The sequence below is a fragment of the Rossellomorea sp. ABR4_012 genome, from assembly GCF_056159545.1.
Window position 1 is genome coordinate 611979 of the sequence record NZ_JBSWVK010000001.1, and the last position, 115343, is coordinate 727321.

Sequence of the window (115343 nt, forward strand, 5' to 3'; positions counted from 1 at the left end):
CATCACCAATCCTGAGCGTAGTTGTAGAGGGAGCTTGCCTGGCTGGCGAATTTTTCTTTTCGCTTTTCTGTTTGATAGGTGAGAGAAGCTAATGTGCGCTTTAATTTAGGGTGATCATTCAGCATTTGGATGATTGCAGCTGTTTCCTCATCTTCGAATGATTCCCTCAAGACCATGGGGTCAGGGGTGTACCCATCTGCTTTTTCTCCATAAATGATCCGGTTCATTTCTTCCGTAGGGATTTTATACACTTCTTTAAATCTGCGCAGCATCTTTGAAGGTATTTCCCTCTTGCCGCGTTCATAATTCGACAGACTGCTTGATCCGATGTTCAGCCGCTCTGCAGCTTCTCCCTGAGACAAATCGAGTACTTCTTTTCGGTACCGCTGTAATTCTTCGTGTAATTCCAATTCCATACGTTTCACCGACTATCCCTTTTTCCTTCAAGATAATCTTTTTAACTTCGGTATCTGGATTATTCGACGAATTGAAAAGTTAATGTACTTTTCAATTTGTTGTTAAAAAAATTAACTGTACCAAATTCCGTTAATCAGTAGTATGATAAAAAAGTAAAATATTGTCATTTGTTGTTGTAAAAGGAGGAAGGGTGGAGAAAAGAATGAAAGAGCAGAGACAAGGAAGTACGAGAAACAGTGATGGAAATGCAGCAACAATTGATAGGAAAGAAAAGAGTTGGAACCGAAATGACTTTGCTTCCAGCAAGATAAGTTTTCACGTAACGAAGAAAAAGAAAAGTTACTTCCGGGCAGGGGACTACGGAAAAAAACGGGTGCACTTCTTTTCCAACAAAAAAGAAAACGACAAAAATTTTTACGAACTATATACTATCGACCCTCATCATGAACCCACCCATACTAATAAACTTACCTGTTTCATTCAAGAAAACGAGCGGATTGTATACACAGGGAAGAAAGAGAAAAGGTAGAATCATATTTAAAGGCCCGTCCCTCACTGCTTTAACGCAGTGCAGGGTGGATCTTTGAAATTGTATGCATCCAGGCAGGTTTTTGATGATTGTTGTCGAATAGATAACTGTAAGAAGATTTTTGAAAAATTCACAAATTCACGATAGGAGTGATTCAATGCCAAGACGGGCCCGAGAATGGACACCGGGAACCTACCATGTATACTGCCGGGGAAACCGGAAGCAGGACATTTTTATTCAGGACGATGACCGGAGCAAGTATTTATCATATCTCCTCGACACGAAAGAGAAGTATCCCTTTAAGCTCCATGCATATTGCCTCATGTCGAACCATCTCCACTTATTGCTAGAAAGCGATCAAGTTCCTCTTAACAAGATTCTTCATATTCAGCATACCCGTTACGCGATATATTTTAATAATCAACATAATCTTGTCGGCCATGTATTCAATGAGAGATTTGGGTCTACCTGCGTTGATACACCTTCCTACTTTATCGGCCTCAGCAAGTACATTCATCTAAACCCCACAGAAGCTGGACTTACGACCTCTGCTGAAACCTATCCATGGAGCAGCTATTCTTCTTACACTAAAGGAATTGATAATCCACTGATCGACAAAACCCGTACACTCGAATATTTTTCTAATCAAGATCCAAGTCTATATAAAGAGTATTTGGATAGAAAAGAAGAGCTTATCCTTCTTAAAAAGTCGCTTACCAAAAAAATATAAAAATTTGTAAACTTTTTACAGGAAAATGGAAATCGGTGTCGAATTGTAGTTATAGGAAAATATTCCTAGTTATTAATATTGAAAATTCAAGCTCAAAAAGGAGGAAGTAATGCACAAAGAATTCATCCTGGTTTTCGAGAATCTCCACGTATCAAGAAAAATAGTGACTACACCTAAAAAACACCTCGTTTTATTCCAAGGCCAGCAATACAAAAAGAGGCTGGTGGTGGTAAGTCGGCCGCCGGGTTTCTCTCACGCTTTGGAAGGAATCATGTATTCTGATAAAATCCTTGAAACGGTGGGCTTCAGCACGTTGTTTGCGATACCAATCGATTCAAAGCATTCCATTCCGTTTAAATTTGTGCGTGTAGATGACCGGGAACGTAAACCCCTGGACTGTAAAATCGTGCTTGAAAACCAAAATGGAGAAGACAAGTTGAACATTCGCGCCCGCTTTCCACGGGAAGATACTTTGTTGAATGAAGATAGACTTGATATCCTTTCCTATCTCAGTCATAAATGCGACGGCGGGAGTATTACATACTTTCTGAAGAATCCTGACGTATATAAAGGAAAAGGCAACAAACAGGAAGATTAATAAAGGCCACCAGGCGAACCTGAATTCTAGGGACGTCTATTTCTAATGAAGAGGACTCCGAGTCTCCCTAAACCCTTTACCACGCTACCAAACTACCTCTCTAAGTTTCTAAAATCAAGACATTTTCCGTTGACCTATCAGATGGTACACCATACAATATAAGTAGTTATTAGTATTTTTAGAATTTTCTAGTTAAGGTGCGAATGCCACTTGGAAAAAATGGATCATACCAAAATTGGAAAGAATGCCATGCTGCTTCTGCTTCTGGATCAGGAAGAGGAAGAATGGAACAGGCATTTTAATGAATTGAACTGGAGCTATTGCACAGGCAAGATTGGCTCCATGGACAGTCAAAAGATTGTCGCTGCCATTGAAACGGCAGCAAAAAGAAATGATCTTGTACGAGAAGATCTTTATCGTGAAATGCATGCGCTGTATCACGCGACTATGGAAGCCCTTACCGGGGTAACCAGGGGACATACCCAGATCGGGGAAGTCCTTCGAACGGTCGGCCTTCGCTTCTCTATCGTCAGGGGGACCCCTTATGAAAATGAAGAAGAAGGCGAATGGATTGCAGTCGCACTGTATGGAACGATTGGCGCGCCCATTAAAGGATTGGAACACGAAACAATCGGTTTAGGCATCAATCATATTTAATAGATAAATAAGAAAAGAGCCTATAGAAACCAGTCAAAAGGAGGCTCGACCCAAGGCAGAACTCTGTCTTCGGGTCGAGCCTCCTTTTCTTGTTAGTTGGAAGTTGAAGGCCTATATTGAAGGCCCGTCCCAGACCACGTTAAAGCGGTGAATGGCTAAAAGCCCGTCCCAATGTGCTTTAAAGTGTGAAAGTGAAAATTAATTTGTTGAGGTGATATAGATGGTTGTGTTGACAGGGTGTTCGTTGAGTTTGGAGGATGCGAGAAGGATCATTTATGAGGGGGAGGAGGTTGTTATATCCCCGGAGAGTATGGCACGTGTGAAGAAGAGCAGGGAAGCGGTTGAGAAGATCGTGAAGGAGAAGCGCGTGGTTTATGGGATTACTACGGGCTTCGGGAAGTTCAGTGACGTGCTGATCGATTCAGATGATGTGGAAGAGCTGCAGCTCAACCTCATCCATTCACATGCATGCGGGGTGGGAGACCCGTTCCCGGAATCGGTATCGAGGGCGATGCTCCTCCTAAGAGCGAATGCACTCTTGAAAGGCTACTCCGGCGTAAGACCAGTCATCGTTGAAAGACTAGTAGAGTTCCTGAACAAAGAAATCCATCCGGTGATACCGCAGCAAGGTTCGCTCGGTGCAAGTGGCGACCTCGCACCACTTTCTCATCTGGCACTGGCTCTTATGGGTGAAGGAGAAGTTCATTACCAAGGGAAGGTCCATCAAACACTGCCGGTACTGTCTAAAGAAAACATCTTCCCGATCCAGCTCCAGGCAAAAGAGGGTCTGGCACTGATCAACGGTACACAGGCCATGACGGCAATGGGAGTCATCGGATACTTGGAAGCAGAGGAACTAGCGTATCAAAGCGAAATGATCGCCAGTCTGACCTTGGAAGGCCTGCAAGGAATCATGGATGCTTTTGACGAGGACATTCATTTAGTAAGAGGCTATCCGCAGCAGGTCGCAACGGCTAAACGAATCAGGGAATACTTGCAAGATAGTAAACTGACAACGAAGCAGGGAGACATAAGAGTCCAAGATGCATACTCCCTAAGGTGCATCCCGCAAGTTCACGGCGCATCCTGGCAGACACTCGATTATGTAAAAGAAAAGCTCGAGATCGAAATGAACGCAGCAACCGACAACCCGCTGATCTTCGAAAACGGGGAAAAGGTCATCTCCGGCGGTAACTTCCATGGACAGCCGATCGCCTTCGCGATGGACTTCATGAAAATTGCCGTGGCGGAACTGGCCAACATCTCGGAACGCAGAATCGAACGACTCGTCAATCCGCAGCTGAACGATCTCCCTGCATTCCTGAGCCCGCAGCCGGGTCTACAATCAGGTGCGATGATCATGCAATACTGCGCGGCATCACTTGTATCGGAAAACAAAACACTGGCCCATCCGGCAAGCGTCGATTCGATTCCATCGTCAGCGAACCAGGAGGACCACGTGAGTATGGGAACAATCGGATCCCGGCATGCGTATCAAATTTTACAAAACACAAGAAGAGTCCTTGCGGTCGAATTGATCTGCAACCTGCAGGCAGTCGAGCATCGCGGTACGGATCTACTCGCAAGCACGACACGAAGATTTTATGAAGAAGCGAGAAAAATAGTTCCTTCCATCACAAAGGATCGGATCTTCTCGAAAGACATAGAAAAAGCAGCAAGCTGGCTGAAACAATTCCAACTAAAATCCATCACTAAAACAAAGGAGGAAACGACAAATGGTTAATGCAAACAAACGAATCGTGAATGTGAAAAAAGGAACGGAAATCGAGTGTAAGGGATGGGAGCAGGAAGCGGTCCTACGCATGCTGTACAACAACCTCGATCCGGAAGTAGCTGAAATCCCGGAAGAGCTTGTCGTCTACGGCGGAATCGGGAAAGCGGCACGTAACTGGGAGTCGTTCGATGCCATTGTCAACACACTAAGAAACCTTGAAAACGACGAAACGATGCTCGTCCAATCCGGTAAGCCGGTAGGTGTCTTCAAAACGCATAAAGCGGCTCCAAGAGTCCTTCTTTCCAACTCTGTACTTGTACCGAAGTGGGCAAACTGGGAGCACTTCCATGAGCTTGATCAAAAAGGTCTCATGATGTATGGCCAGATGACTGCAGGAAGCTGGATTTACATTGGGACACAGGGAATCCTGCAAGGGACATACGAAACGTTTGCAGCATTAGCGAAAAAGCACTTCAATAATACCCTAAAAGGAACCATCACCCTCACAGCAGGTCTTGGTGGAATGGGCGGGGCTCAGCCGTTAGCTGTTACAATGAATGGCGGTGTTGTCATTGCAGTCGACGTGGATGAAGAGCGTATCCAGAAGCGTCTTGATACGAAATACTGTGACGTAAAGACGGATTCTTTGGAAGAAGCCGTCGCAATGGCTTACGAAGCTAAGGAACAAGGAAAAGCTCTGTCCATTGCGCTAATAGGTAACGCGGCAGAAGTTCACCACGATCTTTTAAAAAGAGGCGTGAAAATCGACATTGTAACCGACCAAACGTCAGCTCATGATCCATTAAACGGTTATGTTCCAGTAGGATACACGTTGGAAGAAGCGGCACGTCTAAGAAAAGAAAATCCATCCCAATACACTCAGCTTTCTCAAAAAAGCATGGCTAAACACGTAGAAGCGATGCTCGAGTTCCAAAAGAGAGGCTCAATCGTATTCGACTACGGCAACAACATCCGCCAGGTGGCGAAAGACGAAGGAGTCGACAACGCCTTCGATTTCCCTGGATTCGTCCCTGCTTATATCCGTCCGTTATTCTGTGAAGGAAAAGGGCCATTCAGATGGGCAGCACTTTCAGGCGACCCTGATGACATCTATAGAACAGACCGCTTGATCAAAGAGCTGTTCCCTGAAAATGAAGCACTCAACCGCTGGATCGACATGGCACAGGAGCAGGTATCGTTCCAGGGACTGCCTTCACGTATCTGCTGGCTGGGCTACGGTGAGCGAGTGAAGATGGGGCTTGCGATCAACGAGTTAGTAAGAAAAGGAGAACTGAAAGCTCCAATCGTCATCGGGCGTGACCACTTAGACTGCGGATCGGTTGCATCACCAAACCGTGAAACGGAAAGCATGAAAGATGGAAGTGATGCTGTAGGGGATTGGGCAATCCTGAACGCGCTGATCAACACAGCGGCAGGCGGTTCATGGATCTCATTCCATCACGGAGGCGGAGTAGGAATGGGGTACTCCTTACACGCTGGAATGGTCGTTGTAGCCGACGGAACCGATCTTGCTCAAGAAAGACTAGAAAGAGTACTGACTACCGACCCAGGAATGGGAGTCATCCGCCACGCCGACGCTGGCTACGATATCGCTGAAAAAACAGCAGAAAAACACAACATTCAAATCCCAATGAAAAAAGGAGGAGAATAAAATATGACAAAACAATTCGACACGATCATTGAAAATATCGGACAGCTGCTCACGATGGACCACGGGGAAGGTCCTCTCAAAGGGAAGGAAATGAGCGTGCTGCCGGTCATCGAACATGCAGCCGTTGGAATCAAAGACGGCTTAGTAGAATGGATCGGTACACACGAAGAAGCCCAAACACATAAAGCAACCGAGCGCATCGATGCTGAAGGGAAACTCGTGACACCCGGTCTGGTAGACCCTCACACCCACCTGGTATTCGGCGGCTCACGCGAACACGAAATGGCGCTGAAACAGCAGGGTGTCCCATACTTAGAAATCCTGAAACGAGGCGGCGGGATCCTCTCTACGGTTGGAGCTACTCGTGAAGCATCTGAAGAAGAACTTCTTAAAAAAGCCCGTTTCCACCTCGACAGGATGATTTCCTACGGAGTGACCACTGTTGAAGCCAAAAGCGGATACGGACTAGACAAAGAAACGGAACTCAAGCAGCTAAGAGTGACCAAGAAATTAAACGAAGAACACGCAGCGGACCTAGTATCGACTTTCTTAGGAGCACACGCGATCCCGCCAGAATTCAAGGAACGCTCAGATGAATTCTTACAAGAAATGCTCGACATGCTTACAGACATAGAAAAAGAAAACCTCGCAGAGTTCGTCGACATCTTCTGCGAAACAGGAGTCTTTACAGTCGAACAGTCACGCCAGTTCCTAAAAGCAGCCAAAGAAAAGGGCTTCTCAGTAAAAATTCACGCCGACGAAATCGATCCACTCGGCGGAACGGAAATGGCCACTGAAATCGGAGCGACAAGCGGAGACCACTTGGTAGGGGCATCTGAAAAAGGCATCAAGGCACTGGGAACAACCGACACCATCGCAGTCCTCCTGCCGGGCACATCCTTTTACTTAAATAAAGGAAAGTTCGCCAATGCAAGAGGCATGCTCGAAGCGGGAGCGGCAGTCGCGCTGTCAACCGATTTCAACCCGGGAAGCTCGCCGACAGAGAACCTGCAGTTCATCATGAACCTTGCTTCCCTCCAATTAAAAATGACGCCGGAAGAAATTTGGAACGCAGTCACTGTCAACTCTGCATACGCCATCAACAGAGGTGAACAGGCAGGCAAGCTCGTAAAAGGACGAAAAGCAGACATCGTCCTATGGGATGCGCCAAACTATCATTATGTCCCGTACCATTACGGAGTGAACCATACGCACACTGTCATGAAAAACGGACGGATCATCTATCGCAAGGAGAAGCTTCATGAGCACATTTCAACACATTAAACCGGCTGGGAAAGCGCAGTTCAAGGACCGCTACACGACGAAGGCAGCCGAGCTGCTGACATCGTACACAGAGGGATCAAAAGGGGATATCGCCATCATTGGCGCACCCCTTTCAAAGCCGTCCATCTCTCACTCGGGAGCGAGTTTTGCACCGGACGCGATCAGAAGAACCCTGAACTCCTTCACAACGTACAACATCGAAGAAGAGGCGGACATAAGCAGCAAAACCATCATCGATTTCGGCGACATCACCATGCACCCGACATCGATTGAAGATTGCCACCAGCGAATCTACCAATCAACCAAAGAGATTACAGAAGCCCAAGCAGCAACGCTAACGATCATTCTCGGCGGTGATCACTCCATCACCACCTCAACCGTGAAAGCCATCAAGGAAACGAAAGGGACGGTAGGCATCATTCAGCTCGACGCCCACCACGACCTAAGAAACACAGAAGACGGGGGACCGACCAACGGAACGCCATTCAGGAGATTGATAGAAGAAGGCCACCTGAAAGGCGAGCATCTGATCCAAATTGGCATCCGCAACTATGCGAACGCCAAAGCCTATCACGACTATGCCATTGAAAAAGGCGTAACCGTCTATACGATGAAGGACGTCAGACAACGCCCGATCGCAGAACTGATCCAATCAGCGCTATCCCATCTGGAAACCAAAGTCGACACCATCTACCTATCCGTCGACATGGACGTCCTCGATCAGGCGTACGCCCCAGGCTGCCCGGCAATCGGTCCCGGCGGAATGGACCCGGACACGCTCTCGGATGCGGTCCAGCAAGCCGTAAAACACCCGAAAGTCCAAACCATGGATATCGTCGAAATCGACCCGACCCTCGACATCCGGGACATGACTAGCAGAATCGCCAGCTTGCTCATAATAAATTCATTAATAAAGTAAGATAAACAAAAGTGTATCCTATCGTATTGGGGTGCACTTTTTAAATTTATATGAAATATGAGACATTTAATCAATGCTTATCGTCTAACATGTAATGGAAATTAATTAATATACTACCAATGAATAAAACGGGTTAATCTATGTAATTGATTACTCTAAGGGAGACTCAAGAAGTTATTTTGTGGAAAACAGGCTGGAAAGGGAGATTTACAAATGTCTTGTAGAAACTTTTAAATAATCAAGTGAAAGGGGGAGTCCTTCCTTTGGAAGATATACGTAAGAATCACTTGATTGAGTCACTGATCGATAAATATGAAAGACCTATAACGAAGCTGGCTTACTTTTATGTACAGGATTGGCCGGCCGCTCAGGACATCTGCCAGGAGGTCTTTATTAAAGTATATGATGCCCTGGACCGATTCAATCATCAGTCATCCTATAAAACATGGATTTATCGTATTACCATCAATAAATGTAAGGACTACAAGAAATCGGCTTATTTCAGAAGAAACACACTTGTAGATAAGTTTCATAGATTCTTTAATAAAGAGATTGCAGCTACTCCAGAGCAAGTACTGCTTCAATTAGAGGAACAAACCAGTATGTCTGCACAAATCTTTACCCTTCCAGTCAAATATAGAGAAATTATCTTATTATATTATTACGAAGAACTCACAACCCAGGAAATCAGTGAAATGCTGGATATTAACTCCTCTACAGTCCGTACCAGATTAGAAAGAGGAAGACAGAAGCTGAAAATGTTGCTGCAAAGGAGGGATAAGGATGAATAACGAAAGGGACCCTTTATGCACCCTCAAAGAAGATTTGGACAAGGAATTATTCGACAACATCGAAATGACCAGTCAGAAAAGACGCATTCTCTCAAAGATCCATCATCTTCACCGTAAAAAGAAAATCAACTGGCATATATTCCTGAATATTGTTGTAACTGCCGCCGTTATTTGCCTGCTCTCCATACTTGGCAGCAGTTACTTTTCAAACGAAGAATTAACTGAAGAAGACCTGGGGGAAGAAATACAGAAACCTGAAAAACAGGATCATCAGTCAACATTTATACCGGAAGATGACCTAAAGGATAAAATAAACGAGGAGAAAAGAGAACTGCGGAAAAAACAGCATCCTTCTGTAGAAGAGGATGATGCCGATCCTGCTCCATCACCTGAAGTTGAAGAGGAAGAACCTGAAAAAGAAGAACCGAAGCCAGATGGAACAATAAACACGGTGCCACCTTTCAATTTCTCTTATATTCTTCAAAATTCAACCGTATTTAAAGACGAAGCATCACAAGGCATATTGCATGGAGTAAATACGATTATTGGTGAATCATTTCAAAGTATAACGGAGAAGTACGGCACTCTTCCGTTTGCGAGTGAAGCGGAAGGAGGGTATAAACATCATTTAGGCAGTGACTATTTATTGACCTTCAACGAAAAAGGAGGTGGAATCCTTCATAGAGTGGAAGTGAAAAGAACGGACACAAATATGACAGTGGAACAAGTGGTTAGTGCGCTGGGAGAACCATACTTCTATCATGATGCGATGACAGCAGACAAGGTGGTGTATATGGCATACATCTGGGGTGAATATCAATTGACAATGAGGGTAGAGGGAAATGTTGAACTTAGTCATAGAAAGACGAACGCAGATCTTGATGTAGTGTTTGTGGATTCCGATGCAGAACTTACCACACTCCAGCTCAGTAGAAAATGGCTCGATGAAACCCTGCTAAATAAAAATACCGAAATTAGTGATCGTGAAGAATAAATTCCTCGTCCACACTTTGATATCGTTTTATTAAGAATGTAACCAACAAAAGCCAATCCCTATTCTTTGGTGCAGAGGGATTGGCTTTCACTATTAGTCAAGGTTATCAATCAATTCCTTTTTGGCTTCCTTGCTCTGAGTAGTGTACTCTTTCTTACCGTTTAAATAGAAGTCTTCACCACATTCGGATTGGGTGACCTGCACATCAACGTAACCTATTTCTTTTCCATCTGCCCCGGTGTATCCTCCAACACCTCGTTCGTGCACACAGTATCGATCAATTTCGCTTCTCTTCCCTGCCTTATCAATAGAATAGTATTTATTATTCACATCATATGTTAAAGCTTTTGGAAGATAGGGCTCCTTTCTTGAAGTCAAAGCATAGCCGTAGGTTGAATGATCCGTTTGGTGCAAGGTATCAATTTCAGTCAATTCTACGGGAATAACAGAAAATGCTCCTTTTTTTTCAAATTCAGGAGCACCTGAAATATCGAAGAAAACAGTGAAGGAGCCTTCATATCCTTCAGGGATTAAATAAATATGATTAGTGGATCCTGGCGAGGTACAACCACCAAGACTCAATGCTGTAATCAATACTAAGAAGAATCTTTTCAATATCCTGCCTCTCTTTCTATAACATCTAATTCCATTATAAGGATTTTATAAGAAAGAAAAACAGGTCTTTTCAACCAATCTTATAGGCGTTCTCCGCTTTGAATTTAATATAAAAAAGAACCTCTCCCTAAGTTTACACCAGCAGAAGAGGTTCTCTTTTTTATAATCCAGAAATGTGGCTGCCTTTAATGTCATAACCGGAATGGATTTCTTTCATTCCAATTACCTGAAGGAAATGCTGAATCTTTTTCATGCATAGTGCTTCTGTTTCATTAATCACATCAAATCGATCGATGACTGCACATTTTTGGATTTTTAGATACGTAATATTATTGGTTTGGCTGCGGGAATAAGCGTCGTTCTCAATAGAGTAAGTGGACACTGATGCTTCCCCGATTTTGGCATCACCTTGAGTGAATTCAAAATGGAATTGAATCGACAAATCTACATCGGAATATAGAGGATTTACTTTCATGTTGATATCTTTCATCATGAAGCCCCCTTTCTTTTATTGTACTTTTATCCTAGCACAATAAAATTTATAGTGTATTTTGACTCATAATCGGTACGGAAGCAAAAATTCAGGGAATATGTGCAGAAAGTGATGTTTTCCTTCTTTTGTATAACTATAGGAATATTCCTACATGAATATTTTAATAGAAGTGATTACCTATGGTTATTAGAAGTATTGGAATTGTGTGTCAGATGAGCATAAGCAGGGCAAGGTGGAGAAGTCGAAATAAAGAAATAGCCGAAAGAAAAAAACTTCCCAATTGGGAAGCCTTAGATTAAGTAATTAATGAGCACTGCCAGGAAGTTCTAGCTTTTGAATGGTTGCCCCTGCTTCCTCAGTTGTATTGCTTGAAAAACCAGCAACGCCAAGAAGAAGAATTGAAGCGGTTAGAATGGCAAGAAAATGTTTTTTCATGGGTCTTTCCTCCCTTTCTTATTGAACTGAATATTCGATAAGATTGATGATATATATGTTATTATAATTAAAGCATATATTCAATCTTTATTAAATTTGAGTGTAATGCCAAAATACCTATTTATTTTAACCTTACATAGTTAATACACCTATTTTCATCAAAAAATATAACTCTAGGCATATTTAGAGGAGGATGTAAATGGACTTCACGGCCGTTGGAAAAAAAATTAAGGAACTTAGAAAAAATAGTGGACTTTCTCAAGAGGATCTTGCAGAAGGAGTCTGTACTCAAGCACAAATAAGCAAGATTGAGAAGGGTGATGTCTTTCCGTATGCATCTACCTTATATCAAATTTCACAAAAATTAGGGGTGGATGTAAATTATTTCTTTGATATCGGTACCACGCCAAGGTTAGATTATGTACAAGAGGTTTTTCAACAACTTCAGATTCTCAGAAGGAATTTGAAATTTGAAGAAATGATGGACATTGTGAGAGCAGAGGAGGATAACCCTTTATTCATTCAAAATAACAAAAACCTCCAACTCTTATTATGGCATAAAGGCATTTATTTATATGAAGTAAAAAAAGATTTGGATGCTTCAGTGAAAACTCTTCGAGAAGCAATCAGCATTACAAATGAAAAAGGAAAGCTTCTTCAAGAAAGAGAACTGGAAATCCTTTTATCACTTGGGGCAATTTATTTTTACGAAGATTTGGATAAAGCTTTGGAAGTATTTGAAGAGATTGAGGATCACTTGCACCTTTTACCACATTTAAATAACTATTCCATTAAAACTAGGCTTTATTATAATCTGGCAAGGACACTAACGAGACTTAAAAGAATTGAAGAATCAAATAAATATTGCAAAAACGCCATTAAATGGGCACTTCAAAAAGACAGCTTGTACTTATTAGGAGAATTACACTATCACCTCGGATATAACTTAGAATTATTAGAAAAACCTGAGCAAGCCAAATCGTATATGGAAAAAGCCCTAATTGTTTTTGAACTTCAGCAGGATGATAAATATACCCAGTTCATTAAAGGGAAAATAAAAGAATTAACAGCGTTAATATAGGGCAATATTAAAATCCCGTCCCTTCTTGGGGGAGAACCATTATTTATAATAGTAAAAAAGGAGATATCAGCAATGACTGACATCTCCTTTTTTACTATTATAAATTAATAAAACCTCTTAAAACTATCAAACTTAGATCTCCAATATGGATTATTTAAGCTGCTAATTTCAACACCATTATCTCCGGCATGAATGAATTGTTGATCTCCAATATATATACCTACATGAGAGATGCCCTTCTTATATGTATTTTCAAAAAATACCAAATCTCCTAATTCAGGTTTATCTACGTAATAAGATCTGTTAAAGTATCCTTCACTCGATTGACGCTTAATATCATATCCAGCTTTATTAAAAACATGATAGATATAACCGCTGCAATCAAAACCGCTTGATGATGATCCTCCCCATTTATAAGGAGCTCCTAAATGGGCAAGCGCTTCAGAAGTAATCTTAGAATGGGATTCTTCAGAAACTTGCTCATTGTCTCCCGAATTTGAAGTGGGCTTCTTGGCTACCTCTAGCTTCTGTCCTATGTGAATGACATCGGATTTAAGGTTATTCCACTGTTTAATATCCTGAACTGAAACTGAGAACTCTTTACTGATTTTGTATAGTGTGTCGCCAGATTTAACTGAATATAAAATATTTTGGGGCTTAGAAACTGGTGGTACATTATTTTCATTTTTTGTAGTATCTTCCTCTATTTTTGATGGTTCTTCTACTTGTGGAGATGTAGAGGCTGACACTGTTAACTTCTGACCTGGATAAATAATATGCGAGGAAATTTGATTCCACTTTTTTAGGTCAGCTAAGGAAATAGAATGAGAGTTAGCAATTCTTATAAGTGTGTCTCCGGACTTTATAGTATAAGTCTTGCTGCCCTCGACCACAGCAGGAGGAGCCGGTTTTGGATCAGTTGGAATAGAAGAAGTTGGGCTCTTAGTCACAATTAGCTGCTGTCTAGGAAAAATGACTGCATTTCGAAGATTATTAATCTGTTTCAACTCGTGAATACTAACGTCATATTTCTTTGATATTGACCATAAGGTGTCACCTGGTTCGACTTTGTGGGTATCGGCTGAGGCTAGAGTAGCGAAAGAAGTAGAAATAACTGCAGTAGTAGCTACAGTAAATAACATTTTTTTCACATTTACTTCTCCTTTTTTGTCATAGAATGATAAATATATTGTTATTTTATCACATTTAGTATAAAAAAAGGATTTAAATCCATAAAAATCAATATTTTATATAGTCTTATTTAACTAATCATCTCCTCGGGTCTTTAAGGACACATCATACCAATTTATACCTTTTATTCTTATTGACTCATCCAGATAAAGGTGTTCAGTCCCTTCCATTCCAAACATCTTACTTTGTTTCTATGTACAGTGATATCGCTTTTCTTCAATTAATAGCTCTTTGAGAAAAATGTAAAATACACTAAGTAATCATTTAGATGCAGCATATATAATAAAGGGGATTAACGAGTACTAACGTTTTGCCAGAGAACGGATTGTGTTATAGACGGAGTATTGAGGCTTAAAGAAACGTAATGAACAAATAATGATCTATTCAACACTAAAATGGTAAATATTAACACTATAAGGCATAGTTACAATTTATTTGCAAATATAGTAAAATAAATCTATTAGTATGGGATAATTATGCTCCACACTGATACAGTGTGAAAAGACTAGGTTAGAAATACTTTACTTCTTTATTATAGTTGAAAATATAACCTATCAGTTTTATAAATTGTTGTAATTTAATAGTTGGATAAAAATAAGTACCTATAAACAGGTACTTATTTTATGGATTAAAAAGGAGTGTTAATATGGATTGTTTAATTTGCAATCAATTTGTTGAGAAAACAAGTGTAAGAGGGAAAATAATTGATGAGATCGTACATATTAGGCACGGTCAAAGTAGTTTCTCTCTATTAGGTTATTTTATTATTGAACCAATTCGTCATGTTGAAAGATGGAGCGATTTAACGAGTGAAGAAACAAATAAAATTATGAAATTAATTTCTCATCTGGAAAAGAAGTTAGTTAATTCCTTACCGATTGAAAGGTTATATACGGTTATTATTTCTGAAAAGGTAAAACATTTCCATATACATATAATACCAAGGTGGGAGAACAGCACTCAGGTAGGAGGAGACTTAATCGATTTGGTTACTAAAGATCAAGTCGTGAAGTTGAACTATTCTCCAGATGAATTAAATAATTTCGAAGCAATAATAAAAAATACAATTATGTTTCAATTAGATTAAAAAATGTTTCATTTCCACTTTTTTTCAAATACGGCTTATGTTAGAATTGTTTGGGAAAGAATTACTTTAGGGGGCTTTTTTTAATGCAGGCATATTCTAAGGCTAAAAATATATTTCATGAAGATGAATCTTTTAATGGAAATGTAGTTGATTTTAATTCTCAGAGGAATATATATTTATACTTTAAAAGATTTTTTGATATTTTAATATCACTAATAGGGGTTGTAGTGTCATTACCATGTTTAGTGTTGTTCGGCATTTTTATTAAATTAGAATCAAAAGGTCCGGTCTTTTATTTTCAAGAAAGAGTAGGACATAACGGTAAGATTTTCAATATTATAAAATTAAGGTCGATGAGAACCGATGCAGAAGTAAATGGTGCCGTATGGGCACAAAAAAATGATCCCAGAGTAACCAAGGTCGGTAAATTTATTAGAATGACGCGTATAGATGAACTTCCTCAATTCATTAATGTCTTGCTTGGAGATATGAGTATTGTGGGGCCAAGGCCAGAAAGACCTGTATTTACCTCACAATTTAATAAAGAAGTTCCAGGATTTATCGACCGATTGCAGGTTAAACCTGGAATTACCGGTTGGGCTCAAGTAAACGGGGGTTATGAAGTATCCCCTGAGGAAAAGTTAAGCTTAGACAAGTATTATATTGGAAAAATGAGTTTTTTGCTTGATCTCAAAATACTGATAATGACGATTAAAGTTTGCATCACAAGTGATGGTGCTAGATAAGGAAGATGAATATGAATTTTCTAATCGTAATCCCGGCTCGCTACGGCTCAACCCGTCTACCTGGGAAACCATTAAAGCAAATTTTAGGAAAGCCAATGATTCAGCACGTATATGAAAGAGTAATAGAAAGTGGAGTAGAGAACAATAATATTGTAATAGCAACAGATCACGAAGAGATTGACAAAGTAGTTAAAGGATTTGGCGGAAATGTTGTTTTGACCGGTGCCCACCATCAAACAGGAACCGATAGAATCCTGGAAGTAGTGACTGGTCTAGCTGAGAAGCCTGACATGATTATTAACATTCAAGGGGATGAACCGCTTATTAATCCAGAATTAATTAAAGAGTTCATTACTAATCTAAAGAACCATAAGGACTTCGATGTAGCCACCTTAAAGAAACAGGCTGATGCAGCCAAATTGGATAGTCCAAATGTTGTGAAAGTGGTAACCGATAACAATGATAATGCATTATATTTCTCAAGAGCACTTATTCCATTTAATCGAGATAATGTCCCTACAACATATTATAAACATATAGGTGTATACGCTTATACTTATGACTTTTTGATGAAAATTCCTGGTTTGAAGAAGAGTGAACTGGAGACAGCAGAATCATTAGAGCAACTTCGCTTTTTGGAAAATGGTTATAAAATCAAGGTTTTTGAAACGGGTTATGAAACCATTGGGGTGGATACTCCCGATGATTTAGAGAGAGTGGAAAAGATTCTTCTAGGAACAAAGTGATGTTATGAAAAATATTATCAAAAAAGTAAAAAACAGCAATTTATCTATAACCTTTGTCTCCAATTTCCTGGAGAACATTTTAAGGATTATTTCTATTCCGTTATTTATATCGATTCTTCCAGTAGAATCTTATGGGCAATTTTCATTGTCGTACCTCATAATGACCACATTCGCTACTATTGGATTGTTAGGATTTGGCATAGGTTTTCAAAGGTTTTATCCTGCTTATGAAATAGATGGAAATAATGATACATTTCAAAATACATTCCTCACGTTTGTCTTGTTGACTTCAATCTTGGCGAGTGTATTATTTTTTATGTTTGGAATAACACTTTTTGAATTAATAAATATGCCAGCTGATCATAATCTTGTAGGCGTACTTTCTCTTTTTGCTTTTATCCAGATTTGGTACTTAGCCATTATTTATTACTTGAACGGTAAAGAACAATTTAAAGAGTTAGCGATGTTTAGAATTACTGCAGGGGTATTATCAAATATTCTGGCTATCCTGTTTGTTTTGTTTTTTGAAGTGAAAGGGATTTTTATTGGGTACACCATTGGCTTCTTTATTGCATTTATCGTTGTAATAATAAGAAAGCATATTTATTTTAGGTTTAATTTCAATAAGAAAATAATAATTAAACTTATACGATTTGGGCTGCCTTCTTTAGGTACACAAATCGTATTTCAATTAATGAGATCTACCGATAGATATATAATCCAAATATTTTTAGGGTTAACCGCAGTTGGGTATTATTCGTTTGCGATAGATATTATTTCCGCCATTGCTCTATTCTTAGTGAATCCGGTTTTGACCATTTTTTATCCGAAAGTTGCTCGATTATATGAGAAATTATTGGTTCGTCAATTAAAGAGCGTATTTCAGAAATTCAGCGGAGTAATATTTATTACCATAATTATTTGCGGGACAATCGTATACTATTTGTTAGATATAATATTAAACATCTTGAATAAGTCAGATTATGTCTTGATAAAAGAGTACTTCCTGATTCTTGTTTTATCCTTTGCTTTCTTTGGAATGTCGAGATGTCTGATCTATATATTCTCTATTATGGAACGGCCAATTTTAAGTACATATACTTCAATTGGTTCAGTTCTGATCAGTGTGAGTTCAAGTATCCTATTAATGAAATATCTTCATTTAAAGGGTGTTGCTATAGGTTCTGCACTAGGGAATATTTTTGTGGTAGTAATTAGTTTTATTTATATGTTAAAAGTGTTAAAGGAGAAAAATAATGGCGAACATTCTATTCCTAAAAGGATATAAAAACCTATTCCCGGATGTCATTCAGGAGTTAGAGGAAGAACATACTTGCTATCAATTTAATTTTAGGATAGGTGAATATATATATAATAAAAATACAACGAACTCTATTTTTGTACCTTTTAAACTACAAAAAAAACTTTATTCCATTTCAGATGGAGAAATAGATCGATTAGATATCTTCCAAAAAGATTACAATAAATATGTGAAGAAAATGGAAATGAAGGAATCAGATTATACTTTGTATAAAAAATACATGCAGTTTGTAGATGATTTTGTAACAAACTATAATATTTCATTAATGGTCATGTATAATGGTTCTAGTTGGACGGAAAGGTTGGCAGCATATATCGCCGAAAAAAGAGGTATAAAGACAGCTTATTTAGAACTTGGATACTTCAGGCCATTTACTATTTCCATTAACCCTGCAGGTGTTAATTTCAATTCATCCATACCTAGATACCCTGATTACTATGAAAAAATTACTATGGAAGAAGATAAATCTGCTTATATGAATAAGCCTGTTAACGAAGATTTGAATCATTTGACTCCAGATGGAATTAAAAAAGTGGTCATTTCTAAATTGCTTAATTCAGCAGGTGATCTGATGAAAGTGAATTTCCCTATAGAAGTACACCACAACCTTAAAGAGTTAATCAGCATCTATAAGAATAAAAAGAAATTTAAAAAGATGCCGGAAGACAATGTGGAGATTCCTGAAAAGTATATTTTTGTTCCATTTCAAGTACATTCTGATACTCAAATTTTACATCATTCTCCAAAGATAAAAACTATGGAGTTATTGGTGGATTCTGTGATGAGTGCAATGGAAGAATTCAATGCGAAATATAACGAAAATTATCACGTTATTTTTAAAGAACACCCTGAAGACATCGGGAGAATTGATTACTCTCATTTGTACAAAGCGTACGAGAATAAAGGTGCATTATTTCTGAAGAAATACAACACAGATCGTTTAATTGAAGACGCAGAAGTAGTCATCACCATTAATTCAACAGTTGGGATTGAAGCGTTAAGGAAGTATAAAAAGGTGATTACCTTAGGAAATGCCTTTTATAACATTGAGGGTATTGTAAATCATTGTACTGAACTTAGCGATTTAACCGATGCTTTAGAAAAAGAGCTTACTAAAGAGTGTGTCGATGAAAAGCTTATAAATAAATTCTTGTATGGTCTAAGGTATTACCACCAAACTGAGGGATATGTAGAAACTAGTAATAAGATTACTTCAAAGAATGTGGCACAAGAAATTAATAAAATAATTTATAGTTAAGGTGAAATTATGGATCTACCATTATATATGATGGTGATACTGGTGCTGATTATTAGTATCGCTGCGTACTATTGTTACAAGTTTAAAATAGGACTAGATGGTTTTGTATTGTTTGTTTTTTTGATCTTATTGCAACCTTCAAAGTTGTTGAGACTTAATCTTCTTGGCTTTGAAATGGGTTCATATTTATTATTAATGATAGCTATAATGTTATTCTTTGGCTATAAATTATATAAGAATAAAAATCCTAAAGACATATTACTAATGTATAACGACAAAATATTCTATAGCATAGCAATTTATGTCCTTATTTTAACTCTAAGTTTCTTGTGGTCTTCAGATTTTAAGAGTTCATTATTTATATATAGTACTATTTTGTTCAGGTTTATTATGCTGATAATATTAGTACATTTGGTCACTAAATTAAATAATAATGGATTGAGAATTTTCATCTATAGTTTAGCTATCTATTCCATATATACATCAATTAATATATTTGTGGAATTAGAGAATAGTTTAGGGTTGATAAATGCATTAATTTTGCTTGGTTCCAAAGATTTTTGGCTGCATTCTGGTGGATCTGAGACTTGGAAGATCAATGAAGCTTATTCATCTCTCTTTGGTGGAAAACAAATTATCTTCAACCATTTCTTATTTATTATCGTAGGAATAAATTATCTAGTAGAAGATAAAACAAATAAATATCGGAAATTAATTATCTTTTCCTTAGGATTAAGTATACTTGTAGTCTTACTATCCTCTACGCGTGGAGCATATTTGGCGCTTATAATAGGGTTAGTGTTTTATCTATTAATGAAATATCTTCGAAAGACTATAAGTATAACTAAGCTCAGGAAATATTTACTGTTAGTATTCATTTCAATAAGTTTTCTCGCTGTACTAACATTCAGTTTAATGTTCAAGAATGAAGAGAATAACTATCTGAATGGCAGGCAGTATATTTGGAGTTATGGTATAGAGGAGATATCTTCCAACCCCTTTACGCTACTCTTTGGAAAAGGTGTAGGTGCATCAAGACACTTTTTACCGAGTATAGAACAGATTGATGGACAAGAGAAAAATAATTTTCACAACATTTTAATAGAATCAGCATTTGAATCCGGTTTAGTTGGAATGATTGTATTATTAGTAATTATCTATTATACGACTATCCATTTAATCACTAAATATCATTCAATAAATAGGCAATTTTTGATATTGATTGCTGGAAGCGCATCGGTCTGGGTTTATTTATTATTAAACTCACAATTAAATGATTATATAATCTGGTTATATCTTTCGTATCTGATAGCTTACTACAAAATAAATTTTGAAGGGAATGGCGACAATGGATAAAATCAACTTAACTAACAATATTAGCATAGGGGGAAATTCCCCCTTTGTACTTATCGCAGGACCTTGTGTTATCGAAGATGAAAAAATGGTATTTGAAACTGCTAAATATATTAAAAGTATTACGGAAGAGTTGAACATCCCATTTGTGTTCAAAGCATCCTACGATAAAGCGAATCGATCCTCTATCCATTCATTTAGAGGTCCTGGGTTAGAAAAAGGGTTAGAAACTTTAAAGAGAATAAAAGAAGAACTTTCTATTCCTGTTACCTCTGATATTCATGAACCTAATCAAGTAGAACAAGCTGCAGAAGTTTTGGATATACTTCAAATTCCAGCGTTCCTTTGCCGTCAAACAGATTTGTTAGTCGCAGCGGCAAAAACGGGAAAACCTATTAATGTGAAAAAAGGCCAGTTCCTTGCTCCGTGGGATATGTCTAATGTAATCACTAAAATTAAAGAAGCTGGAAATGACCAGATTTTACTTACAGAGCGAGGAAGTACATTTGGATATAACAATTTAGTAGTAGATATGCGCTCTATAATTGAAATGAAGAAATTTGACGTTCCTGTTGTCTTTGATGGTACTCATAGTGTGCAGATTCCTGGCGGCCAAGGTACCACTACGGGTGGGAAACGGGAGTATGTACCATATTTATCAAAAGCTGCTGTATCAATCGGAATCGATGCATTATTTTTAGAAGTGCACCCTGATCCTGATAATGCTAAATCTGATGGACCTAACATGCTGAAGCTGGATGATCTGCGTGAAACATTAATAGAATTACAAGAGTTTGATAGATTAGTGAAAAAATACTAAATGTAAAGGTGATTCTCTTGAAACTTCAAAATAGAAACTACATTGATGATATTAAAGAAGTATTATTGACTGAATCAACTGCCATTGAAGAGTATGTAGATAAACTGGATGAGGAATTTAATCATATTGTCGAAGAGCTTTTAGCGTGTAAAGGCAAAGTGATTTTTACCGGTATGGGGAAATCAGGCCTGATTGCTAAAAAGATAGCAGCGACATTCGCAAGCCTTGGTACCCCATCTATTTTCATGCATCCAGCTGAAGGGCTTCATGGTGACCTTGGCGTTGTTACGAATACTGATATTGTTGTTGCCATTTCTAATAGTGGAGAAACTGAAGAAGTGTTGAACATCATACCTACACTGAAAGAAATTAAACCTATTTTAATCAGTATGGTAAGTGACAGGAATTCGACATTGGCCAGAAGGTCAGATTATGTTATTCCTTTAGGGAAGATTAAAGAAGCTTGCCCGCTTGGCCTGGCCCCAACCACTAGTACTACTTTACAGTTAGCGATAGGGGATGCGTTAGCCATAGCCTTATTGAATGCTAAAGACTTTAAATCAGAAAATTTTGCTCTTTTTCATCCTGGCGGTTCATTAGGTAAAAAGCTATTGTTAAAAGTTTCGGATGTATTAAACAGAGCAGGAAATAAAAATCCTGTCATTCAGGAAAGCTCTACGGTAAAAGATGCTTTGTTTACGATGACTGATTATCAAATGGGTGCTACATCAATCGTCAATAACGAAGGTGAAATGATCGGTATACTTACAGATGGTGATATCAGAAGAACTCTGACTACAAACGAATCCATATTAAATAATAGTGTGATTGAGATAGCAACTGTAAACCCGACTTGGATTAATGAGGATGAAAAAGCCTTAAAAGCAATGCAAGTGATGAAAGAACGGAATATCAACGTGTTACCTGTTATTAGAAACAACAAGCCTATTGGAATGATCCATATTCAAGACTTAACTAAAGAAGGAATCAATGTATGAAGAATGTGAAATTAATTGTACTCGATGTAGATGGAGTATTGACTAATGGAAACATCTATATCAGCGAATTAGGCCATGAAACAAAGTCTTTCAATGTTAAAGATGGGATGGGAATCAATTTAGCCAGCCAATTAGGATACAAAGTAGCCCTCATATCAGGGAGGCATTCAGCTTCTGTACAAAAAAGGGCAGCTGAATTAAAAATTGATTATGTTTATCAAGGGATAAAAGATAAAATTGGTGTCTTAGAAGAAATTTTAAGAGAACTAGATCTAACTTTTAATGAAGTTTGTTATATGGGAGATGACTTAAATGATCTTCCTATTATTAGAAAAGCAGGGGTTTCGTATGCGCCTCAAGATGCACATCATTTTGTGAAGAATCATGTGGATACAGTCACTCGCCTTGATGGTGGAAAAGGTGCAGTACGAGAAATGATTGATGATCTTTTGAAAGAGAAATATTCACAAAGTGAAATAATAGAATTATTTGAGTATAAGGCTTTAAAGAAAATCACTCAATAATGGTAGGAGTAAAAATGAGCTTTTCAGTATTAATGTCGGTTTATCACCAAGAAGATAGTCTTTATCTGAAAGAAGCCATAAAGAGTTTATTGTGTCAAACAAAGGTTCCATCCGAAATCGTCCTTGTTAAAGATGGACCTTTAACAAGGGAATTAGAAGCTGTAATAGAGGAATTTGTAGAGAGTTACAAAAATATATTTAAAATAATTCCTTTAAAACAGAATGTTGGATTAGGAAAAGCATTGGAAATTGGGCTGAAAGAATGTACTTATCCATTAGTTGCAAGAATGGATAGCGACGATATATCACTTGATAGCCGGTTTGAAAAACAACTGGATTTCTTAAAAAACCATTTAGAGTATGATGTTGTAGGGGCCTGGATAGAAGAGTTTGATGAAGATCCAGAGGTAGTGAAAGCTGTAAGACGTGTCCCAGAACATCATGAAGAGATTTTTAAGTTAGGCAAATATAGAAACCCTATGAACCATGTAACAGTCATGTTCAGAAAAGATAAGGTAATCGAATCCGGCAGTTATCAATCTTTACTGTGGTTTGAAGATTATTACCTTTGGTTTAGAATGATCAAGGATCGTAAAAGGTTCTATAACTTACAAGAGAGTTTAGTAAAAGTAAGAGGCGGAACCGATATGCTAAAACGAAGAGGCGGCATAAAGTATATAAAATACGAATTTCTTCTTCAAAAGATATTCCTGGAGTCGAAGTATATTAACGTTGTTGAATTCATTTATAATTTAACAGTCAGAGTCGGCACCAGAATACTTCCTAATAATGTAAGAGGCCTTATTTATACAAAGGTTTTAAGAAAATAAAACTAAAGAGTATAAGTTTAAAGTCCTTCTCAAGCATCGAGAGGGGCTTTTTTACATCTCCATTCTTGGGACTCTAACGATCCTGAAAGGAAAAATAGTATATAAAATGTTATTTCTTTTGTTTGATTTAGTTGAAATATGAATTATACTACAGTTAAATTTCAAATAATTAACTAATTTGGAGGGAACTATGAAAGAGGTCATATGGCTATTAACAGAAATAGTAAATGAAATTCATGATATTATAGACGAATCAGCCAAAGTATTTGGATTGAATATGACTGATAAAGACTTACACTTATGGGTTTTCGGAATAATGGGCATGTTAGTATTTTTTATTACCCATTTGTTCTTTAAATGGATTTCACAGTGGAGTCTGGAGCCAATATCATTCTTCTATACATTTACAGTAATGGTTGTTTTGGCATTTGCTATAGAAATCCAGCAAAAAATTACTGGCAGGGGACAAATGGAGTTCCTTGACGCTGTAATAGGGCTTTGGGGGTTTCTTAGCTTTTTCTTTGTGTACTTTATTATTAAAAGTTTAATCTTCTTATGTATAAAATTGATTAAAGCTAAAGAAAATAAAGAAACTACCATAGAATAGAAGAATTCAAAAAATGCCAGGGAGTGACAATTTTTTGTTATTTCCTGGCTTTATTGTGATTATATTAAAAAATATACTACATTTCTCACAAATTCGACTTTTTTCTATTTTTGTATTTACAATGTTTGTAAGCTTAGATAGTATTAACATTGTAAAATGCGTAACAAAAATTTAATGGAGTGATAAATAAATGAAAAAAAAGATTGCGGTATCCTTGCTTTCATCTTTCCTATTGCTAACTGCTTGTGGAACACAGGAAACAAAAATGGAAGAAAATAGCACTTCAGGAAGCGGCGAAGCTACCGATAATAAACAAGAGTCTAAAACGGTCATTTTCAATGGACTGGCTGATCCTCATACAATGGAAGTTGAAATGGATGGAGAAGTAAAGTCGATTCAATTCAATCCGGATATTCTTGATCAAATTCAAGAAATGGAAGAGGGAAAAGAATATCAGTTAGTCGTAAAAGAAAATGAAAAAGGTCAGATTGAATTAGTAGAACTAATGAAATAAAAAAAAAATGGAGGTAAAGGGTATTGGGTTTTTTAAGAAAAACAGTTGTATCAGTTGTTAGTGCCAGTGTGATTTTAGCATATTCCCCAATTACAGAAGCAAGTGCATCCACTATTTCTGTTAAATTAAAAAATTATATTGGGAATAGGACCAGTCTTGTCGTAAACAGTCAAGGTACATATAAATTAGAAAATAATAATAAAAGATTTTCTGGTGTTGATCGCTATGAGGTGGCGGCAAATGTAGCGAGTAACGGCTGGGATACAGCCGAAACAGTGTTTGTAGTAAACTCATTAGCTTTTGCTGATGCTCTTGCTGCGTCTCCTCTTGCCTACAAATATAATGCTCCGATTCTTTTAACGAAAACTGGCGATATTCCAGGGTCTACTTTTAATAAAATAAAAGAACTTTCCCCGAAGAAGATTATTATTGTCGGTGGTACTGGAAGTGTAAATGGAGCAGTGGAAAAGAAATTAAAGTCCATTACATGGAATGTTACCCGTATTGATGGTAAGGACCGTTTTGAAGTATCAAAAAAAATAGCCCAAAACCTGGGAGCATCTAGTGAAGCATTTGTAACGAATGGTTTGATTTTTTCTGATGCCTTGGCTATAGCTCCATATGCTGCTAAAAATGAGATTCCAATTATTTTAACCAAAAAGGATAATGTCCCGACTTCTTCATATGAAGCTCTTAAAGGTATTTCAGATGTTACAGTCATAGGAGGCACAGGCAGTGTAAATAATGATGTCTATAACCATCTTAAAGCGACTAAGCGAATTGATGGTAAAGACCGTTATGAAGTGTCTGCTAATATCGTAAAAGAATTAAATATTAATTCAACCATGGCGTACGTGTCAAACGGTTTAACATTCGCTGATGCACTAACAGGCTCAGTGCTCGCTGCGAAAAATGGTTCTCCGTTATTATTGACGAGAGCTAATAGTCTACCTGATGTAATTAACAGCTTGATAGATAATAAGGATTATAATGTATTCAACATTTTAGGCGGTCCCGCTTCTGTTGAAGAGAAAGTCGTTAATCAACTGCCGAATGAATTTAAACTGCAGGCTGGAACGGATTATGTCGTAAAAAATGAATCTGGAAGATTAGCTATGTATCAAGGCAGCACGAAGGTTGCAGATTTTGGACAATCAAATTTTGTATTGGCACCTTCATCATACTCAACTTCTAATGTACTTACAATTAAAGGGAGTGCAGAAAGACAATACCTGGGCAAGATGCAGTTCAATTCAGAATCCGACAGTTATGTCAGACCTATTAACTTGAACATCCCTTTTGAAGACTACCTCAAAGGCGTGGTGCCCAGGGAGTCCCCGGCATGGTATCACAAGGAAGCACTGAAAGCCCAAGCAGTCGCAGCTCGTACATATGCAATCGATGAAGTTGGGAACACAGTTGTAGATAATCAAAGCTTCCAGGTATATGGCGGTCTTGATTGGAATGCTAAAACATCGGAAGCTGTAAGTGAAACGAGCGGCCAGGTACTAAGATACAATGGTAAGTTAATTACAGCATTATTTTCATCAAGTAATGGTGGCTATACAGCTACTAATACTGATGAGTGGGGTACAACAAAGCTGGCTTATTTTGATAATAAACCAGACACATATGATACTTATTCATGGGATTTAAAAGTACCTAAAGCTGCAATTAGCGACCAAACGATTATTAAAACCTCAGAAGAAATGACAACTTATAGTAATATTACTCTGGAAGCTGCATTAAAAAATCCAGGCTGGTGGTGGGGAGCTGTAAATGAAGTGAATACCGTTTACTTGAACGGAGAAGCTAAGACAGCACCACTAGTAGATAATATTAAAAAGTATTTATATAAGGATCTAGTAAACAAAGAAATCAAAATAAAGTCTATTTCGAGCTATGTAATCGACCCTGAGAAAAATCCGGGTCAAAGAAGTGAGAGCGGATCTTTAAGAGTTAAGTTTTATATGAAGGAAAAAGGAACAAACAATTACTATTTTGAAACAGATGGAAAATTAAAAGAATATGAGGAAACGATTCAAGCTTCTGCAACTGATTTAAGATATATGTTTGGAACGATGTATTACAGAAGCACGTACACGCCTTCTGTCGACAACGAAACTGATCATTTTACCATCCACGGCAAAGGCTTCGGTCACGGTGTCGGAATGAGCCAGCAAGGTGCCAACAACAGAGCAAATGCAGGTCAAACATACAAGCAAATTTTAGATTTCTACTATCCAAATACCACACTAGGAAACTAATAAACTAGAATCTTTAAAAAAATGGAGGAAATAATGAAAAAAATAATCATGACACTGGTAGTATCAATCGTCTTTTTTGGATTAGCACAGGGAGCCAGTGCTGAGGGGCAGCATAAAAGATTAGCGGGTCAGGATCGTTTTGAAGTAGCGGCTAATGTAGCGCAGGAAGGGTGGCCGAATGGTACAAACGTCGTTTTTATTGCAAACTACAACGCGTTTGCTGATGCACTTTCAGCTACGCCTTTAGCTTACAAATTGAATGCACCGATTTTATTGTCACGTCCAAACAACCTGGGCGACACGACAAAGAATAAGCTGCGTCAATTAGCACCTTCAAAGGTCTATGTTGTTGGTGGCACAGGCAGTATCTCGAATAATGTCATCAATGAAGTGAAAAGCTTAGGTATTTCTTCTGTAGAACGTGTAAGCGGAAAAGACCGTTTTGAAGTATCAGCTGAAATAGCTAAAAGAATGCCAAGCTCTTCGAAAGCAGTAGTGGCAAACGGGTTGAATTTCCCTGATGCCTTGGCTATTGCACCTTATGCTTCAAGAAACGGCATGCCAATTTTATTGACAAGAGATAATGAGCTTCCAGCTCCAACTGTATCAACTTTGCTGAATAGAAAACCTAGTCAAGTCATTGTAATGGGTGGGACTGGAAGTGTGAGTAATGGAGTTTATGCCGATTTGTCAGCTTACAGCCCACTTCGAATCGGTGGAGCGGATCGTTATGAAGTTGCGGCTAACATTATTAAAAAATTGAATCTATCAACTTCAACAGGATTCTTGGCTACCGGACAGACTTTTGCTGACGCTTTAACAGGTTCAGTGTTGGCAGCGAAGAAGAACGCTCCAATTTTACTAACAAGAAATTCATCACTACCTGAAGCAACGAAGGTAATTACAGGCCAGAAGAGAATGACGAATTTTATTGTATTAGGCGGTACAGCTTCTGTTTCAAATAGCGTTGTCAAGGCTGTTGCAGGGCCTTTAGCTGGTGAGATGATAGTTGTAGATCCAGGACACGGGGGAAGCGATCCGGGTGCTTCTGGGAATGGTGTTGTTGAAAAAGAAGTGAACCTCGATGTTTCAAAAAGAGTGAAAGGAAAATTAGATTCAAATGGTGCGTATACTGTCATGACTCGTGAAACAGATACCTATCCTACACTCTCTGAAAGAGCAGAATTAGCAAATAAGCAAGGTGCTGATGCGTTTATCAGCATTCACGCAAACGCATATTCCAATACTGATGTACAAGGAACCGAAACATTCTATGATGATACGTATGCAGGTCAACTAAGTAAGGAATTGGCTACTTATATTAACAGAGAATTAGTAGAAAAGTTAGATACAAACGATAGAGGAGTTAAAAACGTCGGCTTTAAGGTTATCAAGGAAGCAACTATGCCAAGTGTTTTAGTTGAACTGGCATTCATTACAAATAAAGAAGATGCTGCGAAATTGAGAAGCGATTATTACAGAGAACAGGCTGCAGTTGCAATCTCTAATGGAGTGCTAACTTTCTTTAGATAATAAAGGCAAGGATTAATATCGGAAAGGCACCTGGAATATGCTTATTCCAGGTGTCTTTTTATAAAATTTAAGGGGATAGACATTCATGAAAAGAATCATTTTATTTTTTTCTGGTATCTTAGTGTGGCTTGGTTTTTTTGCAGGATTTGCTGAAGCAGAAACTGCAAATGAAAGAATTGATGGTCAAAATCGATTCGAAGTAGCTGTAAGTATATCCAAGAAATATTGGAAGAGTGGTGCTGATACCATTATCTTAACAAACCATTTAGCTTTTGCAGATGCTCTTTCAGCATCTCCATTAGCTTTTGACAAAGATGCTCCCATATTACTAACGAGAAATGATCGTTTAACAAGTACCACTTTCGATGAAATAAAACGATTAAATCCACGAGAAATCATATTGATCGGGGGAGAAGGCAGTATCCGTCCGTCAGTTGTCAAAGAAATCAATCAAGCAAGTATACAGAAACTCCAGAATGTTTCCCGGATTCCAGGTAAAGATCGGTTTGCTGTATCGGAAAATATCGCTAAAATGCTGCCTCCTTCCTCTCACGTCATTCTAGCCAATGGTCTGGTTTTCGCGGATGCATTATCCATTGCTCCGTATGCTTCTACTAATAATCTTCCCATTTTATTAACAAGATCAAACAGCCTGCCTTCCTCTACCTTAAGTTTGATAAAGGAAAAGAGGGTATCAGACGTTACAATTGTCGGAGGTACTGCGAGTGTAGGTAAGGATGTAGAGAAATTATTGCCTGTAAAGAAGAGAATTGGGGGCAAAGACAGATATGAGGTGTCTGCCAATATCGCAAAAGAATTTTTTCCGGAATCAAGACAAGCTTTTATGGCTACCGGACTATCTTTTGCCGATGCATTAAGTGGATCTACAGCAGCTGCAAAAGCAAATGGTCCTGTATTACTGACAAGACCAACATATACACCAGAGCTCGTACATGCTTATTTAATCAGCCGCCAGCCGGAAAAGATTACGATCTTTGGAGGCAGGGCTTCTGTCAATGACGGGTCAATCTATAACCTAGGAAACTGGGAAGTGGAAAAGAAGGCTTCATCGATTCAGGGTTATGCGGATAAACCATCCTATCATCCTGGAGAAAGAGTGAATATGTATATCTCCAGTCAATATGCTTATGGTGCGGAAATTTACAGGATGGGATATTATGATGGGGAAGGAGCCAAGCTTAAGAAAACATTCGGTTATTTGTCTGCATATACCCAGACAAATAACAAACGAGATCCTGTTACATTAAATGCTAACTGGGTAAAGAATGTTCACTTTTCAATTCCAAAAGATTGGGAAAGTGGAATGTACCTGATTAAACTGGTCGATTATAGATTAAATACTTCATATATTCCTATAGTAGTCAATTCTACTGAAAAAAATGAAATAGGAATTGTAATGGCAACAAACACATACCAGGCCTACAACAATTGGGGTGGGAAAAGTTTTTACGGATACAACAGCACGAATAAGGAACCGTCCTTAAAACTATCTTATCACCGCCCGTATCTAGAGGGAAATGGAGCTGGCCAGTTCTTCCATTATGAATACAACCTAGTAAGGTGGCTTGAAAAGAAAGGATATAAATTAAATTATTATTCAAATGTTGACATAGCCAATGGGGAATTAACAAAGGACAATCCCAAACTCCTTATCATACCCGGCCACGATGAATATTGGACGAAAGAAACCAGGGACAGTATCGAGAAATTAACTAAAAACAATATGAATCTTGCAAACTTCAACGCGAATGTTGGGTATTGGCAGGTGCGATTGGAAGATGATGCTTCAACGATTGTCAGCTATAAGGCAAAAGCCAGCCAGGATCCATATCAGAAGATAGATCCAAGCAAAGTGACAACTCTGTTCAGGAATTCCCCTGTTAACAGGCCGGAAAATGAATTGTTTGGAATTATGTATAGAGGTATTCCCGATAAAACCTATCCAATGGTTGTTACCAATTCATCTCATTGGATTTATCAAGGAACAGGACTCAAAAATGGTGATAAAATACCTGGTGTAATCGGCGGGGAAATTGATCGTTATGATGGAGAGATTCCAGGAGTGGAATTGATTGCAAGATCACCAATAAATCTATATGGGAAGAGTAGTGTGGCAGATATAACCTGGTGGGAAAAACCCTATGGTACCAAAGCTTTCTCAGTTGGAACATTTTATTGGAATTGGTTCCTTGACCCTTATGGTCATACAACTGCTGCATCTTACAATAAAAAAATCGAAATTATGACACAAAATGCTTTGAATGAACTATTGAAGTGAAACTGATTTCGTTATATGTTTTTCTCGAGAGTATGCTGCTTGTTGAATATTACCACTAATAAACTTACTTTCAGGTTAGAGAATAAGACAGACAGGGTATATATGAAATGAAAATGTAAAAAAATTTTCATTTCTAAAAATGTTTTTTGTGTTAAACTGATTTAGGAATTAATCAAGAAATCGAAGGAGTAAATATAATGGACATTACGCTACTATTGTCGGTACTAATTTCTTTTGTCTCCGTCCTTATTGTCACTCCATGGGTTATAAAACTTGCTAAGCTTATCGGCGTGGTTGATCAGCCCGACCATCGGAAGGTGCACACCAAGGCAATGCCGAGGATGGGTGGACTTGCCATCTTCATCGGAGTCCTTGCCGGGTACTTCGCCTCCGGATTATATAAAGAACCAATTGCCTCTATTACATTAGGCGCATTGGTCATCGTCGCTGTTGGATTATTGGATGACAAGTTTGCACTCTCTCCAAAACTCAAACTGCTGGGTCAGCTGCTTGCAGCCGGTATTGTGGTATATTCTGGATTAACTATCGAGTTTTTATACATTCCATTTTTCGACCGCATCGATATTGGATTCCTGGCAATCCCTATGACAATATTATGGGTGATTGGAATTACCAATGCGATCAATCTGATTGATGGACTGGATGGACTTGCAGCCGGGATATCATCCATAAGTTTAGCTACAATAGCCTTCATGGCATTTATGAACGGGAAAGTCCTTATATTGACACTTGCCTTGATTGTACTCGCAAGTGCAGTCGGATTCCTCTTCTATAATTTTCATCCTGCCAAGATTTTCATGGGGGATACAGGCTCATTATTCTTGGGCTATATGATAGCTGTATTATCTTTATTAGGTCTTTATAAGAGTGTGACGCTTTTCAGTTTCGTTGTTCCGGTATTGATACTGGGTGTCCCATTATTTGATACAATCTTTGCCATTATCCGAAGGGTTGTCAATAAGAAACCGATATCAGCACCTGATAAATCCCATTTGCATCATCGTCTGATCAGTATGGGGTTTTCGCATAGAGAAACAGTGTTGATCATTTACGCTCTTGGATTATTCTTTAGTATATGTGCCATTATCTTTACAAAAGCTACATTGTGGGGATCCGTATTATTAATAGCGGCATTATTGATTACGATTCAGATGATTGCTGAGGTTATTGGCCTGGTAAATGAAAAACATAAACCTTTCTTAAGTTTCTATAAGAAAATCTTAGGGCGTCAATAAGCTGTGGGAGCACTCCTGCAGCTTTTTATCTTATTTCTAAGGAGATTTGCAATGAAACAAGTTCAAAGTCTTATTCTTCTCACAAGCCGCTTTCCTTATTCGCCGGGAGAAGAATTTATTTTTAATGAAGTAAAGGTTTTAGCTGAGAAATTCGAGAAGATCATCATTGTTCCTACGAATCAGGAGTGCTGGAATTTAGACCGTCCGCATAACAGGGAATTGCCTGAAAATGTAAGGGTAGAAATTCTTAAAAGCCCCATTAAGAACCTAAAGTATAGAAAAATGGTGAATCTTATTAAAGGGGTTACTAAATCTCAGATACGATCCTGGTATAAAAAGGATTTAAATAATGCCAGCAGATTTGGCTTTAAAGGAAAGTTCAAGTTGTATAAATGGGCTGCAGATGCAAACCAAATTCGTAATCAATTGGCTTCAATCGAGGAAACAGCAGCTGGCAGCAGCATTTACTATTCGTATTGGCTGACTCCCGCAGCCGCTTCCCTTGCAATGGAAAAAGAAAAACGGTCCATAAAGGCTGTTTCACGAGTCCATGGAGGAGATTTGTACTCTGAAAGGCACCCACTTCCTTATTTACCATTGCAGGAAGAGGTCTTACGATCTTTGGATAAAACGTACAGCATCTCAAGTAATGGAAAACATTATTTAACAAATAAATTCCCTGAAATTAATCATAAAATTGAGATTAGCCGGCTGGGGACAAAGGGAATACAACTTTCGTATGTAGATAATGAGCGGGAGTCTGACGTATTGAAATTAATCTCTGTCTCCTATTTAAAATCGGTTAAGAGGGTACATCTGATTGCAGAAGCAATCAAGAATGCTTCTGTACCGATTCACTGGGTACATATCGGGGATGGGCCTGAGAAAGAGAGAATTCAAAACATCATTGAAGAGTTTCCCGAACATAGTAAAGGGGAACTTGCAGGGAACCTTACCAATGATGAAGTCATTCGAACTCTTGGAAGCCAACCATTCGATCTGTTCTTGAATGTCAGTGAAAGTGAGGGGATTCCTGTGACGATCATGGAAGCGTTTAGTGCTAAGATTCCTGCCATAGCAACCGATGTAGGCGGAACTACCGAAGTAGTGAACGACAGCAATGGATGGCTGTTGGACAAGGACTTTAACCCTGGACAGATAACAAAGATATTAAACGATTTATTCGAGCAGCCTGAACGCTTGCAGCCGAAAAGAGAAGAGGCTTATCACACGTGGGCAAAAGAATATTCCTGTGATGTCAACTATGCGCGCTTTGCAGAAAATCTACAGTCATTAGGAGCTTTATACGATCATGAATACTAAAGGTTCTTTTTTCTCAAACAGTTTAATCACATTGACGAGACAGGTTGCAAGTATTGTCATTGGCATCACTCTTATTTCGGTACTGGGCCGAACGCTGGGGAAGGAAGGGTTCGGTGAATATACCTTAATCACGTATGTTCCTCTGATGATTATGACATTCCTGAATTTAGGGTTGAATTCTTCGACGATATATTTTGTCAGCAGAGAAAAATACTCACTGAGGGAAATCTTTAATACCAATGTCATCATGGCTGGTTTATTGTCTTTAGCAGGAATCCTTATCGGGACGATTGTCATGTTCATGTTTAAAGAATCCAAGTTTGAAGAATTGAACCTGGCTCTGTTATTTGCAAGCTTGTTTGCTTTGCCGTTTATGTTAGGGATGATTTTTTTACAAACGATCTTCCAAGGCCAGCAAAAATTCAAGACATTTAATACCGCATTGTTGATTCAACAGATGGGTACAGTTGTATCGGTATTGATATTAGTATTATTTATTGATCTTGGACTGGAAGCTGCTGTGTTTTCTTTCGGATTTGGATATTTCTGCAGTGTGACGTATTGTTTAATGAACTTATTTATTAAGGACAAGTTAAAGCTGGATTTTCACAGCTTTTCGAAAACATATTTGAAAGAAGCAGTTACTTATGGGATAAAAGCTCATATCAGTAACGTCATGACGTTTTTGAATTATCGCCTTGATATCTTCCTGCTAGGCTTTTTCTTGGGGAAAGGGCCGGTAGGGATATACTCCGCTGCTGTAAATATAGGGGAGCGGCTGTCGATCTTTTCGCAATCCATTTCCAGTGTGCTGCTGCCGAGAATCTCTTCTTCATCAGAAACAGTTGATCGGAACAAGATAACGGGCCTGGTTACTAGGATCATGACATTATTCATGATTCTTTTGGGTATTGTCGTATTTGTATTATCAGACTTTATCTTTGATGTTATCTTGAATAATGAGTACGAGAGCAGCTCGTTGATGCTTCAATTATTAATTCCGGGTATAGTTGTTCTGGCAGTAGAGAAACTATTATCAAACGATTTAGCAGGACGGGGTAAACCGGAACTCAATATGTACGTATCAATATTCAATGTCGTGTTAAATGTTATCCTTAACCTGATCCTCATCCCGTCTATAGGGATAAAAGGCGCAGCCATTGCTTCTACTATTACTTATATTTTAAGTTTTGTGATAAAAGTGATAATATATTCTCGAGAAACGAAAGTGAAGCCTCTAAGTTTGTTGATTCTGCGGAAGGCGGATATTATATTACTGAGGAATACAGCAAAAAAATTAACAAAATCTTTTATGTAACCAAATTGAAAAATATTTATAACCCAAAATTCTATCATTTTGTGTATGATAGGTAGTGCGACCAATTGAGTATATTTGAGATAGGTGGTAATGGAATGATCAAGTTTGGCATAGTCGGTTGTGGACATATTGCAAAGAAACATATTACTGCAATCCAAGAAGCAGATGGAGCAATCCTGGAAGCGGTTTGCGATACCCAACCTGAAAGAGTAGATATGTTTTCAAGTGAATTTAATGTAAAAGGTTATACAAGCCTGGAGGAAATGTTAAATTCAGATATAGATGTGGTAAATATTTGTACCCCTAGCGGCTTCCATGCTGACATCGCGGTACAAATCGCAAAAGCGAATAAGCACGTAATCGTTGAAAAGCCAATTGCTCTCACATTAGAGGATACGGATAAAATCATTACAGCTTGTGAAGAAAATAACGTAAAACTTGCGGTCGTGCATCCAAATCGATTCAGACCGGCATTCGTGGCGCTTAAAGAACTTGTGCAAAGCGGTGTATTCGGCAAGATCAGTCACTCCAATGCGACAGTGCGCTGGAACCGGAATCAGGAATATTATGACCAGGCTCCTTGGAGAGGAACCAAGTCACTGGATGGCGGGGTTTTAATGAATCAAGCGATTCATAATCTTGATCTTCTTATATGGTTAATGGGAGATGTTAAAGAAGTTTACAGCATGGCTGCGACAAGATTGAGAAATATTGAAGCAGAGGACGTCTCGACAGGCCTTGCCCGCTTTGAAGATGGTTCACTGGGTGTAATTGAGGCAGCCACTACGATATACCCTAAGAATTTTGAAGAATCCATCACTATTTTTGGTGAAAAAGGCACAGTGAAGATCAGCGGCGCAAACGCCCTTCACATAGAACACCTTACAATTGAAGGTATGGACGAAACAGAAACTGAGCAATTAATCCAAAGCATAAAGAATGACCCGTGGGGAAAACCTGGACACCAGCGCATCATTGAAGATATGGTAGAAGCGATCAAAGAGGACCGCGAGCCGGTAGTTACAGGTTTGGATGGCCGGAAAGCCCTGGAATTAGTCATTTCTTTATATGAATCAGCTGAACACAATAAACCAATTATTCTTAATTAAGGATGGGATCACTAATGGAAACGACCTTATCAGCACAAGCTCAAACGCTTTTCGATAAAATAACAAACAAAGAAGCTACAATCGGCGTAGTAGGCCTGGGTTACGTAGGCTTACCGCTTGCAGTTGAGAAAGCAAAAGCCGGCTATAATGTGATTGGATTCGATGTACAACAAAAACGTGTGGACATGGTGAATGACGGCATCAACTACATTGGAGATGTCGTGGACGAAGAACTTGCAGAAATAATCAAGGATAAGAAACTACTTGCAACAACAGATTATTCAATGATCCAGGAAGTGGATGCAGTAGCTATTTGCGTTCCTACCCCATTGGATATGTACCAGCAGCCGGATACATCATATGTTGAAAGTTCCGGTAAGGAAATTGCTAAATTCATGCGCCCTGGTATGCTAATTGTACTTGAAAGCACGACTTATCCAGGTACGACTGAGGAAATCCTTAAGCCGATTCTTGAAGGAACAGGATTGAAAACAGGGGAAGATTTCTTCCTTGCGTATTCTCCTGAGCGTGTGGATCCGGGTAACAAGGATTTTAATACGAAGAACACACCAAAAGTGGTTGGCGGTATAACACCTAACTGTACAAAAGTAGCTGCTGAATTATATAAGAGTGTTCTTGAAGGCGACGTACACGAAGTGTCCTCACCTGCAGTTGCTGAAATGGAAAAAATCCTCGAGAATACATTCCGTCATATCAATATTGCATTAGCAAATGAAATGGCAGTACTGTGCAACCGTATGGGTATCGATGTATGGGAAGTCATTGATGCTGCAGCAACAAAGCCATATGGTTTCATGCCGTTCTATCCTGGTCCTGGACTGGGCGGACACTGTATCCCTATCGACCCATTCTACTTAACGTGGAAAGCAAGGGAGTATAAATATCATACGAAGCTGATTGAACTTGCCGGTGAAATCAACAATGCGATGCCAGAGTATGTAGTCAGCCGCAGTATGCAAATCCTGAATAAGAACCAAAAATCACTTAACGGGGCAAAAGTACTTGTGTTAGGTGTTGCTTACAAGAAAGACATTGATGATGTTCGTGAGTCACCTGCATTAGATATTTTAAGTGAAATGAGTAAAGAAGGTGCTGACTTTACCGTGGTTGATCCACACGTGAAGCAGTTCAGATTAAACGGTCAAGTTATCGAGCCTGTTGATTTGACTGAAGAAGCACTTGTGAATGCAGACCTTGTCCTGATCACAACTGACCATAGCAGCTTTGATTACAAAATGATTGCTGAGAAATCACCTGTCATCTTTGATACAAGAAACGCTATGAAAAATTATCGTGACGGCATAAAAAATTATTATCGTTTATAAATCACAGTAGAAAGAGTCCCTTCACATGGACTCTTTTTACCAGTGTTCTCCGAAAGAGGGATATAACTTGAAAGTTTGTCATTTAACTTCTGTTCATCCAACTGAAGATATTCGAATTTTTGTGAAAGAATGTTCTTATCTGAGCGATGCGGGATTTAACGTAAGCTTAGTAGTCGGAAACAGTGAATCATATACGAAGAATGGTGTAGACATAATAGGGGCTCCCGTCAAATCATCCAATCGCTATCTTAGAATGATCAAGGGTCCTCAGAGTGTTTATAAAAAAGCGCTTGAAGTGGATGCGGACGTTTATCACTTCCATGATCCCGAGCTGCTGCCAGTCGGGCTGCTCTTGAAATCCAAAGGTAAAAAAGTCATTTACGACGTACATGAGGATGTGCCTCAGCAAGTACTTTCGAAACAATGGATTCCAAAGCCTCTCAGAAAACTAGTATCCAGAATGGTTGAAGGGTTGGAAAAGTATGCTTCCAATAGATTTGATGCTGTTGTGACAGCTACCCCTACAATCAATGAACGGTTTCTTACATATCAACAGAACTCTGTTACCATTCATAATTTTCCGATTATGAATGAATTAATAGGAGAAGGTTCTGCTGATTCAGAAAAACCAATGGATTTGAACAAAATAGTTTACATCGGTGGAATAACAAAACTGCGGGGAATAGAAGAGATGGTTCGCTCAATGGAGGAGTTGAACAAAGACACATCGTCAGACGTCACTCTTCATTTAGCCGGAGCGTTTGCACCTCCTTCCCTTCAGAATGAAATGGAACAATTGGACGGGTGGAACCATGTCGACTTTGAAGGATATGTAAACAGAAAAGAAGTGTCGAACCTTTTGAATACTTCTTCTGTTGGTTTAGTCATTCTTCATCCGGAACCACGATATGTCGTTTCTTACCCGATCAAGTTGTTTGAATATATGTCAGCCGGACTACCTGTCATAGCAAGTGATTTTCCTTTATGGAGGGGGATCATCGAAGATGCTCAATGCGGAATCTGTGTTGATCCGATGAGCCCGAGTGAAATTGCGGATGCAGTCAGGTATCTTCTGACTAACAAGGAAGAAGCAAGAAAAATGGGTGAGAATGGGCGTCAGGCAATCATGAATAAATATAACTGGGAACAGGAAAGTGTCCGGTTAGTTGAGCTTTATAAGAGTTTATAATGGCTTTAAAGGGTGAAAATTGTTGAAAATTTGGATACTCAATGCAGTAGCATTAAAACCTAATGAAACAGGGATAACACGTCATTATGACTTATCTAAGCATATGGCGGATAAAGGTCATGAAATCACCATATTCGCCAGCAGTTTCTTAGTCTATCTATTTAAATGGCGGAACCCTGAAAAAAAGAGTTACTCAGAGAATGTAAACGGAGTATTATTCGAGTGGGTATGGACACTTCCTTATAACGGGAACGGTCCAAAGAGGCTCTTAAATATGATGAGCTATATGTTGACAGCTGTTAAAAGAGGGATGAAGAAAAAAGAGAAGCCTGACGTGATCGTAGGTTCCTCCGTCCATCTGTTTGCTTGTTTGGCAGCATACATTTTAAGCAAGCTAAAGGGTGCAACGTTCATTGTGGAAATCCGTGATTTATGGCCAAAGACATTGATTGATTTTGGTGCCTTTTCCAAGAATCATCCCGTGGCTCTATTGTTCGGATGGATTGAAAAATTTGTTTATAAAAAGTCTGAGAAGATTATCGTCACACTTCCTGGGGCTTATAAATATATCACGTCCTTGGGGATTCCAAAAGATAAGATTGTTTATATTCCGAATGGAATAGACTTGGATAAGATTCAAGAATTGGAAAATGAGGCATCCCTTGAATCGACATTGGATAATATAAGAGAAAATTATTCTCATATTGCCATGTATTTAGGTTCTCATGGGGTTGCCAATTCATTGGATACAATCGTAAATGCAGCTTCTAAATTACCAAGAAAAGATACTGCGTTTGTATTTGTAGGAGAGGGACCTGAAAAGGGGAACTTGAAAAAACAAGCCCAAACACTTGGTCTGGACAATGTATTTTTCCTTGACGGCATACCTAAGAGAGAAGTGCTGTCCACTTTGAATCTTGCCGATGTCTTAATGGTTTCGATGCTTGATACGAATCTATATCAATATGGAATCAGCTTAAATAAACTGAATGATTATCTGCTCTCCGGTAAGCCGATCATCTTTTCCGGCAGGGTATTCAATGATATCGTGGCAAATGCTGAAGCAGGGATCACTGTCACTCCTGAAGCACCGGAAGAATTTGCAAAAGGATTAGAGTCTTTATTAAACTTAACAAGTGAAGAGAAACAAGCGATTAAGCTGAATGGTTACCGTTATTTGGACGAGCACCACAATATTGAGAAGCTCTCTGATCAATTTCTCTCGGTTTGTAAACAAAATCATTTTAAAAACAAGGAGAATGCCCAATGAAAGTACCTATGTTAGATTTAACTGAACAATATCAGAATTTAAAAGAAGAAATTCATACAGCAATGGAAGAGGTCATGTCCAAAGCACATTTTATCCTTGGTCAGAATGTTAAGGATTTAGAAGCTTCCGTAGCAGAGTATAGCAATGCGAAACATGGAATCGGTGTTGCAAATGGTTCTGATGCACTAAATATCTCCATTTTGGGGCTGGAAATCGGACCTGGTGATGAAGTGATCGTTCCATCCTTTACTTTCTTCGCTACAGCTGGAGCAGTTGCGAGAGCGGGAGCGACACCAGTATTTGTCGATATTGATCCTAAAACATATAATATCGATCCTGAAAAAATTGAAGCTGCAATCACACCTAAGACAAAAGCAATCATCCCTGTTCACCTGTATGGACAAATGGCTGATATGGAAAAGATCAAGGAAGTTGCAGATAAGCATAATATCGCCATCATCGAGGATGCCGCGCAAGCCATCGGTTCCCTATACAAAGGCAAGAAAGTGGGCGAGCTTGGCACCACTGCATGTTACAGCTTCTTCCCTACAAAGAACCTGGGTGCATATGGAGATGCGGGTATGATCATTACCAGCGATGACGAAGTCGGTGAACGTATGCGCGTACTCCGTGTACATGGAAGTAAGCCGAAGTACTATCACCATGTGCTGGGTTACAACAGTCGTCTTGATGAACTTCAAGCTGCGATCTTAAATGTGAAGTTCAAGCATTTAGATGATTGGAGCGATCAACGACGTGAAAATGCTTATTATTACAATGAATTACTTAACAAAGAACTGAGTGATATCGTTGTTACTCCTTATGAAGAGGAATTTAACCACCATGTGTATCACCAGTACACAATCAGAGTGCCGAAACGTGATGAGTTACAGGCATACCTGAAGGAACAAGGTGTGGCGACGATGATTTATTATCCTCAGCCGCTTCACTTACAGCCTGTGTTCAAAGAGTTAGGTTTCAAAGAAGGAGACCTTCCTGAAACGGAAAAAGCGGCAGCAGAAGCGATTTCTTTACCAATGTTCCCTGAGTTAACAAGAGAACAGCAGGAATATGTAGTGGCTAATATCAAAGAGTTCTACAAAGGATAAAGGGGAAATAAAATGAAGCCTGTAAAAATAGGACAGAATGTTGTTATTGAAGACGGTGTGGAATTTGGGGAGAACGTGTCGGTTGGACACAATGTCATCATTTATGCCGGTTCCAAAATAGGAAACAATGTCATGATCCAAGATAACGTAGTCATCGGAAAACAGCCGGCCCGTGCGAAGAATTCAATTCTTCCAGAAGTGAAGAAGCTCCCGCCTGCCATCATCGGTGACGGGACTACCTTGGGTACATCTTCCATCATTTATGCAAACGCAGAACTTGGGGAAGAAGTGTTTGTTGCAGACCTGGCAACCGTTAGAGAAAGAGTGACAATCGGCAGACAGACAATCGTCGGCCGCGGGGTCTCCGTAGAGAATGACTGTACAGTGGGAGAGAAGTGCAAGCTAGAAACAAACTGCTATATCACTGCTTATTCCACTTTGGGCAATTATGTCTTTGTCGCTCCTTACGTTGTCACAACCAACGATAACTATATGGCACGTTCTAAAGAACGATATGATAAATTTAAAGGTGTCACTGTGAAAGAAGGAGGAAGAATTGGAGCGAACGCGTTAATTCTTCCAGGTAAAGTCATCCATGAAGATGGAACAGTGGCTGCTGGTAGCATTGTTTCAAGAGATGTCGAGCCGGAAACTCTGGTTGTGGGTTCTCCTGCCAAGCCTCTCCGCAAGGTTCCGGATGATCAACTGCTAAGAAATCAATAATCTTGTTAGAGGCTGTTTTGTACAGCCTCTAATTATTAGGTGATGCTCAATGAATACATACTTGAAATCAAAATATAATATCGCGTTCGTTTTAGGTGGAGCCATCCTTCTGCTCTTCTACCTGGCTGCCATGCAAAAAGGAATTAACCTTCAAAAGCTCTTTCTTCTTACATCCGTCGGAGTGATTGGTCTGGCTGGATTCATTTTCATCTGGCATAAATGGTGGAAAGGAGCTCACAGATTTCACATTGCGGTAAGCTTATTAGTCATCTCCTCATTTATAGGAGCGGCTGTTCCTCTATTCAAGGTGGCCGGATTCACCGTCTATCCTTTTCGAATCTTTCTCGGACTCTGTGCGTTTATGTTAGCTGGATATTTCTATTACCGGAATCATACGATTCTACATTCACTGAAGTCCCTTAAGGATAACTCTTTTACTTACCTGGGATTATTTTGGATTTTTTATGCTTTTCTGTCACTTTCCTGGTCCATTAATACCATGAACACCATTCAGGATATTATCTTCCTCCTAAGCGGATTACTGACCATCTACTTCATCCTTCTCGTATACAAGAATAAGAAGGATTATAAAGAATTATTCTTTTATTGGATTGTGATGTCTCTATTACTCATTGCTATCGGTCTCATTAATCATTTTTTTCAAATTCATTTGCCTGTTTCGAGAATAAACACGGTTGCCCAATATCAGAAAAATATCCCTACAGCGGTTTTCACCAATGAGAATGACTTTGCCAGCTTCTTGGCGATTGCGAGTTTCTTCTTTCTATCTTTACTTAAAAACGGTAAAGCCCTTCTCTATAAAGCAGTTGGTACCGCAGGATTTCTTCTTTCTGTCTACCTGATCGTTGCAGCTTCATCCAGGGCGAATTATATCGCTGTATTAATTGGACTGTTTGTATGGTTTATCTTTGTGTTAAAACCCCTCCAAAGGTTGAAAATAGCGGTTATAGGTACCATCTTATCTGTCCCTGTTTTCATTTTCATGTCGGAAAGAGTGGCTGCGGGTGCGGAAAAAGTGTACGGGGTAATAAAGACCTTACTTCCAACCGAGGGTCAGGAGGATTCCATCAGTATTAGAGAGAATCTCTTGAAGAATGTAAAAGTCTTTGTTGAGAATACGTATGGATTCGGCGTGGGACCGGGTAACATTGAATTATATATGAAGGAATCCCAGTTCTACAATACATTCGGAGATTACAACGTTCATAATTGGTGGGCAGAAGTTCTTGTCCACTATGGTGTGATAACATTTACCGGCTATGTTGTATTGTTAGTGTACTTATTTGTACAGCTGGTTAAAATTCTAAAGAAGTGTACCCATCAAAGTGAACGTCTAATGGCAGAAGCACTGCTGTGCGGACTTGGTGCATTTACGATGGCCAGCATAAGTCCCAATTCATTCATGGCTCTTCCTTATAATTGGCTGTTTATAGGTGTCTGTATCGGATTTGTTTATATGAAAACGAAAGGTGAAGATGTAAGTGCTAAAACAAATGGGTTTGTCAATCATTCACAGACTTAAAAGATTTTTCATCCTGCTTTTGATCATTCCGCTTATTACGGCTGGAGTAGCTTTCTTTATGGAGATGGGGAAGGAGACAACTTATACTGCCAGTGTTCCGTTTGAATTAGGGAATTTTGAGAATGAGCAGCTGACAGGTGGAAGTAAAGTAAAAGAACTATTTAAAACAACTGAATACTTAGAACCGATAAAAGAAGATGCGGATTTAGACTATTCTTTAGAAGAATTGAAAAACGGTCTGAATATAGATGCACAGGAGGATGATATACTCGTTTTCAAGTATACTTCACCAGATAAAGAAAAAGCTGAACAAATAGTACAGGGTATAGCAGATTATTTTGAAAGAGAATCAAAAAATAAATATAATGAGAAATTAACATTATTAAAAGATTTTGAAAAAAAAGTTGATAATACCGAAGCGGCAAGGGGTTACCTGGTAGAAGAAGAATTTGAGTTTATGGAAGACACTAAAATGACAATCAAAAATATCAGAGAAACTCGATTACTAGAAGAAGTCAGTTCAGAAACATCCTATAAAAACCCTATAAAACGAGCGGTATTTGGATTTTTAGTCGGTATTATGCTGAGCCTGTTTCTACTCATCGTCCCTGAACTGTTTAAAGAATATAGAGATTAAGCAAAAAAGTGAACTATCAGAGAATTGATAGTTCACTTTTTCTTTAGTATGAAGTTTCCTCATTTTCAGCTGTGTTTTCAGGTACTGTATAATCAAGGTGGTTTTGCAGTTCTTCTTTGATTTCTTCTGTTTTCTCTTCATCGGGAATAAAGTAATATACACCGCTGTAGTATTGGTCAGCACCGCTGAACTCAATCTGTTCAAGTGAAGATTTTGAGAAATCATTATACTTTTGAACAAAGGCCAAACCTTCTTTGATTTTCATGTTCGTTTCGATATTATCTCCAACTTCTTCAGCCAAATCATCAGCCTTTAAGAACGTTTTTGGGGATAACACTTTATCCATGAGGCTCGTTACAATTTGTCTCTGTCTTTCATTACGGCCGAAGTCCCCGCGGGGATCTTTCTTGCGCATCCGGGCATAAACCAAGGCCTCTTCGCCATTCAGCTTTTGCTCACCTTCTTTAAAGGTGAACTTTTCCCAATCCTTATTTATATCATAGAAATCAAAAGGAACGTCAACGGTGACGCCGCCCACTTCATCAATGATGTTTTTGAAGCCGTCGAAATTCACTGTTACATAATAATCGATAGGAATATCCAAGAAGTCCTCTACTGTATCTATGACCAACTCTTTCCCGCCATACGAGTAAGAATGGTTGATTTTGTTCTCTTCATAACCCGGTATATCCACTAATGTGTCCCTGGGGATGCTGATCAATTTCATCGTTTGATCCTTTGGATTAAAGGTCGCGACCATGATGGTATCTGATCTTCCTTGATCGTATTCGTCGGAGTAATCCTCGACTCCAAGTAAAAGAACAGAGAAGGGGTCGTCAGAAACATAAACCTGTTCATCCCGCAATTTAGATTTTTCACCACGTTCGATTTCTTTGTATGTCCCATCCAAAGCTGAATAGGATTTATATGCCATTAGACTTAATCCTGCAGTAGTAATAATGAGGAATAAAGTAATAATTGATAGTATGATTCTCTTTCTTCTTTTTCTTCGGATCGCCCTTCGATGACGAAGTCTCTCCTGATTGAAGTCCTGCATTCATATCATCCTTTTAGTTTTATCCATTATTCATTATAAACGATTGGGGAAGGATTTAAAATAATAAGTAATATTACGATTCAGTTACTCTTTAATGGTAATTCTATTAAAAGTTCCACGACTGTCCAACGGTAGTTACTGTGCTAAAGTTTCCAGGTATTCGACTTCGCCTTCTGAAATTTTCCCTTGCGCATTGGTGAGTTCTGTCATCCATTCGGTAAATTGTTCTTTTGCCGCTTCTTCTACATAAACCTCGACTTCAACAGCATCGAGATAGTGGATTTCTTTCAGTTTGTAATGGGAGGAGCGTACTTCATTTTCCACCTTCCCCAGCCAGGTGTAGTCAATTTTGGTTTTCATGATGCGCATCAGCTTTCTTTCGACAATCCCTGTAGCGTTAAGGCCTTCAGAGGTGGCTCTCCCATATGCGCGGATTAGTCCGCCAGCCCCCAATTTAATGCCGCCAAAATAACGTGTGACAACGACTACCGTATCTTTAAGGTCACGCTTTTTTAACACCTCAAGCATAGGAACTCCCGCAGTCCCGCTTGGTTCCCCGTCATCATTCGCTTTTTGGATCAGATTATTTGCCCCGATCATATATGCAGAGCAGTTGTGGTTTGCATCCCAGTGTTTTTTCTTTATGTCAGCAATGAAGGCTTGAGCGTCTTCTTCATTTTCCGCACGGTTTACGTAGGTGATGAATCTTGAACGTTCGATGTTGATTTCATTTTCGCCGTAACCTTTGACGGTATTATAGTGGTGTAACAAATGTCATTCTCCTCTCAATAAAAATGTTTATCATATATGTAATAAGGGTATAAATCATAGGTTTTATTTCTCTTCTTACTATAAAGGACTTAGAGCAAAATTGCACAGAATCTGAAAATTCGACAAGGAAATAAATGGTTCTACATGAAATAATGGTAATACAATGTAACGAAACTTTAATCTCCGACAATATATGACATGGTATAATTGACGCTGAAAGTAATACTTCTTGTGTTCCTAACTTATGTTCGTAGGTGAATGGTCTCTTTTGAATCTGCTTGCGAACCAAATGTGAAAAACCGGGAAAACCCTTATATAGAAGTATTGCCGAGAAATATGCCTAGATGAATAAAGGAGTTTAATGATTTTGTATTGAAATTCTAATAGGTATATTTTATAAATGAGATTATAGGTAGTTGGACATGCAAAAACTTTCAACAGCCGGATGAAAATAATCGATTACTTATTATAGAAGGATAATACCTTTGTGAAGAATCAGCAAAATTTCTTACTGGGTGTAAACGAATCGTGGAACCAAAAGAGGGGTGTACCGTGTCACTAAAAAAAATTAACACCAAGCTGCTGGATATCATTCTTGAGAAAATGGTGGATACGGTCGACCAGAGTAAGGATGAAATCTTCCAGATCGGTGAACAATGCCGAAACGATTTTGAAGAGCTGACAAGTGAATTAGCAGAAGTGAAAGAAATGGTCATCAAGGTCATTGATGAAGGGGATGATTTGACCCGGAAATCAAGGCATGCCAGACTCAGGCTTTCTGAAGTGAGCAAGCATTTCCAGACATACTCAGAGACGCAAGTCAGGGAAGCGTATGAAGTGGCTCATGACCTGCAAGTGAAGATCTCGATTAACAGGCAGCTTGAGAAGCAGCTGCGTGACCGCCGGGATGAGCTTCAAAGACGCTTACAGTCGCTGGGGGACACGATCGATCGCGCCGAGCATCTATGCACGCAGATATCCGTTGTCCTTAATTATCTCAATAGTGATTTGAGACAAGTAAATGAAGCGCTGGAGGATGCGAAGCAGAGGCAGGATTTCGGGCTGCAGATCATTGAAGCACAAGAGGAAGAGCGGAAACGTTTATCCCGTGAAATCCATGACGGTCCTGCGCAGATGATGGCCAACGTCCTGATGCGATCTGATCTGATCGACCGGGTATACAGGGAAAAAGGATCAGATGAAGCGATCAAAGAAATCCGCGACTTGAAAAAGATGGTCCGGTCCGCACTTTATGAGGTCCGCCGCATCATCTACGATCTCAGACCGATGGCACTCGATGATCTTGGTTTGATTCCGACCCTCAGAAAATACTTAAGCACCATCGAAGAGTATAACCATGGAACTAGTATTCAATTCGTGAACATCGGACTAGATGTAAGGCTTCCGTCAAAATACGAAGTCGCCTTGTTCCGTATGGTTCAGGAATGTGTACAGAATGCGTTGAAGCACGCTGAATCGACACATATCCAAGTTAAAGTAGAAGTAAAGAAAGACAAAATAACCGTTGTCGTCAAAGACGACGGCAAAGGATTCGATATAGAAGCTCAGAAAACAGGATCCTTTGGTATCATGGGGATGAAAGAGCGTGTCGACCTTCTCGAAGGAGACATCACGATTGACTCAAAAGTAGGGGCAGGAACTGTCGTTATTATTGGAGTTCCGCTCAATAAGTAAATTTTTCGAAGGATTAGGGAGGCGAATGACATGGCAACAAATATTGTTATCATTGACGATCACCAGTTATTCAGAGAAGGGGTTAAACGTATCTTGGAATTTGAACCTTCTTTCAACGTAGTAGCTGAAGGGGACGACGGTTCTGAAGCAATCAACCTGGTTGAATCCCACGAACCCGATGTCGTATTAATGGATATCAACATGCCGGAAACAAACGGAGTGGAAGCCACTCGCGAACTGATGAACAAATATCCTGACACAAAGGTCATCATCCTTTCCATACATGATGACGAAAACTACGTGAACCACGCATTGAAGACAGGAGCATTAGGATATCTTCTGAAAGAAATGGATTCTGAAGCACTGATCAATGCTGTCAAAGTGGTTGCGGAAGGTGGATCTTACGTTCATCCAAAGGTTACGCATAACCTGGTAGCAGAATACAAGCGCCTGGCAAATGCTCAAAATTCTGGTGGATTCCAGCAATCCGAAGTTCGCCGCCCGTTACATCTATTAACCCGCCGCGAATGCGAAGTACTGCAAATGCTTGCTGACGGTAAGAGCAACCGTGGAATTGGTGAGGCACTGTACATCAGTGAAAAGACCGTTAAGAACCACGTGAGTAACATTCTTCAGAAAATGAATGTGAACGATCGTACGCAGGCCGTTGTTACAGCGATTAAGAATGGCTGGGTTGAGGTGCGATAAATAGAATACAGGTTAGTAATTTGTTGTTAGGAAAGCAGCCCTTTTTGATGGAGGGTTGTTTTTTTATGTTTAAAAATTTTGTAAGCTAATAATAAGGATTCTAAGAATGCACTAAAATACAAAAGGGGGTAAATTATATAGAAAATCTAGTTACTTTGATTGTAATACTGATTATTATCTTCCCACTTGTTGGCCTTGTAATAAGTTCAAAAAAAGAATTAAAGGCAAATCCTCCAAGGTTTAAACAGTTGTCTTTAGAGCAGGCACCGGACAAAGTACAACAAGGAATTTTAAAGTTCCTTGAGAAATCAACTAGATTTTTTCCAAGTCGAGAGGGTACGGAGTTCTTTTATAGTACTTCGTACAACAGCAAGCAATATATTTTCTTAACAAGGGTAGTTAAAGATGAGAACAGTCGAATAAATATCATTGATACAAAAGTAAAGTTTTTTGGAACAACGATATACTACTCTTTATCCAAGGATAGGGGTGAAATAGTACAACAAGGCAGTCAATTATACGTATACTCAATAATAGAAGGAGACACCTCTTATATTAATTCACAAAATGTAGAAGTAAAGGAACTAAAGTAATAATGTCTATTCAGAATGGATGATGCTTCTAAATGGTTGTTGGTGCCAGCCCAAAACTAAAACGATGCCTGGCACCAATGAATCACACCTGCAAGAGGTATACTTTACCTAATGCTTCCGCCGAGCAAAATCCACAAACCTGAACTTATCCAGCCTGTGGCGCGATTCCGTATACTCAAACAGCGTAGCATCCTTCAAATGCACATAATTCTTCACGACCACCACATGATCATACTTGTTCAGATCAAGATAGCTGCGATCCTCATCCGTACATTCCTCTACTACGATTTCCTTTTTGGCAAAGTCGATCGGAAGTTCCAATTCATTCTCCAGATACTCATAGATTGAATTCTCGCAGATTTCCTTTGTCAGCAGAGGAACCTCAGACTTTAGGAAATAAGACTTGTCCAAAATGATTCTCTCGCCCTGGATCTGCCGGGAGCGTACGACATTCCAGATTTCTGTGTCGGCGGAGACTTCAAATATAGAAGAAAGGCTGCTTCCTGCCCCTGCATTCGCGAGACCAAACTCGTGAACGGTGGTTTCGATATCCTCCCGTCCCATCGAAGACTGGAGCTCCTTAAAACTCACCAGTCCTGAAATCGGGAAATCCATTCTCGACACATCAAGGACCAGAGAGCCTTTTCCGCGCAGCTTCTGAATAAGTCCTTTTTGCGCCAATAGTGTAAGCGCTTTCCTAATGGTCTCACGAGAAGTGAAATAGATCACTGCCAGTTCGTTCTCAGATGGGAGGATGGTATTCGTCTTGTAGGTCCCGTCCTGGATTTTTTTAGACAGGTCTTCAAAGATTTGTTTGTATTTATTACTTTTCGTCATATTATCACCATCTATTATTTTACCATAATGTCGCGGGAAAATGAGAATGAACTTGAGTGTTGCGAATATTTTCAATAGAATGGAGATAGTGCAAATTTTAGAAAAGGGTGAAGAGTATTGTCGACACAACATTGGAAAAAAATCATGCTGGGAATTGGAATGAGTACGCTGTTATTAGGCGCTTGCGGAGGAGAAGAGGAAGCAAAGGAAGAAAAGAAGGATACAGAAGAAGTACAGCCGAATGAGGATGCTAAAAATGATCCTGCAACAGATGAAGCTGCATCTCTAACTCAGACGACAGAGATTGTCGAAGATGCCGGCGCTTTAAAAGAAGCGGAAAACATTCCCGCCGAAGAGAAAACGGCTATTACTGAAGCCTTTAATCAATATATCGATGCGTTTAATGCAGAGGATTTCGAATCCTATATGAGTGTGATTTCGAATACACCGGTAAATTTCAAGTATGAAGATGAAGAGCGTTATGTGAAACAAATCTTTGACGCTGTTGACTCCAAGCGTACTGTGGAAAATGTGAAAATCATCAACTATGCCGGGAAGAAAGCGGATGTCTATGCAGAAATAGAGGCAACTACGAAGGATCCAAACAGCGATAAAGAAGTGACCCGTTCTGGTAAGCAAGTAACTGTATTCCATAAGAAAGATGATGGTTGGAAGGTAGCGGCTATTTTCTTCCTAGCGAATGAAGGGGATCAAGAGAATGAATAAAGAAAATAGACTGCTGCGGCAGTCTATTTTTTATGTATTTAATCATCATCATTCTTATGTGCTTCGGCGGTATAAAGATTAAATAGTTCATCAAGTTCCTGACTAATCTTAAGGGTGACAGGATGGGTGAAGCCATTGACAAGAGCGAAGGATTGAAGCTCTGAACGCTTCTTTTCCATTTCGTATATGATGTTCTGAAGTTGGTTGGTAGATGGCATGGAATCCCTCCTCCTGATGTTGTGTCTACATTATGACATATTTCTCGGGAAATGTGTCGGATTTACCGGTATTTTCTTTACAGTTTTTTGTATAGATTTGTTTTATTGATGCATTTGTATTGACCGCTTTTGATTTCCGTGCAAGACTTCGCTTTCCGCGGGCGGTTGGTGAGCCTCCTCGGTCGTACCTCCCTGCGGGGTCTCACCTAACACGCTTTTCCCGCAGGAGTCTTCGTCTTGCACTCCAATCAAAAGCTGGAACGACCTTGAAAAATAATCAGTTACCAAAACAAGATCTATAAAAAGTCCGGGCTATATCTCCATATCAATCCTTAATATAAAAGGTACCCGCAATATGCAGGTACCTTTGAATGCTATTTCGTTAATCGGAAGACCACAGACTCATAAGGGCGTAATGTAAAGTTGCTATATTCATTCGCTGTGTCTTCGTAATTGGATAATAAAACATCACTAGACCAGCCCTCGACATCAACTTCGGATGGGAGAGTGAACGCTGTGTCTTTTCCATAGAAATTATTGACTACTAGCAGTTTTTCATTGTTTCCATTACGTACATAGGCAAAAATCTCAGGATGATCTTCAAGGATCAGTTGATAATCGCCGTGGACAATGATGCTGTATTCTTTACGCAGATTGTTCAGTTTTTGATAGTGGTAGAAGACAGAGTCCTCGTCAGCCAGTGCTTGTTCCACATTGATTTCCTTATAGTTCTTCGCAACCGGGATCCAAGGCGTGCCAGAAGTGAATCCACTGTATTCTTCTGCATTCCACTGGACGGGCGTTCTTGAGTTGTCACGTGATTTGTGGCGAAGGATTTCAAGGATTTCTTCCTCGGATTTGCCTTCTTCTTTTAATATATTGAAGATGTTGATTGACTCGACATCGCGATATTCATCGATGCTTGTATATTTCGGGTTGGTCATGCCGATTTCCTCGCCTTGATAGATGTAAGGCGTACCCTGCATCATGTGAATTGTAGTAGCAAGCATCTTCGCTGATTCGATTCGATATTCGCCGTCGTCACCGTATCGGGACACGATACGCGGTTGATCGTGGTTGCACCAGAATAGCGCGTTCCAGCCGCCGCCCTTGTGCATTTCACTTTGCCAAGTCGACAGTATATCCTTCAATTTTAGAAAATCAAATTCCGCCACCGACCATTTCTCGCCGTTTGGATAGTCCACTTTCAGATGGTGAAAATTGAACGTCATGCTGAGTTCGTTGCGGTCAGGATTTGAATACTTGATGCAGTTGTCGATCGTCGTTGATGACATTTCCCCGACCGTCATGATGTCGTAATGAGAAAAGACTTCTTTATTCATCTCCTGCATATACTCGTGAACTTTCGGACCGTCCGTGTAAAACTTGCGTCCGTCACCCGGGGCCACTGATCCATCATCGTCCGGGAAATCCTGGTCTTTGGAAATAAGATTGATGACGTCCAGTCGGAAGCCGTCGACGCCTTTTCTCAGCCAAAAGTGCATCATGTCGTAAAGCTTTGTACGGACTTTATCATTCTCCCAGTTCAGGTCAGCCTGTGTCACGTCAAAGAGGTGAAGGTAATACTGACCGGTTTCTTCATCATACTGCCACGCATTCCCGCCGAACTTCGACTGCCAGTTAGTCGGCTCGGAACCATCCTGCTTGCCGTCTTTCCAGATGTAGAAGTCACGGTATTCATTGTCTTTCGATTTTCGCGACTCAATGAACCACTGATTTTCTGTTGATGTATGATTAATGACGATGTCCATGATGATTTTGATTCCGCGTTTATGGGCTTCTTCGAGAAGTTCATCAAAATCTTCCATTGTGCCGTATTCTTCGTGGATGTTGAAGTAGTCGCTGATGTCGTAGCCGTTGTCGCGCTGAGGGGACTTGTAGATCGGTGTAAGCCATACGACGTCGATGCCTAGCTTGTTTAGGTAGTCCAGTTTTTGTGTGATTCCTTTGATGTCGCCGACGCCGTTACCTGACGTGTCGTTGAAGCTTTTCGGGTAGATTTGATAGACGACGGAGTTTTTCCACCATGGTTGTTTCATTTTGATTCGCACCTTTCATTACTTAGTTAGTACTTCTAATACTGCTTTTGATTTCCGTGGGAGACTTCGCTTTCCGCGGGCGGTTGGTGAGCCTCCTCGTCGCTAAAGCTCCTGCGGAGTCTCACCTAACACGCTTTTCCCGCAGGAGTCTTCGTCTCCCACTCCAATCAGAAGCTGGAACAGGCTATAATCCTGTTTTTACAATCTAGAGGACACCCAAAAGTCACGTACTCATCAAATCATTTTTTGTGAAAAAGAAAAAAGAGGGGAGGACCAACAGTGATATCTATTTTTTCACTGTTGGTCAATCTCGCCCCCTCATTTTAACTTGTATATACAAGTTCGTCTACTGTTATCTCTATTTATGCTTAATGAAAGTCCGTCCCTAGCTGCGGTAACGCATCACCGCAGCGGGGGTCTGACCCCATAAAAACTGTTATCTTTCTCTTTTTACACAAGCTTATTCTTACTAAATCTAGACCAAATCATCGTCAACACGAAAGGTACGACAATTGCAATGGCCATTCCGATGAAGAATGGGATCCAGTATTCCGGGATGATGGAAAGGAATCCAGGCAGTCCGCCTACACCGATGGAGAATGCTTTGGTCCCCGTCATCGCAAGCAGCACGCCGCCGATAGCTGATCCGATCAACGCTGAGATGAATGGATAGCGGTATCGGAGGTTGACCCCGAACATCGCAGGCTCAGTGATTCCAAGATAAGCTGAAATGGCTGAAGTACCGGCGAGGCCGCGCAGTTTTTCATTTTCTTTCTTGGCAACGAACATCATAGCAAGTGCAGCTGAACCTTGAGCGATGTTGGATAGCGCAAGGATCGGCCATAGGAATGTTCCTCCCTGACTTCCGACTAGCTGAAGGTCTACTGCAAGGAAGGTGTGGTGCATACCTGTGATAACCATAACTGCGTAAAGACCACCGTATAGTAATCCACCTAACCAGGATACAGAATCGAATACCCACACAACGCCGTCAGTCAATAGATTACCAATGAAGAATGTTACTGGGCCGATTAAGATAAATGAAGCGAAACCAGTGATCAATAACGCAATTGGTGCAACCACAAGCAATTTAATCGAATCATGGACCCGTTTATCCAGGAACATTTCAATCTTCGCTAAGAGGTAGGATGCGAATAGAATCGGCAATACCTGCCCCTGATATCCAATCTTATCGATTTCAAGGCCGAAGAGATTCCATGTCGGGATTTCATCAGCTTTACCATAATCCCAAGCGTTCATCAAATCAGGATGTACTAAGATAAGTCCTAAAACGATACCGAGTAACGGACTTCCGCCGAAACGTTTAACCGCTGACCAACCAATTAACCCAGGTAAGAACACGAAGGCCGTATTGGCAATCAGGTTGATGATACTTGCAAGATCCGCCCATTGTGGATGAACATCAATCACAGATTTTTCATCATAAAAAATGCCGGGGCCCGTCAGGATATTATTCAGACCCATAAGTAAACCGGCCGTTACGATCGCCGGCAGGATCGGAATGAAGATATCAGCAAGCGTCTTGATCGCACGTTGCAATGGATTCAGGTTTTGAGTCGCAGCATCTTTAACATCCTGCTTCGATGCCTGCTCAAGACCTGTTTCTTCAGCTAAAATTTGATACGCTTTATTGACCAAGCCTTGTCCGATGACAACTTGGAACTGCCCGTTAGAGGAGAATGACCCTTTAACGATATCAATCTCTTCCAAACGTTCTTTGTCTACTTTCTTCTCATCCTTCAACACTAAACGAAGGCGTGTCACACAGTGAGTGGCCGTCTGGATATTCTCCTTACCGCCAATCGCTTCAATTATCTCGCGAACGGATTCTTTGCTCACGCTCATGAAATTCCCTCCCTGGTTATCGAAACCGCCTGGGCAGTTCCGTGAAATTGTCGAAAGCCTGTCATGTACCCGCTTTCAATTCTATTAATGGAATTCCCCTAAATAGTTTGTGAAAAACGTCTCTAAATATGCTATTACACGGTTTTTTTAGTTAAAACATAAACGCTTACATTATTTAGAGGTCTTGTTGTATATACAAGATGTATCTTCATTGTATTCATGTATATACAAGTTGTCAACGGAAAAAGTTAGCGTTTACATTAGTATAATTTCACAATTCATTCAGAATACAGAGATGGTGCGGATTATGTAGATATTTGTCGAATGAAAATCGCTAAAAATTTTCAGCTGTTGTTTTCAGTTCAAGACTTAGCTTTCTATAATTGTCGTACCACTTATAAAGGTAAACTGGTAATAGGTCCATAAAATACCAATCCTTATTACAATGGTAGTTCATCATAATTATTCATCAATTACCATAATAAACCTCTTAAAATATCAATCTCTTTCTTTCATAATGGAAAAGCAAGAAAATTTTACATGAAGAAGGAGAATTATCTTTTGAAGAAAACGATCATTGCTGTTACAACTGCTGCTCTAGTCTCGTCACTTGCTGTTAATTCTGTTGATGCTGCCTCTTATCGCGTTCAATCCGGTGATACGTTATCGGAGATCGCTTATAAATATGATACATCCGTCTCGAACATAAAAAATTGGAACGAACTTACGTCAGATATGATTTATGTCAACCAGGTGTTAGAAGTATCCGCTCCAACAACATCATCTGCTAAGACATATACAGTCCAATCCGGTGACTATCTTTCTAAAATCGGACAGAAGTTCGATGTCTATGTAGCTGAACTGAAAGAATGGAACAACCTTAAAAGCGACGTCATCCATCCTGGACAAGTCCTTAAGGTATCTGCACCCACTTCAACAACTCAGCCGGCTCCGACAACCGGAACTTATACTGTCCAATCAGGCGATACGCTATCTCATATCGCTGGGCGATACGATGTGAGTGTTTCACAGATCAAATCCTGGAACGGCTTAACCTCGGACACTATTTATGTCGGGCAAAAGCTTTCCATCAGTTCTGCGAAAGCTGACGGTAGCACTTCATCTGTAGTTAAAGAAGCGAAAATGCATATCGGGACCCGATATGCATGGGGAGGCACTTCACCTAGCGGGTTCGATTGCAGCGGATTCATTTATTACGTGTTCAATCAAGCGGGCACAAACATCGCTCGTACGAATACATCTGGCTACTATAGTAAATCAACGGCCATTTCAAATCCGAAGCCTGGCGATCTGGTCTTCTTTAAAAATACGTACAAGGCTGGCATCAGCCACATGGGCATCTATCTTGGAAATGGTGAATTCATCCACGCATCCGACAGCGGAGTAGAGGTGTCCAAGCTAAACAACACTTACTGGTCACCACGGTTTGCTGGATATAGAACATTTTAATTCTTCGTTTCGAATTTAGATTATAGTAAAGCCGGCGGAATCATTCCGCCGGCTTTTGTCACCCAAAATGACGATCAACACAGGAATAAGTGCCCCCGCCAGAAGCTTCATTATCCAAAATCATGAAATAAATGGTAACATACTAAAGGGATTCGCCGTTAGGTATAGAAATAGTTTAATAGAGAGATAAAGAGGGGAGCACGTTAATGAACAAGAAACTTGTTATGTACATATTGGGGAGTGTCTTGTTACTGACAGTGATAGGGGTCTATCTGATGGTAGGTAATCTGGATCAGCCGGCAAGGGAAGCGGAATCTGGTGAGAGCACTGTGGATTCAGGTGGAGCAGTCGAGGCAGACGGTGAGGCGTCAGATTCTTCAGTAGACGTAAGCATGCCGAACCCATTTGAGGAGAACGTAAAGACACCTTTAAAGGAGACATATATCCAGCAATATATTCACGCTATGAGCCATCAAAAGGTTCAAGCAAAAGAGAAATGGTCTTTCTTTGAAATCACGGAAGGAAGAATCAACTTTTTGTTGAAACAATTGGATGTCAATAAATATGAGAATGAGAGCTTGTATAGAGAGATACTGACAAGTTGGAAAGAAGGGGACTTTTCCAATGCCGTAAGCCACCACAATTCAATCTGGAGGCTTCAGGATGGAACGATCGGAAAGGCGTCAGCCTTACTTGGGCCTGAGGCTGAAGAAGCCTTCCTGCAGGAACAAAAGAAAGAATCCAGATAACATAAGAGAAACCCGCGCTGTTTAAAGCGCGGGTTTCCTATTGCACATTAATTCAGTTCCAAATGTTTCTTTAACGTATCTTGAATACTCATCAATTCCTCATCCGGAATGACATAATAGTAGATATTATCAATCCTTGTCCCGGAACCAGTCTCAATCTTGATCTGTTCGATATCTTTTGCAGCATCCTTATAGTGCTTCTGGATATCGACCATTTCCTCGAATTTCATATTCGTTCTCACGTTGCTTCCCAATGCATCGAAGATATCATCAAACTTCCATAGGCTTGAAACACTTGCCCCTTCACGGATGATGCCCTGAATGATCTGGCGCTGCCGCAGCTGCCTTCCGAAATCACCCCTAGGGTCTTCCTTACGCATTCTTGTGTAAGCCAGAGCTTTCTTGCCGTTTAAATCAATTGATCCTTCAGGGAAGGAATAACCGCCCGCCTGGAAGTTAAGGTCATTGTTAACGGTGATGCCGCCAACCGCATTGACGATGTCTTCAAATCCTTCCATATTGATTTGAACGTAATAATCAATCGGAATATCCAGCATCTCTTCGACCGTATCCATTGCCATTTCAGCGCCGCCGAATGCGTAGGCATGGTTGACCTTATCTCTTGTTCCGTGACCGACAATATCCGTTAATGTATCACGCGGGATGCTCAGCATCTTAACAGATTTTTTATCCGGATTCACAGTGAGCACGATCATCGTATCGGAACGGCCCTTATCGTTCTCCCGTTCGTCGACACCCAATAATAGAACGGAAAAGGGATCTTTGTCCGTAAATTTCACTTCTTTGGTACGCTTGGATGATTTATCGCGATCGATCGGCGTGTGCATCGTTTCCACAGCGCTGTTCAAGGATGAATAGATACTGTATGCATAGGCGCCTCCGCCAAGCAGCATAAGCAAGACGACGATTCCGATCACCCGCATCCAAGTTCGTTTCTTCTTTTTATGTTTATCTGCTCTCATTTGTGTCCCTCACCTTATTATTAGCCTATTAGATAACATAACAGAACCAGGGCGATTTGAATAGTAAAAGATTTACTATTCGTGTGTTCACATCTTACAATAGCCACTTCTCTTAGTCTGCTATAAAGTAGTCAATTATGTAATCAGCCCACAGATCATGTCCTTCTTCATTTGGCGCTTCCTGGGATGGTTCCAGATAGTCTTTCAGCGCCTCTTCTTCAGGCCAGTTCTCCCAGTGATTTAAATAGGTAAAACCATTTTCTTTGGCGAATTCTTTCAGTTTCTCAACCTGTTTCGGATAGTAGGTGGCCCCTGCAATCGGATAAGGAGGCTGGAGGATCATTTCCACCCCGCTGTTTGCACCCTTGAGGTCATCATGGAATGCCAGGATACTTTTATGGTTGCGCTCAAATGGAACTCCAATCGAATTATCAATCAGAGTAAAAGGCTCAAATAAAACGAGGTCGGGCTTGAATTCCAACACTGAATTATAGACGGAGCTGTCGATGAACTCAACAGAAGCAGAGTCGCTTTCAAACATCTCCACAGTTAAATTTCTCGTGAACGTTTCCATCAGTACTTCCTTCAATTGTTCACTCCAGCCTTGCTCTCCAACACCCAAAGCGGGAGACCCGACAAGAGCAACCTTAAACGGCCGGCTGTCATTGACGGCTTGATTGAATTGCTCCTGGGCATTCCCAGGCCAGTTGGAGATGAGCGGATCGAAGTTCTCCTTTTCAATTTCAGAATTCTTTTCTGCGCTGTCTGCTCCGGCAGAGGCCGGTGCCCCTGCTATTCTTTCCTGCCAATATTGATTCCCTATAATAAGAAAAGAAATGCAAATAAGTGCTAATACGATTAATAAGAAATTCTTCATGAGAAACCTCCCTATTGTAAAAAATTATGTAAGAAATACTTTCCAATATGGTAATTGGTCTTTTCATTTACAGGATTTTGTAGTTTAATAGATAAGTATGGAAATATTACATTTCTATTAAAATTATGACAAGAAAACAGAAAAAATACAACAAGATCTACTAATATTTACATATTTTTCTTTACAGGAGGAAGTTATGGAAGAAACCATCAGTTTACGCGAATTAATGGAAACATTGCAAAAGCGTATGAGACTTATCATTCTGATTACCCTAACGGCTATCTTAGTCAGTGGAGCGGTAAGTTTTTTTCTTTTAACACCAGTCTATCAATCATCCACCCAGCTATTAGTCAATCAATCTAAGTCAGAGCAGCCTGCCTATAATCCCGGCGAGATCCAGACAAACTTACAGTTGATCAATACGTATACGGTCATCATCAAAAGTCCGGCGATTCTGGAAAAAGTCATTGCAGATGCCGATTTGAAGATGGATGTTTCACAGCTGAACAGTAAAATTTCGGTCGGAAGTGAAAATGAATCACAAGTAATCAACCTGTCTGTACAGGATACCGATCCGAAGCAAGCTGCGACAATCGCGAATAAGACAGCAGAAGTATTTCAAAAAGAAATCACAAACATCATGAACGTCGATAACGTCAGTATCCTTGCAAAAGCTGAAGCGGGAGAAAAACAGGCACCGATAAAACCGAAGCCTTACTTGAACATCGCCATTGCGGCAGTGGTGGGTTTGATGATCGGAGTAGGCCTGGCCTTCCTATTGGAATTTCTTGATAATACCATTAAAACAGAGCATGAAGTGGAAAAGCTATTGGGTATGCCTGTACTCGGTTCCATTGCCAGAATTTCAGATCAAGAAGAGAGAAAGTCCGGAAACCGTTCGGAACGCAATTCCAGGGTAAGAGGTGAGAAAGTTGGCTAACAGTAAAAGACTAAAAAAGCTCATGATGAATACGAAGCGGAAGCTCATCACGAAGTCGGATCCGAAATCACCGATCTCAGAACAGTACAAAACGATTCGGACAAATATCAACTTCTCATCCGTTGATCGTGACCTGCGCTCGATCATGGTTACTTCAGCGGGTCCGGGGGAAGGGAAGTCCACGACTGCCGCGAACCTGGCCGTGGTATTTGCACAGCAGGGAAAGAATGTACTGCTTGTGGATGCGGATATGCGTAAGCCGACGGCCCACTATACGTTTAACCTGACGAATACATTCGGTTTCACGACGGTCTTGACGAGACAGAAGGCCCTTAGGGAAGTGGTGCATTCCTCAGATGTAGATCACCTCGACCTTCTTACATGCGGTCCCGTCCCTCCAAACCCGGCAGAACTATTGAGTTCAAGATCGATGGAGGAGTTTCTGGTCGATGTTTACGCAGATTACGATGTTGTAGTCTTTGATACGCCGCCTGTCCTAGCCGTTACGGATGCACAGGTGCTTGCGAACCAATGCGACGGAACCGTCCTGGTGGTAAGCTCAGGAACGACGCAGATCGAAAGTGCACAAAAGGCGAAAGATCTTCTCCAGGCAACAAAAGGGAAGCTCTTAGGTGTTGTCCTTAATAACCGTGAAGTGAAGGATACAAGCTATTACTATTATTATGGAAAAAAATAACACTAAAAAAGTATCCATTCGACAAAATTCGTCCATTTACAAAAATACCTAGTATAGTAAAATAGTAGACGTTAATAAGACTTAAGAACCAATAAAAAGGAGGGGATTGGTAATGATTGATATCCATAGTCACATACTTCCCGGGATCGATGACGGGGCGAAGACTATGAAGGATACTGTCGAAATGGCGAGAGCGGCCGTATCGGAAGGTATCCATACGATCATCGCCACTCCTCACCATATGAATAACTCCTATAAGAACGCGAAGTCGGACATCCTGCCTTTGGTTGATCAAGTGAATGAGGAGCTGAAGAGTCAGCAAATCGATTTACTTGTGCTGCCGGGACAGGAGTGCAGAATCTATGGAGAAATGATTGAGGATTATATGAACGGTGATATTTTACCTTTAAATATTCATTCTCAATATATATTTGTGGAATTCCCATCCAACTCAGTACCCAGATACACTGATCGTTTATTCTACGATTTGCAGAACGAAGGACTGATCCCGGTCATTGTGCATCCAGAGCGAAACGCCGAACTGACCGCCCGTTCTGATAAACTGTACAACCTCGTGAAGAACGGGGCTGCCACCCAGATCACCGCCTCCAGCCTGACAGGCTATTTCGGCAAGAACATCCAGAAGTTCTCAAGACAGCTGATCGAAGCAAACCTAACGCATTTCATCGCCTCCGATGCCCATAATGTCCATAACCGTACATTTAACATGAATGAAGCCATGGATTACATAGAAGATCAATACGGGATCGACATGGTCTACTATTTCACAGAAAACGCAGAGTTATTGATAGATGGAAAGAACATTTACAAAGAAATTCCAGAGAAGGTTAAAAAGAGAAAATTCCTGGGGATTTTTTAACGGGTTAATCGAATATTTAATAGGGTCCTAATATACTATTGTCGTTGGCATCAAAATCTTGGAAGAACATAAAACAACAATAGAATCTTGGGAATGTCTCCTTACCGTTATCAATGGAGGCACTCGGTCACACTGTGGGTGAAGAGGAAACTTCGCCTTAGACGCTCGTCGTCAATGGTGGGATGTGAGGAAGGGTTAGATGCCCACATTTACTATTTTAAAAGAAATAAGTAAAGAAGAACAATGAAAACGCTTTATGCAAGTTCTTCAATAAAAGGAAATAACCAAGGGGTCTGTCCCCCGAAGCGGGGACAGACCCCTGTCATTTAAAAGGAGCCAAAATGAACACCTTCAAAACCATGCCGAAAAGCATCAAAAAAACCGTGCGCTACATCCATCAAGACGCACCGGCCGAACACCTGAAAGAAATACAACTTCTCTTAAACCAAGCGATCAATCAAAGGCTTGAAAAAGAAAAATAACGTAAATGCCTAAGGAAAGGGTATACCGTACATTTTCCTTAGGTATTTATTTTGTCGATTTACAGATAGAAATACAGATTTCAGAAAGAAAATAGGATGAGTCAATTTCATAAAAGTGAGGAAGGGATTTATTATGAGTTACACAAAACGGGTTTCGCTGTTGATGCTGCTGGATTCTCTCATTGTGCTTACGGCCATTTATATCGGATATTATATTCTTCTCGCATCATTCAGTACATACGCCATGCCGATTCTCGTATTCAGCTCGATTGTGCTGCTCGTCAGCCACCACTTATTCGCTTTCATCTACCGGCTCTATCACAGGGCGTGGGAGTATGCGAGTGTCGGTGAGGTCATGGCGATCTTCAGGGCTATTACATTCTCTGTATTAGTGACAGGAGCCATCCAGTTCATCGCAACGGGAACAGTCTACAGACGCTTGCTGATTGTGACATGGATGCTACACATGATTTTAATCGGGGGATCCCGCTTCTCCTGGAGGATGTACCGGGATCTGTATATGAAATCCCAACAAACAAAGAAACGCGCATTGATTATTGGAGCCGGTTCGGCTGGGTCTATGCTAGTCCGTCAATTAATTAAAAGTAAAGATACAGACCTGATGCCTGTAGGCTTCATTGATGATGATAGGAAGAAACAGAAGCTTGAAATCTACGGCGTAACCGTTCTGGGAGGAACGAAAGATATCCCGCACATAGTAGAGAAGTACGGGATTGAGAATATCATCATTGCCATCCCTTCCATGCGTAAAGGACAGCTGCAGGAAGTCTATCAGGAGTGCAGCAAAACAAATGCCAAGACACAGATCATGCCGATGATTGAAGATATCGTATCAGGTAAAGTCTCCGTCAACCAGTTCCGTGACGTGCAGGTAGAAGACCTGCTCGGGCGTGAACCAGTGGAGCTTGATATAAAGAGCATTTCTAAAAAACTGACAGGAAAAACGATCCTTGTGACCGGGGCAGGCGGATCGATCGGTTCTGAAATCTGCCGTCAGGTGAGTAAGTTCAAACCGAAGAAGCTCCTGCTGTTGGGACATGGAGAAAACTCCATCTATACGATTGATATGGAGCTTCGAAACAAATATAAAGAAGAATTTGAGATCATTCCGGTTATTGCGGACATCCAAGACAGAAACCGCATCTTTGAAGTGATGGAAGACCATACACCGGATGTCGTTTATCATGCCGCTGCACATAAACATGTACCGTTGATGGAATACAATCCGAAAGAAGCGGTGAAGAACAACGTCATCGGTACAAAGAACGTGGCCGAAGCAGCTGACACATTCGGCGTCGGGACATTCGTCCTTGTATCATCTGACAAAGCAGTCAATCCAACGAACGTGATGGGATCGACGAAGCGTATTGCGGAAATGGTGATTCAGAATCTTGATAAGAACAGTAAGACGAACTTTGTGGCGGTGCGTTTCGGAAACGTGCTGGGAAGCCGCGGTTCGGTCATTCCTTTATTTAAAAGACAGATCCAGGCAGGCGGACCGGTTACGGTTACGCATCCAGATATGACTCGTTACTTCATGACGATTCCGGAAGCATCCAGACTAGTTATGCAAGCGGGTGCGTTGGCACGTGGCGGGGAGATTTTTGTGCTTGATATGGGTGAGCCGGTTAAGATCGTTGATTTGGCTAAGAATCTTATTAAGCTTTCTGGTTATGGGATTGATGAGATCGGCATTAAGTATGCGGGGATACGGCCTGGGGAGAAGATGTATGAGGAGCTTCTTGGGGAAAATGAGGTTCATGGGGAGGCGATTTTTCCTAAGATTTTTATTGGGAAGACGGTGGAGTTTGATTATAAGTGTGTAGCGAATCTGGTTGAGAACCATGTTGAGTTTGAGCAGGATTATTTGGCACAATATGTGTTGAATTTGGCGAATAAGAAAGAACAGCTTTTAATGTTAAATGCAAAATGAAAGATGTGGATGGGTCATGATTATGACTCATTCACAGTGTATTATCATGTAAGTGAAGTATTGGTTTATTAGTAGTTGTTTGAAGTGAAGATAAATTTCAAGCAAATACTAATCTACTAATCCCTTCCATAATAATAAGGTAAAGTGAGGCTTAATAAAATGAATAATACTGAAGTTAAAAATATACCATTTTCCCCACCAGATATAACGGAATCAGAAATTGAAGAAGTAGTAAAAGCATTAAAGTCTGGATGGATCACTACCGGTCCGCGAACAAAAGAGTTTGAAAAAAAAATAGCTGAATTTGTTGGAGTTAATAAGGCGGTGTGTCTCAACTCAGCTACCGCTGCAATGGAACTTACACTACGAATCCTAGGAATCGGTCCTGGAGATGAGGTTATCACCTCAGCCTATACATATACTGCTTCGGCATCAATAATTGATCATGTTGGAGCAAAGATTGTACTTGTGGATACTTCTCCGGATTCGTTTGAGATGGATTACTCTAAACTCGCAGAAGCTATTACAGAAAAAACAAAAGTTATTATACCAGTGGACATTGCAGGAAAGATGTGTGATTACGATAAAATATTTGAAGCGATAGAAAGCAAAAGGCATCTTTTTAATCCTAATAATGAAATTCAAAAGTTATATGATCGAGTAATGATAATGACTGATGCAGCCCATGCATTTGGATCAAAACGAAATGAAATGAATTGCGGGCAAGTTGCAGATTTTACTTGTTACTCTTTCCATGCAGTTAAAAACCTTACGACTGCTGAAGGTGGGGCTGTTGTGTGGCGTAATGTTCCTGGTTTAGATGACGAGTGGCTTTATAAGCAATATATGCTATACAGCCTACATGGACAGTCAAAGGACGCCCTGTCAAAATCTCAAAAAGGGGCATGGGAATATGACATTGTTTATCCAGCATTTAAGTGTAATATGACAGATCTAGCTGCAGGTTTCGGATTGCAGCAATTAGTACGCTATGAAAGTTTAATGAAAAGAAGAAAAAAAATTATAGAAATGTATGACAAATTATTATTACCATTAGGACTTCAAAGTTTACAACACTATACTGATGAATTCTCTTCTTCAGGCCATCTCTATTTAATGAGGGTTCCTGGGATTGGAGAGGCGGAAAGAAATGAAATAATTATTAAATTAGCAGACGCTGGGGTAACATGTAACGTTCACTACAAGCCATTACCCATGTTTACCGCATATAAAAATTTAGGCTTTAAAATTGAAGATTATCCTAATGCATTTTCTATGTACAAGAATGAAATTACACTGCCGCTTCATACTTTGTTGAGTAACAATGATGTGGAATATGTATGTTCTGTACTAAAAGGTGTATTAAAAGAAGTGTTAACAGATGAATGGCAAGTGAGGTTTCAAAATGTATAAAAAATTATTAAAAAGGTTCTTTGATTTATTGTTAGCACTCATAGGTTTTCCTCTTTTATTGATTATACTAATTATTATTGGACCTATTATTTACTTTCAAGATAAAGGTGCAATTTTTTATAATGCGCCACGCCTAGGTAAAGATGGGAAAGTTTTTAAAATGTACAAGCTTCGTTCTATGAAGCTCAATGCACCTGACCTGAGAAATGAGGATGGTTCAACTTTCAATGCTGAAGATGATCCCAGGTTGACTAGGATAGGCGCGTTTATCCGTAAAACAAGTTTGGATGAAGCCCCTCAACTTTTAAATATTATTAAAGGAGATATGAGTGTTATCGGACCAAGACCAGACTTACCTGAACATATCAAACTTTATGAGGGGAACGAAAAACGAAAGTTGGAAATAAGACCAGGAGTAACCGGTTATAATCAAGCCTATTTCCGAAACACAGTTCCTTGGAAAGAAAGAATTCAAAATGATATTTACTATATTGACCATCTGTCTTTTTGGATGGATATGAAAATTTTCTTTAAGACAGCGGCTTCGGTATTAAAAAGAAAAGATGTATTCGTAAAAGAAAAAGGAAACAAAGCTGGTTGATATATGATAAACAACTTAGGGGAGATTCAGGATGAGCAGTGATAAAGGTAATAAGGAACTATTGTTTTATGAATTAAAGTGGGACACGGAGTTTTTCGGTGTTAAAAGTGCAAAAGCCATCCTGGGTATGCCTCTTACAAACAAGCAATGGGTAGAACTTAACCACAGGTTCGAAGACTATCAATTTATCTCTATTGAAAATAGAGATTCTGACCCAGTCAATGCACAATTAATCGGAAAGGAAACATCGGCATTCCTGGCAGATATTAATATCCAATTTCAAAAAAAGCTTAATGATTCTTTTCAAACCTCAAAGAACATTACTGTTCATCATGCAATGAATATGAACGAACAAATACTAGCGATAGCAGATTTTCAATTTTCCAAATTCACTGAAGATCCACAGCTTGCTTTACGTGGAGGAGATCGGGTGTATCATCAATGGTTGATAAATTCTTTCGGGAGAACCGATAAATATTTTGCGATACACACCAATATAAATAATGAAGTCAATGGCTTTCTATTACATTCGTATTCAGGTGATGCCTGTGTAATAGAACTTATAGCTGTATCAAAAAGAGCAGCTACTAGTGGTATTGGTACAATGCTTTTTAAGGCTGTGGAATATGAGGCATACCAAAAGGGATACAAAAAAATTAAAGTTGGTACCCAAATACGAAATAACGTTGCGCTAAACTTCTATCAAAAGGTTGGTTGTAAACAAGTAGCGTGTCATCAAGTTTATCATTTGTGGAATTTATAGGGGAATCAGTCCATTACAGAAAAGTAAGGAGTTTGAGATAGTTGAAAGTATTATATATTGCCACTTCATTTCCTGAGCCAGAAAAAGGGGCTACAATTTATACCGATTTAGCAGAATCATTGCATGAGGCTGGGCATGAAATAACGGTTGCTGTCTCAGAACAAGCAAGGAATAAACAAGAAACCGAGTTAAAAAAAGAACGCGGTTTTGATGTATTAAGAGTTGTAACAGGCAATTATTACGATGTTGGATTAATCGAAAAAGGAATCACGACTTTAAAGATTCCTCGACTAATGAGAAAAGGGATTACCAAGTATTTAGGAGAAAGAGAATTTGATTTCATTCTATTCGAGGCTCCGCCAGTAACAAATGCTGGGCTAGTTGCATGGGCAAAGAAAAAGTTTAATTGCCCAGCCTATTTAATGCTTAAGGATATCTTTCCTCAAAACGCAGCTGACTTAGGGATTCTGAGGAAAAATGGTCTTTTGTTTAAATATTTTACCTTAAAAGAAAAAAAGTTATATCAAACTGCAGATATTATTGGATGTATGTCTCCTGCTAATAGAGAGTACGTTCAAAACCACAATCCTTGGTTAGATTCCACAAAATTAGAAATCTTTCCGAACACAAAAAAAATCATGAGTCAAATAGAGTCGTTAGGATCTCCAATGAGAGAAAGGTATGGCATTCCCGAGGATGCTTGTGTTTTCTTATTTGGAGGGAACATGGGGAAGCCCCAGTATATAGATCTTTTGTGTAGGGCTGTAGAAGAATGCAAAGAAGAAAATAACATATTTTATTTATTTGTTGGAAGAGGGACAGATAGATTTAAGTTAGAAAAGCTCGTACAAGAAAAGAATATTAAAAATGCTCGCGTTATTGAGAATTTACCTCGTAATGAGTATGAACAAATTACAAAAGAATGCGATGTAGGATTGATTGTTCTAGATCCTAGATTTACTATTCCAAACTATCCGTCTCGAATTTTATCTTATCTAGAATATGGAAAGCCAGTTCTTGCAGCAACAGATAAAGTTTCGGATCTTAAAGAATTAATAGAAGAAGCTCAGTGTGGTGAATGGGTTTACTCTGGAGATGTAAATTCTTTCTTAACGAAAGTTAGGGAGATGGCAACATGCGAGAATTTAATGACTCAAGGAAATAATGGTCGAAGGTACATTGAAGGAAAATTAAATATTGGTAATTCAGTAAGGAAATTAGAGAAACACTTTAATAAGTGAAAGAGGTATATAAATGTTTAAAAATAAAACTTTACTAATAACAGGTGGAACGGGTTCTTTCGGTAATGCAGTAATGAAAAGATTCTTGGATACAGATATTAAAGAAATAAGAATCTTTTCACGTGATGAAAAGAAACAAGATGATATGAGAAAGCTCTTTAAGAATGAAAAGCTTAAATTTTACTTGGGTGATGTTAGAGACTTGGATAGTGTGAAAAATGCTATGTATGGTGTAGATTATGTCTTTCATGCCGCAGCACTTAAACAAGTACCGTCATGTGAGTTTTTTCCATTGGAAGCTGTAAAAACAAATGTAATCGGAACTGAAAATGTACTGACTGGTGCGGTAGAAAGTGGGGTTGAAAAAGTAATTTGTTTGTCAACTGACAAAGCAGCTTATCCAATTAACGCAATGGGAATCTCCAAAGCAATGATGGAAAAAGTTTTTGTAGCAAAAGCAAAAACAGTGGACTCAAATAGGACTCTGATCTGTGGTACTCGTTATGGTAATGTAATGGCTTCTAGGGGATCTGTTATTCCCTTATTTATTGAACAGATAAAGAATGGACAGCCACTAACTGTTACAGATCCTAGTATGACTAGGTTTCTAATGAGTCTTGAAGAAGCTGTAGAATTGGTAGTGTTTGCATTTGAGAATGCTGAAGCTGGAGATATCATGGTTCAAAAATCACCAGCATCTACCATTGGGGATTTAGCTCAAGCTATTAAGGAGTTATTTAATGTAGATAACGAGATAAAAGTTATAGGAACTCGACATGGCGAGAAACTGTATGAAACGTTACTAACTAGAGAAGAACATGTAGTTGCACAAGATTTGGGTGGTTTTTATAGAGTGCCTGCGGATAAGAGAGATCTTAATTATGATAAATATTTCGTAGAAGGAGATCAAAAGCTATCTTCTGAAGATGAATACAACTCTCATAATACTGAGAGATTAAATATTGAGGCTATTAAAGATAAATTATTGATGCTTGAATATGTTCAGGAAGAATTGAAAGGTTGGAATAAGTAGTGAAGATATTAGTAACCGGAGCTAAGGGGTTTATTGGGAAAAATCTTGTAGCGGAATTAAAAAACCGAAAATATACAGATATCTTTGAATATGGTAGGGAAAGTAACCCAGCTTTACTTAATGACTATTGTAAAGACGCAGATTTTGTATTTCATCTTGCTGGAGTAAATCGACCAAAGGACCAGTCTGAATTCATGGATGGAAACTATGGCTTTACTTCAATATTATTAGAAACACTCAAAAAGCATCAAAATAACTGCCCTGTAATGATCTCATCTTCTATTCAAGCTAATATAGATAATCCTTACGGTCTCAGTAAAAAAGCTGGGGAAGATTTACTCTTTGAATACAGCTATCAAACAAAAGCAAAAGCATTAGTATATCGTTTCCCTAATGTTTTCGGTAAATGGTGTAAACCTAACTATAACAGTGCAGTAGCTACATTTTGTCACAATATTGCACATGAACTTCCGATTACTGTAAACGATCCAACAGTTTTAATGAATTTAATTTATATAGATGATGTAATAGAAGAGTTAATAAATGCGTTGAATGGAAATGAAAACAAAGTTGGAGATTTTTGTGAAGTACCAGTTACTCATTCTATTACTCTGGGAGAAATTGTTGATTTAATAAATTCATTTAAACAAAGTCGAGAAGAGCGTTCAGTTCCAGATATGTCTAATCCTTTTATCAAAAAATTATACAGTACTTACCTTAGTTACTTACCAAGAGATAATTTTAGTTATGATCTCAAGATGAATGTAGACGATAGAGGCTCTTTTACAGAGTTTATTAAGACGCCAGAAAGAGGACAAGTTTCAGTTAACATTTCCAAGCCTGGTATTACTAAGGGCAATCATTGGCACCACACAAAAAATGAAAAATTCCTAGTAGTGAGCGGACATGGAGTTATTCGTTTTAGGGAAATTGACTCTGAGGATGTCATTGAATATTTTGTTAGTGGTGAGAAAATGGAAGTAGTAGATATACCAATAGGCTATACACATAATATTGAAAATCTAGGTAATACGGATATGGTTACGATTATGTGGGCTAACGAACAATTTGATCCTATGAAGCCAGACACATTCTACTTGGAGGTATAATTAATGAAAAAGTTAAAAGTAATGACAGTCGTTGGTACACGACCTGAAATTATAAGGCTGTCAGCAGTTATAAATAAATTAGAAACATCCAATGCTATTGAACATACGCTTGTTCATACTGGTCAAAATTATGATTATGAATTGAATGAAGTTTTTTTTGAAGATTTTAATTTGAAAAAGCCTGATTATTTTCTAAATGCAGCCACTGGAACAGCAGTTGAAACTATTGGTAATATCCTAGTAAAGATAGATCCTATTATGGAAGAAGTTAAGCCGGATGCATTCTTAGTACTTGGAGATACTAATAGTTGTTTATGTGCTATTGCAGCTAAAAGACGTCATATTCCAATTTTTCATATGGAAGCAGGAAATAGATGTTTTGACCAAAGAGTCCCGGAGGAAACTAATAGAAAAATTGTAGATCATACAGCGGATATTAATTTAACATACAGTGATATTGCTAGAGAATATCTTCTCAGAGAAGGATTTCCATCTGAGAGAATTATAAAAACAGGAAGCCCTATGTTTGAAGTTCTTAACTCAAGAAAGGAAGACATAGAGAATTCATCAGTTTTAGAAAAACTGGATTTAGAAGAAGGTAACTATTTTGTAGTATCTGCTCATAGAGAAGAAAACATTAATTCAGACGGCAATTTCCTGGATTTAGTTAATAGTTTAAATGCAATTGCTGAAAAATATAATAGGCCGATTATAGTGAGTACACATCCTAGAACTAGAAAAATGATTGAGTCCAAAGGGATCGAATTTAATCCATTAGTGAGAACAATGAAACCTCTAGGATTTAATGATTATGTCAAACTTCAAATAAAAGCTAAAGCAGTTCTTAGTGATAGTGGAACAATTAGTGAAGAGTCTTCAATTCTTGGATTTAGAGCCCTTAATATAAGAGAAGCTCATGAAAGACCAGAAGCTATGGAAGAAGCGTCTGTTATGATGGTTGGAATTACAAAGGAAAGAATTTTACAAGGACTCGAAGTATTAGAGTCACAAGGAAAAGATACTTTGAGGCTTGTTGGGGATTATAGCATGATTAATGTGTCGGATAAAGTGCTTAGAATTATACTTTCATATACTGATTATGTTAATAGAGTTGTTTGGAGCAAAGAAAAATGAAGAGTGAGAACTAATTAAAGAGTGATTAATATCTGTTTTGAAAATAGATGAAGAAAGAGGAAATAATACTAAATTAAAAGGGGAAATAAAAATTGAAAGTTTCTTATCTTTGTTCCGCTCACCCACCCTTTGACAAGAGAGTGCATTATAAAATTAGCAACTCTCTCGTTAAATATGGATATGAAGTGCAGAATGTACATCCAAACGTAAAAAGTGAAAGTTTAAATGAGAATTTTAGTATTACTGGTTTTAAATGTAGAAGGGGATATATAAAGAGGTTTATAAGCTTAATAAACTTATATAAAAAAGGAAAAGAAATTAATCCTGATATAATAATTGCACCTGAACCAGATTCGCTTCTTATAGCTTACATTCTAAAGATATTTAATAAAAAAATAAAAGTTATTTTTGATTGTCATGAATGGTATGAAATTCATTTTAAAGAGAAAGTGAAAAATGAAGTTGTAGCGAATGTACTTAATAAAGTTATTGCTTTCATTTTGAAGTACCTTTGTAAAAGAATTGATGCAGTTCTTTGTGTTAATGAGACTATGACTAAAAAATACTCAAATTATAATGATAATTCATATTGTATTCCTAATACTTTACTAGTAGATGCTAAAAACAAGCTCAATTTACAAAGGGATAAACATAGTTTTGTGTTTATTGGGAATTTTTGTGATAAAAGACAGGAAATTATATTAATTGAAGCGGCAAAGATATTAAAAAAGGAGAATTCAATTGCTAAAATTCGAATACTAGGTGGATTTCCTAATAATGAAAACTATGAAAAAAAATGCAATGAGTATAGATTATTAATAGAAGAAAACAATATCAAAGAAAATATAGAAATTATTCCATGGAAAAGTCCAAGTGAAGCAAAGGAATATATGAAGGGACATTTAGCTGGTATAACCCGTTTTGATTCATATTTATATGGTGAGCATCATTGTTTACCAAATAAAATATTTGATTATATGGCTGCAAATTTAGCAGTGATTACTAGTGAGCTAAATAAAGAAACCTCAACGATTGTAAAAGAAAATGAGTGTGGAATTGCAGTTTCTGAGGAATCAGGTGAGGCTTTAGCTAATGGAATACTAAAAATGGTGGAAAATGTTAGCGATTCAATTAGTATGGGAGATAATGCATATAAAACAATACTTCATAAATATAACTGGAATAAGTATGAAAATAAGGTCGGAAAAATACTTGAACAACTATGAATGTTTAATTTAATTAAATCATAAAAAACAAACTCATCATAACCATACTTAAACATGATATAAGTATCTCTCAAAAAGCTAGAATCGTATGTAAAAGAAATACATGTCTTAGATAAATCATATTTAGGAAGAAGTAAGGGGTTTTTAGAGGGATGTTTATTAAATGAGTTATAATTTTAAAATTTATTTTTGGATTATCTTATATAAAGTAGTTTTAGAAGTAGTTTACTTTGCTTTTGTTTCACCTAATTATTCGTATTCTGGATTGATTTGGAATCCGTCTGCGATTAAATTTTTGGTTTCTTATTTTTCTCTTTTATTATTATTATTAGCTCTACCCCTTGGGGAAAATAAACCCTCAAATCAGCTGGCACAAATATTATTTATTATTACAGTAATACCAGTATTAAGTATATTTTGGCAAGCAGATCTGAGTATAAACTATTTTTCATATGTGGTTTTTTGCTGTTTATTTCTGTTTTTATTTATACGTATTTCTAAACCCATAAAAATTACCTATATTAAATTTGAAACCAAAAATTATATGACCTTTGTCAATATAGTATGTTTTTTAACCCTTACTTTGTTAATTCTCTTTACAATAAATTATGGAGGTATTGATCCTCGGGCGCTAAGTTTTAATGAAATATATGAGTTAAGGGCAGAGACAGAATATAGTCTATTGTGGGGGTATTTGATTAATTGGATTTCAAAATTACTTCTTCCATTTTGTATTGTGCTTTATTTAATTAAAGAAAAAAAGTTAATGTTGGTTATTACTTGTTGTATGCAAGTATACTTTTATTTATGTACTGGACATAAGCAAATTTTATTTTCAGTCTTGTTTTTAATTATTTTTACATTTCTATTAAAAAGGAATAAGTTTACAATAGGAGTACCGATTTTTTACACAATTGCTATACTTTGTTCTAGTTTTTTATTTATTTTAACGAATAATTTTTTTACCATATCATTATTGCCAATCCGTCAATTAAATATTCCTGCAATGCTCAGTTTTATACATTATGACTTTTTTTCGCATAATCCGAAATTATATTTTTCTGAAGGTTTAATTGGTACAATATTAGGTTTAGAATCCCCTTATCCTATTCATTCTACATTCTTAGTATCGCCAACAGAAGGAACAAATGCAAATACTGGCTTTTTAGCAGATGCATATGACAATGGTGGATTTTTATTAATGGTTATTTATACATTAATCCTAGGGGTAATTCTTTTATTCATTGACTCAATATCAAAAGGGAGTAAAGCTAGATATATGTATACTGCATTAATGCTTTATACAATAGTTATTTTAAACGATAGTGCTTTGCTTACAACATTATTAACATCAGGAAGCATTATTCTAATCCTGTTTCTTTATGTAGTAGCATCAGGTGAAAAAGAAAAGGGAACATAATAAATTATATTTCTAATACCGAGCCTGTTTTACATGATGGGTTATACGTTAAGAAATATGTTTATTGAAGAAATTTTTTTAGGATGTAATCATTTACTTTTTCTACAAACTAGCTGGTGAAAGCAAGTTCCTTTCCAATTAAAGAACCCTGGCACTATTAGTCAACGACTTCGATATTGGATTTGATTGCACTTTTCTAAAAACGGCCTTTTTTTCTTTTGGTAGTGGTCACCTAATCTCTAAGATAGTGATTCTTTTTATGTAATTAGCCATCTTGAATGTTCTGATATCACTAGGGAAAGGAATACACATGAAAGTAAGTTTTTTTAAAAAAAATAAGTTTTTACTCGATATAGTCATAAATATTTTCTCTACTGCTATTTCAGTTTTAATAGTTCAATTTTTAGTGTATCCAATCATTGGTAGAAATATTGATGGAGATTCATTTGGTGATATCCTTACAATTATGGGGATAGTAAACATAATATCAGTTGTTTTGGGAAACTCATTAAATAATGTAAGACTTATTGTTAATAACGACTATACAGATAAAAAAATTTCAGGAGATTTTTTACCTATCCTAATAGTAGCAAGCATTGTCAATGTGAGCTTAATTTGTATTATTACATCGTTCAATATTATTAACGTTCAGAGTTCAAATATATTAATATTAGTAATTATATCATTGTTAACAATGTTAAGAGCTTATTTATCAGTGGAATATCGCTTAAAAATAAATTACACTATGATCTTCTATCATAGTGCTATTTATTGTATTGGATTAATTATTGGTGTTTTAATACTTTATACTTTGAATCCATATTTATGGGGAATTGTATTCCTTTCGGGAGAAACATTTTCTATTGTGTTTTTAATACTAACAACCAATTTGCATGTGGAACCAATGAAAATAACTAAGCATTTTAAGCATACCTTTAATAAATATATTACCTTGGCATTTTCAAACTTTATAGGAAATGCATTAGTTTATTTAGATCGTTTGATGATTTTGCCGTTATTAGGGGGAAAGCAAGTAGCTGTTTACTATGCCGCTACCTTAGTTGGGAAAATGTCTAGTTTTGTGTTGCAACCAATTTCTGGCGTGCTGTTAACTTATTTCTCAAAAAGCAAAAGGAAAATAAAAGTTAATGAATTTTTGTTAATAAATTTTTTGGTTATTGTATTTAGCTTTATTTGTTTTGCAGCATGTATCTATTTATCAACCCATATTGTAAGAATCCTTTATCCTGATTTATATGATGATGTTTTAGATATTTTAGTCTTAGCGAATTTAGCAGCTATTTTAATAGCTGCTAGTTCAATAACACAACTAATAATTCTTAGATATTGCGCTACCTTTTGGCAAACTGTAATTCAGACTGTATATGGATTAATATATATTGTTGGCGGGATATTGTTAATTAAACATAATGGACTTATTGGTTTTTGTATTGCAGCAACTATTGCAGCGGTAGTAAAAATAGTATTAATTATTCTAGTAGGTTCACTTTCTTTAAGGGGTTCAAGCAAAAGTGTAGTAAATGAGACATAGGAAAAATCCTTGAGAGTTGTTATAACAAACTCTAGGTTAATAAAAAAAGATTTTGTAAGGGGAGCTCAGTAATGAAATTATTAACAATTATAGGTGCACGTCCCCAATTTATAAAGGCAGCACCTTTTTCGAAAGCATTTAGAATTGAACATAAGGAAGTATTAGTTCATACTGGTCAACACTATGACGCAAATATGTCGGATATTTTTTTTGATGAGCTTGGGGTACCAAAACCAGATTATAATTTGGAAGTTGGTTCTGGGAGTCACGGTCATCAGACAGGTCGCATGCTAGAGAAAATTGAAGATTTATTAGTAAAAGAAAAGCCTAACGGATTGTTGGTCTATGGTGATACTAACTCAACTTTAGCTGGTGCCTTAGCAGCTAGTAAATTACACATCCCCGTTTTTCATGTGGAAGCTGGGTTGCGTAGTTTTAATAAGCTGATGCCAGAAGAACAAAACAGAGTGTTAACGGATCATGTATCTAAATTATTACTATGCCCAACACAAACAGCTGTAAATAACTTAAAAAAAGAGGGGATTACAGAGGGCGTATTAAATACTGGGGACATAATGTATGATGCTGTTTCACGTAATATTGAAATTTCTCAAAATCGTTACTCTTCTGGGGTTTGGTTAGGTGAGTTAAGAGAGGAAAATGAGAAGATTCCTAATCTTATAGAAAAAGAATATTACCTTGCAACAATCCATCGTGCAGAAAATACGGATGACCTTAAGAAGTTATTTGAAATTTTTTCTGCATTTGAAAAAATGGACAAGCCGGTAATCCTCCCAATTCATCCAAGAACACGAAAATTGATTGATAAATTAGATATAAAATTAGATAATGTAACACTAATAAAACCGGTTGGTTACTTAATGATGTTATACCTAACAGCAAATGCATATATGGTTGTCACAGATTCAGGTGGCCTCCAGAAAGAAGCATACTTTCTTAAAACACCATGTACAACGCTAAGAGACCAAACTGAGTGGATTGAAACCTTAGAAAATGGTTGGAATGTTTTAAGTTCAATTAATATTGATACTATCTTAGAGAATGTTACAAGAGAATTAGACTGCTTGCAATTTCCACAGCCAATGGTATTCGGTGATGGAAATGCAGCGGAAAATATATGTAATGCCATATTAAAAGGAGGAGAATAATATTATGAATACTGTTATATTAGCTAGTAATTTAAAAGAAAAACTATTAAATAAAACAGCGACACTGGGAGTTATAGGACTAGGTTATGTAGGTCTTCCATTAGCAGTTGAAAAAGCAAAAGCAGGATATAAAACAATTGGATTTGATGTTCAAGAATCCAAAGTGGAAATGGTTAATCAGGGGAAAAACTACATTGGTGATGTAGTTAATGAAGACGTTGAGTCCCTTGTCAATTCAGGGAGCTTATCAGCTACTACTAATTTTGCAAAAGTAGCACAAGCAGATTGTGTAAGTATATGTGTTCCAACTCCTCTAGATAAGTATCAACAACCTGATATTAGCTATGTAAAAGCCTCAGCAGAGAGTATTGTTCCTTATATGCACAAGGACATGTTAATAGTGTTAGAATCGACAACTTATCCTGGAACAACTGAAGAACTATTAAAGCCGATACTTGAGGAATCTGGATTGAAATGTGGTGAGGACTTCTTCCTTGCATATTCTCCGGAGCGTGTTGATCCTGGTAACTTGACCTTTAAAACAAAAAATACCCCTAAAGTAGTGGGCGGATGCACAGATAGATGCACAGATGTTGCAGCAGCACTATATGAAAGTATTTTAGAAGCGCCTATTCATCGTGTTTCTTCACCAGCAGTTGCAGAGATGGAAAAGATTCTTGAAAATATTTATAGAAATATTAACATTGGATTAGTAAATGAACTTGCAATATTAAGTGAAAAGATGGGCATTAATTTCTGGGAAGTTATAGAAGCTGCGAAATCAAAACCATATGGGTTTCAAGCATTCTATCCAGGACCAGGCCTTGGGGGTCATTGTATTCCTCTTGATCCATATTATCTTTCTTGGAAGGCACGTGAATATGGTTTTCATACTTCTATGATTGAATCTTCTATGATGGTAAATGATCGAATGCCTGAATACTGTGTGGAGAGAGCAAGTAAAATCCTTAATAAAGATAAAATAGCTATGAATGGATCTAGAGTTCTTGTGCTAGGTGTGGCTTATAAAAAAGATATTGATGACTACAGAGAGAGTGCCGCTCTTAAAGTAATTACAGAGTTAGAAAAAGAAGGGGCAGAAGTTACTTATTTTGATCCTTACATTCCAGAGTATAATGATCATGGAAACATTAAAAAGGGAGAAACTAAATTAACAATAGAGCTCATCGAAGCAGCAGATTTAGTTATGATAACAACTGACCATACAATGGTAGACTATTCACTGTTACAAGAGCATGCAAAGGCTATATTTGATACTAAAAATGCAATGAAAGATATAACGAATAGAGAAAATATTGAGTTGCTATAGGTAGGCGTCCAATACGGATATTAAAAAAATTATGGAAATGATAAGTAGAAAAATAAACGCACTAATTTATGACAGTAGGTACATCGCTGATGAAGTAAGAATAGGTAGGCATGACACTTTAGTCACATTCATTCCGGTGCAATAAATTGAGAGAAGTGTTAAATAGGACAGAATGTAAATGTATCTAACAAAGTTAAGATAGACAATGGAGTAAAGATACAAAATAACGTTTCAGTGTATGAAGATATAGAATTAGAAGATTATTTGTTTTTGGCCCATCTAAGTATTTACTAATGATTTAACGTTGAGAAGTAAATATCCTATAAAAGGAAGAACTGCATATAAAAAACGTTAGTAAAATATGGTGCTTCTTTAGGAGCACACGCAACAATTGTAAGTGAAAATACCATCGGTTCCTGGGCGATGATTGCTTCTGGAACTGTTGTAACAAAAGATGTTCCAGACTAAGCATTAATGGCTGGAGTTCCTCCAAAACAAATTAGATGGGTTTGTGAATCGGTCTTCCTTTAAAAGTGAATTATAGTTGTAAAGAATGTAGAGGATCTTATGAATTAATAGATGGTAGTTTAATTGAAACTAAGTAAATGGAAAGAGGTAAAGTATGCAGTTTCGTGACTTAAAAGCTCAATATACTCAGTATAAATCAGCTATTGATGATGCTATTCAAAATGTGCTAAACACTGGTCAATATATAGGTGGCAAACCAGTAAATGAACTTGAAAAAGAATTAGCAGAATACATAGGTGTTAAGCATTGTATTACATGTGCCAATGGAACAGACGCTTTGTCACTGGTTTTAATGGCTTGGGATGTTAAAGAAGGTGATGCTGTTTTTGTACCTGATTTTACTTTCTTCTCATCGGGAGAGGTAGTGTCATTTAACGGAGCAACACCAGTTTTTGTAGACGTTGATGAAAAGACTTTCAATATAGATCCTGATAAGCTTATACAATCAATTGAAAAAGTGAAAATAGAAGGAAAATTAAAACCCGGAATATTGGGGTCTGACCCCCACCCAGCTAAAGTGTTCAGCGTTAATGTGTTAAAGTGTTGTTTGTTGATAGAAAAAAGCCTTTTCTGTTTGCGAGAGAAGGCTTTTGTGATTTTAGAAGGACGCTTAGGTATAGATTCAGTGAGTCTTCGATTTCTGAAGCGGTAAGGGGAATGTTGTGTGGGCTGTGTCGAGTGCTTCATAGTAAGCCAGGCGGTTTTGTATTTTAAAGATGATTGGCGGATAGCCTGCTTTCATTAATTCAAGGTTAAGTAATAGGCGGGACGTTCGTCCGTTGCCGTCTATGAAACGATGGATACCAACGAAGATGGCATGTATTTTTGAGGCTCTTTCAATGGGATGAAGGTTTTGTGCTTCGTCAGAAACAAGGGGACGGCTCTCTTGCTTCCTTTTTCATAAATATGGAAAATGATCTCTTAGAACTTGAGGTCTGCCCCCCACTTTCTTTCTATTTGGTTACCGCTATGAGATTTGACCAATCTTACAATTGTATTTACCACCGGCCGCTAAGAAATTTACTAGGTTAGGCTAAGGTAATTACCGCTTATTTAAAACAGCCGCATAGATGTATATTTTCAAAACTTTGCAAGGCTGTTTTTATTAATTTTCTCATATTATGAAGCTGCTGCATTCCCGTATGCGATCTACCTAGTACTTCCTGGAAGTGAACCGCTCATTCACCCAATTCTATTTGTTAACTTGGGGACAGTTCCTATTCTACCTTTTATATTAATATGGAAGAATAGATTTCAAATTATTTAGAAATCACTATAACATTATCTTCATCAGTGTAATTAAGAATTCCATCATGTGTTCGATTAAGTACAATAAACTCATATTCAGCATCAAAAAAGCCTTTCACATATTTGGGATGAATGAAGATATCTTCTGATCGTACATCCCTATACATAATTCGGTCATGATTTGAACCGTAATTGCCAACACTGTTAGGGAGCGTATAACCTGAAATTATATTGGTTAGGTGGACTTTATTGTCGTAATCCTCAGTAGAAGGAAGAACTCGTTTTAATTTCATTCTATCTGTAATTAACTTGTCCTGGACATGATTATAAATGGTTCTTACCTCATCGATAGCTAGCTTGATTTCGTTTGAAGCATCTTTTTCTAGATCGGAGATCATTTCTTCATGTTGAAAATCTTCATATCCCTCTGATAGACGATCAATGTCAAATGCCTTCTTTACTAAATAAGTAAGAAGAAAACGTCCCTCAAATTTGCCATCTGCAAATAAATATCCAGTAAAGATTTTAGGGATTCCTGTAACTCCTTTAAGAAGTGTTTCACGTACTGGGTCGGTATGTAATACTCCTCCAAACAAAGAATAATTTAATAATTTACTCTTTATTACATATAGGTTATTAAAGTAATCGTCCATAAAAAGTTTCTCCTTTAGATTTATTAGACAGATAGATATGTTATCTATTATCATGAATTATTAGTAAAAATTATTAATTATTTTGGATTTCTATTTTGGGTTCTAACCCCCACTTAAAGTTTTTGTGTTAAAGCGTTAAAGTGTTTGGAGTTTAAAGGAATAGAATCTTTCTAGCTAGTAATTACTTTATTCTCCAACATATTTAGGGAATTGTTTATCTAAAGAAATTATTAGTTCATGAGCTATCTGCCTAACACTGGCTAATTCAACCCCAAGTACATTACCTATATGACCTGAGTCGCTTTGATGATAGACATGTAGCGAGTTGTTTCTAGATAAATCTGAGTATGGTGTGCTAAGTGTATCATCCACATGAGAACCTCCATCTTTATTAGCAAGAGCTAAAACTAAATCTTTTCTGGAGAACTTGTTCTGGCCGTCAGACAAAACTTTAATCTCATGCCACCATTTATAAAAGCTAACTCATGGATTTCTTAATCGCAACTCTGAAAGGTTGTCCAAGGGGGGGCTGTACATAGTCTTACCTCCTAAATCTGTTGTGGTGGATATTCCACATAAGCCAAATTTACTCTCCGGAATAGCAGTATTAAAATAGGACATTTCTAGTTTACAATTTAAATGGTTTAACAAAGATCTAGACCGTTTTGTGTCGTGCACAAGTGTCCTAATGTGAGAGGCTAGTCTTTTAGCTTCCATGGTATATCCCTTATCAAAATCTTCAGAAGAACGTATTAAAAAATATACTTGTTCAGATAAGTGTCTTAAATAATCTTTTTCTTCTAGATTCATGTACTAAAACCTCCCTAAAGCAAGTATACGTTCAATTAATTAATATGTAAATATATGTCTTTTGAGGAAGCGAGGTGACTAAAAATGGAGAGTGGGGTCTGACCCCCACCCAGCTAAAGTGTCCAGCGTTAATGCGCTAAAGTGCGTTTGGTAGTGTGAGAAGGTGCTTCTTTTTTGGAGGAGGCGCCTTTTTGTTTTGATAGATATTGACAAGTGGTGGAAGTAAGTGTGATAATGAATAAGAACATACGTTCTGTTTGTGGGAGGAGGAATGAAATGTCCAGGAAGCTTCGGATTTGGTATCCTGGTGCGACGTATCATATTACGGCCAGGGGAAATAAACGAAGTGCTTTGTTTTTTGATGAAACCGATTATCTCACGTATTTACACATCCTCGAAGATGTCCGCTCGATCTATCCCTTTGTTTTACACTCCTATTGCTTGATGACCAATCACATTCATCTCCAACTAGAAACCTTACATCATCATATTCAATACATCATGAAGACCCTTCATTCTCGTTATGCCGTCTATCTGAACCAGCGGATGAACACGGATGGCCATATTTTTCAAGGAAGGTATAAAGCCGAGCTGATCGAATCTAGTGAGTATTTCCTGGAAGTGAGCTGCTATATCCATCGCAATCCATTGCAGGCCAACATGGTGGAGCGTTCTGAAGATTACCCTTGGAGCAGTTATCCCTCTTATATTTCCTACGCACTGAATCCACATACAGACCCCACCAAAACGTATTCTTTTTTCACTGAACCTGTTCATCTCCATTACCAATCGTATGTTGAAAATAAGCTTGAAAAAATAAAGGGGGAATCCAAGTGACAAGTAAAGTGACCAGTGTCGGACTTAAAGGGTTGGAAGGTTATAAGGTAAGTGTAGAAGTGAGAGTCATGCAGGGGACTGAGTCCTTCGTTATTGTGGGGCTGCCGGATGCTTCTGTAAAGGAGTCAAAAGAAAGGGTAGCAGCTGCACTTCACGGGATGGGATATACTCTTGCCAATCAAAAAGTGATTATTAATCTATCGCCCTCTGAACTAAAAAAGACTGGCCCTCTTTATGACTTATCAATGGCCATCGGTGTTCTCTTAAGCTTGGAGGAGATATCAGTCAGGTGTCCGGAGACGACCGCCTTCTTGGGAGCTCTGTCGCTGGACGGCGGAGTACGTGCGGTGGAAGGGATGCTTCCATCCGTCCTTGCAGCGAAAAAACTTGGGGTTTCAAAAGTGTACATGCCGTTTGATCCCGAACTCCCCACGCTGGAATTAGATGGATTAGAGATTATCTATATTTCCACTTTAGAAGAAGTACTTCAGCATCTTTCAGGACAAAACATCTTACCTTTCTATCCTCAACCTTTTAAAGCTAAGCAGGAAATAACGTGTCTCATTGACTTTAATCAGATCATAGGTCATTCCTATGCAAAGCGTGCACTGGAGATTGCCGCCGCAGGAGAACATCATCTATTGTGAACGCTAGAATAAAGTTGACAGTTTTTGCTCGATAAGATTTTACACTTTTGCTCAATCAACCTATTACTTTAGTAAAATAAATAGTGACGTTATTTTACTGGAGGTTAGGATTTTTTGGAGGAAAAGTTAGTGTTATATGTAAAGATTCATGAACTACGCAAAAGAAAATTTAAAGTAGCACAAATCGCTAAGGAGCTTAAGATTTCAAGACCAACTGTCTACAAGTATTTAGAAATGACATTTGATGAAGCAAGAGCATACACTGAACAGCCCTTGGGGAAGAAGAAAAAGTTAGATCACTATAAAGACTGGATACTTGCTTGGCTAGAAGAATATCCTCACCTGAGTAGTGCTCAAATTCATGATTGGCTTTTGGAGAGGTATCCCGACCTTTCGGTTGGGGGAAGTACTGTTAGGACTTATGTTCGAAATATCCGTGAAGTCTATCAGATTGAGAAAAAGGTTATTGTCCGCCAATACGAAGCAGTTCCTGAACAACCAATGGGCAAACAACTTCAGGTAGACTGGGGTGAAACAAAACAGAAGTCGACAGACAACAAAGAAATCAAATTGTACTTTATAGCCTTTGTACTCGCTCATTCTAGACATAAATATATGGAATGGCAGGCACGACCGTTTACTACAAGAGATGCGATCAGATGTCATGAAAATGCATTCCAATTCTACGGTGGACGTACAAATGAAATTGTCTACGATCAGGACCACTTAATCGCTGTAAGTGAAAACGCAGGTCAGCTACTTTTAACAGAAGAATTTCAAAACTATGTGAATGAGCGTCAATTCAAAGTTCACTTGTGCAGAAGAGCTGATCCGGAATCTAAAGGCATGATTGAAAATGTAGTGAAATACATAAAAGGGAATTTCGCAGACAGTCGAGTTTTTAGAGACATAGAAGATTGGAATGATCGAGCATTACAGTGGCTTCAACGTACAGGGAACCATCAGGTTCACCAGACAACGAAAAAAAGACCAGCAGAAGTGTTTCTCCTCGAAAAGCAACACTTACAGCCAGTCTCTTCGTTACTTTCATATGAAAGTACCAATAAACAAAGTATAACAAGAACTGTAAGCAAGGACAACACGATCCGTTATAAGTCTAACCGTTATTCTGTCCCACTAGGGACTTATCAAACAATGACGGAAAATATAGTATGGATTGAAGTGACAAACGAAGACCAACAAACTCTTGTGATACGTAAAGAGGCAAGTGGTGAAATCATCACCGAACATATTATTAGTTCAGAAAAAGGAAAACTCATTCAAAACCGTCACCATACTCGCGATCGTTCAAAGGGGATTGAAGAGCTTAAGCAACGTCTTATCTCTTACTTTGAAGATCAGACTCAGGCAGCTGTGTATTTTGATGAGATCAGTCAAAGATACACAAGGTATCGTCGAGACCAATTTGCGATCATTTACAAGGTGATTCAACAGTATCCATCATTAATAGATACTGTGCTGGCCAAGTGCACGACAGAAAAACTATACAATGCGAATGATTTTCGTGATATCACTCATCACCTTGATACTTTGCGTGATGAACCAGTTAAAGAGGTACAATCCTTTTATGCTAATCCACCAAATCATCCTCACCTTAAGGCTTCTACCCGTTCTCTAAATGCGTATACTAGCATTTTAGGAGGTCGAGGATGATGAACAAGACGGTGCATGAATTACAAGATCAATTTCGACAGTTACGTTTATCAGAAACGGCGGAGGAGCTACCACAGCTTCTTCGCGAAGCTGAAAAAGCATCCTGGACTTACTTGGAGTTCTTAGAATCTATCACGCGATATGAATTAGCAAAACGTGAAGCAAAGAGCCTTGAAAAAAGAATGAAATGGGCACGCTTCCCTTTCGTGAAGTCATTAGATGAGTTTGAACTTAAAGGTCAAAACGTTCTAACAGCCCGCCAGCTTTCTCAACTTAGAGAATTAAGCTGGTTAGAGCAACAGTATAATTTGATTCTCTTAGGTCCCCCTGGCATTGGGAAAACATATATCGCAATTGGGCTGGGACTTGAAGCCGTTTATAAAGGATTCAATGTTTACTTCGCTACAATGGGTGAACTAGTACAACTTTTAAAGACAGAAGAATACCTGAATAAATCTAAAGTTCAACTCAAACGAATTAGAAATGCCGATCTTGTGATTATCGATGATCTAATGTACATGGCGATGGATCAGAGAGAAGCAAACTTATTTTTTCATTTAATTAATCACTTATATGAACGAAGTTCAATCATCCTTACTTCAAATAAGAGTCCAGATGAATGGGGTAATCTAATTGGAGATCAAGGGATTACGACAGCTATTTTGGATCGTTTACTTCATCGTGTGGAAGTCATACATGGTGGAGAGAATGAGGGGAGCCATCGGATGAAAAACCGAAAGAGCATTTTTTCAGCAGAAGTGTAAAAAGGAAACGAGCAAAAAGTGTAAAATTCAACTTGACGTCTACATCTATTTATGACAGGACCTCCCGGATGCGGAAAGAGTATGCTTGCTGAAAGCTTTCCTTCTATTCTGCCCCCATTGACCAAAGAAGCTCAGCTTGAAGTCATGAGCCTTTATCAAATCAGCACCAGCATGAATGAGTACTCCTCACAACCGCCATACCGGCATCCGCATCATTCCGCATCTGGTGTATCGATCATAGGTGGAGGCCAGAACCCAAAGCCAGGAGAAATTTCTTTGGCTCACAGAGGAGTGCTCTTTCTTGATGAAATCGCAGAATTCACAAAGAAAACACTCGATATGTTAAGGCAGCCCCTTGAAAGCGGCAAGGTCACCATCTCCCGTGCACATTCCACCGTTACCTATCCATCTTGTTTTCTATTAATCGGGGCCATGAACCCATGTCCGTGTGGTTACCTTGGTTCGCTCACCCACTATTGCACTTGCACACCGAAGCAGATCACTGTCTATCAAAATCGATTATCCGGTCCGATCCGCGACCGCTTTGACTTGTTCCTCACCCTCGCTCCAGTAAACTTGAAAGAAGAGAAAGAAGCACAAAGAGAGTCATCAGAACAGGTTCAAAAACGGGTCGAGGAAGCAAGGTTTTTGCAGTATAAAAGATATGGTGAAGAGATCTGTAACGGAAGGGTGGATTATCAACGGATCATTAAAACCAGTCCGGGTCTTCAAGATAAGTTGCACTACTTAAACAATTTATCTTCAAAGAAGTGGAGCAACAGGGCGCAGGTGAAAGTGATTCGGCTAGCAAGAACGATTGCTGACTTGGATGGGTCGGAAGAAGTGGAGGAGAGGCATATCTGGGAAGCGGTGAAGCTGCATAGAAGACCGAATACTGAGAAAAACATGCCTGCGCGAACGGTTGGTGAATCATGAAGGGGGTCATTTTAACAAGTTTATTAGGACAGGTTCAGTGGCCAATTTGAAAGGTAGGGGTTAACCGGGGACGGTTCCGACTCTACTTTCCAATACGTCTAAATAAAGTAGGTGAACTAGTATAATGGAGACGTACAGCGGATCCGCATAGATGCAGTGGGACTATCCCATTTATGTGTGCGAGCAGGGAGAAATCGTCGTGATCAAGCCTTAACAAAAAATTCGCGCGAGACCCCCACCCAAATAAAAAGAGGCCGGATCGCCCGACCTCTTTTTGCTTACTTCAATTTAATCTGGACGGGCTTGCTTTCCCGCGCATGAATGGTTTTAGGATTGTTCTTTTGCAAAGCAGTCCTCTTTACCGAGCTTGTAACATTGTGTATGATTTCCCCTACATCATGAGCGGACTCAACCAAAGGCTCAACGGCTTTCATCTTTCCTTTTACATCAACAGAAATTTGGTTGGCTGTATGAATCAGTTCTTCTGCTTCTTCTGTAATGCCATTCACAGCTGACCGGGTGTCAGCCAGCGTCTTTTTCGTTTCAGCAAGTGTTGTCATTACTTTCCTTAATGTCAAAATCAAATAGATGACGAGAATGGTAAACGCGACGGCTGCAATAACAGCACTCCACTCAAGCATTGAGACCAGCTCCCTTCTTTTCTATAAGTCTATGAGAGTGGGAGCTCAGACATTCCTGTGATGGAGAGGTGAAGTTATCTCGCTAATAGACTTTTTAAACAAACGTTTGATTTAATCCTGATTCCCTTATGAGACAGCCTTTTCTACGATTAAACAAACGTTTAATTAAAAAATTTCGTCCAAGGGTGTCCTTTTTCCTCCTTTCTTTATACCTAGTAAGTGACTAGATATAGAAAGGTGGATTTTTTTATGAAATCAGGATGTAAAGTAGTGGATCAGGTCGGGGATATGAAAATCGATGGGAATCTGGTTCCTCATTTGTGGTATAAGAACATTACGTTTGCGAGCGGGAAGGCGCATTTCGTCGCGATTACGCTGCTGGCGGATATCCTGTATTGGTACAGGCCGACGCTTGTCCGCGATGAGAACGGCGATGTGATTGGGACGCGGACCAAGTTTAAAGGGGATATGCTGCAGAAGAGTTACCAGGCATTTTCTGATACATATGGGTTTACGAAGAGACAGGTGAAGGAGGCGGTCGGTTTTCTGGTGGATCATCATCTGCTGATAAGGGAGTTCAGGACGATCACGACGTCGAGTATTGTGCTGAGCAATGTCATGTATGTTCAGCCTGTTGCCGGGAATGTGAATAAGGTCATGTATGAAAAATGCCATGTAAGTGAATTGGTTTCCATTTGCCCTAATGTTACGTTGGAACGTACCGGCATGCACTCTTCAGAGGAGGGCTTGTCCCGACAGGAGGAAGGGGCACCTCCAGCGGGGGAGGGGACGTATACAGAGAGATCTTCAGAGAGATCTTCAGAAAGAAAAATTAAACAACAACAACAAAGCGCGCGTGATTGTGCGGTGACATTTTTCAAGGAAAATGAATTTGGCAAGATGGGATCTTATCTTGAGGAGAAAATCCGGGGCTGGTGTGCAAAGCTGTCGGACAGCCTGGTGGTGGAAGCGATGAAGAAGGCGGTGGAACAGGGAAAGCAGTATTGGAGTTATGTGGAGGCAATCCTGATGTACTGGGAGCTGAATGATGTCAGGGATGTTAAGGACGCCCAGGAGAAAGAGTTCAGGAAGATGTATAGAAAGGTCGTCAAGGAGAAGACGGTAGGACAGCGTAGAAAACCCGTCCGGACAGAGAAGCTTCCGGATTGGTTTACGGGTGAACAGAGTACTGAGGCTCACGTTCAAGATGAGGATTTTGAAGCGGAGAAGGCGAAGTTGGTGGCAGAGTTGAAGGTGTTTACTGAGGGGAGGACCTATCTTTCGGTGTAAGGGAAGCGGTAATGTCAGGTGTTCAAACTGCACTCCTTATGGTCATGTGAAACAGAAATAAATAATAAATGTTCCTCTCCCAGTATCCTTTTGAACCGGCTGGTTGTATATAGGGGGTAAAGGGGGAGATGACAATGTTCGAATCAATACTCGAAACCAGTGGATTGATACAGGAAACGAATTTTCGTCACACCGAGGATCTGCGTATCTATTTATGGATTCTTACGCACTCGAAGGAAGAAGCGGGTTATGAGGGAGGCTGTCTTCTGGAAAAGGGTCAGTACATAGCATCGCTAGGTAGACTGAAAGACTATTTGTGGTTTTATAGCGGGAATAAGATTGACGAATATTCTATTTCGAGGATACAGAGGGCGATTAAGCGGCTGGAGAAGTATGGGTGGATCCGGGCGGAGAAGATGCAGCATGGGTATTCGTTTACTGTTTTACAGTGAAAAAAGAATGGACAGATCCAATGTTTCTTTATAGGTCTAAACAGTAAATCCTTGTATATATATTAAGGGAATTTATCATTGGGAAGTACATGGATGGAGGAGAAGGATTTGCCACAAGAGAAACAGCCAACGGGTCATGAAGAGAGTGCAGCATCGACGGTGTGGGATGCTAAAGTTATTGTGAACTTTGCTATTACAGCTGTTTTGATGATGATGGGGTTTTATAAACTATTCGCTTATACCAATGAAGAATATGGTGACAGCAATGTGAATGCTTATGTCGGAGGAGATGCATACAATTATATCATTAATGCAAATTATGCTACGGGATACTTTGTATTGGCGTTGATTTTTACCATTATAGGGTGTACGTTATTGATTTCTAACGTGATTCAGAGAAGGGGGATTTAGCGCATAAACCAGCGGGCCAGGAACTACGTCTTAAAGACCGCAATTCCTGTCCCTCTGGTTGTTTCTTTTCAAAAAAAGACGAACCAGCTCTTTAAACCTCCCATAATGTTCTCTAAACATGGGGTGCCCTCCCAGAACTTCAACCGACGCATTAGGAGCCAGCAAAAGTAGAAGTTGAGAAGCTGGTTTTTGAGTGAGTTGGAGAAGGATGCCCTGAAGTTTGGGGCATCCTTTTATAAACTATTTCTTTAAGGAGCCTGAAAATAAAAACATACTCCGTGGGAGGGTATTGTTTAGAGATATTGATCTGTTCTTTCTTGTTTATCGCTCGATTTATCCATTAATAGATAAATTTTCTAATTATTATTTAATAATAGTAAAAAATATAGTAAAATGGTACCACTTGCATAAACGGGTGTTTTTATATCTTTTTATCCAAATTTTTTATTAGGTCTTATTTAATCTACTATTAAAAGGTGAAAAAATGAATACTATCGTATCCACTCTATTAGGACTGATGATTGCAACAGTTAGTCCCATAACCTCCGAAAGCCAGGTAAATGCTACTTACCTCATAGAGACATCCCAAATGTCAGAATTACAAAGCAAATATGATCTTAATGTGAAAGAAAAGATTGAAGGGAAAGAAATCTATCAGGTTGAAATTGAAAACCCTAAAGAAACAGAGAGCATCATGAAAGAGGAAGAGTTAGTTTTCTTGGGGGAAAATAAAAAGATTGGGTTCTTAGAAACAAATCAAGATTACCCTTCAGATGGAACCTCTCCGAATTATTTATCCAAAATGAATTTTCCTCAGAAACTGTATGGTGACCAACAAACCACCATTGCCGTGCTTGATACAGGAATTGACTACAGCCATCCGATACTGGTTGATTACATTGTTCCCGGTTTTAATGCTTACGAAGACGATTTACCTCAGGATGATGAAGGGCACGGTACACATGTTGCTGGTATCATCGCAATGGATTCACCAAATTCCATCAAGATTATGCCTATAAAAGTACTTGACCAATACGGTGACGGAGATATTTTCTCTATCGTAGAAGGATTGTATTTCGCCATTGAACAAGGTGCGGACATCATAAATATGAGCTTCGGCGCCCCATACGACCATCCGGCCTTTAGAGAAGCAGTGCAAGAGGCGGTTAGTAAAGGGATAATCATTGTGGCTGCTACAGGAAATGGGGGCGGGACACCTGTCTACTTCCCGGCAGGGTATGATCAAGTTCTAGGAATTGGTTCTATCGACAACAATGGTGAAAAATCAACCTTTTCTCAATATGGAGAGGGGGTTGACTTTGTTGCGCCTGGAGAGAAAGTAGAAAGCACTTATCTAGGTGGAGGTTATAAAGTGCTTTCCGGCACGAGCATGGCGGCACCTATGGTCAGCAGGGCTCTTGGCTACCTGTATGCAGAGAATACATATTTAAAAAATGAAAAAGCTTTATCATTGCTTAAAACATCAAGCAATGACCTTAATGTGCCTGGTAAAGACATCTATACGGGATTTGGAATCATTGATGTTAACAAGGTCATTACAGCTTCGTTTGATTATGAAAATAATCACATTCTTGATTTGTATGACTCTATTTCTTCTTCAAAGAAAAAAGAGTATGAGAGTCATGTAGAAAATTATTATGGAAGACTAATTGAATGAGAATGGCTCTATTAAACACTACTGTTGAGTTCCGCAGGGGAATATATCGAATATATCCACTCTAATGCTGATAACAAACATCCAAGGGAGATTAATAATGAACAAATTCATCAAAAAAGTTTTTATTTTAGCTATTATATTTTTCTTAATACTTCAATCTATTCCGCTTCAGTCTGCTTTTGCGGAAGAATCCGTGGTACTGCAACCGGGTGAAAGCGTTCAAATTACGGGAGCTGGTGATATAAGTGTAAGTAGGTACGGTAGACATAACTATGTGGTCTATAATTCCGATGGAGCCACCAGGTACGGTAGCAGCAGCTATGGACACTACATTGATGGGCAGTCTCGTATGGTGCTTGAAAACACTGATGACGAGGAGATAACTGTTTCGGCTGAATCTGGTGTAGTGGAGCGGATTCAGGCTCCTGCTTTTAAGACAGTGAGTGTAAAAGAAGGAGACACCTGGGAATATCGGGGCGATTCAGATTTTACCATACCAAGTTATTATGAATATGTAGATTATAGAACAGATGGAACAGCGAGGACGTATAGTTCAAGGGCATCAAGTATTCGGTTAACTACCCTGAATGAAGAAGTTGAGCGAAGGGTTATTACGATGCAACAAGACCAAGAGGTATATGGTCCATATGAAACGTTTGTGGTACCGGAGAAAATAAGTGGCCCAGCAATCAAAAGAGTAACTGTAGAGGATGGAGAAACCTGGGCGTATAAAGGTGATTCTGACTTTACGATTTCAAGTTACTATGAGTACGTTGATTATAGAGCAGGTGGAACAGCAAGGTCGTATAATTCAAGGGCACTTAATAATCGATTAACAACCCTGAATGAAGAAGTTGAGCGAAGGGTTATTACGATGCAACAAGACCAAGTGGTGTATGGTCCGAATGAAACATTTATGTTACCAGAAAAAACAAGTGGTCCAGCAATCAAAAGAGTAACTGTAGAGGATGGAGAAACCTGGGCGTATAAAGGTGATTCTGACTTTACAATCCCTGGTTACTATGAATATGTAGACTATAAGGAAGATGGAACAGCGAGGTCGTATAGTCGAGCTTCCCTCAGCGATCGATTAACTACTCTGAATGAAGAAGTTGAGCGAAGGGTTATTACAATGCAGGAAGATCAAGAAGTCTATGGTCCGAGTGAAACATTTATGTTACCAGAAGAAACAAGTGGTCCAGCAATCAAAAGAGTGAATGTGGGGGAAGGAGAAACTTGGAAGTATAATGGAGATTCTGACTTTACAATCCCTGGTTACTATGAATATGTAGACTATAGGGAAGATGGAACAGCAAGGTCTTATAGTCGAGCTTCCCTTAGCGATCGATTAACTACCTTGTATGATGAAGTTGAACGAAAGGTCATTACTATGCAGGAAGATCAAGAAGTGTATGGGCCGACTGAAACATTTGTGACACCCGAAGAAACAAGCGGCCCAGCTATTAAAAGAGTAAATGTGAAAGCAGGAGATACCTGGGAGTATTATGGTGGTTCAGATTTTGTGATACCGAGTTATTATGATTATGTTGACTATAAAGAAGATGGAACGGCGAGGGCCTATAGCGCCCATTCTTTAAGTGATAAAGTCACAACTCTTCATGGAGAGGTAATTCGAAAAGTCATTACAATGATAAAGGACCAACAAATCTATGGTCCATCCGAAACGTTCAACGTTCCAATAAAAATAGAAAGTCCCGCGTTGGATAAAATAACGATTGCCCCTAGTGAGTCGATGAACTTTGAGACCCCTGGAATTACGTTTGATGCTCCGGATGATCATTCTTATCAATGGTATAACGGGACAGATGTTATCAAGAGTGATGACTTCGTTTACAGTAACCGTTATTTAATAGAAGAAAATGATTTGAAAATCACCAATATAAGTGACGAAGATACCTTAACGCTATACGGACCGTATGAGCTATTTCCTACATTAAGGCCCCGCGACAATCTTCATGTGAAATACAACGACGGTGCCTTAAGTAAACTGAAGGTCGGGAACATCACCATTACCGGACAGGTGGAACAAAACGCAGCCAATGATCAGCTTTATACTGTCACAGGGGATATCAGTTTAAATGGTTTCTTAAAATACCGTGGAGAATTAAAAGTAGATAAAGGAAAGTATACTGTTTCCGGTAATGGAATGCTTTACATACCAGTTGAAGAATCGAATCATTTTTATGCTGGCCAAATTCCGCTCTATAAAGGGGAATTTACCATTGATGCCAAAACGGTGAATTTGATGCCTGGGTCTGTAGGGAAATCATTACTTTCATATGAGAAGCTGCCAATTGAAATCAATTCCGTGACGATTGCTCCAAAAGGGGTGAATATCAGCGGGGCGATTGATTTCTCTCCTGCCTTTGGAGGCAGAGTGGAAACGAGTGTACAAATTGATGAATTATCTGTCAGAACCGACGGCATGGATTTGCAAGGGACATTTAATCTGCCCGACTTCAGCCTCGGCGGTCTGGAAATCACAAAACCATACGTAAACCTTAATACGAAGGCGCATGCTTTTGGCGGCGGCGGCGAAGTAGGAAAAATCGGGAAGATGATTGTCCCTGCTGGAGGCAGTCTTAGTGGAGACTTTAATTTCTACAATGGTTTATTAAACAGGGTGGCGATTCAAAGTGTGTTTTCAAGACCGATTCCCATCGGTACGACTCCATTTGGTTTAAGTGGAGTAGGCGGCGGGGTGGATAACATTCAAGGTGCTAACAAAGATTATGGAACGACCATATTTGTCAATGCAGACTTGTCTGATACCTTCTCACCTACAATTGATGGCGGACATTTGATCATGGGTGACAACTTACAGCTTGAGGCCTCAAATCTTCATGTAGCTTCAAGTGGGAGTTTGAAAATGTATAGTCTTCAGCTTGGTAAATCAAGATCGGAATGGCATACAAAGAAAGGTTTTAATGCGAACGGCTCCATGGATATATTTGATACCTATGTAGCGGACTATTCTTTAAAAGTGCCTAAAGCCAAGCCGTTTAATGGATCTGCTTCAGGGAAGTTAAAAGTACCTGATGATATCTGGTTTATAGGCGGAAAAACCTTTAATGGCATCAAAGGGGATATTAATCCAAGTAAAGTGATGGTTTCCACCACTCTTATTGGAATTGACGTAGGTGTGGCATACGACTTTGAAAAAGATGATATCAAGTTTAAAGTATCTGAACTGGAAGAGGAGATCCAAGCTCAGAAAATTAAAGACGATGTGGTTGTGACCTACGGAACCAATATGAAGGCAGAAGGAAGCTATTCTTCTCAATCGGTAATGAGTACACTAGCCAGTGGATTAGGGGTAACCATTCCTATAGAGGAAATTGAAGAAGCTGCTCTAATGGAGGTCAAATGGACAGGGACGAATCCTGACCTAACCGTTCATGCACCAGATGGTACAGAATATCCATTGGTTCAAACGGGAGATCAGGCAAATTATTTACAAGAGGAAAGCAGTGCGTTCATCTCCGTGCAAAATCCGCAGAAGGGCACCTGGAGAATCAGTACGGATACAGAAGGCACGAGCGACTTGTCGGTTCAGCTGGTTTCCGTTCAGCAAAAACCAAAAGTGAACAGCGTACAGGTAGATGCTGAAGGTGAAAGGCCCGTAGTGTCTTGGGATATTTCAGGTGCTGAGGATACAAAAGTCAGCTTATATATCAGTGACAGCAAGAACGGTTATAGTGGTGAGCTTTTGAAGGAAAACCTTCCATTGGCCGGGGAAGAAGTTATCGAGCTGCCTGAAACATTGATCAGCGGCAAACATTATATTTTTGTAAAAGCAGAACGAGAAGATATTGGTGCTGATTGGATGTATGCAGATCAACTGGTTGAATACGTCGATTCACTTAGCCCTGGGATTCCAGCTGGGCTAACAGACGAAGGGGTAAATAATGGATTCATTAAGCTGAAGTGGGAAGCGGTTGAAGGAGTGGCAGGATATGTAGTGGCTCCGATTGATGAAAACAATCAAGTAGATCATTCCCGCGGCCTCCAGATTGAAGATGGAGGTACTTCTGCAGTGATAGATGGATGGGCGACAGAAAAGAATTATAAACTTGTAGTCATGTCTTATAAAGAGGGTACGGATGGCGAACTTCATTACAGTTTACCTTCAGCTCCGATTGACGTATATTTACCAGAACCAAGTCCTCCACATGTGGATATTGAGTGGAAGGCGGAAGATGGAAAAGTTGAAGAAAAAAAGATTGAACTAAATGATTCCATTAAGACATTGCATGTTAGTAATTCCAATGAAATTGAATTGGCTGTAACATTGGATCAAGAGGCTGAGACTCTGATCATGGTAAATGATAAAGAGGTTGCTTCTCCACAAGGAAGAAGTTTTTCACAGATTGTACAGCTTGAAGAAGGGACCAATCATATAACCCTTCAATCCGTTAACGAAGCAGGGGATGAAACCATACAAACGTATGAAATGATGGTCGATACTTCAGTGCCGACACTCTATGTAGAGTCTCCATTTGATCAAGATATTCTTACGACTCCTGAAATCCTGGTGAGTGGGAATTCAGACATTGGCTCTTCTGTGACGGTTAATGGAGAATCAGTCCTATTGGATGAGGAAGGAAGCTTCCACTATGAATACTCTGTTGAAGACAAGGAAACGGAACAAGTAATGGTGAAAGCAACTGACTTTGCAGGAAATACCACAGAATATGTGGCACAGCTGCAAATGAAAATCCCTGAAGTAAAGACAGATGTCACTGGTACCTTGATAAAAGGAAACGAGGCATTACCGGGGGTTACCTTTAGTGTCCATAGCATAACAGGAGAAGAGAAATGGTATGACACAACAACGAATGAATCCGGGCAGTTCACAATGGATTTGCCAGATGGTGAATATCAGATAGACGGGGTTTGGCTTGAAGCAGGTCAAAAATGGTACACCCTAAATCAAACATTCTCGGTAGTAAATGGAATCCTGAAGGATCAGGATGAACTTATGATTTATTTGGAAGATGAACCGGTAAGCACAGATGAAAATATTATCGGGCAGATAACGAATAAAAACCAACCAGTAAGTGAAGGGGTTGCATTCAGTATCCATACCACAGGCGCTGAATGGTATGATGTCCAAACCGATGTCAGTGGCAATTTTGCCCTTTATTTGCCAGATGGAGAGTATCAGATAGACGGTGTCTGGATAGAGAGTGAGCAAAAGTGGTATGTATTAAATCAATTATTTACCGTATCTTCAGGAAAGCTTGAAGGATATGAAAATCTAATCATTGATGTTGATGGAATCAAGCCTCCCCCAACAGAAGGAATTATGGGGAGAGTCGAGAACATGGGTACAGGAATGGAAGATGTATTATTCAGTCTTCACACAACAGGAGAAAATCAGCAATGGTATGATGTTCAGACAGATGTGAATGGCGATTTCCAACTCTTACTCCCAGACGCAGAATATCAGATCGACGGGATTTGGGTAGAGTCCGAACAGAAATGGTATCCTTTAAATCAGCTGTTTACCGTGACAGGCGGGCAGCTTGAAGGGGAGACGGGACTGATTGTTGACTTATCGATAGATATCAAACAGCAAGGATCAGTAGAGGGAACCGTCACTAAAGGATCAATTGGAATACCAGAAGTACTATTCAGCCTGCACACAACCGACAGTAATCCGGTGTGGCGTGATGTACAGACTGACGAGAGTGGAAGGTTCAGTACTGTATTACTCGACGGTGAATATCAAATAGATGGGATCTGGATTCAAAGTGAAAGCAAATGGTATCCGTTGAATCAAGTCTTCTCTGTCGTGAATGGACAGTTAAGCGGATCTGTTGAACTTACCATTGATGTCTTGAATGAAGTGGTCCCTTCGGAAGGACCTATTACAGGAAAGGTAACGAAGACAGTGACTGCACTTGGCAATGTGCCATTCAGTCTTCATACCACAGACAGTTCGTCTGTTTGGTATGATGCGTATGCCGATGAAAGTGGAAACTTCAGCTTGACGTTGCCGAACGGGGAGTATCAAATTGATGGTATCTGGATGGAAAGTGAGCAGACATGGTATCCATTGAATCAAGTATTTAAAGTGGAGCAGGGGCTGCTTGTCGGTGCTGAAGAGATCGTCATCGATGTCCTGGGAGAACTCAATCAGCCAGCGGAGCCATTGACGGGCAAAGTGGTCTACGGGGAACAAGGTCTTTCAGAAGTGATTTTCAGCATTCACACAAGAGAAGAAAATCCGGCTTGGTATGATATACAAACAGATGATAGCGGTGAGTTTACTCTCAATCTCTCAGATGGTGATTACCAAATCGATGGTATTTGGATTGAGTCTCAATCTGCCTGGTATGTGTTGAATCGACAGTTTACCATTGAAAATGGAAGGCTGAAAGGTTTGGACAACTTGATCATTGATTTAACAAAAGTGGAATAAAAGGGTTTCTCCCTTCCGAAAAAGCATCTGCATAAAGACAACAGAGGTTGTCTTGGCAGATGCTTTTTATTGTTTATGCTGCATTTTCAGGGGACTCCAATATTAATCGGGTTGTTTAAATGACCACCTCTAGTCAGAATTATAAGAAAATTTAACTATTAATGTTTATAAATCCCAAAATGTTTAGTAAAATAATACTAATTGCATATAAATTAAGAAATATCTTCCATTTATACACATCAAGTATTGCTTCACTCCATATTCCATTTTTATGCCTCTAATATTATCAATCTCTCAATATTAATAACACCACACGTAAACAGCTAACTATAATTAAGTATTTTAATTATCACTTTTTTGACTTGTTCCAATGTGAATATAATTGGAACATTCATATATAGGTAATTTTTTACATAAAAGAAGCATTAACTTAAATGAGTAAAAAGCACTGCATTAAACAGATAAGGGAGAATGATAATGGCGAATAGTTTAAAAAAGTGTTACATACTTACGATGGTAATAATATTACTCTTGGAACCAATAACCTTTCGTACGGCTTTTGCAGAAGAATCAGTTGTCTTACAGCAGGGTGAGAGTATTCAAGTTACAGGTAGTGCAAGTATCAATGTCAGCTGGAAACATGATTATGCTATTTATGATCAGATTGGGGCAGTTGATTACGGAAGCAGATACTCTGGTCACACCATCAATGAACAACAGCGCATTGTGATTGAAAATGATAATGAGGATGAATTAACCATTACCATTTCTTCTGGAGCATTTGAGAGGATCGAGCAGCCTGCTTTGAAGAAACTCAATGTAAAATCTGGAGAGAGCTGGGCATACACAGGAGGATCCGATTTTGTCATTCCCGAGTATTTTGAGTTTGTCAACTATCAGGAAGATGGCAAAGCAAAGGACTATGAAAGTTCAGAATGGTATGAGAGGATGAAGACACTTTCTTCTGAAACCATCCGAAAAGTCATTACCTTTAAAGAAGATCAAGAGGTGTATGGGGCTTATGAAACATTTAAAGACCCAACGAAGGTGACTGAACCTGCATTGCTGAAAATCAGCGTAAAGGCAGGGGAGACGTGGGAGTATACAGGGGGCTCTGATTTTCGAGTACCAAATTATTATGAATATGTTGACTACCGGGAAGATGGTACCGCGTTTAGATACGATGATTCAAGATGGTCAGACAGAATGACGACTTTACCGGATGATTATACTCGAAAAGTCTTCACTTTCTTAAATGACCAAGAAGTATATGGACCATATGAAATCTTTAGGAAGCCTAAAGAAATAACTGAGCCTGCATTACGAAGAGTGAAAGTGAAAGCAGGGGAGAACTGGGAATATAGCGGAGGATCCGATTTCACGATTCCAAGTGAATATGAATACGTGGACTATCAAGAAGATGGAAAGGCAAAAGGCTATAATGATTCAGCCTGGTGGGACAGGATTACGGAACTTCCTGACCAAGCTGAAAGGAAAGTCATCACATTTCCAAAGGAACAAGAGGTTTATGGTCCGTATGAGACCTTTAAGGAGCCAATTCGAAGTAGTGAGCCAGCATTAAAAAAAGTGCAGGTGAAATCAGGGGAAACTATGGAGTATGCTGGAGGATCGGATTTTACCATACCTGATTATTTTGAATATGCGAATTATCGGGATGATGGAACGGCAAGCGGTTATTCAGATTATGGCTGGCGTGATAGAATCAATTCATTATCCACTGAAGATGTAAGGAAAGTGATGACGTTTCTTAACGATCAAGAGATCTATGGTCCGTACCAAACATTTAAGGAACCGGAAAAGATAAGTGAGCCGGCATTAAAAAAAGTAAATGTCAAAGCGGGAGAAAGCTGGGAGTATACAGGCGGTTCCGATTTTAAAATACCTAGTTACTTTGATTATGTGAACTATAAGGAAGACGGTACGGCCCGCAGCTATAGTGATTTTGGTTATTCGGACAGAATTACTGCACTTTCCACTGAAGACGTAAGAAAAGTGATTACTTTCCAAAGGGAGCAAGTGGTTTATGGCCCGTATGAAACTTTCATCGTTCCAGAAAAGATAAGTGAGCCAGCATTGAGGAGAATTAACGTTACCGCAGGAGAAAGCTGGGAATATTATGGGGAATCGGATTTTATGATTCCAAGTTATTATGAGTATGTGAACTACAAGGCGGATGGTACTGCGAGCGGCTATGATAATTCAACCTTGTACGACAGAATTACAAATTTATCCACTGAAGATGTAAGGAAAGTGATTACTTTCCAGCGTGATCAAGTGATCCATGGCCCTCATGAATCTTTCAGGACTCCAGTCAGGATTGAGGAGCCTGCTCTTGATTATTTAACACTTGAACCGAATGAATCCATAAAGTTGGAAACCCCGGGTATTGATTTTAATACATGGGATAGACATTTTTATCAGTGGTACAAAGGTACAGACATTATTGATAGTGGTGAAAGATACTATAAACGATATCGTATTGAAGAAAATGATTTAATGATAAAAAATACTGATGAAGAAGATTCAATTACTTTATATGGACCATACGAAGTGTTTCCGACATTAAGGCCTAGGGAGGACCTTCATGTTAAATACAACAATGGGGCTTTAAGTAAACTGAAGGTCGGAAATCTTACCATTACAGGGCAGGTTGAACAAGATGCAGCCAATGACAAGCTATATACCGTAACAGGCGATATCAGTTTAAATGACTTTTTAAAATACCGGGGAGAGCTCAGGGTAGATAAGGGGCAGTATACAGTTTCCGGAAATGGGCTCCTTTATGTGCCGGTTAATGAATCGAAGCATTTTTATGCCGGGCAGATTCCATTATATAAAGGTCAATTTAATATCGATGCTAAAACGGTGAATTTGATTCCTGGAGAGGGAGGCATTTCACTGCTTGCTTACGAAAAGCTGCCCATCGAAATTAATTCTGTCACGATAGCTCCTAAAGGGGTGAATATCGGCGGGGCTATTGATTTCTCTCCTGCCTTTGGAGGCAGAGTTGAAACGAGTGTCCAAATAGATGAACTTTCTGTCAGAACCGACGGCATGGACCTTCAAGGGACATTCAATCTCCCTGACTTCAGGCTTGGTGGCCTGGAAATTACTAAACCCTATGTAAACCTCAATACGAAGGCACATGCTTTTGGAGGCGGCGGAGAGGTAGGGAAGATCGGGAAGATGATTGTACCTGCCGGAGGGAGTCTAAGCGGCGATTTTAATTTTTACAATGGACTGCTGAACAGGGTAGCCATACAAAGTGTGTTCCCGCGGCCCATTCCAATTGGAACCACTCCATTTGGATTAAGCGGCATAGGTGGTGGGGTTGATAACATCCAAGGTGCAAATAAGGATGATGGAACCACCATTTTTGTAAACGCAGATTTGTCTGACACGTTCTCTCCGACAATCGATGGGGGACACTTGATCATGGGAGACAACTTACAGCTTGAAGCTTCCAATCTTCATATAGCTTCAAGTGGAAGTCTGAAGATGTATAGTCTTCAGCTCGGTAAAACCAGGTCGGAATGGCACACCAAGAAAGGGTTTAAAGCGAACGGATCCATGGATATTTTTGATACTTATGTAGCGGACTATTCTTTAAAAGTGCCTAAAGTCAAGCCCTTCAATGGCTCTGCTTCAGGAAAGTTAAAAGTACCTGATGATATTTGGTTTATTGGCGGAACGACATTTAATGGAATACGAGGAGAAGTAGATCCAAGTAAAGTGATGGTTTCCGCCACTCTTATAGGGATTGACGTGGGTGTCGCATATGACTTTGACAAAGATGATATTAAGTTTAAAGTATCAGAATTAGAAGAAGGGGTTCAAACTCAGGAAATTAAAGACGATGTGGTTGTGACCTATGGCACCAATATGAGGGCAAAAGGAAATTATTCTTCAACATCGGTAATGAGTGCGCAATCAAATGGTTTAGGGGTATCCATTCCGATAGAGAGTCCTGAAGAAGCTGCCCTTATGGAAGTTACGTGGAGCGGTGCGAAACCTGAATTAACAATCCTTTCACCAGATGGGGCTGAATATCCGCTGATTCTGAGTGGAGACCAGGCAAATTACTTACAAGAAGGCAGCAGTGCTTTTATATCTGTACAGAATCCGGAGACGGGTACTTGGGAGATCCGTACCGATACAGAAGGTACAAGTGATTTATCTGTTCAGTTAGTATCTGTTCAGCAAAAACCAAAAGTGAACAGTGCAGCGCTTGATTTGGAAGGTGAAACCCCGGTACTGAAGTGGGATGTCACCGGAGCGGAAGATACAAAAGTCAGTATATATATAAGTGATAGCAAGGATAGTTACAGCGGCGAGCTTCTAAGAGAAAACCTTCCATTAACAGGGGAAGAAGCCATTGAGCTTCCCGAAACCCTGATTAGCGGAAAACATTATATTTTTGTGAAAGCCGAGCGTGAGGATATCGGAACGGATTGGATGTATGCAGATCAGGCCGTTGATTACGTTGATCCCTTAAGTCCTGAGGTTCCAGGCGGGGTGACAGAAGAAGGGGTGAATAATGGCCAGATTAAGCTGAAGTGGGAAGAGGTTGAAGGAGCGGCGGGATATGTGGTGGCTCCCTTGGATGAACATAATCAAGTAGATCATTCCCGCAGTCTTCAAGTAGAAAATGGTGTGACAACTGCTGTAATTAATGGGTGGGAGACTGACAAGAATTATAAACTTGTAGTGATGTCTTATAAAGAAGCATCGCCGGGCGAGCTTAATTATAGTTTACCTTCAGAACCAATTGAAGTGTTTTTACCAGAGGCGAGCCCTCCGATAATAGATCTCGAATGGAAAGCAGAAGCTGGGAAAATTGTTGAACAAGAGATTGAAATAAACGATTCGATTAAAACATTGCGGGTTAATAATTCCGATATGATTGAATTAACGGGGAACTTAGATCAAGAGGCTGTGACTCAGGTGATGGTGAATGGGGAAGAAGTAGCATCTATCCAAGGGAACACATTTACTCAGCAAATCCAATTGGAAGAAGGTCCAAACGAGATTACCATTCGATCTGTTAATGCAGCAGGGGATGAGACAATACAATCCTATGATTGTTTAGTGGATTCAGTTGATCCAACCCTGTATGTAGAAACCCCATTTGATCAAGCCATTCTCACTACCACTGATATTTTGGTGAAAGGGAATACTGAAATAGGTTCTACTGTAATGGTTAATAATCAGCCTGTGGTGGTGGATGAGGAAGGAAACTTCACCTATGAATTTTCTGTTGAAGAAAAGGAAACTGAGACTATTGTAGTGAGCGCTACTGATTTTGCAGGGAATATAACAAAATATGAAGCTCAAGTCCAGATAAAAATACCTGAGGAAAAAACTGATGTCACGGGGTTCTTGATAAGAGGGGAAGAGACATTATCAGGGATTACATTCAGTGTCCATTCTGTTACAGGTGATGAGACTTGGTATGACACGACAACCAATGACTCCGGTCGTTTTACACTTGATTTACCGGATGGCGAGTACCAGGTCGACGGTATTTGGATCGAAGTGGAACAAAAATGGTTCATCTTAAATCAACAGTTCTCCGTTGAAAATGGGATTCTGAAAGACCAAGAGGAGCTTGTGATTCACTTAGAAGATGATCCTGTAAACTCAGATGAAAATATTATGGGGCAAATACTGGTTGAGGGGCAATCATTAAATGAAGGATTGACATTCAGCATCCATACAACTGATGCTGAGTCCGAATGGTATGATGTCCATACCGATGAAAGCGGTAATTTCAAATTTTATTTACCGGACGGAGAATATCAGGTTGACGGTGTCTGGATGGAAAGTGAACAGAAGTGGTACGTGTTGAATCGAGTATTTACTGTATCCTCAGGAAAACTTGTGGGGAGTGAAAGTCTGATAATAGACATCAATGAGGTAGAGCCTCCTCCTGCTGAAGGGGTTTCGGGCAGGGTCGAGACCGACAGCGCTGGGGTTGGAAATGTATTATTTAGTCTGCACACTACAGGAGAAAATCAGCAATGGTATGATGTTCAGACGGATGAAAATGGAGATTTCCAACTTATACTCCCAGATGGTGAGTATCAGATCGACGGAATATGGGTAGAAACAGAACAGAAGTGGTATCCTTTGAATCAACTGTTTACCGTGGTCAATGGGCAACTTGAAGGTGAGTCAGGATTGCTTATTGACTTAATGGGAGATCGCGAACAGCAGGGGTCAGTCGAAGGAACTGTCACAAAAGGTTCAGTGGCGATACCGGATGTGCTTTTCAGTCTGCATACAACAGATGATAATCCGGTCTGGCGTGATATACAGACTGATGAGAATGGAAGGTTCATTGCACTATTACTGGACGGAGAATATCAAATCGATGGGATCTGGATTCAAAGTGAAAGCAAATGGTATCCGTTGAATCAAGTATTTACTGTCGAAAATGGACAGTTGAGCGGTGCTGTAGAACTTACCGTTGATGTGTTAAATGAAGTGATTCCTTCGGAAGGGCCTATTAAAGGAAAGGTAACAAAGTCAATGACCGCACTTGGAAACGTACCATTCAGCCTTCATGCTACAGACAGTTCCCCTGTTTGGTATGATACGTATGCAGATGAGAATGGTAACTTCACCCTGACCTTGCCCAACGGGGAATATCAAATTGACGGTATCTGGTTGGAAAGTGAGCAGACCTGGTATCCGTTGAATCAAGTCTTTAGAGTTGAGAAAGGGCTGCTTGTCGGTTCTGAGGAAATCGTCATCGATGTTCTGGGGGAACTCAATCAGCCAGCGGAAGCATTGACGGGCAAAGTGGTCAATGGGGAACAAGATGTATCGGATGTAATATTCAGTATTCACACAAGAGAAGAAAATCCGGCTTGGTATGATATACAGACAAATGAGAGCGGTGAGTTTACTCTCAATCTTTCAGATGGTGAGTACCAAATCGATGGTATATGGATTGAATCTGAATCTGCCTGGTATGTATTAAACCTGCAATTTACCATTGAAAATGGAAGGCTGAAGGATTTAGAGAATCTGATTATTGATTTGGCTGAATCAGACTAAAAAATTATTGCAAAAAAGCACCTGCGAAGTACTTCGCAGGTGCTTTTTTGCAATTTTTTATTCCTGTTTCCCGTATCTGTTAATGAGTTGCTCTATCTCATCGCCCGCATGTTTAGAAGCATTGGTCAAAGTATACAAATCAATAATCTGAGGTTCCGGGGCTTCTAGAATGACCTTCGTAACTGGCTCACTGACATTACCTGCTGTATCTTTAGCGATGAACACTAATTCGGTACCTGCTTCCATAGGGTCAATCAACAATTCGAATGTGCCGTCTTCTTCTACGTATGCACTGGATAGCGTTTGATCATCCACTTTAAGCAGTATCCTGTCTCCTGACTCCCCGGTTCCGGCAATGACGGATTGATTTTCCGAAATATCGCTGATAAAAGGCGGTAACGGTTTAAAATTAAGATAACCAGAAGCAACATAACCTTGTGAACCATCTTCTCGTTGAATGGGGATCCAAACAAATTGATTCGGTTTGGTAACTGCTGATTGATCGTATGTAAACCGGCCCGTAACCGTAACCCTTTCATCTACTTGCAAGCTTGCTATTCTTTCGCTCTCTGTAGTCGGACTCATACGCAAGCTTAGTCCGTCAGTTGAAACAATTGCCTGGTTCCCCTGTTTGAATAGGTGCTTGCTGTAATGCATTGGTTCTTCCGTTGAATATTCCATCGTGACAAACTTTATATTTTCAGTACTATCAGGATCATAATCAAAATCCTCCCTTATAAAAGGAAGTTGTGTTAGGTCAAATTTATTTTGGTTTTCAATGATGCTGAAAACTTGTTCCTGATAGGCGAGCACATTGCGTTCCCCGGTTTCTTGGACGATTGGGCTGTTTCGGGGTTTGATTCCATTGTATGCCATGACAGGGAAATACCAATGTTCAATAATCTCCCGAGAATGTGAGTTCACGCTGGGTAGGTCTATTCTATTAAACATCGAATCTAAAATTTCGACCCCTGCCCGTATATTGTAGATGATGTCATTTTCAAGAGTTTCAATATCGTAATGCTGGTAATTTGTTACTTGCATAAGGCCGATTCCGCCATCGTCAGATCGGACAGGTGTCCCATCATCATTAAATTGTTTCCATTCTCCATTCTCTTTTGTAGCGATCCCCTTAACAATTTCAGGAGGAATATTGTATTCAAGGGCCATTTCAGTCAATAAACAATTGACCGTCTGGTAGGGAGGGTTTACCCCCTCTTCCAATGTGTAATTGCAGGCCTGTTCAACAGAACCTTCAGCTGTGACCGGGCTGGTTGGCAGTAAACTGATAAAGAAAATGACCCCAACTATAATACTCAACTGCTTTTTCATAAAAAACTCCTTTATAGATTTTACGATTGATAGATAGTAATATCATAACACTGAGTTGGATAATTTGGTAGAATAAGGTTATAATAGATGAGGTTTATCTCAGGAAGTATTATGTGTTTTTGCCTGGTCCACCATATGAAGAGATAGGTTAAGCAGTAAAAAAGTTTATAAGATTTATACTTATCGTATGCTTCTTTTTTATAGAAAGAAATTTTTTAGGGGGAAAATGAATGAGGAAGTTTCTCGCAGGGATTGTATTGGTTGTAATGACCATCTTTATTTCGTATGCCTCAGCTGCGTTTGCCAACGATAATACAGCTTCATCTTTAAAACCGGAGATTGAGGTTCTATGGGAGAATTCAACAAGCGGTAAAAGTCCGGATGACCCAATCATTGTTGGTGATCAGTTGGATATAATTGTGAAGGTACATAACGTAGAAAGTTTATATGGATATGGGGTGAATATTTTTTATGATAAAGCTGCTTTATCACCTGTTCACCCGGAATCACCTTTTGATGAAACGGTGCGTGAGACGATATTTAGTGACAGATTGACTGAACTAAGTACTGAATCCCCAGTGAATAAAGAGACAGTATTTGATGCCGATGATGCTGCTTATGGGAATTTAGCTGGTCGAACTGCATCCGTCTACATGGATTTTTTAAGCGGTGAGGTGCAAGGAGTAGATCTGCAAGAGGGGGTTATTGCAAAAGGAACATTTACCTCAAAAGGTGCACTTGAATATACCCCTCGAGTTTCAGACAGGCTGCAGGATGTTGGCAATCCGGAGGAAGCCCCTATTAATGTTGTCATACAATTAGCAAATGACACCATGGTTGAAGAGGGGTCCGCATTAAATACTCAAGCCATTTCCTACAATGTACTAACTGCGGAAACATTAAATGTGTTAACGGAACCACCTTCTCCGGAAAAGAATGTAAACGGAACGATAACGCAAAATGAAGAGGTAAAGAGTGGAGTCTGGATCAGTGCTCATACCACTGATGGAAGTGATTTATGGTACGATGCGAAAACGGATGAAAACGGAGCTTTCAGCTTTTCACTTGATGATGGAACGTATCAAATCGATGGTGTTTGGTTGGAGGATCAACAAAAATGGTATGAGCTTGAGCGGCAGTTCGACGTTGTAAATGGTGTTACCGAAGATATCGTAATAGATCTTTCAAGTAATAGTTCTGGGAATATAACGGGAAGTTTAGTTAATGGAACTACACCTGTGCCAAATACAGGGTTCAGTATTCATACTACAAGTGAGAGCCCGGTTTGGTATGATATAACATCTGATGAGAGCGGTGCTTTTACAGTTGAACTGCCAGACGGGGAGTATCAAATTGATGGTGTATGGTTACAAAGTGATCAAACGTGGTATCCGTTGGAACAGCGGTTTACAGTCGAGAGTGGAGCCATCGTTGGATCGAGTGAATTGGTAGTAGATTTATCTTCCATACCTCCTCCAGGATCACTGAGCATTTCCATCTTTAAAGGGGCAGCTCCAATTCAGGATACGTGGGTAAGTACCCATTCAATTGGTGACAATGAGGTTTGGTATGATGCCCAAACAGATGAAAACGGTGTACTCACGTTAGACCTTCCAGATGGAAACTATCAAATTGACGGAGTTTGGCTGGAAGGGGAATCGAAGTGGTATCCACTTGAGATAACATTTACAGTATCAAACGGCCACATTGGTGATTCTTTAGAATTAACCATAGATATTTTATCTCCTGAATATAAAATAACTGGAACTGTAATGAAGGGCACAACTCCTGTATCAGAGGTATGGGTAAGTGCCCACACGATTGATGGCAGTGATCTGTGGTTTGATGCTCTGACGAATGAACAAGGAGAGTTCGAACTTGCTTTAACCAGGGGAGAATATCAGATTGACGGTATTTGGATAGAGGGAGAACAAAAGTGGTATCAATTGGATAAACGTTTTGTTGTGGAAGGCAAAGCTTCGATGCAAATTGATTTGAATAAAATGCCGACTGGGCCTGTAAAGGGGTCGTTAGTGAAAGGCAGTGAAGCTTTGTCCAACGTCGTATTCAGTTTCCATAAAATGAATGACAATGAAGAAGCTTGGTATGATGTTCAAACAGATACGGAAGGGGCTTTTGAGATACCTGCATTACCAGATGGTCTCTATAAAGTTGACGGTATTTGGCTTGATTCTGAGCAAAAGTGGTATCAGTTGGACAGGCAGTTTACCATTGAAAACGGTAAATTAATGAATGGAACGGAACTGACAATTGATATAGAAACTGAGCCGATGCCTCCAACAGGCAGCGTGGAAGGTCAAGTAAAGAACGGGACGGAATCGGTCAGTGATTTAACATTCAGTTTTCATTCGACTGCTGCAACAGAAACTTGGTATGATGCCAAGACTGATTCCGCAGGCTTTTTCAAACTGGATTTACCAGATGGGGAATATATAATTGAAGGAATTTGGTTAGAAACTGAACAGAAATGGGTTGAGTTAAAGACCGCTTTTACTGTGAAAGATGGTGTGTCTGTTGGAGAGTTGATCATTGACTTGGAAAACCCCCAGGGGCCATTACCTGTAGTCACTGGTCAAATTATGAAAGATAGCTTACCGGTTCAAAATGTCTGGGTTAGTATTCATACTGCAGTTGATACATCACAATGGTATGATGCATTTACAAACGAGAAAGGTGAGTTTACTTTTCAAGGGTTGCCTGATGATACATACCAAATTGATGGGATATGGGTTGAAGAAGAAGCAAATTGGTACGTTTTAAATCAACAGTTTAAAGTGGAGGATGGCGTACTAGTAGATTTGGAGAGCTTGTTGATTGATTTGAATAACTGAAAAGTTAGACAAAGCAAAAGTACGTCCATGAAAAAAGGCGTGCTTTTTTGTGTGGTTTGTATCTATTAAATTTATTAAAAAAGGAAAGATGTTAGAATAAATAAATTTTACTGGATTAATATGAATTATATTCAAATTTTACCTAAATTTATAGTATAATTGGTAATTGGGTTCATACTTTTGGATTGGTAATAATATACTAATTTGCGGATATATCATTATTTTGGCTTTATTTCATCTAAGTTATCATTCATTGGTCATGAGTCTAAAATAGTATTACTTTATGAGAAAAGGGGGAAGTTTGGTGTTGAGAAAAAAATTAGGAATTTGGAAGAAAGTACTTTCTGTTTCGATGGTGCTTTTAATGGTTATTAGTGGGTTTATCCAGCCCCTGAAAGCCGGTGCTGCAACAAATGCAGCAAATCAAGGAAATAACGTACAAGGTATACTTACTCAAGGCGGGGAAGTACTGCCTGATATTACGTTTAGTGTACATAATATAGCAGGAGATTTCTGGGGTGACACTACCTCTGGTCAGAATGGCGAGTTTAGTCTAAGCCTTCCTGATGATCAATATCAGATTGATGGTATCTGGGTTGAATCACAATCTAAGTGGTATCCGCTGGATGAAAAATTTGAAGTTGCCGGCGGGACTCTAAGCGGCATGACTCGAATCGAAATTGATCTTCCGGCCATTGAAGAACCGGCAGACCCAAGTAACATAAAGGGGGTCATGACTAAAAACGGTAAACCTGTGTCAGGCACATCATTTAGTATCCATACTACTGATAGCAGTAATGTCTGGTACGACGCATCAACGGATGCAGCTGGTACATTTGGATTTGAGCTGCCAGATGGAGAATACCAAGTTGACGGTGTGTGGGTAGAATCAGATTCAAAGTGGTATGAATTAAATCAAGTGTTTACAGTCACTGAAGGTGTTTTATCAGAAGGGACGCAACTCGAGATAACATTAGTTGGGGAGACACCTCCTCCACCTCCTGAAGGAAACGTAACAGGTACCATATTAAAAGATGGAACACCTGTGGCCAATGAAACATTCAGTTTGCACACTACAGGAGATAACCCTGAGTGGTATGATGTGAAAACTGATGAACAGGGCACGTTTGGAATTGAATTGCCCGATGGCGAATATAAGATTGACGGTATTTGGGTTTCGGCAGATAACAAATGGTATGAGTTGAATCACATATTTTCCGTTGCCGGATCAGCAAAAGTGGATGTACAACTGGGGACGCCGTTATATACAGTTACCGGTGAATTAAAGCAGGGAACCTCAACCTTGCCAGGGGTACCATTCAGTATTTACAATCTCTCTACTGACGAGTGGTTTGACGCAACTACTGACGAAAATGGTAGCTTTAGTATAAAATTGCCAACCGGTGATTATAAACTGAATGGTATTTGGGTTGATTCTCAGAGTAAATGGTATCAGCTTGATCATACGTTCTTGGTTGAAGGGAACATGACTTATAATATTGAATTGATTACTGAAGAATGTACTGATTGTATCAATGGTACGCTGCAGAATAATGGTGAAAATGTAGCAAATGTACCGTTTAGCTTCCATACAACCGGTGAGAACCAGATGTGGTACGATACCGTCACTGATGAAAATGGATCGTTTGTTTTACAAGGCCTTGCTGATGGTGAATATCAAATAGACGGAGTATGGGTTGAGGCCGATGGGAAATGGTACTCACTTGGTACGGTTTTTATTGTGAAAGACGGCCAATTGACTGCTGGGTCAGAGTTAAACATAGAATTAGCTTCTTTTAACGTTAAAGGTAAATTGATCAAGGATAATAACCCTTTAAGTAATGTATCGGTTAGCATCCATTCAACCAATGGTGAAGAAGTGTGGTTTGATTCTAAAACAAATGAAAACGGGGAATTCAAGTTCAATTTGCCAAATGGCGATTATCAATTAAACGGTGTATGGGTTGCAGGGGAAGGTAAATGGTTCCCGCTGGAAGTCACATTCTCTGTTATTGATCATGAGGTTGTTGAGCCAGAAAAGCTAACCATTGATTTAACGGAACTGCCTGTTAAAGAGCCGAATGTAAAAGGACATGTAACAAAAGACGGTCAACCAGTAACAGGTGTATGGATTGGTGCCCATTCTGTAGATGGGGATGAGATGTGGTATGATGCAAAAACCGATTCAAATGGATATTATGAATTGACACTTCCGGACGGCGCTTACCGTGTAGACGGGATATGGGTTGAAAACGAAGAAAAATGGTATCCGTTGCAAACTGATTTCTTAATATATAACGGTTCATTTGAAGGTACGGAAACACTGGATTTTGATCTGTCAGAAGAGCCTGATAATGTCTTTGGTGTTGTAAATAAAGGAGAGACACCGGTTGGAAATGTATGGGTAAGCGCGCATACCATTTCAGGTGAAGAAGTATGGTTTGATGGGAAAACGAATGAGCAAGGTGAATTTAGCTTTAATATACCTGATGGTGAATACAAAATAGAAGGTATTTGGGTTAATTCTGAGTCAAAATGGTATACAGTAGGAAAAACGTTTGTGGTAGAAAACGATGTATTAGTCGGAAATAACTTATTGGAAATCAACCTTGAAACTTTAAGTGGAAATGTGACAGGTACCATCTTAAAGGGTGGTGCGTTACTCGGGAATGTTCCACTCAGTGCTTATTCTCTGACTGAAGGGAAATGGTACAGCTCCCAAACTGATGGAGCAGGCGACTTTGAATTTGAGCTGCCGGACGGTGACTATAAAATTGAGGGAGTATGGGTAAGCGCTGAACAAAAGTGGTATCCATATGCTGTGAATTTCACGGTCTCAAATGGGGCATTGGTTGGTCAAAGTGCGTTGAAAATTGATCTTGGCGCAATGGATGAACAAAATGTAAAAGGTACAGTAAGAGATTCAGGAAATGTTTCGTATTTAACATTATCAATTAAAGATCTTCAAGAAGAATATAGTTATTATGATGTACAGACGGACGAAAATGGATATTTCAGCACAGGCCTTCCTGACGGTGAATACGTCATCACTTCCGTCTATAGTATGGAGTGGCAATTCATTGCTGCTGCTGACATGTTTTTTAATGTGCAGAATGGTAAGTTATTGGTTGATGGAATGGAAACAAACTCATTAACAGTTGAATTGCCTTCAGAAAGTCTGCAAGTTCAATTAATGGATAATGGGGTACCTCTTTATGGGGAAGTCAACATTAATAAAGAGAGCAACGGAGTTCAATTCAACTATATTGCAAACACGGATGAAAATGGAATGTTCTCACTGCGTGTTGCTGATGGTGTTTATACTATCGCTGACTTATATGAGATGAATGAGTCAGGAAACTGGTATGAAATTTATGAAGAAGTCGAAGTAATTGGTGGCACAACTAATCCAAGTCCATACATTATCGACCTTAGCAGTCTGCCTCCTGGGAATGTAGCAGGTATTGTCCAGGATGGGAACGGGCCAATCCAAGCCTCTGTCTCTGTAAGGGACTCTAATTGGAATTGGTATTACTTTGAAACGGATGAGTCAGGTAACTTTGATAAGAACTTACCAGATGGAGATTACACTGTTCAGGAAGTATGGTCTTCTACAATGAATTCTGTATATCCGGATATTGCTTTCTCTGTAGTGGATGGTCAAGTATTAGTTGCAGGAGAAAAAACAGACACATTGACAATTACCATTCCACTCGAAACAGTTAAAGGTACTGTGAGTGACGGGAACGGACCAATTGGAAACGCACAACTTGAAATACTAAACATATCCGACCATGACACCCAATATTTTTATGTAGATATTAATGATCAAGGTGAGTTTACAGCAAGGTTAAATGATGGTACGTATAAAATCAGTATGGTTTATCTGGAATTTGGTAATTCAGTATTCATCGATTATCGATTCGAGGTAATTGACGGAGAAGTCTATGTCAATGACGTCATGACTGAGGCACTTCAAGTTGTATTACCTGAAGTGAATGTCAGCGGTACGTTGAAAGATGAGAACGGTACGCTTTTAGACAATCAATATATGGATTTAATCAAAGTGGATGATAACGATGATAGATGGGTAGATGCAAATACAGACGAAAATGGGAAATTTGAACTTAAGCTTCCTGATGGTGACTATGTTGTATTATCTACGTATATCAATGAAGAAAAACGCTTCATCAACCGGGAGTTCACAGTAGTGGATGGGAAATTGACGGTTGATGGTGAAGAAACATCCGAATTAAACCTTACATTGGTTGGGGAAAACGTTAACAGTGTGTTGAAGAATGGTGAACAGGTTCTTGCTAACGTTGAAGTGTATTTACACTTGATTTCTCATAATAGTGTGTTCAGTTCTTATGTACGGACAGATGAAAATGGAATGCTGAAATTAAAGCTTCCTGATGGTAAGTATGAAATAGTGGAGACTTGGTATGAAGGGTCATATGAGTACATTGGATTAAACTTTGAAGTCGTCAACGGTACACCAAACATTGATATAAGCGAGATCGACATTGATGATGTATACGGTAATGTTCTTGGTACCGTTTGGGATCAAGATGTTCCTTTTGCGGGTGCTGACGTTGAGATTCATAATGTTGATACGTGGGAGTGGTATTACTCAACAAGTAATTCGAATGGAGAATTCGGTTTCACGCTTCCAGATGGGAATTATAAGGTTACATGGCTGTATAAAGATTCAGAAGACATCAGTTTAGATATCGCTTTTAGTGTTGCTGATAATCAATTGATGGTAGGCGGTGTTGCTCAAGAGTCACTTGAGATTATCCTTCCACCTAAGTCGATTGTAGGGCAGATTGTGGATAATGGCGAAGCGGTTCCTGATGCTAGTATTTACATCTATAGCGATGAAGAATCGTATTGGGCATATTCCGATCAAGAGGGGAACTTCTCTCTTCGTGTACCTGATGGCGATTATACAGTAGGTGAAGTATCTTCCTATATGACTGGAACGAAATATTTAAATCATTCAATCACGGTAGAAAATGGAACGACCAATCCTAGTCCGTATATCATCGACATCGGATTGGTTCAAGGAAATGTTCAGGGCTTGGTACATGACAGTACAGGACCGATCAGTCATGCTCAATTCGATATTGAGTATGACATGGGAGAAAGAACGTATTCTAAGAATGTTTCTACGAATTCAGCAGGTGAGTTCGGTGTCGACTTGGAAGACGGGGAGTATGTCATCCACCACATTTGGTCGGGAGATATCAATGGAATTGATGTGTTCGTGCCATTCACAGTAGACGGTGGATTGATTTATGTTGATGGAAGTCAGGTGGATATCTTGGATATTACCGTGACTGATATCAATGTGTTTGGTCAGGTAGTGGATGAAGCAGGTGAGGCTCTCCCTTATGCGGATATTCGAATTGCTTCACAAGATGGATATAACTATTATTACAGTACAGATGAAAGCGGTCATTTCACTTCCAGATTGAAAGATGGGCTTTATACTGTTAAGTCAATTTCTTTTGACAATGGGGATAGATGGATGACTTCTCCTGTAGATATTCAATTTGAGATAAGTGAAGGGGCACTTTATGTAAATGGAGCAGCGGAGGATGTACTAGACGTATCCATGCATCCGGTAACGGTCACTGGCTCAATTACAGATGAAAACGGAGACGCTTTAGCAAACACAACATTTAGCTACATTATGAATACAAACGAAGATTTTTATTACTATAATGGATCTACTAACAGCAGCGGTGAGTTTTCCCTTCGTGTACCTGATGGGGATTATCTCATTGAAGGTATCGATTATAAAGGAACAGGAAGCCATACTCCATATACGCTGGCTTTCACTTTAGAAAATGGAGTTCTTACTGTCGAGGGAGAATTAGCTGACACATTAGATATTGCAATTCCTGCGGAGAACCTGGCAGGCCAAGTAGTTAAAGATGGGAAGGTTATTCCTTATGCTAATCTTGAAGTCAGTGCTGAACGGCCGGATGGCGGTTACTATTGGAATATAGAAGCAGATGAAAACGGTTATTTTTCCGATAGATTGATGGATGGATCTTACGTAATTGAGTCTGTTTACTCACAAGAAGTATACAGTTCTGTTGATTTAGCGTTTGAAATTGTTAATGGTGTGCCATCGATTGATTTATCTACTATTGACATTGGTGAAGTAAGAGGTAACGTGCAAGGGATTGTTAAAGATAGTAGCGGTCAGATTGGTGATGTTGATTTTTATATTAATGGGAATGATTATTGGGATCGTGTAACCACTAACTCAGACGGGGAATTTGGAGTGGAGCTGCCCGACGGAGAGTATACAGTCGATTCTCTCCATTTAAGAGAATTTGGTGAAATCTATTTAGATCTTCAATTTACGGTTGAGTCAGGGTTGATCTATACAGATGGCATCCAGGTCGACACATTAGAGATCATTATCCCAGAGGTATCTTTTGTAGGTACTGTAGTGGATGAAACAGGTATGAATGCGCCTTACTCTGAAGTACAAATAGAAAAGGTCGGAAGGTATTCAACCTATCAATATACAGACGAAAATGGTCAGTTCCTTTCTAGATTAACTGACGGTGAGTACGTTATTTCAGGTGTAAGGATTGGAGAAGAAGGGAGTAATAACCCTTTAGACATCCCATTTGACATCATTGATGGAAAGCTTATTATCAATGGAATGGAACAAGATAGCCTAACAGTTCAAGCTAATCCTATTAATCTAAAAGGGACCATCAGAAATGAGGATGGAAAAGGCATTTATGCGCAATATACTATTCTAATGGAAACAGAGAATGGTATGAGGACATACTTTAATTCATCAAAAAGTACAGGGGCTTTTGAGATGCGTCTCCCGGATGGAGACTATATTGTGCAGGACGTCAATTACGACGACCAGCCTGTATTCATCCCAATATTAACTCCATTCTCCATGGTGAATGGAGAGCTGTTTGTGAATGGTGAAGCCTCTGATACTTTGGATATGAAAGTACCAGAAGTGAATCTGTCAGGAGAGATCCTTGAGGATGGGGTTGCTATTCCATATGCACAGCTTGGAATAAGCGTAGAGGTCACTGATAACTTCTCGTACGGTTGGAGTATATTTAGTGACTCTGAAGGTCAATATTCCGCTAGGCTTTCAGATGGGTTATATCATCTGGATGCTGTCTATACAGATAATGAATATTTCGAAATGGATATTCATTTTGAAGTAGTAGATGGAGTGCCGTCCAGGGACCTGACGTCTATTGATGTCTCAGGTTTGGCTTCTGGTGGAAAATAAACAGTCCACATATTAAAATAAAAACAGCTCAGTGCCTGATGATTCATTCATCAGGCACTGATGTTACTTTTTTAAAAGTATTTCATGATAGTTGGTTATAGGAAATATTACCCTTTGATATAAAATGAAGGGAATATTATAATTTAACTATATTTATAAAAAATGAGTAAAAAAGGAAAGTGTTTTTCCTTTTTTTATGTTTTGCAGGGGGAAATAGAGTGAAAAAGAAGTTGAAATCCTTTTTAATTTTGTTATTGTCTGTGACCATTATTGGAGTTGCCGGCGGTTGTTCGAATGAAGAAAAAGCAAGTGGAGATGAAACAAAAGAGGCCTCTGCGGACAAGGAA

The 115343-nt window shown here is 39.2% G+C and carries 92 protein-coding genes and 2 pseudogenes (1 of these 94 only partly in view); 74 read left to right on the forward strand and 20 right to left on the reverse strand.

From position 1 onward, the window contains the following. Positions 1–2: 2 nt before the first annotated feature. A complete protein-coding gene (locus ACXAFV_RS03155; protein ID WP_475126054.1) occupies positions 3–416 on the reverse strand; it encodes a helix-turn-helix domain-containing protein in 414 nt (137 codons plus the stop codon). A 203-nt stretch (positions 417–619) separates the two neighbouring features. Here ACXAFV_RS03155 and ACXAFV_RS03160 point away from each other — a divergent pair, with 203 nt between their 5' ends. The 10 genes from ACXAFV_RS03160 (at position 620) to ACXAFV_RS03205 (ending at position 10326) form a co-directional block, all read left to right on the forward strand. Beyond that, a complete protein-coding gene (locus tag ACXAFV_RS03160; protein ID WP_475124395.1) occupies positions 620–946 on the forward strand; it encodes a hypothetical protein in 327 nt (108 codons plus the stop codon). 157 nt (positions 947–1103) lie between these two features. Continuing rightward, positions 1104–1676: a transposase gene (locus tag ACXAFV_RS03165; RefSeq protein WP_475124396.1), complete on the forward strand. Its 573-nt coding sequence runs from the start codon at positions 1104–1106 to the stop codon at positions 1674–1676. A gap of 109 nt (positions 1677–1785) precedes the next feature. Continuing rightward, positions 1786–2274: a hypothetical protein gene (locus ACXAFV_RS03170; protein ID WP_475124397.1), complete on the forward strand. Its 489-nt coding sequence runs from the start codon at positions 1786–1788 to the stop codon at positions 2272–2274. A gap of 210 nt (positions 2275–2484) precedes the next feature. Continuing rightward, complete coding sequence (gene hutP / locus ACXAFV_RS03175; protein ID WP_475124398.1) at positions 2485–2931, forward strand: hut operon transcriptional regulator HutP; 447 nt, start codon at positions 2485–2487, stop codon at positions 2929–2931. 220 nt (positions 2932–3151) lie between these two features. After that, a complete protein-coding gene (gene hutH, locus ACXAFV_RS03180) occupies positions 3152–4675 on the forward strand; it encodes a histidine ammonia-lyase (RefSeq protein WP_475124399.1) in 1524 nt (507 codons plus the stop codon). Further along, a complete protein-coding gene (gene hutU / locus ACXAFV_RS03185; protein WP_475124400.1) occupies positions 4668–6338 on the forward strand; it encodes a urocanate hydratase in 1671 nt (556 codons plus the stop codon). Before hutH ends, hutU begins: the two co-directional genes overlap by 8 nt. 3 nt (positions 6339–6341) lie before the next feature. After that, positions 6342–7622 (forward strand): imidazolonepropionase, encoded by a 1281-nt coding sequence (hutI, locus tag ACXAFV_RS03190; protein WP_475124402.1) that lies wholly within the window; start codon positions 6342–6344, stop codon positions 7620–7622. Next, complete coding sequence (hutG, locus tag ACXAFV_RS03195) at positions 7600–8541, forward strand: formimidoylglutamase (protein ID WP_475124403.1); 942 nt, start codon at positions 7600–7602, stop codon at positions 8539–8541. The genes hutI and hutG overlap by 23 nt, the downstream gene beginning before the upstream one ends. 263 nt (positions 8542–8804) lie before the next feature. Beyond that, entirely contained in the window at positions 8805–9332 is a 528-nt protein-coding gene (locus tag ACXAFV_RS03200; RefSeq protein WP_475124404.1) for a sigma-70 family RNA polymerase sigma factor, read from the forward strand. Beyond that, positions 9325–10326, forward strand: a complete 1002-nt coding sequence (locus ACXAFV_RS03205; protein WP_475124406.1) for a hypothetical protein — start codon at positions 9325–9327, stop codon at positions 10324–10326. Before ACXAFV_RS03200 ends, ACXAFV_RS03205 begins: the two co-directional genes overlap by 8 nt. 93 nt (positions 10327–10419) lie before the next feature. Here ACXAFV_RS03205 and ACXAFV_RS03210 read toward each other — a convergent pair whose 3' ends face one another. The 3 genes from ACXAFV_RS03210 to ACXAFV_RS03220 form a co-directional block, all read right to left on the reverse strand. Next, positions 10420–10941 (reverse strand): DUF6843 domain-containing protein, encoded by a 522-nt coding sequence (locus tag ACXAFV_RS03210; RefSeq protein ID WP_475124407.1) that lies wholly within the window; start codon positions 10939–10941, stop codon positions 10420–10422. Between the two features lie 160 nt (positions 10942–11101). Then, positions 11102–11431 carry a hypothetical protein gene (locus ACXAFV_RS03215; RefSeq protein ID WP_475124408.1) on the reverse strand — a complete coding sequence of 110 codons (330 nt, stop codon included), beginning with the start codon at positions 11429–11431 and terminating at the stop codon, positions 11102–11104. 306 nt (positions 11432–11737) lie between these two features. Beyond that, on the reverse strand, positions 11738–11869 hold the full coding sequence (locus ACXAFV_RS03220) for a hypothetical protein (protein WP_475124410.1): 132 nt from the start codon (positions 11867–11869) through the stop codon (positions 11738–11740). A 199-nt stretch (positions 11870–12068) separates the two neighbouring features. Here ACXAFV_RS03220 and ACXAFV_RS03225 point away from each other — a divergent pair, with 199 nt between their 5' ends. Next, the gene (locus ACXAFV_RS03225) at positions 12069–12950 is read left to right on the forward strand and encodes a helix-turn-helix domain-containing protein (protein WP_475124412.1); all 882 of its coding nucleotides are present in this window, start codon (positions 12069–12071) and stop codon (positions 12948–12950) included. Positions 12951–13054: 104 nt separating this feature from the next. Here ACXAFV_RS03225 and ACXAFV_RS03230 read toward each other — a convergent pair whose 3' ends face one another. Next, entirely contained in the window at positions 13055–14092 is a 1038-nt protein-coding gene (locus ACXAFV_RS03230; RefSeq protein WP_475126056.1) for a LysM peptidoglycan-binding domain-containing protein, read from the reverse strand. A 695-nt stretch (positions 14093–14787) separates the two neighbouring features. On the opposite strand from ACXAFV_RS03230, the gene ACXAFV_RS03235 reads away from it, so the two are divergent. The 26 genes from ACXAFV_RS03235 (at position 14788) to ACXAFV_RS03360 (ending at position 43867) form a co-directional block, all read left to right on the forward strand. Continuing rightward, entirely contained in the window at positions 14788–15228 is a 441-nt protein-coding gene (locus ACXAFV_RS03235; RefSeq protein WP_475124413.1) for an HIT family protein, read from the forward strand. An 83-nt stretch (positions 15229–15311) separates the two neighbouring features. Next, positions 15312–15974, forward strand: coding sequence for a sugar transferase (locus ACXAFV_RS03240; RefSeq protein ID WP_475124415.1), 663 nt, complete (start codon positions 15312–15314; stop codon positions 15972–15974). Between the two features lie 11 nt (positions 15975–15985). Then, positions 15986–16720: a 3-deoxy-manno-octulosonate cytidylyltransferase gene (gene kdsB / locus ACXAFV_RS03245; protein WP_475124417.1), complete on the forward strand. Its 735-nt coding sequence runs from the start codon at positions 15986–15988 to the stop codon at positions 16718–16720. Positions 16721–16724: 4 nt separating this feature from the next. Continuing rightward, positions 16725–18008 (forward strand): oligosaccharide flippase family protein, encoded by a 1284-nt coding sequence (locus ACXAFV_RS03250; protein WP_475124419.1) that lies wholly within the window; start codon positions 16725–16727, stop codon positions 18006–18008. Continuing rightward, entirely contained in the window at positions 17977–19299 is a 1323-nt protein-coding gene (locus tag ACXAFV_RS03255) for a capsular polysaccharide export protein, LipB/KpsS family (protein WP_475124420.1), read from the forward strand. The genes ACXAFV_RS03250 and ACXAFV_RS03255 overlap by 32 nt, the downstream gene beginning before the upstream one ends. Positions 19300–19308: 9 nt before the next feature. Further along, positions 19309–20655 (forward strand): O-antigen ligase family protein, encoded by a 1347-nt coding sequence (locus tag ACXAFV_RS03260; protein WP_475124422.1) that lies wholly within the window; start codon positions 19309–19311, stop codon positions 20653–20655. Beyond that, complete coding sequence (kdsA, locus tag ACXAFV_RS03265; RefSeq protein WP_475124424.1) at positions 20648–21472, forward strand: 3-deoxy-8-phosphooctulonate synthase; 825 nt, start codon at positions 20648–20650, stop codon at positions 21470–21472. Before ACXAFV_RS03260 ends, kdsA begins: the two co-directional genes overlap by 8 nt. Before the next feature lie 8 nt (positions 21473–21480). Continuing rightward, positions 21481–22470, forward strand: coding sequence for a KpsF/GutQ family sugar-phosphate isomerase (locus ACXAFV_RS03270; protein WP_475124426.1), 990 nt, complete (start codon positions 21481–21483; stop codon positions 22468–22470). After that, the gene (locus ACXAFV_RS03275; RefSeq protein WP_475124428.1) at positions 22467–22994 is read left to right on the forward strand and encodes a KdsC family phosphatase; all 528 of its coding nucleotides are present in this window, start codon (positions 22467–22469) and stop codon (positions 22992–22994) included. The genes ACXAFV_RS03270 and ACXAFV_RS03275 overlap by 4 nt, the downstream gene beginning before the upstream one ends. Positions 22995–23008: 14 nt before the next feature. Next, positions 23009–23824, forward strand: a complete 816-nt coding sequence (locus tag ACXAFV_RS03280; protein ID WP_475124430.1) for a glycosyltransferase — start codon at positions 23009–23011, stop codon at positions 23822–23824. A 190-nt stretch (positions 23825–24014) separates the two neighbouring features. Further along, positions 24015–24431 (forward strand): hypothetical protein, encoded by a 417-nt coding sequence (locus tag ACXAFV_RS03285; protein WP_475124432.1) that lies wholly within the window; start codon positions 24015–24017, stop codon positions 24429–24431. 190 nt (positions 24432–24621) lie between these two features. Next, positions 24622–24945, forward strand: coding sequence for a hypothetical protein (locus ACXAFV_RS03290; RefSeq protein WP_475124434.1), 324 nt, complete (start codon positions 24622–24624; stop codon positions 24943–24945). Positions 24946–24968: 23 nt separating this feature from the next. Next, positions 24969–27212 carry a SpoIID/LytB domain-containing protein gene (locus ACXAFV_RS03295; protein ID WP_475124435.1) on the forward strand — a complete coding sequence of 748 codons (2244 nt, stop codon included), beginning with the start codon at positions 24969–24971 and terminating at the stop codon, positions 27210–27212. A 33-nt stretch (positions 27213–27245) separates the two neighbouring features. After that, a complete protein-coding gene (locus ACXAFV_RS03300) occupies positions 27246–28745 on the forward strand; it encodes a cell wall-binding repeat-containing protein (protein WP_475124437.1) in 1500 nt (499 codons plus the stop codon). 85 nt (positions 28746–28830) lie between these two features. Next, on the forward strand, positions 28831–31044 hold the full coding sequence (locus tag ACXAFV_RS03305) for a N,N-dimethylformamidase beta subunit family domain-containing protein (protein ID WP_475124439.1): 2214 nt from the start codon (positions 28831–28833) through the stop codon (positions 31042–31044). Between the two features lie 197 nt (positions 31045–31241). Further along, positions 31242–32300, forward strand: a complete 1059-nt coding sequence (locus tag ACXAFV_RS03310) for a glycosyltransferase family 4 protein (RefSeq protein WP_475124441.1) — start codon at positions 31242–31244, stop codon at positions 32298–32300. A gap of 51 nt (positions 32301–32351) precedes the next feature. Next, a complete protein-coding gene (locus ACXAFV_RS03315) occupies positions 32352–33623 on the forward strand; it encodes a glycosyltransferase (RefSeq protein ID WP_475124442.1) in 1272 nt (423 codons plus the stop codon). Then, positions 33613–34941, forward strand: a complete 1329-nt coding sequence (locus ACXAFV_RS03320; RefSeq protein ID WP_475124444.1) for a flippase — start codon at positions 33613–33615, stop codon at positions 34939–34941. Before ACXAFV_RS03315 ends, ACXAFV_RS03320 begins: the two co-directional genes overlap by 11 nt. Positions 34942–35036: 95 nt before the next feature. Next, the gene (locus ACXAFV_RS03325) at positions 35037–36050 is read left to right on the forward strand and encodes a Gfo/Idh/MocA family protein (protein ID WP_475124445.1); all 1014 of its coding nucleotides are present in this window, start codon (positions 35037–35039) and stop codon (positions 36048–36050) included. 14 nt (positions 36051–36064) lie between these two features. Next, a complete protein-coding gene (locus ACXAFV_RS03330; protein WP_475124446.1) occupies positions 36065–37396 on the forward strand; it encodes a nucleotide sugar dehydrogenase in 1332 nt (443 codons plus the stop codon). Positions 37397–37463: 67 nt separating this feature from the next. Next, the gene (locus ACXAFV_RS03335; RefSeq protein WP_475124448.1) at positions 37464–38585 is read left to right on the forward strand and encodes a glycosyltransferase family 4 protein; all 1122 of its coding nucleotides are present in this window, start codon (positions 37464–37466) and stop codon (positions 38583–38585) included. 22 nt (positions 38586–38607) lie between these two features. Next, positions 38608–39855: a glycosyltransferase family 4 protein gene (locus tag ACXAFV_RS03340; protein ID WP_475124449.1), complete on the forward strand. Its 1248-nt coding sequence runs from the start codon at positions 38608–38610 to the stop codon at positions 39853–39855. Then, positions 39852–40964 carry a DegT/DnrJ/EryC1/StrS family aminotransferase gene (locus ACXAFV_RS03345; RefSeq protein ID WP_175990078.1) on the forward strand — a complete coding sequence of 371 codons (1113 nt, stop codon included), beginning with the start codon at positions 39852–39854 and terminating at the stop codon, positions 40962–40964. The genes ACXAFV_RS03340 and ACXAFV_RS03345 overlap by 4 nt, the downstream gene beginning before the upstream one ends. Before the next feature lie 12 nt (positions 40965–40976). After that, on the forward strand, positions 40977–41687 hold the full coding sequence (locus ACXAFV_RS03350; RefSeq protein WP_475124451.1) for an acyltransferase: 711 nt from the start codon (positions 40977–40979) through the stop codon (positions 41685–41687). Positions 41688–41736: 49 nt separating this feature from the next. Continuing rightward, positions 41737–43230 (forward strand): O-antigen ligase family protein, encoded by a 1494-nt coding sequence (locus tag ACXAFV_RS03355; protein WP_475124452.1) that lies wholly within the window; start codon positions 41737–41739, stop codon positions 43228–43230. Continuing rightward, the gene (locus ACXAFV_RS03360) at positions 43190–43867 is read left to right on the forward strand and encodes a YveK family protein (RefSeq protein ID WP_475124453.1); all 678 of its coding nucleotides are present in this window, start codon (positions 43190–43192) and stop codon (positions 43865–43867) included. The genes ACXAFV_RS03355 and ACXAFV_RS03360 overlap by 41 nt, the downstream gene beginning before the upstream one ends. Before the next feature lie 43 nt (positions 43868–43910). On the opposite strand, the gene ACXAFV_RS03365 is transcribed toward ACXAFV_RS03360, so the two are convergent. Then, positions 43911–44924 (reverse strand): LCP family protein, encoded by a 1014-nt coding sequence (locus ACXAFV_RS03365; RefSeq protein ID WP_475124454.1) that lies wholly within the window; start codon positions 44922–44924, stop codon positions 43911–43913. Positions 44925–45059: 135 nt separating this feature from the next. Beyond that, the gene (locus tag ACXAFV_RS03370; RefSeq protein WP_475124455.1) at positions 45060–45695 is read right to left on the reverse strand and encodes a YigZ family protein; all 636 of its coding nucleotides are present in this window, start codon (positions 45693–45695) and stop codon (positions 45060–45062) included. Positions 45696–46247: 552 nt separating this feature from the next. Here ACXAFV_RS03370 and ACXAFV_RS03375 point away from each other — a divergent pair. Both ACXAFV_RS03375 and ACXAFV_RS03380 read left to right on the forward strand, forming a co-directional pair. Further along, on the forward strand, positions 46248–47390 hold the full coding sequence (locus ACXAFV_RS03375) for a sensor histidine kinase (protein ID WP_475124457.1): 1143 nt from the start codon (positions 46248–46250) through the stop codon (positions 47388–47390). Positions 47391–47420: 30 nt separating this feature from the next. Beyond that, positions 47421–48098, forward strand: coding sequence for a response regulator (locus ACXAFV_RS03380; protein WP_475124459.1), 678 nt, complete (start codon positions 47421–47423; stop codon positions 48096–48098). A 701-nt stretch (positions 48099–48799) separates the two neighbouring features. Here the strand turns inward: ACXAFV_RS03380 and treR are convergent. After that, entirely contained in the window at positions 48800–49528 is a 729-nt protein-coding gene (gene treR, locus ACXAFV_RS03385; protein ID WP_475124460.1) for a trehalose operon repressor, read from the reverse strand. A gap of 117 nt (positions 49529–49645) precedes the next feature. Between treR and ACXAFV_RS03390 the strand changes: the two genes are divergently transcribed. Further along, positions 49646–50254: a DUF4440 domain-containing protein gene (locus tag ACXAFV_RS03390; RefSeq protein ID WP_475124462.1), complete on the forward strand. Its 609-nt coding sequence runs from the start codon at positions 49646–49648 to the stop codon at positions 50252–50254. 38 nt (positions 50255–50292) lie between these two features. Here ACXAFV_RS03390 and ACXAFV_RS03395 read toward each other — a convergent pair whose 3' ends face one another. From ACXAFV_RS03395 to treP, 4 genes and pseudogenes are all read right to left on the reverse strand, one after another. Continuing rightward, on the reverse strand, positions 50293–50472 hold the full coding sequence (locus ACXAFV_RS03395) for an aspartyl-phosphate phosphatase Spo0E family protein (RefSeq protein ID WP_475124463.1): 180 nt from the start codon (positions 50470–50472) through the stop codon (positions 50293–50295). A gap of 25 nt (positions 50473–50497) precedes the next feature. Next, a pseudogene (locus tag ACXAFV_RS03400) lies at positions 50498–50724 on the reverse strand (hypothetical protein). Positions 50725–50846: 122 nt separating this feature from the next. Then, positions 50847–52532 carry an alpha,alpha-phosphotrehalase gene (gene treC, locus ACXAFV_RS03405; protein WP_475124464.1) on the reverse strand — a complete coding sequence of 562 codons (1686 nt, stop codon included), beginning with the start codon at positions 52530–52532 and terminating at the stop codon, positions 50847–50849. A gap of 450 nt (positions 52533–52982) precedes the next feature. Further along, positions 52983–54398, reverse strand: a complete 1416-nt coding sequence (gene treP / locus ACXAFV_RS03410; protein WP_475124465.1) for a PTS system trehalose-specific EIIBC component — start codon at positions 54396–54398, stop codon at positions 52983–52985. Positions 54399–54959: 561 nt separating this feature from the next. On the opposite strand from treP, the gene ACXAFV_RS03415 reads away from it, so the two are divergent. After that, on the forward strand, positions 54960–55868 hold the full coding sequence (locus tag ACXAFV_RS03415) for a C40 family peptidase (protein ID WP_475124466.1): 909 nt from the start codon (positions 54960–54962) through the stop codon (positions 55866–55868). Between the two features lie 206 nt (positions 55869–56074). Continuing rightward, on the forward strand, positions 56075–56617 hold the full coding sequence (locus tag ACXAFV_RS03420) for a DUF6241 domain-containing protein (protein WP_475124467.1): 543 nt from the start codon (positions 56075–56077) through the stop codon (positions 56615–56617). A gap of 47 nt (positions 56618–56664) precedes the next feature. On the opposite strand, the gene tagU is transcribed toward ACXAFV_RS03420, so the two are convergent. Both tagU and ACXAFV_RS03430 read right to left on the reverse strand, forming a co-directional pair. Continuing rightward, entirely contained in the window at positions 56665–57600 is a 936-nt protein-coding gene (gene tagU / locus ACXAFV_RS03425) for a polyisoprenyl-teichoic acid--peptidoglycan teichoic acid transferase TagU (protein ID WP_475124469.1), read from the reverse strand. Positions 57601–57712: 112 nt separating this feature from the next. Next, the gene (locus tag ACXAFV_RS03430) at positions 57713–58477 is read right to left on the reverse strand and encodes an SGNH/GDSL hydrolase family protein (protein ID WP_475124471.1); all 765 of its coding nucleotides are present in this window, start codon (positions 58475–58477) and stop codon (positions 57713–57715) included. A 196-nt stretch (positions 58478–58673) separates the two neighbouring features. Between ACXAFV_RS03430 and ACXAFV_RS03435 the strand changes: the two genes are divergently transcribed. From ACXAFV_RS03435 to ACXAFV_RS03520, 18 genes are all read left to right on the forward strand, one after another. Then, positions 58674–59417 carry a YveK family protein gene (locus tag ACXAFV_RS03435; RefSeq protein WP_475124473.1) on the forward strand — a complete coding sequence of 248 codons (744 nt, stop codon included), beginning with the start codon at positions 58674–58676 and terminating at the stop codon, positions 59415–59417. A 25-nt stretch (positions 59418–59442) separates the two neighbouring features. Next, complete coding sequence (locus ACXAFV_RS03440; RefSeq protein WP_475126057.1) at positions 59443–60114, forward strand: CpsD/CapB family tyrosine-protein kinase; 672 nt, start codon at positions 59443–59445, stop codon at positions 60112–60114. A gap of 112 nt (positions 60115–60226) precedes the next feature. Next, positions 60227–60994 (forward strand): tyrosine-protein phosphatase, encoded by a 768-nt coding sequence (locus ACXAFV_RS03445; protein ID WP_475124474.1) that lies wholly within the window; start codon positions 60227–60229, stop codon positions 60992–60994. A gap of 341 nt (positions 60995–61335) precedes the next feature. Beyond that, entirely contained in the window at positions 61336–61476 is a 141-nt protein-coding gene (locus ACXAFV_RS03450) for a hypothetical protein (RefSeq protein ID WP_475124475.1), read from the forward strand. Between the two features lie 133 nt (positions 61477–61609). Continuing rightward, a complete protein-coding gene (locus ACXAFV_RS03455) occupies positions 61610–63430 on the forward strand; it encodes a polysaccharide biosynthesis protein (RefSeq protein WP_475124476.1) in 1821 nt (606 codons plus the stop codon). Positions 63431–63589: 159 nt separating this feature from the next. Then, positions 63590–64843: a DegT/DnrJ/EryC1/StrS family aminotransferase gene (locus ACXAFV_RS03460; protein ID WP_475124478.1), complete on the forward strand. Its 1254-nt coding sequence runs from the start codon at positions 63590–63592 to the stop codon at positions 64841–64843. Beyond that, on the forward strand, positions 64836–65444 hold the full coding sequence (locus ACXAFV_RS03465) for a sugar transferase (protein ID WP_475124479.1): 609 nt from the start codon (positions 64836–64838) through the stop codon (positions 65442–65444). Before ACXAFV_RS03460 ends, ACXAFV_RS03465 begins: the two co-directional genes overlap by 8 nt. A gap of 31 nt (positions 65445–65475) precedes the next feature. After that, entirely contained in the window at positions 65476–66207 is a 732-nt protein-coding gene (locus ACXAFV_RS03470; protein ID WP_475124480.1) for a GNAT family N-acetyltransferase, read from the forward strand. A gap of 41 nt (positions 66208–66248) precedes the next feature. Then, positions 66249–67448, forward strand: coding sequence for a glycosyltransferase family 4 protein (locus tag ACXAFV_RS03475; protein ID WP_475124481.1), 1200 nt, complete (start codon positions 66249–66251; stop codon positions 67446–67448). A gap of 13 nt (positions 67449–67461) precedes the next feature. Beyond that, complete coding sequence (locus tag ACXAFV_RS03480) at positions 67462–68481, forward strand: polysaccharide biosynthesis protein (RefSeq protein ID WP_475124482.1); 1020 nt, start codon at positions 67462–67464, stop codon at positions 68479–68481. Next, a complete protein-coding gene (locus tag ACXAFV_RS03485) occupies positions 68481–69590 on the forward strand; it encodes a capsular polysaccharide biosynthesis protein CapF (RefSeq protein ID WP_475124483.1) in 1110 nt (369 codons plus the stop codon). The genes ACXAFV_RS03480 and ACXAFV_RS03485 overlap by 1 nt, the downstream gene beginning before the upstream one ends. 3 nt (positions 69591–69593) lie before the next feature. Then, entirely contained in the window at positions 69594–70724 is a 1131-nt protein-coding gene (gene wecB, locus ACXAFV_RS03490) for a non-hydrolyzing UDP-N-acetylglucosamine 2-epimerase (protein WP_475124484.1), read from the forward strand. Positions 70725–70816: 92 nt separating this feature from the next. Next, on the forward strand, positions 70817–71950 hold the full coding sequence (locus tag ACXAFV_RS03495) for a glycosyltransferase (protein ID WP_475124485.1): 1134 nt from the start codon (positions 70817–70819) through the stop codon (positions 71948–71950). A 163-nt stretch (positions 71951–72113) separates the two neighbouring features. Further along, on the forward strand, positions 72114–73370 hold the full coding sequence (locus tag ACXAFV_RS03500; protein ID WP_475124486.1) for an O-antigen polymerase: 1257 nt from the start codon (positions 72114–72116) through the stop codon (positions 73368–73370). Positions 73371–73680: 310 nt separating this feature from the next. Beyond that, positions 73681–74922, forward strand: coding sequence for a lipopolysaccharide biosynthesis protein (locus ACXAFV_RS03505; RefSeq protein WP_475124487.1), 1242 nt, complete (start codon positions 73681–73683; stop codon positions 74920–74922). Positions 74923–74993: 71 nt separating this feature from the next. Further along, positions 74994–76091 (forward strand): non-hydrolyzing UDP-N-acetylglucosamine 2-epimerase, encoded by a 1098-nt coding sequence (wecB, locus tag ACXAFV_RS03510; protein ID WP_475124488.1) that lies wholly within the window; start codon positions 74994–74996, stop codon positions 76089–76091. Between the two features lie 4 nt (positions 76092–76095). Then, the gene (locus ACXAFV_RS03515; RefSeq protein ID WP_475124489.1) at positions 76096–77421 is read left to right on the forward strand and encodes a nucleotide sugar dehydrogenase; all 1326 of its coding nucleotides are present in this window, start codon (positions 76096–76098) and stop codon (positions 77419–77421) included. Between the two features lie 622 nt (positions 77422–78043). Then, positions 78044–78601 (forward strand): aminotransferase class I/II-fold pyridoxal phosphate-dependent enzyme, encoded by a 558-nt coding sequence (locus tag ACXAFV_RS03520; RefSeq protein WP_475124490.1) that lies wholly within the window; start codon positions 78044–78046, stop codon positions 78599–78601. Here the strand turns inward: ACXAFV_RS03520 and ACXAFV_RS03525 are convergent. From ACXAFV_RS03525 to ACXAFV_RS03540, 4 genes and pseudogenes are all read right to left on the reverse strand, one after another. Beyond that, positions 78552–78811: pseudogene (locus ACXAFV_RS03525) on the reverse strand (Fic family protein); the annotation flags it as partial. The gene ACXAFV_RS03520 and the pseudogene ACXAFV_RS03525 sit on opposite strands and share 50 nt — an antisense overlap. 397 nt (positions 78812–79208) lie before the next feature. After that, entirely contained in the window at positions 79209–79850 is a 642-nt protein-coding gene (locus ACXAFV_RS03530; protein WP_475124492.1) for a hypothetical protein, read from the reverse strand. A 186-nt stretch (positions 79851–80036) separates the two neighbouring features. Beyond that, positions 80037–80222: a hypothetical protein gene (locus ACXAFV_RS03535; protein WP_475124493.1), complete on the reverse strand. Its 186-nt coding sequence runs from the start codon at positions 80220–80222 to the stop codon at positions 80037–80039. 111 nt (positions 80223–80333) lie between these two features. Continuing rightward, a complete protein-coding gene (locus ACXAFV_RS03540) occupies positions 80334–80660 on the reverse strand; it encodes a hypothetical protein (protein WP_475124494.1) in 327 nt (108 codons plus the stop codon). A gap of 276 nt (positions 80661–80936) precedes the next feature. On the opposite strand from ACXAFV_RS03540, the gene ACXAFV_RS03545 reads away from it, so the two are divergent. From ACXAFV_RS03545 to ACXAFV_RS03565, 5 genes are all read left to right on the forward strand, one after another. After that, positions 80937–81497, forward strand: coding sequence for a transposase (locus ACXAFV_RS03545; RefSeq protein ID WP_475124496.1), 561 nt, complete (start codon positions 80937–80939; stop codon positions 81495–81497). Further along, entirely contained in the window at positions 81494–82144 is a 651-nt protein-coding gene (locus ACXAFV_RS03550) for a magnesium chelatase domain-containing protein (RefSeq protein WP_475124497.1), read from the forward strand. The genes ACXAFV_RS03545 and ACXAFV_RS03550 overlap by 4 nt, the downstream gene beginning before the upstream one ends. Positions 82145–82273: 129 nt before the next feature. Then, entirely contained in the window at positions 82274–83818 is a 1545-nt protein-coding gene (gene istA / locus ACXAFV_RS03555; protein ID WP_475126058.1) for an IS21 family transposase, read from the forward strand. Then, positions 83818–84582, forward strand: coding sequence for an IS21-like element IS643 family helper ATPase IstB (gene istB, locus ACXAFV_RS03560; protein WP_475126059.1), 765 nt, complete (start codon positions 83818–83820; stop codon positions 84580–84582). The genes istA and istB overlap by 1 nt, the downstream gene beginning before the upstream one ends. Before the next feature lie 51 nt (positions 84583–84633). Then, complete coding sequence (locus ACXAFV_RS03565) at positions 84634–85518, forward strand: YifB family Mg chelatase-like AAA ATPase (protein ID WP_475124498.1); 885 nt, start codon at positions 84634–84636, stop codon at positions 85516–85518. A gap of 278 nt (positions 85519–85796) precedes the next feature. On the opposite strand, the gene ACXAFV_RS03570 is transcribed toward ACXAFV_RS03565, so the two are convergent. Further along, a complete protein-coding gene (locus ACXAFV_RS03570) occupies positions 85797–86159 on the reverse strand; it encodes a DUF948 domain-containing protein (protein ID WP_475124500.1) in 363 nt (120 codons plus the stop codon). A 249-nt stretch (positions 86160–86408) separates the two neighbouring features. Between ACXAFV_RS03570 and ACXAFV_RS03575 the strand changes: the two genes are divergently transcribed. The 6 genes from ACXAFV_RS03575 to ACXAFV_RS03600 all read left to right on the forward strand — a co-directional run bounded on the left by ACXAFV_RS03575 (position 86409) and on the right by ACXAFV_RS03600 (position 103521). Continuing rightward, positions 86409–87449 carry a DnaD domain-containing protein gene (locus ACXAFV_RS03575; protein WP_475124501.1) on the forward strand — a complete coding sequence of 347 codons (1041 nt, stop codon included), beginning with the start codon at positions 86409–86411 and terminating at the stop codon, positions 87447–87449. Positions 87450–87583: 134 nt separating this feature from the next. Beyond that, positions 87584–87901, forward strand: a complete 318-nt coding sequence (locus ACXAFV_RS03580) for a hypothetical protein (protein ID WP_475124502.1) — start codon at positions 87584–87586, stop codon at positions 87899–87901. A gap of 108 nt (positions 87902–88009) precedes the next feature. Further along, the gene (locus tag ACXAFV_RS03585; protein WP_475124504.1) at positions 88010–88312 is read left to right on the forward strand and encodes a hypothetical protein; all 303 of its coding nucleotides are present in this window, start codon (positions 88010–88012) and stop codon (positions 88310–88312) included. A gap of 589 nt (positions 88313–88901) precedes the next feature. Then, positions 88902–89990 (forward strand): S8 family peptidase, encoded by a 1089-nt coding sequence (locus ACXAFV_RS03590; protein ID WP_475124506.1) that lies wholly within the window; start codon positions 88902–88904, stop codon positions 89988–89990. 97 nt (positions 89991–90087) lie between these two features. Next, positions 90088–96438, forward strand: coding sequence for a hypothetical protein (locus ACXAFV_RS03595; RefSeq protein ID WP_475124507.1), 6351 nt, complete (start codon positions 90088–90090; stop codon positions 96436–96438). A gap of 477 nt (positions 96439–96915) precedes the next feature. After that, on the forward strand, positions 96916–103521 hold the full coding sequence (locus tag ACXAFV_RS03600; RefSeq protein WP_475124509.1) for a hypothetical protein: 6606 nt from the start codon (positions 96916–96918) through the stop codon (positions 103519–103521). Between the two features lie 57 nt (positions 103522–103578). On the opposite strand, the gene ACXAFV_RS03605 is transcribed toward ACXAFV_RS03600, so the two are convergent. Further along, the gene (locus ACXAFV_RS03605) at positions 103579–104853 is read right to left on the reverse strand and encodes an Ig-like domain-containing protein (protein ID WP_475124510.1); all 1275 of its coding nucleotides are present in this window, start codon (positions 104851–104853) and stop codon (positions 103579–103581) included. 230 nt (positions 104854–105083) lie between these two features. Here ACXAFV_RS03605 and ACXAFV_RS03610 point away from each other — a divergent pair, with 230 nt between their 5' ends. The 3 genes from ACXAFV_RS03610 to ACXAFV_RS03620 form a co-directional block, all read left to right on the forward strand. Next, entirely contained in the window at positions 105084–107705 is a 2622-nt protein-coding gene (locus ACXAFV_RS03610) for a hypothetical protein (protein ID WP_475124511.1), read from the forward strand. A 304-nt stretch (positions 107706–108009) separates the two neighbouring features. Next, entirely contained in the window at positions 108010–114996 is a 6987-nt protein-coding gene (locus tag ACXAFV_RS03615; protein WP_475124512.1) for a hypothetical protein, read from the forward strand. Positions 114997–115214: 218 nt separating this feature from the next. Beyond that, a protein-coding gene (locus tag ACXAFV_RS03620; protein WP_475124513.1) for a hypothetical protein crosses the window boundary here: on the forward strand, positions 115215–115343 show its beginning. 273 nt of this gene lie beyond the right edge of the window; 129 of the gene's 402 nt are visible here — the first part of the coding sequence; its start codon is at positions 115215–115217; its stop codon lies beyond the right edge, outside the window.

What these genes read in the sequence shown, in the direction of transcription:
- ACXAFV_RS03460 (WP_475124478.1), top strand. Translation starts at nt 63,590, where the DNA reads ATGAATAATACTGAAGTTAAAAATATACCATTTTCCCCACCAGATATA.
- ACXAFV_RS03365 (WP_475124454.1), bottom strand. Translation starts at nt 44,924, where the DNA reads ATGCAGGACTTCAATCAGGAGAGACTTCGTCATCGAAGGGCGATCCGA.
- tagU (WP_475124469.1), bottom strand. Translation starts at nt 57,600, where the DNA reads ATGAGAGCAGATAAACATAAAAAGAAGAAACGAACTTGGATGCGGGTG.
- ACXAFV_RS03315 (WP_475124442.1), top strand. Translation starts at nt 32,352, where the DNA reads ATGAAACAAGTTCAAAGTCTTATTCTTCTCACAAGCCGCTTTCCTTAT.
- kdsB (WP_475124417.1), top strand. Translation starts at nt 15,986, where the DNA reads ATGAATTTTCTAATCGTAATCCCGGCTCGCTACGGCTCAACCCGTCTA.
- ACXAFV_RS03290 (WP_475124434.1), top strand. Translation starts at nt 24,622, where the DNA reads ATGAAAAAAAAGATTGCGGTATCCTTGCTTTCATCTTTCCTATTGCTA.
- ACXAFV_RS03255 (WP_475124420.1), top strand. Translation starts at nt 17,977, where the DNA reads ATGGCGAACATTCTATTCCTAAAAGGATATAAAAACCTATTCCCGGAT.
- ACXAFV_RS03230 (WP_475126056.1), bottom strand. Translation starts at nt 14,092, where the DNA reads ATGTTATTTACTGTAGCTACTACTGCAGTTATTTCTACTTCTTTCGCT.
- ACXAFV_RS03520 (WP_475124490.1), top strand. Translation starts at nt 78,044, where the DNA reads ATGCAGTTTCGTGACTTAAAAGCTCAATATACTCAGTATAAATCAGCT.
- ACXAFV_RS03515 (WP_475124489.1), top strand. Translation starts at nt 76,096, where the DNA reads ATGAATACTGTTATATTAGCTAGTAATTTAAAAGAAAAACTATTAAAT.
- ACXAFV_RS03505 (WP_475124487.1), top strand. Translation starts at nt 73,681, where the DNA reads ATGAAAGTAAGTTTTTTTAAAAAAAATAAGTTTTTACTCGATATAGTC.
- ACXAFV_RS03530 (WP_475124492.1), bottom strand. Translation starts at nt 79,850, where the DNA reads ATGGACGATTACTTTAATAACCTATATGTAATAAAGAGTAAATTATTA.
- treR (WP_475124460.1), bottom strand. Translation starts at nt 49,528, where the DNA reads ATGACGAAAAGTAATAAATACAAACAAATCTTTGAAGACCTGTCTAAA.
- ACXAFV_RS03500 (WP_475124486.1), top strand. Translation starts at nt 72,114, where the DNA reads ATGAGTTATAATTTTAAAATTTATTTTTGGATTATCTTATATAAAGTA.
- ACXAFV_RS03160 (WP_475124395.1), top strand. Translation starts at nt 620, where the DNA reads ATGAAAGAGCAGAGACAAGGAAGTACGAGAAACAGTGATGGAAATGCA.
- ACXAFV_RS03600 (WP_475124509.1), top strand. Translation starts at nt 96,916, where the DNA reads ATGGCGAATAGTTTAAAAAAGTGTTACATACTTACGATGGTAATAATA.
- ACXAFV_RS03575 (WP_475124501.1), top strand. Translation starts at nt 86,409, where the DNA reads ATGAAATCAGGATGTAAAGTAGTGGATCAGGTCGGGGATATGAAAATC.
- istB (WP_475126059.1), top strand. Translation starts at nt 83,818, where the DNA reads ATGAACAAGACGGTGCATGAATTACAAGATCAATTTCGACAGTTACGT.
- ACXAFV_RS03215 (WP_475124408.1), bottom strand. Translation starts at nt 11,431, where the DNA reads ATGAAAGATATCAACATGAAAGTAAATCCTCTATATTCCGATGTAGAT.
- ACXAFV_RS03590 (WP_475124506.1), top strand. Translation starts at nt 88,902, where the DNA reads ATGTCAGAATTACAAAGCAAATATGATCTTAATGTGAAAGAAAAGATT.
- ACXAFV_RS03380 (WP_475124459.1), top strand. Translation starts at nt 47,421, where the DNA reads ATGGCAACAAATATTGTTATCATTGACGATCACCAGTTATTCAGAGAA.
- ACXAFV_RS03445 (WP_475124474.1), top strand. Translation starts at nt 60,227, where the DNA reads ATGATTGATATCCATAGTCACATACTTCCCGGGATCGATGACGGGGCG.
- ACXAFV_RS03320 (WP_475124444.1), top strand. Translation starts at nt 33,613, where the DNA reads ATGAATACTAAAGGTTCTTTTTTCTCAAACAGTTTAATCACATTGACG.
- ACXAFV_RS03465 (WP_475124479.1), top strand. Translation starts at nt 64,836, where the DNA reads ATGTATAAAAAATTATTAAAAAGGTTCTTTGATTTATTGTTAGCACTC.
- ACXAFV_RS03240 (WP_475124415.1), top strand. Translation starts at nt 15,312, where the DNA reads ATGCAGGCATATTCTAAGGCTAAAAATATATTTCATGAAGATGAATCT.
- ACXAFV_RS03250 (WP_475124419.1), top strand. Translation starts at nt 16,725, where the DNA reads ATGAAAAATATTATCAAAAAAGTAAAAAACAGCAATTTATCTATAACC.
- ACXAFV_RS03155 (WP_475126054.1), bottom strand. Translation starts at nt 416, where the DNA reads ATGGAATTGGAATTACACGAAGAATTACAGCGGTACCGAAAAGAAGTA.
- kdsA (WP_475124424.1), top strand. Translation starts at nt 20,648, where the DNA reads ATGGATAAAATCAACTTAACTAACAATATTAGCATAGGGGGAAATTCC.
- ACXAFV_RS03225 (WP_475124412.1), top strand. Translation starts at nt 12,069, where the DNA reads ATGGACTTCACGGCCGTTGGAAAAAAAATTAAGGAACTTAGAAAAAAT.
- ACXAFV_RS03450 (WP_475124475.1), top strand. Translation starts at nt 61,336, where the DNA reads ATGAACACCTTCAAAACCATGCCGAAAAGCATCAAAAAAACCGTGCGC.
- ACXAFV_RS03595 (WP_475124507.1), top strand. Translation starts at nt 90,088, where the DNA reads ATGAACAAATTCATCAAAAAAGTTTTTATTTTAGCTATTATATTTTTC.
- ACXAFV_RS03570 (WP_475124500.1), bottom strand. Translation starts at nt 86,159, where the DNA reads ATGCTTGAGTGGAGTGCTGTTATTGCAGCCGTCGCGTTTACCATTCTC.
- ACXAFV_RS03455 (WP_475124476.1), top strand. Translation starts at nt 61,610, where the DNA reads ATGAGTTACACAAAACGGGTTTCGCTGTTGATGCTGCTGGATTCTCTC.
- ACXAFV_RS03170 (WP_475124397.1), top strand. Translation starts at nt 1,786, where the DNA reads ATGCACAAAGAATTCATCCTGGTTTTCGAGAATCTCCACGTATCAAGA.
- ACXAFV_RS03605 (WP_475124510.1), bottom strand. Translation starts at nt 104,853, where the DNA reads ATGAAAAAGCAGTTGAGTATTATAGTTGGGGTCATTTTCTTTATCAGT.
- ACXAFV_RS03205 (WP_475124406.1), top strand. Translation starts at nt 9,325, where the DNA reads ATGAATAACGAAAGGGACCCTTTATGCACCCTCAAAGAAGATTTGGAC.
- ACXAFV_RS03305 (WP_475124439.1), top strand. Translation starts at nt 28,831, where the DNA reads ATGAAAAGAATCATTTTATTTTTTTCTGGTATCTTAGTGTGGCTTGGT.
- wecB (WP_475124484.1), top strand. Translation starts at nt 69,594, where the DNA reads ATGAAAAAGTTAAAAGTAATGACAGTCGTTGGTACACGACCTGAAATT.
- ACXAFV_RS03480 (WP_475124482.1), top strand. Translation starts at nt 67,462, where the DNA reads ATGTTTAAAAATAAAACTTTACTAATAACAGGTGGAACGGGTTCTTTC.
- ACXAFV_RS03275 (WP_475124428.1), top strand. Translation starts at nt 22,467, where the DNA reads ATGAAGAATGTGAAATTAATTGTACTCGATGTAGATGGAGTATTGACT.
- ACXAFV_RS03350 (WP_475124451.1), top strand. Translation starts at nt 40,977, where the DNA reads ATGAAGCCTGTAAAAATAGGACAGAATGTTGTTATTGAAGACGGTGTG.
- hutG (WP_475124403.1), top strand. Translation starts at nt 7,600, where the DNA reads ATGAGCACATTTCAACACATTAAACCGGCTGGGAAAGCGCAGTTCAAG.
- ACXAFV_RS03470 (WP_475124480.1), top strand. Translation starts at nt 65,476, where the DNA reads ATGAGCAGTGATAAAGGTAATAAGGAACTATTGTTTTATGAATTAAAG.
- ACXAFV_RS03325 (WP_475124445.1), top strand. Translation starts at nt 35,037, where the DNA reads ATGATCAAGTTTGGCATAGTCGGTTGTGGACATATTGCAAAGAAACAT.
- ACXAFV_RS03395 (WP_475124463.1), bottom strand. Translation starts at nt 50,472, where the DNA reads ATGCCATCTACCAACCAACTTCAGAACATCATATACGAAATGGAAAAG.
- ACXAFV_RS03430 (WP_475124471.1), bottom strand. Translation starts at nt 58,477, where the DNA reads ATGAAGAATTTCTTATTAATCGTATTAGCACTTATTTGCATTTCTTTT.
- ACXAFV_RS03545 (WP_475124496.1), top strand. Translation starts at nt 80,937, where the DNA reads ATGTCCAGGAAGCTTCGGATTTGGTATCCTGGTGCGACGTATCATATT.
- ACXAFV_RS03310 (WP_475124441.1), top strand. Translation starts at nt 31,242, where the DNA reads ATGGACATTACGCTACTATTGTCGGTACTAATTTCTTTTGTCTCCGTC.
- ACXAFV_RS03355 (WP_475124452.1), top strand. Translation starts at nt 41,737, where the DNA reads ATGAATACATACTTGAAATCAAAATATAATATCGCGTTCGTTTTAGGT.
- ACXAFV_RS03580 (WP_475124502.1), top strand. Translation starts at nt 87,584, where the DNA reads ATGTTCGAATCAATACTCGAAACCAGTGGATTGATACAGGAAACGAAT.
- ACXAFV_RS03345 (WP_175990078.1), top strand. Translation starts at nt 39,852, where the DNA reads ATGAAAGTACCTATGTTAGATTTAACTGAACAATATCAGAATTTAAAA.
- ACXAFV_RS03165 (WP_475124396.1), top strand. Translation starts at nt 1,104, where the DNA reads ATGCCAAGACGGGCCCGAGAATGGACACCGGGAACCTACCATGTATAC.
- ACXAFV_RS03420 (WP_475124467.1), top strand. Translation starts at nt 56,075, where the DNA reads ATGAACAAGAAACTTGTTATGTACATATTGGGGAGTGTCTTGTTACTG.
- ACXAFV_RS03565 (WP_475124498.1), top strand. Translation starts at nt 84,634, where the DNA reads ATGACAGGACCTCCCGGATGCGGAAAGAGTATGCTTGCTGAAAGCTTT.
- ACXAFV_RS03330 (WP_475124446.1), top strand. Translation starts at nt 36,065, where the DNA reads ATGGAAACGACCTTATCAGCACAAGCTCAAACGCTTTTCGATAAAATA.
- ACXAFV_RS03300 (WP_475124437.1), top strand. Translation starts at nt 27,246, where the DNA reads ATGAAAAAAATAATCATGACACTGGTAGTATCAATCGTCTTTTTTGGA.
- ACXAFV_RS03235 (WP_475124413.1), top strand. Translation starts at nt 14,788, where the DNA reads ATGGATTGTTTAATTTGCAATCAATTTGTTGAGAAAACAAGTGTAAGA.
- ACXAFV_RS03280 (WP_475124430.1), top strand. Translation starts at nt 23,009, where the DNA reads ATGAGCTTTTCAGTATTAATGTCGGTTTATCACCAAGAAGATAGTCTT.
- ACXAFV_RS03285 (WP_475124432.1), top strand. Translation starts at nt 24,015, where the DNA reads ATGAAAGAGGTCATATGGCTATTAACAGAAATAGTAAATGAAATTCAT.
- ACXAFV_RS03260 (WP_475124422.1), top strand. Translation starts at nt 19,309, where the DNA reads ATGGATCTACCATTATATATGATGGTGATACTGGTGCTGATTATTAGT.
- ACXAFV_RS03610 (WP_475124511.1), top strand. Translation starts at nt 105,084, where the DNA reads ATGAGGAAGTTTCTCGCAGGGATTGTATTGGTTGTAATGACCATCTTT.
- treP (WP_475124465.1), bottom strand. Translation starts at nt 54,398, where the DNA reads ATGAGCGTGAGCAAAGAATCCGTTCGCGAGATAATTGAAGCGATTGGC.
- hutH (WP_475124399.1), top strand. Translation starts at nt 3,152, where the DNA reads ATGGTTGTGTTGACAGGGTGTTCGTTGAGTTTGGAGGATGCGAGAAGG.
- ACXAFV_RS03440 (WP_475126057.1), top strand. Translation starts at nt 59,443, where the DNA reads ATGAATACGAAGCGGAAGCTCATCACGAAGTCGGATCCGAAATCACCG.
- hutU (WP_475124400.1), top strand. Translation starts at nt 4,668, where the DNA reads ATGGTTAATGCAAACAAACGAATCGTGAATGTGAAAAAAGGAACGGAA.
- hutI (WP_475124402.1), top strand. Translation starts at nt 6,342, where the DNA reads ATGACAAAACAATTCGACACGATCATTGAAAATATCGGACAGCTGCTC.
- treC (WP_475124464.1), bottom strand. Translation starts at nt 52,532, where the DNA reads ATGAAACAACCATGGTGGAAAAACTCCGTCGTCTATCAAATCTACCCG.
- ACXAFV_RS03540 (WP_475124494.1), bottom strand. Translation starts at nt 80,660, where the DNA reads ATGAATCTAGAAGAAAAAGATTATTTAAGACACTTATCTGAACAAGTA.
- ACXAFV_RS03435 (WP_475124473.1), top strand. Translation starts at nt 58,674, where the DNA reads ATGGAAGAAACCATCAGTTTACGCGAATTAATGGAAACATTGCAAAAG.
- wecB (WP_475124488.1), top strand. Translation starts at nt 74,994, where the DNA reads ATGAAATTATTAACAATTATAGGTGCACGTCCCCAATTTATAAAGGCA.
- ACXAFV_RS03220 (WP_475124410.1), bottom strand. Translation starts at nt 11,869, where the DNA reads ATGAAAAAACATTTTCTTGCCATTCTAACCGCTTCAATTCTTCTTCTT.